97 protein-coding genes and 4 tRNA genes (2 of these 101 only partly in view) are annotated in these 112,989 nt (G+C 67.5%); 44 read left to right on the top strand and 57 right to left on the bottom strand.

Translation table 11 applies throughout. The features are described from left to right. The 3 genes from SBI20_RS07335 to SBI20_RS07325 form a co-directional block, all read left to right on the top strand. Positions 1-697 carry the 3' portion of a sulfite exporter TauE/SafE family protein gene (locus SBI20_RS07335; RefSeq protein WP_317974437.1) on the top strand. It extends 218 nt beyond the left edge of the window, so only the last 697 of its 915 coding nucleotides appear in the window; its start codon lies beyond the left edge, outside the window; the stop codon is at positions 695-697. A 26-nt stretch (positions 698-723) separates the two neighbouring features. Beyond that, positions 724-1,467: a TIGR02186 family protein gene (locus SBI20_RS07330; RefSeq protein ID WP_317976068.1), complete on the top strand. Its 744-nt coding sequence runs from the start codon at positions 724-726 to the stop codon at positions 1,465-1,467. Positions 1,468-1,696: 229 nt separating this feature from the next. Then, a complete protein-coding gene (locus SBI20_RS07325; protein ID WP_411911503.1) occupies positions 1,697-3,385 on the top strand; it encodes an ATP-binding protein in 1,689 nt (562 codons plus the stop codon). 48 nt (positions 3,386-3,433) lie between these two features. Here the strand turns inward: SBI20_RS07325 and ygfZ are convergent, their stop codons facing one another. Beyond that, the gene (gene ygfZ, locus SBI20_RS07320) at positions 3,434-4,180 is read right to left on the bottom strand and encodes a CAF17-like 4Fe-4S cluster assembly/insertion protein YgfZ (RefSeq protein ID WP_317974436.1); all 747 of its coding nucleotides are present in this window, start codon (positions 4,178-4,180) and stop codon (positions 3,434-3,436) included. 38 nt (positions 4,181-4,218) lie between these two features. On the opposite strand from ygfZ, the gene pyrC reads away from it, so the two are divergent. Next, the gene (gene pyrC / locus SBI20_RS07315) at positions 4,219-5,262 is read left to right on the top strand and encodes a dihydroorotase (protein WP_317974435.1); all 1,044 of its coding nucleotides are present in this window, start codon (positions 4,219-4,221) and stop codon (positions 5,260-5,262) included. Positions 5,263-5,281: 19 nt separating this feature from the next. Here pyrC and rarD read toward each other — a convergent pair whose 3' ends face one another. Continuing rightward, the gene (gene rarD / locus SBI20_RS07310; RefSeq protein WP_317974434.1) at positions 5,282-6,145 is read right to left on the bottom strand and encodes an EamA family transporter RarD; all 864 of its coding nucleotides are present in this window, start codon (positions 6,143-6,145) and stop codon (positions 5,282-5,284) included. Positions 6,146-6,401: 256 nt separating this feature from the next. Here rarD and SBI20_RS07305 point away from each other — a divergent pair, with 256 nt between their 5' ends. Continuing rightward, the gene (locus SBI20_RS07305; protein WP_317974433.1) at positions 6,402-6,953 is read left to right on the top strand and encodes a glycine zipper 2TM domain-containing protein; all 552 of its coding nucleotides are present in this window, start codon (positions 6,402-6,404) and stop codon (positions 6,951-6,953) included. A 279-nt stretch (positions 6,954-7,232) separates the two neighbouring features. Further along, on the top strand, positions 7,233-7,478 hold the full coding sequence (locus SBI20_RS07300; RefSeq protein ID WP_317974432.1) for a hypothetical protein: 246 nt from the start codon (positions 7,233-7,235) through the stop codon (positions 7,476-7,478). A gap of 23 nt (positions 7,479-7,501) precedes the next feature. Here the strand turns inward: SBI20_RS07300 and SBI20_RS07295 are convergent, their stop codons facing one another. Then, a complete protein-coding gene (locus SBI20_RS07295; protein ID WP_317974431.1) occupies positions 7,502-8,932 on the bottom strand; it encodes a succinylglutamate-semialdehyde dehydrogenase in 1,431 nt (476 codons plus the stop codon). 93 nt (positions 8,933-9,025) lie between these two features. After that, on the bottom strand, positions 9,026-10,450 hold the full coding sequence (locus SBI20_RS07290; RefSeq protein ID WP_411911502.1) for a protein adenylyltransferase SelO family protein: 1,425 nt from the start codon (positions 10,448-10,450) through the stop codon (positions 9,026-9,028). A gap of 91 nt (positions 10,451-10,541) precedes the next feature. Between SBI20_RS07290 and SBI20_RS07285 the strand changes: the two genes are divergently transcribed. The 5 genes from SBI20_RS07285 (at position 10,542) to SBI20_RS07265 (ending at position 16,570) form a co-directional block, all read left to right on the top strand. Further along, entirely contained in the window at positions 10,542-11,471 is a 930-nt protein-coding gene (locus SBI20_RS07285; protein ID WP_317974429.1) for an alpha/beta fold hydrolase, read from the top strand. A gap of 7 nt (positions 11,472-11,478) precedes the next feature. Further along, entirely contained in the window at positions 11,479-12,627 is a 1,149-nt protein-coding gene (locus SBI20_RS07280) for a glycosyltransferase family 4 protein (protein WP_317974428.1), read from the top strand. 139 nt (positions 12,628-12,766) lie between these two features. Next, a complete protein-coding gene (locus SBI20_RS07275; protein WP_317974427.1) occupies positions 12,767-13,552 on the top strand; it encodes a tetratricopeptide repeat protein in 786 nt (261 codons plus the stop codon). A 159-nt stretch (positions 13,553-13,711) separates the two neighbouring features. Then, complete coding sequence (locus SBI20_RS07270; RefSeq protein WP_411911547.1) at positions 13,712-15,037, top strand: outer membrane protein assembly factor BamB family protein; 1,326 nt, start codon at positions 13,712-13,714, stop codon at positions 15,035-15,037. A gap of 111 nt (positions 15,038-15,148) precedes the next feature. After that, entirely contained in the window at positions 15,149-16,570 is a 1,422-nt protein-coding gene (locus tag SBI20_RS07265; RefSeq protein WP_317974426.1) for a methyltransferase family protein, read from the top strand. A 37-nt stretch (positions 16,571-16,607) separates the two neighbouring features. Here SBI20_RS07265 and SBI20_RS07260 read toward each other — a convergent pair whose 3' ends face one another. The 3 genes from SBI20_RS07260 to SBI20_RS07250 all read right to left on the bottom strand — a co-directional run bounded on the left by SBI20_RS07260 (position 16,608) and on the right by SBI20_RS07250 (position 19,150). Beyond that, complete coding sequence (locus SBI20_RS07260; RefSeq protein ID WP_317974425.1) at positions 16,608-16,907, bottom strand: putative quinol monooxygenase; 300 nt, start codon at positions 16,905-16,907, stop codon at positions 16,608-16,610. Positions 16,908-16,921: 14 nt separating this feature from the next. Then, positions 16,922-18,295: a glutamate--cysteine ligase gene (locus SBI20_RS07255; RefSeq protein ID WP_317974424.1), complete on the bottom strand. Its 1,374-nt coding sequence runs from the start codon at positions 18,293-18,295 to the stop codon at positions 16,922-16,924. A gap of 111 nt (positions 18,296-18,406) precedes the next feature. Beyond that, positions 18,407-19,150, bottom strand: a complete 744-nt coding sequence (locus SBI20_RS07250) for a 16S rRNA (uracil(1498)-N(3))-methyltransferase (protein ID WP_317976065.1) — start codon at positions 19,148-19,150, stop codon at positions 18,407-18,409. A gap of 95 nt (positions 19,151-19,245) precedes the next feature. Here SBI20_RS07250 and ubiA point away from each other — a divergent pair, with 95 nt between their 5' ends. Beyond that, positions 19,246-20,184, top strand: a complete 939-nt coding sequence (ubiA, locus tag SBI20_RS07245; RefSeq protein ID WP_317974423.1) for a 4-hydroxybenzoate octaprenyltransferase — start codon at positions 19,246-19,248, stop codon at positions 20,182-20,184. On the opposite strand, the gene SBI20_RS07240 is transcribed toward ubiA, so the two are convergent. The 4 genes from SBI20_RS07240 to SBI20_RS07225 all read right to left on the bottom strand — a co-directional run bounded on the left by SBI20_RS07240 (position 20,181) and on the right by SBI20_RS07225 (position 25,910). Then, on the bottom strand, positions 20,181-23,630 hold the full coding sequence (locus SBI20_RS07240) for a chromosome segregation SMC family protein (protein ID WP_317974422.1): 3,450 nt from the start codon (positions 23,628-23,630) through the stop codon (positions 20,181-20,183). The genes ubiA and SBI20_RS07240 overlap by 4 nt on opposite strands. Positions 23,631-23,687: 57 nt before the next feature. Next, complete coding sequence (locus SBI20_RS07235; RefSeq protein ID WP_317974421.1) at positions 23,688-24,440, bottom strand: thioredoxin domain-containing protein; 753 nt, start codon at positions 24,438-24,440, stop codon at positions 23,688-23,690. Between the two features lie 73 nt (positions 24,441-24,513). After that, positions 24,514-25,278, bottom strand: a complete 765-nt coding sequence (locus SBI20_RS07230; RefSeq protein ID WP_317974420.1) for a thioredoxin domain-containing protein — start codon at positions 25,276-25,278, stop codon at positions 24,514-24,516. Next, positions 25,275-25,910, bottom strand: coding sequence for a DUF721 domain-containing protein (locus SBI20_RS07225; protein ID WP_317974419.1), 636 nt, complete (start codon positions 25,908-25,910; stop codon positions 25,275-25,277). Before SBI20_RS07225 ends, SBI20_RS07230 begins: the two co-directional genes overlap by 4 nt. A gap of 14 nt (positions 25,911-25,924) precedes the next feature. On the opposite strand from SBI20_RS07225, the gene SBI20_RS07220 reads away from it, so the two are divergent. From SBI20_RS07220 to nudC, 3 genes are read left to right on the top strand one after another with little or no spacing between them, the layout of a single operon-like run. Further along, complete coding sequence (locus SBI20_RS07220; protein WP_317974418.1) at positions 25,925-27,103, top strand: A/G-specific adenine glycosylase; 1,179 nt, start codon at positions 25,925-25,927, stop codon at positions 27,101-27,103. 15 nt (positions 27,104-27,118) lie between these two features. Next, positions 27,119-28,453 (top strand): serine hydrolase domain-containing protein, encoded by a 1,335-nt coding sequence (locus SBI20_RS07215; RefSeq protein WP_317974417.1) that lies wholly within the window; start codon positions 27,119-27,121, stop codon positions 28,451-28,453. Continuing rightward, positions 28,450-29,391, top strand: a complete 942-nt coding sequence (nudC, locus tag SBI20_RS07210; RefSeq protein ID WP_317974416.1) for an NAD(+) diphosphatase — start codon at positions 28,450-28,452, stop codon at positions 29,389-29,391. The genes SBI20_RS07215 and nudC overlap by 4 nt, the downstream gene beginning before the upstream one ends. Here nudC and SBI20_RS07205 read toward each other — a convergent pair. Beyond that, positions 29,388-29,792, bottom strand: a complete 405-nt coding sequence (locus SBI20_RS07205; RefSeq protein ID WP_317974415.1) for a DUF1489 domain-containing protein — start codon at positions 29,790-29,792, stop codon at positions 29,388-29,390. The two genes, nudC and SBI20_RS07205, sit on opposite strands and share 4 nt — an antisense overlap. Positions 29,793-29,812: 20 nt before the next feature. After that, positions 29,813-31,246, bottom strand: a complete 1,434-nt coding sequence (gene mgtE / locus SBI20_RS07200) for a magnesium transporter (RefSeq protein ID WP_317976064.1) — start codon at positions 31,244-31,246, stop codon at positions 29,813-29,815. 196 nt (positions 31,247-31,442) lie between these two features. Between mgtE and SBI20_RS07195 the strand changes: the two genes are divergently transcribed. The 3 genes from SBI20_RS07195 (at position 31,443) to SBI20_RS07185 (ending at position 37,127) form a co-directional block, all read left to right on the top strand. After that, complete coding sequence (locus tag SBI20_RS07195) at positions 31,443-31,895, top strand: peptidylprolyl isomerase (protein ID WP_317974414.1); 453 nt, start codon at positions 31,443-31,445, stop codon at positions 31,893-31,895. Between the two features lie 223 nt (positions 31,896-32,118). After that, a complete protein-coding gene (locus tag SBI20_RS07190) occupies positions 32,119-33,651 on the top strand; it encodes an acetyl-CoA hydrolase/transferase family protein (RefSeq protein ID WP_317974413.1) in 1,533 nt (510 codons plus the stop codon). Positions 33,652-33,974: 323 nt separating this feature from the next. Continuing rightward, a complete protein-coding gene (locus tag SBI20_RS07185; RefSeq protein WP_317974412.1) occupies positions 33,975-37,127 on the top strand; it encodes a sensor domain-containing protein in 3,153 nt (1,050 codons plus the stop codon). A 96-nt stretch (positions 37,128-37,223) separates the two neighbouring features. Here SBI20_RS07185 and SBI20_RS07180 read toward each other — a convergent pair whose 3' ends face one another. The 4 genes from SBI20_RS07180 to SBI20_RS07165 all read right to left on the bottom strand — a co-directional run bounded on the left by SBI20_RS07180 (position 37,224) and on the right by SBI20_RS07165 (position 40,865). Next, positions 37,224-38,105 (bottom strand): LysR substrate-binding domain-containing protein, encoded by an 882-nt coding sequence (locus tag SBI20_RS07180; RefSeq protein ID WP_317974411.1) that lies wholly within the window; start codon positions 38,103-38,105, stop codon positions 37,224-37,226. Beyond that, the gene (locus SBI20_RS07175; RefSeq protein WP_317974410.1) at positions 38,105-39,049 is read right to left on the bottom strand and encodes a hemolysin family protein; all 945 of its coding nucleotides are present in this window, start codon (positions 39,047-39,049) and stop codon (positions 38,105-38,107) included. The genes SBI20_RS07180 and SBI20_RS07175 overlap by 1 nt, the downstream gene beginning before the upstream one ends. 62 nt (positions 39,050-39,111) lie before the next feature. Next, a complete protein-coding gene (gene ybeY / locus SBI20_RS07170) occupies positions 39,112-39,606 on the bottom strand; it encodes an rRNA maturation RNase YbeY (RefSeq protein ID WP_317974409.1) in 495 nt (164 codons plus the stop codon). Positions 39,607-39,701: 95 nt separating this feature from the next. Beyond that, entirely contained in the window at positions 39,702-40,865 is a 1,164-nt protein-coding gene (locus tag SBI20_RS07165; protein ID WP_317974408.1) for a PhoH family protein, read from the bottom strand. Positions 40,866-41,130: 265 nt separating this feature from the next. Between SBI20_RS07165 and SBI20_RS07160 the strand changes: the two genes are divergently transcribed. Further along, on the top strand, positions 41,131-41,403 hold the full coding sequence (locus SBI20_RS07160; RefSeq protein ID WP_317974407.1) for a hypothetical protein: 273 nt from the start codon (positions 41,131-41,133) through the stop codon (positions 41,401-41,403). Between the two features lie 74 nt (positions 41,404-41,477). Here SBI20_RS07160 and miaB read toward each other — a convergent pair whose 3' ends face one another. The 7 genes from miaB to SBI20_RS07125 all read right to left on the bottom strand — a co-directional run bounded on the left by miaB (position 41,478) and on the right by SBI20_RS07125 (position 46,838). Then, positions 41,478-42,833, bottom strand: coding sequence for a tRNA (N6-isopentenyl adenosine(37)-C2)-methylthiotransferase MiaB (gene miaB, locus SBI20_RS07155; RefSeq protein ID WP_317974406.1), 1,356 nt, complete (start codon positions 42,831-42,833; stop codon positions 41,478-41,480). 40 nt (positions 42,834-42,873) lie between these two features. Continuing rightward, a complete protein-coding gene (locus SBI20_RS07150; RefSeq protein ID WP_317974405.1) occupies positions 42,874-43,752 on the bottom strand; it encodes a lysophospholipid acyltransferase family protein in 879 nt (292 codons plus the stop codon). A gap of 36 nt (positions 43,753-43,788) precedes the next feature. Beyond that, entirely contained in the window at positions 43,789-44,223 is a 435-nt protein-coding gene (locus SBI20_RS07145; RefSeq protein WP_317974404.1) for a Fur family transcriptional regulator, read from the bottom strand. Positions 44,224-44,446: 223 nt separating this feature from the next. Then, positions 44,447-44,896, bottom strand: coding sequence for a Ros/MucR family transcriptional regulator (locus tag SBI20_RS07140; RefSeq protein WP_317974403.1), 450 nt, complete (start codon positions 44,894-44,896; stop codon positions 44,447-44,449). A 175-nt stretch (positions 44,897-45,071) separates the two neighbouring features. Further along, positions 45,072-45,539 (bottom strand): GNAT family N-acetyltransferase, encoded by a 468-nt coding sequence (locus tag SBI20_RS07135; protein ID WP_317974402.1) that lies wholly within the window; start codon positions 45,537-45,539, stop codon positions 45,072-45,074. Further along, positions 45,536-46,231, bottom strand: a complete 696-nt coding sequence (tsaB, locus tag SBI20_RS07130) for a tRNA (adenosine(37)-N6)-threonylcarbamoyltransferase complex dimerization subunit type 1 TsaB (protein WP_317974401.1) — start codon at positions 46,229-46,231, stop codon at positions 45,536-45,538. The genes SBI20_RS07135 and tsaB overlap by 4 nt, the downstream gene beginning before the upstream one ends. A 31-nt stretch (positions 46,232-46,262) precedes the next feature. Continuing rightward, on the bottom strand, positions 46,263-46,838 hold the full coding sequence (locus SBI20_RS07125) for a NifU family protein (RefSeq protein WP_317974400.1): 576 nt from the start codon (positions 46,836-46,838) through the stop codon (positions 46,263-46,265). A gap of 112 nt (positions 46,839-46,950) precedes the next feature. Between SBI20_RS07125 and SBI20_RS07120 the strand changes: the two genes are divergently transcribed. The 5 genes from SBI20_RS07120 to SBI20_RS07100 all read left to right on the top strand — a co-directional run bounded on the left by SBI20_RS07120 (position 46,951) and on the right by SBI20_RS07100 (position 54,392). Next, positions 46,951-47,610, top strand: a complete 660-nt coding sequence (locus SBI20_RS07120; protein ID WP_317974399.1) for an FKBP-type peptidyl-prolyl cis-trans isomerase — start codon at positions 46,951-46,953, stop codon at positions 47,608-47,610. Positions 47,611-47,809: 199 nt separating this feature from the next. After that, a complete protein-coding gene (locus SBI20_RS07115; protein WP_317974398.1) occupies positions 47,810-50,659 on the top strand; it encodes a M16 family metallopeptidase in 2,850 nt (949 codons plus the stop codon). A gap of 80 nt (positions 50,660-50,739) precedes the next feature. Continuing rightward, on the top strand, positions 50,740-52,113 hold the full coding sequence (locus SBI20_RS07110; RefSeq protein ID WP_317974397.1) for a class II 3-deoxy-7-phosphoheptulonate synthase: 1,374 nt from the start codon (positions 50,740-50,742) through the stop codon (positions 52,111-52,113). A gap of 188 nt (positions 52,114-52,301) precedes the next feature. Continuing rightward, positions 52,302-52,589, top strand: coding sequence for a hypothetical protein (locus SBI20_RS07105; protein WP_317974396.1), 288 nt, complete (start codon positions 52,302-52,304; stop codon positions 52,587-52,589). Between the two features lie 132 nt (positions 52,590-52,721). Next, entirely contained in the window at positions 52,722-54,392 is a 1,671-nt protein-coding gene (locus tag SBI20_RS07100) for a S10 family peptidase (RefSeq protein WP_317974395.1), read from the top strand. Positions 54,393-54,467: 75 nt separating this feature from the next. On the opposite strand, the gene SBI20_RS07095 is transcribed toward SBI20_RS07100, so the two are convergent. The 5 genes from SBI20_RS07095 to SBI20_RS07075 all read right to left on the bottom strand — a co-directional run bounded on the left by SBI20_RS07095 (position 54,468) and on the right by SBI20_RS07075 (position 58,408). After that, a complete protein-coding gene (locus tag SBI20_RS07095; RefSeq protein WP_317976063.1) occupies positions 54,468-55,553 on the bottom strand; it encodes a Zn-dependent alcohol dehydrogenase in 1,086 nt (361 codons plus the stop codon). Between the two features lie 52 nt (positions 55,554-55,605). Further along, positions 55,606-56,586 carry a metallophosphoesterase gene (locus tag SBI20_RS07090; RefSeq protein ID WP_317974394.1) on the bottom strand — a complete coding sequence of 327 codons (981 nt, stop codon included), beginning with the start codon at positions 56,584-56,586 and terminating at the stop codon, positions 55,606-55,608. Continuing rightward, positions 56,583-57,185, bottom strand: coding sequence for a guanylate kinase (gmk, locus tag SBI20_RS07085; RefSeq protein WP_317976062.1), 603 nt, complete (start codon positions 57,183-57,185; stop codon positions 56,583-56,585). Before gmk ends, SBI20_RS07090 begins: the two co-directional genes overlap by 4 nt. A 183-nt stretch (positions 57,186-57,368) precedes the next feature. Then, positions 57,369-57,824, bottom strand: a complete 456-nt coding sequence (locus tag SBI20_RS07080; RefSeq protein ID WP_317974393.1) for a hypothetical protein — start codon at positions 57,822-57,824, stop codon at positions 57,369-57,371. Positions 57,825-57,898: 74 nt separating this feature from the next. Then, positions 57,899-58,408: an SspB family protein gene (locus tag SBI20_RS07075; RefSeq protein ID WP_317974392.1), complete on the bottom strand. Its 510-nt coding sequence runs from the start codon at positions 58,406-58,408 to the stop codon at positions 57,899-57,901. A gap of 96 nt (positions 58,409-58,504) precedes the next feature. Between SBI20_RS07075 and hisB the strand changes: the two genes are divergently transcribed. After that, positions 58,505-59,098 carry an imidazoleglycerol-phosphate dehydratase HisB gene (hisB, locus tag SBI20_RS07070; RefSeq protein ID WP_317974391.1) on the top strand — a complete coding sequence of 198 codons (594 nt, stop codon included), beginning with the start codon at positions 58,505-58,507 and terminating at the stop codon, positions 59,096-59,098. Next, positions 59,091-59,720 (top strand): imidazole glycerol phosphate synthase subunit HisH, encoded by a 630-nt coding sequence (gene hisH, locus SBI20_RS07065; protein ID WP_317974390.1) that lies wholly within the window; start codon positions 59,091-59,093, stop codon positions 59,718-59,720. The genes hisB and hisH overlap by 8 nt, the downstream gene beginning before the upstream one ends. An 84-nt stretch (positions 59,721-59,804) precedes the next feature. Here the strand turns inward: hisH and SBI20_RS07060 are convergent, their stop codons facing one another. Next, positions 59,805-60,476 carry a hypothetical protein gene (locus tag SBI20_RS07060; protein ID WP_317974389.1) on the bottom strand — a complete coding sequence of 224 codons (672 nt, stop codon included), beginning with the start codon at positions 60,474-60,476 and terminating at the stop codon, positions 59,805-59,807. 422 nt (positions 60,477-60,898) lie between these two features. Between SBI20_RS07060 and SBI20_RS07055 the strand changes: the two genes are divergently transcribed. From SBI20_RS07055 to SBI20_RS07040, 4 genes are all read left to right on the top strand, one after another. Beyond that, positions 60,899-61,678 carry a sulfite exporter TauE/SafE family protein gene (locus tag SBI20_RS07055; protein WP_317976061.1) on the top strand — a complete coding sequence of 260 codons (780 nt, stop codon included), beginning with the start codon at positions 60,899-60,901 and terminating at the stop codon, positions 61,676-61,678. Further along, on the top strand, positions 61,675-62,460 hold the full coding sequence (locus SBI20_RS07050) for an alpha/beta fold hydrolase (protein WP_317974388.1): 786 nt from the start codon (positions 61,675-61,677) through the stop codon (positions 62,458-62,460). Before SBI20_RS07055 ends, SBI20_RS07050 begins: the two co-directional genes overlap by 4 nt. 86 nt (positions 62,461-62,546) lie before the next feature. After that, complete coding sequence (locus SBI20_RS07045) at positions 62,547-64,397, top strand: M2 family metallopeptidase (RefSeq protein WP_317976060.1); 1,851 nt, start codon at positions 62,547-62,549, stop codon at positions 64,395-64,397. Positions 64,398-64,588: 191 nt separating this feature from the next. Next, on the top strand, positions 64,589-65,128 hold the full coding sequence (locus tag SBI20_RS07040) for a YbjN domain-containing protein (RefSeq protein WP_317974387.1): 540 nt from the start codon (positions 64,589-64,591) through the stop codon (positions 65,126-65,128). Positions 65,129-65,161: 33 nt separating this feature from the next. Here SBI20_RS07040 and SBI20_RS07035 read toward each other — a convergent pair whose 3' ends face one another. From SBI20_RS07035 to SBI20_RS06995, 9 genes are all read right to left on the bottom strand, one after another. Then, the gene (locus tag SBI20_RS07035; protein ID WP_317974386.1) at positions 65,162-66,625 is read right to left on the bottom strand and encodes an AMP nucleosidase; all 1,464 of its coding nucleotides are present in this window, start codon (positions 66,623-66,625) and stop codon (positions 65,162-65,164) included. Between the two features lie 115 nt (positions 66,626-66,740). Continuing rightward, entirely contained in the window at positions 66,741-67,337 is a 597-nt protein-coding gene (gene rplI / locus SBI20_RS07030) for a 50S ribosomal protein L9 (RefSeq protein ID WP_317974385.1), read from the bottom strand. 12 nt (positions 67,338-67,349) lie between these two features. Then, positions 67,350-67,574, bottom strand: coding sequence for a 30S ribosomal protein S18 (gene rpsR, locus SBI20_RS07025; protein WP_011445073.1), 225 nt, complete (start codon positions 67,572-67,574; stop codon positions 67,350-67,352). Positions 67,575-67,577: 3 nt separating this feature from the next. Further along, positions 67,578-67,940, bottom strand: coding sequence for a 30S ribosomal protein S6 (gene rpsF / locus SBI20_RS07020; RefSeq protein ID WP_317974384.1), 363 nt, complete (start codon positions 67,938-67,940; stop codon positions 67,578-67,580). 112 nt (positions 67,941-68,052) lie between these two features. Continuing rightward, positions 68,053-69,228, bottom strand: coding sequence for an acyltransferase family protein (locus tag SBI20_RS07015; RefSeq protein WP_317974383.1), 1,176 nt, complete (start codon positions 69,226-69,228; stop codon positions 68,053-68,055). A gap of 179 nt (positions 69,229-69,407) precedes the next feature. After that, positions 69,408-71,252: a glucans biosynthesis glucosyltransferase MdoH gene (gene mdoH, locus SBI20_RS07010; RefSeq protein WP_317976059.1), complete on the bottom strand. Its 1,845-nt coding sequence runs from the start codon at positions 71,250-71,252 to the stop codon at positions 69,408-69,410. 26 nt (positions 71,253-71,278) lie between these two features. Next, entirely contained in the window at positions 71,279-72,844 is a 1,566-nt protein-coding gene (locus SBI20_RS07005) for a glucan biosynthesis protein (protein WP_317974382.1), read from the bottom strand. A 23-nt stretch (positions 72,845-72,867) separates the two neighbouring features. Further along, on the bottom strand, positions 72,868-74,139 hold the full coding sequence (locus tag SBI20_RS07000) for an efflux RND transporter periplasmic adaptor subunit (RefSeq protein ID WP_317974381.1): 1,272 nt from the start codon (positions 74,137-74,139) through the stop codon (positions 72,868-72,870). After that, complete coding sequence (locus SBI20_RS06995) at positions 74,132-75,277, bottom strand: hypothetical protein (protein WP_317974380.1); 1,146 nt, start codon at positions 75,275-75,277, stop codon at positions 74,132-74,134. The genes SBI20_RS07000 and SBI20_RS06995 overlap by 8 nt, the downstream gene beginning before the upstream one ends. A 353-nt stretch (positions 75,278-75,630) precedes the next feature. On the opposite strand from SBI20_RS06995, the gene SBI20_RS06990 reads away from it, so the two are divergent. Next, a complete protein-coding gene (locus tag SBI20_RS06990) occupies positions 75,631-77,526 on the top strand; it encodes an ABC-F family ATP-binding cassette domain-containing protein (protein WP_317974379.1) in 1,896 nt (631 codons plus the stop codon). A gap of 90 nt (positions 77,527-77,616) precedes the next feature. Here SBI20_RS06990 and SBI20_RS06985 read toward each other — a convergent pair whose 3' ends face one another. The 4 genes from SBI20_RS06985 to SBI20_RS06970 all read right to left on the bottom strand — a co-directional run bounded on the left by SBI20_RS06985 (position 77,617) and on the right by SBI20_RS06970 (position 83,799). Then, positions 77,617-79,125: a hypothetical protein gene (locus tag SBI20_RS06985; RefSeq protein ID WP_317974378.1), complete on the bottom strand. Its 1,509-nt coding sequence runs from the start codon at positions 79,123-79,125 to the stop codon at positions 77,617-77,619. A gap of 64 nt (positions 79,126-79,189) precedes the next feature. Further along, positions 79,190-79,846: an acyltransferase gene (locus SBI20_RS06980; RefSeq protein ID WP_317974377.1), complete on the bottom strand. Its 657-nt coding sequence runs from the start codon at positions 79,844-79,846 to the stop codon at positions 79,190-79,192. A 73-nt stretch (positions 79,847-79,919) separates the two neighbouring features. Then, entirely contained in the window at positions 79,920-81,566 is a 1,647-nt protein-coding gene (locus SBI20_RS06975; RefSeq protein WP_317974376.1) for a glycosyltransferase, read from the bottom strand. Then, positions 81,559-83,799, bottom strand: coding sequence for a GumC family protein (locus SBI20_RS06970; protein ID WP_317974375.1), 2,241 nt, complete (start codon positions 83,797-83,799; stop codon positions 81,559-81,561). Before SBI20_RS06970 ends, SBI20_RS06975 begins: the two co-directional genes overlap by 8 nt. A 473-nt stretch (positions 83,800-84,272) precedes the next feature. Here SBI20_RS06970 and SBI20_RS06965 point away from each other — a divergent pair, with 473 nt between their 5' ends. Next, positions 84,273-84,962, top strand: coding sequence for a polysaccharide biosynthesis/export family protein (locus tag SBI20_RS06965; protein ID WP_317974374.1), 690 nt, complete (start codon positions 84,273-84,275; stop codon positions 84,960-84,962). Positions 84,963-85,256: 294 nt separating this feature from the next. On the opposite strand, the gene SBI20_RS06960 is transcribed toward SBI20_RS06965, so the two are convergent. The 3 genes from SBI20_RS06960 to SBI20_RS06950 form a co-directional block, all read right to left on the bottom strand. Beyond that, a tRNA-Asn gene (locus SBI20_RS06960) sits at positions 85,257-85,331 on the bottom strand. Between the two features lie 55 nt (positions 85,332-85,386). Then, a tRNA-Asn gene (locus tag SBI20_RS06955) sits at positions 85,387-85,461 on the bottom strand. A gap of 131 nt (positions 85,462-85,592) precedes the next feature. Further along, the gene (locus SBI20_RS06950; protein ID WP_317974373.1) at positions 85,593-86,402 is read right to left on the bottom strand and encodes an NAD kinase; all 810 of its coding nucleotides are present in this window, start codon (positions 86,400-86,402) and stop codon (positions 85,593-85,595) included. A gap of 164 nt (positions 86,403-86,566) precedes the next feature. On the opposite strand from SBI20_RS06950, the gene SBI20_RS06945 reads away from it, so the two are divergent. Further along, entirely contained in the window at positions 86,567-87,931 is a 1,365-nt protein-coding gene (locus SBI20_RS06945) for a GGDEF domain-containing phosphodiesterase (protein WP_317974372.1), read from the top strand. Between the two features lie 20 nt (positions 87,932-87,951). On the opposite strand, the gene mfd is transcribed toward SBI20_RS06945, so the two are convergent. Both mfd and SBI20_RS06935 read right to left on the bottom strand, forming a co-directional pair. Then, positions 87,952-91,455, bottom strand: a complete 3,504-nt coding sequence (gene mfd, locus SBI20_RS06940; protein ID WP_317974371.1) for a transcription-repair coupling factor — start codon at positions 91,453-91,455, stop codon at positions 87,952-87,954. Positions 91,456-91,598: 143 nt separating this feature from the next. Next, the gene (locus tag SBI20_RS06935; RefSeq protein ID WP_317974370.1) at positions 91,599-91,898 is read right to left on the bottom strand and encodes an FAD assembly factor SdhE; all 300 of its coding nucleotides are present in this window, start codon (positions 91,896-91,898) and stop codon (positions 91,599-91,601) included. 65 nt (positions 91,899-91,963) lie between these two features. On the opposite strand from SBI20_RS06935, the gene recG reads away from it, so the two are divergent. Then, complete coding sequence (gene recG / locus SBI20_RS06930) at positions 91,964-94,021, top strand: ATP-dependent DNA helicase RecG (protein ID WP_317974369.1); 2,058 nt, start codon at positions 91,964-91,966, stop codon at positions 94,019-94,021. A gap of 10 nt (positions 94,022-94,031) precedes the next feature. Here recG and SBI20_RS06925 read toward each other — a convergent pair whose 3' ends face one another. Both SBI20_RS06925 and SBI20_RS06920 read right to left on the bottom strand, forming a co-directional pair. Further along, positions 94,032-94,955: a ribokinase gene (locus SBI20_RS06925; RefSeq protein WP_317974368.1), complete on the bottom strand. Its 924-nt coding sequence runs from the start codon at positions 94,953-94,955 to the stop codon at positions 94,032-94,034. Between the two features lie 17 nt (positions 94,956-94,972). Further along, positions 94,973-96,238, bottom strand: coding sequence for an MFS transporter (locus SBI20_RS06920; RefSeq protein WP_317974367.1), 1,266 nt, complete (start codon positions 96,236-96,238; stop codon positions 94,973-94,975). Positions 96,239-96,456: 218 nt separating this feature from the next. On the opposite strand from SBI20_RS06920, the gene SBI20_RS06915 reads away from it, so the two are divergent. Genes SBI20_RS06915 through SBI20_RS06905 form a run of 3 tightly spaced genes read left to right on the top strand, consistent with a single transcriptional unit; the run spans position 96,457 to position 99,531 of the window. Continuing rightward, positions 96,457-97,278 (top strand): DODA-type extradiol aromatic ring-opening family dioxygenase, encoded by an 822-nt coding sequence (locus SBI20_RS06915; RefSeq protein ID WP_317974366.1) that lies wholly within the window; start codon positions 96,457-96,459, stop codon positions 97,276-97,278. Positions 97,279-97,294: 16 nt separating this feature from the next. Further along, a complete protein-coding gene (locus tag SBI20_RS06910; protein WP_317974365.1) occupies positions 97,295-98,689 on the top strand; it encodes an amidohydrolase family protein in 1,395 nt (464 codons plus the stop codon). A gap of 26 nt (positions 98,690-98,715) precedes the next feature. Then, on the top strand, positions 98,716-99,531 hold the full coding sequence (locus SBI20_RS06905) for a TauD/TfdA dioxygenase family protein (RefSeq protein ID WP_317974364.1): 816 nt from the start codon (positions 98,716-98,718) through the stop codon (positions 99,529-99,531). 61 nt (positions 99,532-99,592) lie between these two features. Here SBI20_RS06905 and SBI20_RS06900 read toward each other — a convergent pair whose 3' ends face one another. Genes SBI20_RS06900 through aroA form a run of 3 tightly spaced genes read right to left on the bottom strand, consistent with a single transcriptional unit; the run spans position 99,593 to position 101,852 of the window. Continuing rightward, positions 99,593-100,219, bottom strand: a complete 627-nt coding sequence (locus SBI20_RS06900) for a (d)CMP kinase (protein ID WP_317974363.1) — start codon at positions 100,217-100,219, stop codon at positions 99,593-99,595. Then, complete coding sequence (locus tag SBI20_RS06895; protein WP_411911501.1) at positions 100,216-100,512, bottom strand: CBU_0592 family membrane protein; 297 nt, start codon at positions 100,510-100,512, stop codon at positions 100,216-100,218. Before SBI20_RS06895 ends, SBI20_RS06900 begins: the two co-directional genes overlap by 4 nt. A gap of 11 nt (positions 100,513-100,523) precedes the next feature. Next, positions 100,524-101,852 carry a 3-phosphoshikimate 1-carboxyvinyltransferase gene (gene aroA / locus SBI20_RS06890; RefSeq protein WP_317976057.1) on the bottom strand — a complete coding sequence of 443 codons (1,329 nt, stop codon included), beginning with the start codon at positions 101,850-101,852 and terminating at the stop codon, positions 100,524-100,526. Positions 101,853-102,111: 259 nt separating this feature from the next. Between aroA and SBI20_RS06885 the strand changes: the two genes are divergently transcribed. From SBI20_RS06885 to SBI20_RS06875, 3 genes are all read left to right on the top strand, one after another. Next, a complete protein-coding gene (locus SBI20_RS06885) occupies positions 102,112-102,429 on the top strand; it encodes an FYDLN acid domain-containing protein (RefSeq protein WP_317974362.1) in 318 nt (105 codons plus the stop codon). A 179-nt stretch (positions 102,430-102,608) separates the two neighbouring features. Beyond that, positions 102,609-102,684 (top strand) — tRNA-Ala (locus SBI20_RS06880). 65 nt (positions 102,685-102,749) lie between these two features. Further along, positions 102,750-102,825, top strand: a tRNA-Ala gene (locus SBI20_RS06875). Between the two features lie 130 nt (positions 102,826-102,955). On the opposite strand, the gene SBI20_RS06870 is transcribed toward SBI20_RS06875, so the two are convergent. Genes SBI20_RS06870 through SBI20_RS06860 form a run of 3 tightly spaced genes read right to left on the bottom strand, consistent with a single transcriptional unit; the run spans position 102,956 to position 108,416 of the window. Further along, positions 102,956-105,991 (bottom strand): efflux RND transporter permease subunit, encoded by a 3,036-nt coding sequence (locus tag SBI20_RS06870; protein ID WP_317974361.1) that lies wholly within the window; start codon positions 105,989-105,991, stop codon positions 102,956-102,958. Beyond that, positions 105,988-107,013, bottom strand: a complete 1,026-nt coding sequence (locus SBI20_RS06865; protein WP_317974360.1) for an efflux RND transporter periplasmic adaptor subunit — start codon at positions 107,011-107,013, stop codon at positions 105,988-105,990. Before SBI20_RS06865 ends, SBI20_RS06870 begins: the two co-directional genes overlap by 4 nt. A gap of 20 nt (positions 107,014-107,033) precedes the next feature. Then, complete coding sequence (locus SBI20_RS06860; RefSeq protein WP_317974359.1) at positions 107,034-108,416, bottom strand: TolC family protein; 1,383 nt, start codon at positions 108,414-108,416, stop codon at positions 107,034-107,036. Between the two features lie 504 nt (positions 108,417-108,920). Between SBI20_RS06860 and SBI20_RS06855 the strand changes: the two genes are divergently transcribed. From SBI20_RS06855 to SBI20_RS06845, 3 genes are read left to right on the top strand one after another with little or no spacing between them, the layout of a single operon-like run. Next, entirely contained in the window at positions 108,921-109,073 is a 153-nt protein-coding gene (locus SBI20_RS06855; protein ID WP_317974358.1) for a hypothetical protein, read from the top strand. Continuing rightward, on the top strand, positions 109,070-109,270 hold the full coding sequence (locus SBI20_RS06850; protein WP_317974357.1) for a hypothetical protein: 201 nt from the start codon (positions 109,070-109,072) through the stop codon (positions 109,268-109,270). Before SBI20_RS06855 ends, SBI20_RS06850 begins: the two co-directional genes overlap by 4 nt. A 32-nt stretch (positions 109,271-109,302) precedes the next feature. Further along, complete coding sequence (locus tag SBI20_RS06845; RefSeq protein WP_317974356.1) at positions 109,303-111,774, top strand: TonB-dependent receptor; 2,472 nt, start codon at positions 109,303-109,305, stop codon at positions 111,772-111,774. A 53-nt stretch (positions 111,775-111,827) separates the two neighbouring features. On the opposite strand, the gene SBI20_RS06840 is transcribed toward SBI20_RS06845, so the two are convergent. Further along, positions 111,828-112,793 (bottom strand): isopenicillin N synthase family dioxygenase, encoded by a 966-nt coding sequence (locus SBI20_RS06840; RefSeq protein ID WP_317974355.1) that lies wholly within the window; start codon positions 112,791-112,793, stop codon positions 111,828-111,830. A 63-nt stretch (positions 112,794-112,856) separates the two neighbouring features. Between SBI20_RS06840 and SBI20_RS06835 the strand changes: the two genes are divergently transcribed. Next, on the top strand, positions 112,857-112,989 hold the start of the coding sequence (locus SBI20_RS06835) for an EVE domain-containing protein (RefSeq protein ID WP_317974354.1). It continues 317 nt past the right edge of the window; 133 of the gene's 450 nt are visible here — the first part of the coding sequence; the start codon lies at positions 112,857-112,859; the stop codon falls past the right edge of the window.

Here is a 112,989-nt window from a genome sequence, read left to right as displayed (position 1 = left end):
CCGGCGCGGGGGGATCGATTATCACATGGGCGCCGTGCTGGTGGCGGGCGGCGTGCTGGGAACGGGGATCGGGGCCTTGCTGTTCCGCCTGCTTCAGGCGCTCGGGCAGATCGATACGGTCATCAACATCCTCTATGTCGTGCTGCTGGGCGGGATCGGCGGGCTGATGGCCCACGAGAGCATCACGGCCCTGCGCGCGAGCCGCAACGGCGCGGCGCGGCCCGCGCGGCGGCGGCGGCATCATCCGCTGGTGGCCAGCCTGCCCTTGCGCTGGCGGTTCTATCGCTCGGGGCTCTATATCTCGCCGCTCGCGCCGCTGCTGCTGGGCATGGCCACGGGTATCCTCACGATGCTGATGGGGATCGGCGGCGGGTTCATCCTCGTGCCGGCCATGCTCTACATTCTGGGCATGGGGGTGAACGTGGTGGTGGGGACATCGCTGTTCCAGATCCTGTTCGTGACCATGGCGACGACGATGATGCATGCGCTGACCACCCATGCGGTCGATATCGTGCTGGCCGGGCTCTTGCTGATCGGGTCGGTTTCGGGCGCGCAAGTGGGGGCGCAATTTGCCCAGAAGGCCAAGCCCGAGCAGTTGCGCCTGATTCTGGCGATCATCGTGCTGGGGGTGGCGCTGCGCATGGCGCTGGGGCTGGGCTATCGGCCCGACGAGATCTATTCGGTGGTGCCCCTGTGACGGTCTCCCTGAAGCGGTATTGGGCCATGGCGCTCGGCCCGCTCTGGCTGATGGCGGGCGGGGCACGGGCGCCGATCCTCGTGCCCGAAATCTCGCAGCATCAGGTCGAGGTCCGGCAGGGGTTCACCGGGGCCGACCTGCTGCTCTACGGGGCGATCCTCGACCCGGCGGGCACGCGCGCGGCGCAGGATTACGATATCGTGGTCGTGCTCAAGGGGCCGGTCCAGTCGATCGTGCTGCGCGAAAAGAGCAAGGTGGCGGGCATCTGGGTCAATGCGGCGAGCACGCAGTTCCGCTCGGCCCCCAGTTTCTTTGCACTGGCCAGTTCGCGCCCGGTGCGCGACATCGTGGATGAGAAGACCGCCGCGATCTACGAACTGGGGCTCGACAAGCTGCAACTCTCGCCGATCGGGGTGATCGACCCGGCCTTGCAGCATCGCTTTTCGGCTGGCCTTGTCGACCTGATGGCGCGACAGGGCCTTTATCGCGAAGACGGACATGGCGTGGCGATCAGCGGGCAGGTGCTCTATTCGGCGCGCATCGCGCTGCCCTCGCAGGTTCGCACGGGAACCTATACGGCTGAAACTTTTGCCATTCGTCAGGGCCGGGTGATCACCTCGGCGGTGACCCGCGTCGATGTGACCAAGCAGGGGTTCGAGCGCTTCGTGGCCGAGCAGGCCGCCGGAAACGGGCTGCTTTATGGCCTGTTTGCGGTGTTTGTCTCGGTCGGCATGGGCTGGCTGGCGGGGCGCCTGTTCGCACTGGTCTGAGGCGTTCCAGCGCGTGCCAGATTGGTGCGTCTTAGCATGATCTTAACCCTGATGACGTAGCCCTGCTGATTGCAAAACAAGGGCGCGCAATGGCATGAGTGAGACGAGCAGGCAGGTTTTCATATCAATGGACCTGGCCGAACCGGTCGACAGGATTTCGCACGTTCCCGTGCAGGATGCATGGGGCGATCTTTCCGTGGACGGGACAACGGCGGAAGGGGGGCACCCGGTGCGATCCTTGAATGGTCATCCAGGGGGCCGCGAACAACCCGAAGTTCCCCGCGATCCGCCGCCGTCGGCCTGCGCGTTGCAGCCCATCGGCATGGTTGTCGACGTGTCGGGTTCGGGCGGGCTGATCGCACTCGATCTGCACCGGCTGGAGGAATGCAGCGCCGACGAAGACCCTACCGTGGCCATGTCGGGGCAGGTCAGCAGCCAGATCAAGCTGCGCGTGGGAACCGACCGCGACGGGGGCTGGCTGCTCGGCTCGGTGCGCAACCAGCGGCGTGACGGCAAGGTCGAAGCGGGGGCGCTGGCCCAGGTGGACTTTCTGGGCGAGGGCGAGGAAGACCCGGAAACCGGGCGTATCACGGGCTTTCGGCGCGGTGTGACCCGCTATCCGGTGCCCGGCGCGCTCGCCTATCCGGCCACCAGCGCCGACTTGCGCCAGATCTATGCGAGCGACGGGCGCAACAACGTGACCGTGGGCACCGTCTTCCCGACGCGCGACATCCGCGCCGGGCTCTATGTCGATCCGCTGCTGGGCAAGCATTTCGCGCTGCTCGGCTCGACCGGCACCGGCAAGTCGACCGCCGCCGCGCTGATCCTCCATCGCATCTGCGACATGGCGCCCGAAGGCCATATCGTGATGATCGACCCCCATGGCGAATATATGGCGGCCTTCCGCGAGAGCGGGCAACTGTTCGACGTGTCGAACCTCCAGATGCCCTACTGGCTGATGAACTTCGAGGAACACTGCGAGGTCTTCCTCACCAGCACCGGGGCCGACCGCCAGATCGACGCCGACATTCTGGCCAAGTGCCTGCTGATGGCGCGCCAGAAGAACCGGCTGGCCGAACAGGTGGGGCGTATCACGCAGGATTCGCCGATTCCCTACCTGCTCTCGGACTTGTGCATCATCCTCCAGAACGAGATGGGCAAGCTCGACAAGGGGCATACCTCGGTGCCCTACATGCGGGTGAAGAGCAAGATCGAGGAAATCCGCGCCGACCCGCGCTACCAGTTCATGTTTTCGGGCATGCTGGTGGGCGACACGATGGCCGATTTTCTCGGGCAGTTGTTCCGCCTGCCTGCCCATGGCAAGCCGATCTCGATCATCGACGTTTCGGGTGTGCCCTCGGAAATCACCTCGACGGTGGTGGCCGTGCTCAGCCGTCTGGTCTTCGACTATGCGATCTGGTCGCGGCAGGAAGAGACCCGGCCGATCCTGCTCGTGTGCGAGGAAGCCCACCGCTATGTGCCCAGCGAGCGCAATGCGAACGGCTCGTCGGTCGGGCGCATCCTGTCGCGGATCGCCAAGGAAGGGCGCAAATATGGCGTTTCGCTCGGCCTGATCACCCAGCGGCCTTCGGACCTTGCCGAAGGCGTGCTCTCGCAATGCGGGACGATCATCGCCATGCGCCTCAACAACGACCGCGACCAGCAGTTCGTGCGCGCGGCCATGCCCGAGGGCGCGCGCGGCTTTCTCGATGCGATTCCCGCCTTGCGCAATCGCGAATGCATCATCTGTGGCGAGGGTGTGACGATCCCGATCCGCGTGGCCTTCGACGATCTGGATGCGGCGCGGCGACCGGCTTCGGCTGATCCTTCGTTCAGCCAGCTCTGGACGCGCAGCGGCGGCGAGGCCGAGAGCGTGGCGCGCACCGTGCAGCGGTGGCGGGCGCAAAGCCGGTTTTGAGGGGGCGGGGGAGCGCGGCTCCCCCACACACCGCGCCCGTTCAATCCGTCATTCGCCCGCAGAAGCGGCCAGCGCCGGCGCCAGCCAGTGGGGCGGGTGGGTGATGGCTTCTGTCCGCAGATGGTCGACCGCCAGCCCCAGATCGGGATAGGCCACGCGCTGGCGCGCCGGGTCGGACTGGTCGAGCGGGACGACCGCGAGGCGGCGGTTGACCTTCTGGCGCCAGTTCATCCGCGCGGTGTTTTCCTGCCCGACATAGCAGCCCTTGGTGAAGCTCACCCCGTTGAGTTCGGCGGCATTGGCTTCGAGCCAGAGCGTCTGGTCGCTGCCCAGTTCGGCCAGCCCCTCGGTCACGCCCAGTTTCAGGCGGTGGGCCAGCCACTGCGCATCGACGGCCACGTCGTCGTCGGCCATCGGGCCGATCCAGCGCTGGCCGAGCGCGGCAAGGCGCGGATCGGCCGCGCCCCCATCGCCCGTGTGCCCTTCCCAGAACACGCCGAGGTCTTCGGCCAGCGCAATCGTGATCTTGCGGCGCAGGCGATAGAGCGACAGGCGGCGGACCAGCGCGGGGGCCTGCGCGGCCTCGACATCGAGCAGCAGCGCATCGGCCCCGTCGGGCCAGACGATGAAGTCGAACAGGGCCTTGCCCTGCGGGCTGAGCAGCCCGGCCCAGACCGGCAGCGGGCCTTTCACGTCATGGGTGACAAGGCCCTGGAGGAAGCCGGCGACATCCTCTCCGGGGGCGGAGGGAGACAGGCGCACCAGCGCGCGATCGAACAGGCGGGGATTGCTCATGTCTGGAAGATAGGAAACCAAACGCCTAAGGGGAAGCCATGGACCCGAAAACGACTCTCACCATCCGCCGCCCCGATGACTGGCACGTTCACTTGCGCGACGGCGCGATGCTCGAAGGCGTCGTGCCCTATACCGCGCGCCAGTTCGCGCGGGCCATCGTCATGCCCAACCTCTCGCCGCCGATGACCGACGTGGCCGGGGTTTCGGCCTATCGCGACCGGATCATGGCTGCCCTGCCGCAGGGCAGCGATTTCCAGCCGCTGATGACGCTGTACCTGACCGACCACACCGACCCCGACGAAGTCGAGCGCGGCCATGGCGCGGGCGTGTTCACTGCCGCCAAGCTCTATCCCGCCCATGCCACGACCGGCTCGGCCCACGGGGTGAGCGCTGTCGGGAAAATCTATCCGGTGCTCGAACGCATGCAGAAAATCGGCATGCCGCTGCTGATCCATGGCGAAGTGACCAGTGCCGATGTCGACATCTTCGACCGCGAGGCGGTGTTCATCGAACGCACGATGAGCAAGCTGGTGGGCGATTTCCCCGCGCTGAAAATCGTGTTCGAGCACATCACCACGCAGGAAGCCGCGCAGTTCGTCGAAAGCGGCAGCGCCAACCTTGGCGCCACGATCACGCCCCAGCACCTGCATATCAACCGCAATGCCATGCTGGTGGGCGGCATGCGCCCCCATGCCTATTGCCTACCGGTGGCCAAGCGCGAGAAGCACCGTCTGGCGCTGCGCAAGCTGGCGACCTCGGGCTTCGACCGGGTGTTCCTGGGCACCGACACCGCGCCTCATGCGCGGCACCTGAAGGAAAGCGCGTGTGGCTGCGCCGGGCTGTTCAACGCGCCCTTTGCGCTCGAAAGCTATGTGGCGGTGTTCGACGAGGAAGGCGCGCTCGATAAATTCGAGGCCTTTGCCAGCGAGAACGGCCCGCGTTTCTATGGCCTGCCGCTCAACGAGGGGACCGTCACCCTCGAAAAGGCGCCCGTCGAAGTGCCCGCCGAGATCGCGGCGGGGGGCACCGTGCTGGTGCCGTTCCATGCCGGCGAGACGCTGGCATGGCGCCTGAAAGCCTGAATGGTGGCGGGGGCGCGGATCAGCCGGTCCGCGCCTTCCACTTGCGCCACAGGTCGAGGCTGAACAGCCCGATGGCGCCCCAGATCGCCACGAAGCAGATCGTGCGGGCCGGATCGAGCGGCTCGTGGAACAGCAGCGCGCCCAGCACGAACAGGATCGTGGGCGTGATAAACTGGGCAAAGCCGAGGATCGAGAGGTCGAGCTTGCGCGCGGCCACGGTGAACAGCAGCAGCGGGATCGCTGTGACCGGACCGGAAGCCATCAGCAGCCACGGCACGAGGCCGGGCCGCGCCATGCCGCCGCCCGAAGGCCCGCCCGCGGCATGGAGCACGACCGCCAGCGCCGGGCCGAGCAGAACCGCCGTCTCGACCGTCAGCCCGACGACGGCGGGCACCGGCACGAACTTGCGGATCACGCTGTAGGCACAGAACGACGAGGCCATCGCCAGTGCCATGCCCAGAATGGACAGGTCGCCCGCCGAGAGCACCGCAATCCCCACCCCGGCCAGACCCACTGCGGCCCATTGCAGCCCGGACAATCGCTCCTTGAGGATGAACACCCCGATCAGCACGTTGAGCAGCGGGGTGATGTAATAGCCCAGGCTCGCGGCCAGAACCTGATGATGGGCGATGGTGATCAGATAGGTCAGCCAGTTGGCGCCCACCGCCAGCGCGCTGAGCACGAGCTTGCCCAGCACCGCCGGATTGCTCACCGCCCGGCGCAGCGAGGGGCCAAGCCCCGTCGCAAAGACCACCACGATGCAGAACGGCAGCGCGCAGACGATCCGCCAGCTTACCAGTTCGAACGGGGGGACGCTTTCCAGAGCGTGGAAATAGACCGCGAAAAAGCCCCACAGAACATAGGCCAGGACCGCAGCGCCCAATCCTTGAAGTCCATTTTGGCCCTGAAGTCCATTTGGGCCGCCCGAAGAGACTGGGCCCGGTCCTTTCTGTTGGTCGTTCATCGCGCGAGAGTGGCAGGTCGGCGCGAGGGCGCCAAGGGGGCTGCGCCAAGCGCGGGTCCAAAAAATATTCCGCTTTGCCCTGTTCCTGACAAGGACGTTGCAGGCCGTTCAGGTTGGCGGGGGTAAACATGAACAAACGCAAGGATGATCCGCTAGCCGGAACAGGAGATTGATCATGACCGCATCGGGGACCGCACTGGGCAAGTTCATGAAGGGCCGCAAGATTGTGATGGGTCTGGTTGCTGGCGCCACGCTGGCGGCAGGGGCTCTCCCGGCGTCGGCGGCGATGGCCATGCCCGCTGTTTCGGCGCAGGCGCATTCGGGTCTGGATGCCAACTGGGGCTGGGGCCGCGATGGCGACTGGGGCGACGGCTGGAATCATGGCGACGACCGGGGCGAATGGCGCGGTGGTTATGGCCGTGGCTACGACCGCGGGTATGACCGTGGATATGACGGGTATCGCGGCTATGACCGGGGCTACGACGATTATCGTGGCGGCTATCGCGATGTCGAATATCGCGGCCGCTCGTGGCGCGGCGACGATGGCCGTTATTATTGCCGCCGCAACGACGGCACCACCGGCTTGCTGGTGGGCGGCGCGGCGGGCGCGCTGATCGGTCAGGGTGTGGCGGGCCGGGGCGACCGGACGCTGGGCGCGATCCTCGGGGCTGCCGGTGGCGCCCTGTTGGGCAAGGCTGTCGACCAGAACCATTCGCGGTGCCGCTGAAGGCTGAAGGTTTTTGATGAGGTGCGCTCTGCCCGGCCAAAGGGACCGGAGCCTTGCCCGACGACGGAGTCTGGCCGTCGACTGGTCGGACGGGCAAGGCCCGCCAAGGTGGTGGCGGGTTCGGGCAGAGACGGGGGCTTGCGCCGGTGGCTGGCGCAAGCCCCTTTTTTGTCCCGGAAAAAGCGGGCAGGCATGGTAACCGTGCTATAACCACGTCTGGGGCAGGACATGCCCCATGGAATTCTTGCCCCCGATGAACACGTCCGCCCGATGAGAAGCTTGCAAGCGTCGCGTCTGTTGCTGTCTGGCGGCGTGCTGGCGTTGTGCCTCGCGCTGGCGGGCTGTGGCGATGATGACGAGCATCATGCGCCGGTCGACGCCGATCCGGCGATGGCTGCCGCGATCGAGGGGCCCTTGATGACCGACCCGGATCTTTCGCAAAAGAACATGGGCGCCATGGCCGCCGTACCGGGCGGGCCGATCGATCCGGCGACCCCGCTGCCCGACAGCCCTGATCCGCGCTGAACCCTGTCAGGTCCGGTGTGCTGTCAGGGAAGGCTGAGGCCGACCCCGATCGAGGCGCGCGGCTGCTCCATTTCCGCCGAGGCGACCGGATAGGCGCAACTGTCGGCGGCATAGAACGCGCCGGGCCGCTGGTTGCCCGAAAAGCCCAGACCGCCCAGCGGCGCTGCGGGCGAGATGCCGTTGGTCGGGCGGTTCCAGTTGATCACCCCGGCGCGGACATGGGCCCAGAAGCGGTCATAGTCCTGCGGGCTGCCCCCGATCAGCGCGGCGGTCAGGCCAAAGCGCGTGGCGTTGGCCTGGGCAATCGCCGCGTCGAAATCGTCGACCCGGATCACTTGCAGGATCGGCCCGAACAGTTCGACATCGGGACGCTCGGCCATCGCGGTCACGTCGATGATCGCGGGGGCGAGGAACGGCAGGTCGCCGCGCGGGCGGGTGAGGTGGCGGATCGGCTTGCCGCCGTGGGAGAGCAGGTAGAGGAAGCTTTCGGTCAGGCCATCGGCGGCGCGGCTGTCGATCACCGGGCCCATGAACGGGGCGGGTTCGTCGAACGGGGCGCCCACCAGCAGCCGGTCGGCCAGTCGCTTCACTTCGCCGACCACCGCGTCGTAAAGGCCGGCCTTGACGATCAGCCGCCGCGCCGCCGTGGCGCGCTGGCCCGCCGTGGTGAACGCCGATTGCACGACGAGGGCGGCGGCATCGGCGATCTTGGGCGTGTCCCAGACCACGATGGGGTTGTTGCCGCCCATTTCGAGCGCGGTGATCTTGCCCGGCTGGGTGGCGAGCTGGCGATTGATGGCCAGCCCGGTCAGGCTCGAACCGGTGAACAGCACGCCGTCGACATCGGGATGGGCGACCAGATCGCGCCCTTCCTCGCCCGCGCCGACCAGCAATTGCAGCGTGGTCGCCGGAACGCCCGCGCGGTGAAAACAGCGCAGCAGCATCTCGGCGCTGGCCGGGGCTTTTTCCGAGGGCTTGAGGATCACCGCATTGCCCGCGATCAGCGCGGGCACGACATGGCCCGCCGGGGCCTGGATCGGCAGGTTGAACGGGCAGATCACGGCCATGACCCCGTGGGGCTTGTGGCGCAGCGCGGTCGTGCCCTGAAGCGCGCTGTCGAACCGGCGCTGGCCGGTGCGCTCGGCGCAGGCGCGCACGGCGACTTCGACTTTGGCGAGCACCACATCGACTTCGCCGCGCGCTTCCCACAAGGGCTTGCCGGTTTCCTGCGCGACGAGCGCGGCCAGTTCCCCGGCGTCCTTGCGAACCTCGTTGGCGAACCGGCGCATGAGTTCGATGCGCGTGGTCAGCGGCTGGGCGGCCCAGCCCGGCCAGGCCCGGCGGGCGCGGGCCACGCAAGCCCCGACATCGCCCCTCGGCGCGCGCCAGATCGGCTCGCCCGTGGCGGGCGCGAAAGAGACGATCTCGGCGCCTGAAGCGGGCGCGGGTTCCATTCTTGGGGTAATTTCGGGCGTCACGAGAGCAGCTTGTAAACCTGAAGCGTTACGAATGGGTCAGCAAACCGTTCGGGAACAGGGTCCAGTCGATCACGATGCGATTCCCGCTGTCCAGCCCAGTGTCCAGCCCTGTGCCTGGGGCAGCGGGGCGGGAGCCAGTGCCTCGCCCATGGTGCGGATCGCGGCGACTTTGGCGTCCAGCAGGCTCCAGTCGTCGTGTTCGGCAATCGGAGCCCATATCGCTTCGACTTCCTCGATCAGCAGGCTTTGCGGGGTTTCGTCGTGCCACCAGGGATGGGCGTCGGCCACGCGCTCGTAGGGGCTGAGGGCGGGCAGCGTGGGCGCGCGGCGCTGGGCGAAGAAGAAGGCGTCGGGGCCGATGTCCTGCGCGCGCATGGCGTCCTGCGAGGCTTCGACGAGGGCGGCGTCGGTCTCCGCGTCGCGCGGGACCACCCCGAGCCGCCAGCACCAGCGGCGGGCCAGCGCGGCCTTGTAGAGCGGCACGAAGCGGTCGAGCGCGGCGATCAGCGGCGGGGCTTCCTCGACCAGGCGCAGCGCGACGGCCATCTGCCCGCAGTTCCAGCCGATGGCCTCGGCCTGACGGCCAAACGCATAGCGCCCGGCATGGTCGAAATAGGCGGCGGTGAACCCGGCGTCCCAGCGCGGCAGCCAGCGCCACGGGCCATAGTCGAAGCTTTCGCCGGTGATGTTCATGTTGTCGGTGTTGAGCACGCCGTGGACGAAGCCGGCGACGGTATAGCTGGCGGCCATGTCGGCCATGCGGGCCACGACGTGGTGGAGCAGGGTGGCCGCCGGGCTCAGGCCTGAGGGGGCCGTATCGGGGCTCGCGGGGAAATTTTCGAGGGCATAGGCGATCAGCGCGTGCATTTCCTCGGGCTTGTCGAGCGCGAGCAGGCGCTGGAACGTGCCGATGCGGATATGGCCGTGGCTCAGCCGCACGAGCACGGCCGAGCGGGTGGGCGAGGGTTCGTCGCCGCGCCACAGGCTTTCGCCGGTCTCGATGACGGAGAACGTGCGGCTGGTGTTGACGCCGAGGGCTTCGAGCATTTCGGTGGCGAGAATCTCGCGCACGGCGCCCTTGAGCGTCAGCCGCCCGTCGCCCCGGCGGCTCCACGGTGTCTGCCCCGAACCCTTGGTGCCAAGATCCATCAGGCGCCCGTGCGCGTCGCGCAATTGCGCAAAGGTGAAGCCGCGCCCATCGCCCAGTTCGGGGTTGTACGAACCGAACTGGTGCCCGTGATAGCGCAGCGCGAGCGGCTGGGGGAAATTGTCGGGAAGGGGCACGAAGCGCCCGAAATGGGCGATCCATTCCGCCGGCGTGAGGTTCTCCAGCCCCACTTGCGCGGCGGCGCGATCGTTGCGGAAACGCAGGCGCGTCTCGGGGAAATCGGCCGCCTCGACCGGGTCGCCCAGCCAGGAGGCCAGCGCGAGCAGGCGCGGATCGGGGCGATAGGGCGTGGATCGGGTGGTCACGGCTTGCGGCAAAGGCTCCATTCTTCCATTAGTGGGGGGCGCAGCGCGGCGAGGCAAGCCGCCATCGACAGTCTGTCGCGCCGTACGAGACGCAAGAGAGCAAGGGTTGGCCATGGCCGCATTCGAGATTCGCAGCTGGACCAGCCCGGATGGCCTGCGCCTGGCCTACCGTGTTTATGAGCCGGAGAACGGCGGCGAAGGGGGCGATGCGGGAGAGGGGGAGGCGCGCCTGCCGGTGATCTGCCTGCCCGGCCTCACCCGCAATGCCCGCGATTTCGAGGATCTGGCGCTGCATCTGGCCGCAGGGGGGCGCCGCGTGTTCTGCCCGGACCTGCGCGGGCGGGGCGAGAGCGACTATGCGCGCGACGCGATGAGCTATCAGCCGCCGGTCTATGTCGAGGATCTGGCCGGACTGTTCGAGGCCGAGGGGATCACCCGGTTCATCGCCGTGGGCACCTCGCTGGGCGGCATTCTGACCATGATGATGGCCGCGACACGACCCGGCCTGATCGCCGGGGCCGTGCTCAACGACATCGGCCCGGTGATCGATCCGGTCGGGCTCGAACGCATCGGCGGCTATGTCGGGCAGGGGCGCAGCTATCTGACCTGGATGCATGCCGCGCGCGGGCTGCAAGAGACGATGGCCGAAATCTATCCCGATTTCGCGATTGGGGACTGGCTGCGTCTGGCCAAGCGGCTCATGGCGTTGGGCACGGGCGGGCGCATCGCCTTCGATTACGACATGAACATCGCCGAACCCATCGACGCGGCGGCCAAGGCCCGCGACGAGGCTGCGCAGGAGACCGGCACAGCGGCCCCGGCGGCAGACTTGTGGCCCTTGTTCAAGGCCTTGTCCGGGGTGCCGCTGGTGGTCGTCCATGGCGCGCTGTCGGACATTCTCTCGGGCGAGACCGCGCAGGCCATGGCCGCGCAGCACCCGGATTGCGAACTGGTCACCCTGCCGCGCGTGGGCCATGCCCCCACGCTCGACGAGCCCGAAGCGCGCGCGGCCATCGACCGTCTGCTCGCCCGCCTGTCCTGAGAGGCTGATGGTGTCTTCCGGTGCCCGCCCGCATGTCCTGCACCTCCATTCCTCGTTCGATGCCGGGGGCAAGGAGCGGCGCAGCGTTGCGCTGATGAACCGCTTTGGCGCCGGGATCGATCATTCGGTGGTTTCGGCCCAGCCCGGCGCGCTGGGGGCCAGGGCGCTGCTGGCGCCTGATATCCGGGTGCATTTCCCGTTCGGGTTCCCTCCGCTGGCGGGCAAGCTGCGGATGGGGCGCCTCAAGACGCTGGCGCGCGGGATGCAGGGGTTCGACCTGATCTGCACCTACAACTGGGGGGCGATGGATGCGGTCATGGCGCACGCCATCTTTGCCCCGCTGATGGGCCTTGCCCCGCTGGTCCACCACGAGGACGGCTTCAATGCCGACGAGGCCGATGGCCTGCTGGCCCGGCGCAACTGGTTCCGCCGCATTGCGCTGGCCCGTGCAAGCGCGGTGATCGTGCCCTCGCAGCGCCTCGAAACCATCGCGCGCGAGGTCTGGCACCAGCCCGAGGGCCGGGTTCACCGCATCGTCAACGGGATCGATACCGCCGCCTATGCCCGCAAGGCGAAAGCCGATGCGCTGCCCCGCGTGATCAAGCGGCCCGGCGAAAAGTGGCTGGGAACGCTGGCCGGGCTGCGCCCGGTCAAGGACTTGCCCCGGCTGGTCCGCGCGTTCCGGGGCATGCCCGAAAACTGGCATCTGGTGATCCTGGGCGAGGGGCCCGAGCGCGAGGCGATCGTGCAGGAGGCCATCGCGCTCGAAGTGGGGCACCGCGTTCACCTGCCCGGCCATGTGCCCGATCCGGCGGCGGCGGTGGGGCTGTTCGACCTGTTTGCACTGTCGAGCCGGAGCGAGCAGTTCCCGCTCTCGGTGGTCGAGGCGATGGCCGCGGGGCTGGCCGTGGTGAGCCCGGCGGTGGGCGATGTGGCGGCGATGGTGGCACCCGAAAACGCCCCGTTCATCACCCCTTCCGCTGACGATGCCGCGCTTGCCCATGCGCTCGAAACTCTGGCCGAGGACGAGGCGGCCCGCCGCCGGATCGGCGAGGCCAACCGCGTGCTGGCCCGCCGCGACTATGACGAAGGCGTGATGGCGCAGCGTTATGGCGCGGTCTATGCCCGCGCCATGGGGCGCGAGCGCTTCCCCTGATGGACCGGTTCGGGCCTTCACGGCTGGTTCAGCGGGGGACAGCCAGCATCATTGCCGTTGAAATGGTGGCGCCATCCGCTAAACACCGCCAGATTCCCTGAAATACGTCATTCCAGACTTTAACGCCGAAAGCGCAGCCTTGGCCCTGAGACCGAATAGCCCGCAGTCCCGTTCCGACCAACTTGCCGCCGCGCGCGCCGCGCAAGGCAATGTCTTTGCCCGCGAAGTCGATGATGCGCTGCGGGCCGACGCCGCGATGGAGGCCGTGCGCCGCTGGGGCATCCCGGTGGGGGCCGCGCTCGTGGCGGGCCTGCTCGGGCTGGGCGGATGGCTGTGGTACGACACCCATCAGGCCAACCAGCGCGGGATTCAGGGCGAATCCATGACGCAAGTGCTCGATTCCGTCGAGGCACAGCGCACCGCCGATGTCGCCGCCCCGCTCGGCGCGCTGATCAAGAATGGCACCCCCGGCTACAAGGCGACGGCCCAACTGCTCCAGGCGGGCATCGCCCAGGATCAGGCCAAGGGCGATGCGGCCAAGCTGGCCAAGGCCGCCGGAGACTTTGCCGCCGTGGCCAGCGACAGCGCCGCGCCGCAGGCCCTGCGCGACCTTGCCTCGATCCGCGAAGTGGCGATCCGCTTCGATGCGATGCAGCCCCAGCAGGTGGTCGACCGTCTCAAGCCGCTGGCCGTGCCGGGCAATCCGTGGTTCGGCAGCGCGGGCGAACTGGTCGCCATGGCCTATCTCAGGCAGAACAAGCCCGATCTGGCCGGACCGCTGTTTGCCGCGCTCGCCAAGGACAAGACCGTGCCCGATTCGATCCGCCAGCGTGCGCGCCAGATGGCAGGCGCACTTGGCGTCGATGCGGTCGACGACGTGGCCGCGCTGATGGCGCAGAGTGCCGGTCAGGCCGCTGGGCAATAAGCAAGGCCCATTCATTCTGCGAGCGGCAACCGCCTCTGCGCACAGCCCCCGCCGCCAGCGCGCAGGCCGGGGCATGACAGGACAAGGAAGACAGGCATGATCCGCATTCCCCGCCAGCCCCGTGCCGGCACGGCGCAAGAAACCGGTATTGGCCGCGGGATGAGCCTGAGGCTGAGCCTCGCGCTGGGGATGGGCATCGCTGCGCTGGGTCTGGGCGGCTGCGCCGCGCACAAGCCCAAGATCAAGGCGACGCCGACGGTCGGCAACCGCATTCCCGTGCTCTCGCACATCGAATCGGGCACCAAGGTCGATACCGCGCTCGCCTCGATGGATGTCGTGGTGCCCGCGCCCGAGGTCAATTCGCAGTGGGCCCAGGGCGGCGGCACGGCCAGCAAGGCTTCGGGCCACCTCGCGCTGGCCGACGCGCCGCGCAAGGTGTGGAGCGTGCGCATCGCCGGGTCTTCGCCCCAGCAGCGCCTTGGCGCCTCGCCCGTCGTGGGCGGCGGCCTGCTCTATGCGATGGACACCAAGGGCATCGTCCATGCCTTCGACGACAACACCGGGCGCGAAAAGTGGCAGCAGGGCTTCCGCCTGCCCAAGAAGAACGATTCGATCTTCGGCGGCGGGGTGAGCTTCGATGAAGGTTCGGTCTATATCACGACCGGCCTTGGCGAAGTGGCCGCGCTCGATGCCACCGACGGCAAGATCAAGTGGCGGGTCAAGCCCGCAGGGCCGCTGCGCGGGGCGCCCACGGTCGCGTTCGGCGCGGTCTACGTGATGACGCAGGACAACCAGATCATCGCGCTCAATATCGCTGATGGCACCAGCTTGTGGAACGAATCGGCCTCCACCACCCAGAGCGGCGTGTTCGGCGTGGCCGCGCCCGCTGCCGGGCAGGGCACCGTGATCGCGGGCTACAGCTCGGGCGAACTGGTCGCCTATCGCTATGAAAACGGGCGCCAGTTGTGGTCGGACGCGCTCGCGCGCACGTCGATCGCCACCAGCGTCTCGACCATCACCGACATCGACGCCGACCCGATCATCGAGAGCGGCCACGTCTATGCGCTGGGTCAGGGCGGGCGCATGGCGGCCTATGAACTGGTCAGCGGCCAGCGCATCTGGGAACTCAACCTTGCCGGGATCTCCACCCCGGCGGTGGCGGGCGAGTGGATCTTCACGCTGACTGACGAGGCCAAGCTGCTGTGCATCGCCAAGGCCAGCGGCAAGGTCCGCTGGATGAGCCAGCTTCCCCGCTATGTCAGCCCCAAGAAGAAGGAAAAGCCGATCTTCTGGACCGGCCCGGTGCTGGCGGGCAACAAGCTCTGGGCGGCCAATTCGCGCGGGCAGATCGTCAAGGTGACGGTGGGCGACGGCACGATGGCCGTGGCGGGCCGGGTCAACGCGCCCGTTACGCTCGCGCCGATCGTGGCCGACAAGACGCTCTACGTCCTCGACGACAGCGGCGCGATCACCGCCTGGCGCTGAGCGGACCGGGCGCTTGGGAACATCGGGGGCGGGGGCAGGGCACAGGGGCCTGCTCCCGCCTTTTTGCATGTCTTCACGCAATTTCCACCTTGATGCTATAACCGGGCGGGCATGACGCAAACGCCCGTTTCTAAAGCGCCCGTTTTTGGCGCCCCGCCGCGCCCGGCCAGCGATGTTTCCGCCGCCGTGGGGCTGGCGGGCCTTGCCGGGCTCATGGTCTGGGTGGCGATCTGCCGGGCCTGGCCCGAGATCGGCGCGGCGCTGAACCTGCCCGGCCCGCGCGAGCGGCTGGCCGGATCGAGCGCGGCGGTGCTGGCGCTGGTCTTTTCGGGCACGCCGATGGTGCTGTGGTCGCTGCTGGTCGACAAAGTCCACTTGCGCCCCTCGACCGGGATCGACTGGTCGGCCCCGCGCCCGTTGCGCGCCGTGACCGACGGGGCGATGACCAAGCTGGCGGGTCTGTGGGCGACATGGGGGCTGATCGCCTTCGTCTATTGCCTCGCGCGGTGGTATTGGCGCGGGCCATATGTGTTCGCGATGGACCTGCTCGAACAGGCCGCGCCGCTGCTGTTTCTGGGCGCCATTCCCTATGTGCTCTGGCTCGATCGCGTGCTGGTTGAGCCGCGCGACGGGGCCTGGCATTTTGGGGCCATGCTGATCGGGCGCGAGGCCTATGACCGCGAACAGGTCTGGCACCATTTGCGCGCGTGGAGCGTCAAGGGCTTCTTCTGCGCCTTCATGATCTCGATCCTGCCGGGCGGCTTTGGCGCGGTGGTCGAGGCCGACTGGAGCCGGTTGGGAGCCGATCCGGTGGCCTGGTCGAACGCGGCGATTTCGGCGATGTTCATGATCGACGTGCAGATCGCGATGGTCGGCTATCTGCTGACGATGAAGCCGCTCGATGCGCAGATCCGCACGGCCAATCCGTTTCTGGCGGGCTGGGTGGCGGCGCTGATCTGCTATCCGCCGTTCGTGCTGATGGGCGGCGGCGGGGTGCTCGACTATCACCAGAACACCGCCGAATGGACGTATTGGCTGGCCGGGCACCCGGCGCTGCTGTGGCTCTGGGGCGGGATCATGGTCGTGCTCACGGGCATCTATGCCTGGGCGACGGTGGCCTTTGGCCTGCGCTTTTCCAACCTGACGTGGCGCGGGGTGGTTACCAACGGGCCCTATGCGTGGACGCGGCACCCGGCCTATCTGTCGAAGAACCTGTTCTGGTGGCTGGCGACGCTGCCGTTTCTGGTAACGACCCACTCGCTGGTCGACGCGGTGCGCAACACGGTGATCCTCGGGATCGTCAGCGGGGTCTATTTCTGGCGCGCGAAGACCGAGGAGCGCCACCTTCTGGCCGCCGACCCCAAATATCGCGCCTATCACGCGTGGATGGGGGAAAACGGCCCGGTCACCCGCCGTCTGGCCGCGCTGGAGAACGCTCTCGTCGGGCGCCGCCGGGGGGCTGGAGAGGGCGTGGTCAGAGAGGGTGGAGCCGGAGAGGAAAGCGGGCAGGGCGACCGGCACCCTGCCCAATAGGCCTGACTGTCAGGCCTGTTGCTTCACACCTGTCGCTTCATAGGGGCGTGCCTTCGTCGCTTTCGAAGGTGCGGATGTCGAAATCCGAAACGGCGAAGGCCTTCAGTCCTTCGAGCAGGGCGGCCATGTGCGGGGTCTGGAAATGGGCTTCGAGCGCGGCGCGGTCGCGCCACTTCTCGGTCACATGGACCAGCCCGGCGTCGAGCACGTCGTGCGAATAGGCATAGGCCAGGCAGCCGTCCTCGGCCCGCGTTGCCGCGATGACCGAGGCCATGAGCGGGCCTGCCGCCTCGACCGAGGAGGCAGGCAGGCGGAACGTGCCGATCACGAGGATCATGATGGTGTCTCCGCTCAGAACGTCTTGAGTGCGTAGACCTTCGACAGATCGCCGCCCCATTGCCCGTGATAGAGATCGAGCAGCCGCTCGGCCGGGGTCTTGCCACTGGCGACGATCTCGTCGAGCGGGGCCAGATAGCCGGTCTCGTTGTCGCCCGCGGCGTTGAGGCGTCCCCGCGCGGCAAGGCCGCCACGCGCGATGTCGAGCACGCGCGGCGCGATGTCGCGCAAGGTGCCGCCACCGGGAAGCGGGGCGTCGAGGCCGAGCTTGGGCACGCTGGCGCGCAAGGTCTCGCGGCCCGCCATGTCCCAGTCCTTGACCAGATCCCACGCCGCATCGAGCGCGCCCTGGTCATAGAGCAGGCCCACCCAGAATGCGGGCAGCGCGCAGATGCGATCCCACGGGCCGCCATCGGCGCCGCGCATTTCGAGGAACGATTTGAGGCGCACTTCGGGGAAGGCGGTCGACAGGTGGTCGGTCCAGTCCGCCAGCGTGGGCTTCTCGCCGGGCAGGGCGGGCAGGCGCCCTTCGAGGAAGTCGCGGAACGACTGGCCCGCCGCGTCGATATAGCGGCCCTCGCGGAACACGAAGTACATCGGCACGTCGAGCATGTAGTCGACATAGCGTTCGTAGCCGAAGCCCTCTTCGAACACGAAGGGCAGCATGCCCGTGCGCGCCGGGTCGGTGTCCGACCAGATATGGCTGCGATAGGACAGGAAGCCGTTGGGCTTGCCTTCGAGGAACGGCGAATTGGCGAACAGCGCGGTGGCCAGCGGTTGCAGGGCGAGGCTCACGCGGAACTTCTGCGCCATGTCCGCCTCGCTGCTGTAGTCGAGGTTGGTCTGGATCGTGCAGGTGCGCAGCATCATGTCGAGGCCCATCGTGCCCACGCGGGGCATGTGGCGCAGCATGATGTCATAGCGCCCCTTGGGCATGATCGGCAGTTCTTCGCGCGTCTTGTCGGGCCAGAGGCCCAGGCCCATGTAGGCAAGGCCGAACCGCTCGCCGATGGTCTTGACCTGGGCGAGGTGGCGCCCGGTTTCGGCGCAAGTCTGGTGGAGGTTTTCGAGCGGCGCGCCCGAAAGTTCGAGCTGGCCTGCCGGTTCGAGGCTGACCGTGCCGTCGGCCCCGGCCATGGCGATCACATTGTCGCCTTCCATGACCGGCTCCCAGCCGAATTCCTTCAGGCCCAGCAGCAGGTCGCGGATGCCACCGGGCTCGGCATAGGAGGGCGCGGCGTGATCGGCGGTGCGGTAGACGAACTTTTCGTGTTCGGTGCCGATCCTCCAGGCCTCACGGGGCTTTTCCCCACGCTCCATCGGCGCGACAAGCTGGTCGCGGCTCTCGATGATAGGATCGTTGCTATCTGAAACCTGTCGGGTGCTCATGCCCGCATGCGTTAGAGAACAAACCGGGTTTGCGCCAGCGATAAACGCGGGACGGGCCTTTCCAGAGCCGCAACAATCTGATCGGATTCCCAAATCAGCCGGGAAGGACGCTCACCAGTCGCCCATGGTCCCCATCCACAGCGCGGTGGCTGCCACGGCTGCGGTTTCGCCGCGCAGGATGCGCGGGCCCAGCGTGATCGCGCGGGCGCGCGGATGGGCGCGAATGGCGGCGCGTTCGGCCTCGTCGAAGCCGCCTTCGGGGCCAATCAGCAGCGCGGCTGGGCCCTCATGGGCAGCAAAGGCCGCGCGCGCGGGGGCGCCGCCCTGTTCGTCGGCGAAGAACAGCGTGCGGGTCTGGGGCCAGTCGCGCAGCAGCGCGTCGAGGCGGGCGGGCGGGGCAAGCGTGGGCAGGGCCGTGCGCGCGCATTGTTCGGCGGCCTCGGTGATGATCGCTTCGGCGCGCTCGGGGTTGAGCTTGTCGGCCACGCAGCGCCGGGTGATCACCGGGCGGATCTGCGCGACGCCCAGTTCGGTCGCCTTTTCGAGCACCCAGTCATAGGCCTGCTTCTTGAGCAGGGCCGGGCAGAGCCAGAGGTCGGGCACGTCCTCGCGCGGGCGCAGGCACGTCTCGACCGCCAGAACCACGTCGCGCTTGCCCGCCTGCGCCACGCGGGCGACCCATTCGCCGGTCTGGTTGTCGCACAGGATCACCGCGTCGCCTGCCGCCACGCGCATGACTTTGCCCAGATAGTGCGCCTGCGGCCCGTCGAGAGCGATGGTTTCCCCTTCGGCAAGGCGCTGGCTCACGAAGAGGCGCGGGGCGGAGCGGGGCGGCCAGGCGGGGGTGGCGGGCAAGTGCTGGGTCATGGTGGCCGGTTCATAGGCGCGCGGGCTGGTTCAGGCAATCTGGGGTCTTGCGCCGCGCGCCCAAGCGGCGCATGCGGCCTGCCATGACGGCTCAAACTTCGGCTCAAACTACGGCTCGGGCAACCGACCAGATCGTTCCCGACAGCGAGCACCGCGGGCTGGTGGCCCGCCTGCCGCAACCCTTGCGCGACTATGCGCTGCTCGCCCGGTTCGACCGGCCGATCGGCTGGTGGCTGCTGTTCTGGCCTTGCGCCTGGGGGGTGTTCCTGGGCGGCGGCGCGGCGCAATGGCGGCTGGTGGTCTGGATGCTGGTGGGTTCGGTCGTGATGCGCGGGGCGGGCTGCGTCTACAACGACATCGTCGATGCCAAGCTCGACGCGCGGGTGGCGCGCACGGCGCAGCGCCCGGTGGCGAGCGGACGGGTGAGCAAGAAGGCGGCCTGGGCCTGGCTGGGCCTGCTCACGCTGGTCGGGCTGGTCGTGCTGGTGCAGTTGCGCTGGCAGGCGCAGCTGGTGGCGGTGGGCAGCCTTGGCCTTGTCGCGGGCTATCCGTTCATGAAGCGGATCACCTGGTGGCCGCAGGCCTGGCTGGGCATGGTCTTTACGTGGGGTGCGCCGACGGGGTGGATCGCCGTCAGCAGCGATCATCTGGGGGCCTTGGCCGCGCTCTATGCCGGGTCGATCTGCTGGTGCATCGCCTATGACACGATCTACGCGTTGCAGGACCGCGAGGACGACGCGCTCGTCGGCATCCGGTCGAGCGCGCGGGCGATGGGCAGCAAGGTCAAGCCCGGCGTGGGGGCGTTCTATGGCGTGACGGTAGCGTGCTGGGCGCTCGCCTTCTGGCTGGTGCGGCCCGATCCGCTGGCGCTGCTCGCGCTGGTGCCGGTGGCCGGGCATCTGGCCTGGCAGGTCCTGACCCTCAAGGTGGGCGACAACGACAATGCCCTTGCGCGGTTCCGCTCCAACCGCATGGCCGGGTTCCTGATGGCGCTGGCCTGCCTTGCCGTGGGCAGTGCCTAAGCGGCGGAGGGTGCGGGCGCGCTGGCCAGCAGGTCTTCCGCGCCGCCAAGGTCCACGCTGACGAGGCGCGAGACGCCGCGTTCGACCATGGTGACGCCGAACAGGCGGTGCATCCGGCTCATCGTCACGGCATTGTGCGTGACGATCAGGTAGCGGGTGCTCGTTTGCGCCACCATCGCATCGAGGAGGTCGCAGAAGCGTTCGATATTCGCATCGTCGAGCGGGGCGTCGACTTCGTCGAGCACGCAGATCGGCGCAGGGTTGGTCAGGAACAGCCCGAAGATCAGCGCCACTGCCGTCAGCGCCTGTTCCCCGCCCGAAAGCAGGGTCAGCGATTGCAGGCGCTTGCCCGGCGGCTGGGCCATGATTTCAAGGCCCGCTTCGAGCGGGTCGTCGCTGTCGATCAGCGCCAGATGCGCCTCGCCCCCGCCGAACAGCCGTGTGAACAGGCGGCGGAAATGCCCGTCGACCGCCTCGAAGGCGGCGCGCAGGCGTTCGCGCCCCTCGCGGTTGAGGTTGCCGATCGAGCCGCGCAGCCGGTTGACCGCTTCGGCCAGTTCGGCCTGCTGGGCGAGGCTCTCGGCGTGGCGCCCTTCCATCTCGGCCAGTTCGGCAGCGGCCACGAGGTTGACCGGGCCGATCCGCTCGCGCTCGGCCAGAAGGCTTTCGTGGGTGTCGTTTTCCTGTGCGGCGCTGCCCACTTGCGCCGAGGCAAACGCGAAGCGTTCGGGCAGGAGCGGGGGCGGGCACTGGAAGCGGTCGCCCGAAACACCCGCCATGTCCTGTCGGCGCTGGTCCTCGTGGGCGGCGCGCGCGATGGCCCCGGCGCGGTGCTCGCGCGCGGCGGCCAGCGCCTCGTTGGCGGCGGCGAGCGCGGCATCGGCGGCCTTGCCCGCCTGTTCGGCTTGCGCCAGCGCGGCTTCGGCCTGCGCGAGATCGGCGGTGATGCGGGTGCCGATGGCGTCGCCCTCCTCGATCTGGGCCATCAGGCCGAGCGGCTTGGCCGCGCCCACGGCGCGTTCGGCGTCGAGTTCTTCGGCGCGCTTGGCCATCTGGGCGAGGCTGCGGGTCGCATCATCGGCGCGGGCCTGCCAGTTGCGCTGGTCGGCCTTCATGCCGCCCAGCCGCTCGCGCCCGACGGCCAGCGCCTGTTCGAGGGCGGCCTGTGCGGCGCTGGCCTGTTGCAGGGCGCGCGCGGTGTCCGACAGGCGGCCTTGCGCGGCCTCCACCGCCGCGCGGCCCTGCGCCGGATCGGGGAGGGCGGCCTGCTGGGCCTGTGCGGCGCTTGCTTCGGCTTCGGCCTCGGCGCGCTGCTGGCCCAGGGTTTCGCGGGCGCGGGCCAGATCTTGCGCCCGCTGGGCTTGGGTGGCGCGGGCGGCTTCGGCCTGGTCGAGCGCGCGCAGGGCGCTACGCTCGGCGTCGGCGGCGCTGCCGATGGCCTTTTCGATGCCGCTCCATTCGGCCTGTACGGCAGACAGGCCTTGGCGTGCGGCCTCGTGGGCGGTGTCGGCCTCGGCCAGCGCCTGTTCGAGGGCGGGGCGGCGCTGTTCGAGATCGGTCAGGCGGTTGTCGGCCTCCAGCGCGGCGGCCTGCGCGGCCCCTTCGCCGCGCGCGACAAAGCCATCCCACCGGCGCAAGTGCCCGCCGCGCGTGACCAGCCATTCGCCCGGCGCAAGCGGCTGCCCTTCATCGGCCTCGACCGCGTGGACCAGCGCGAGGCGGGCGGCGAGTTCGTCCGGGCATTGCGCCATGTGGAGCAGCAGGGCATCGGGCAGCGGTTCGGGTGCTTCCGCGCCGGTCCAGAACCGGCCTTCGTCCTGCGCGGGGCCGAGCGGGGCGGCTGCATCGCGCCCCAGCACGGCGGCCAGCGCGCGTTCCCAGCCCGGCGCGACGCGGCAGGCGTCGAGCGCGGCAGGGCCCTTGCCGCGCGCCATGGCCGCTTTGGCGCGGGCGGCCTTGTCGCGGGCCAGCGCCTCGGCCTCGCGCACGACCCCGGCCAGATCGGCGCGGGCCCCGGCCAGCGCATTGGCGGCGGCATCGCGCGCGGCTGTCAGGGTTTCGCGGGCCAGGGCCAGTTCGTCGCGGCGGGCGCGGCTGCGCGCGAGGGTCTGCGCGGCTTCGTCGCGGCGGGCTTGCGCTGCGGCCAGCGCCAGTGCCGGATCGGGCTGGGCGGCCAGCGCGGCGGCCTGCGCGTCGAGCCGGGCGCTTTCGGCGTCGAGGCGGGCAAGGCGCTGGGCGGCGGCGGCAAGGGCGGCCTGCGCCACGCGCCATTCTGCCTCTGTCCCGGCCAGCGCGGCGACTTTTTGCGCGTGGTCGACTTGCGCGGCGCGGGCCGTGCGGTCGGCTTCGTCGTGGGCTTGCACGAGCAGCGGGCGGCGGGCCTCGTCGGCCAGAAGGTCGGCCTCGCTGCGGGTGATGTCGGCTTCGAGGCGGGCGAGGGCGAGCGCGGCCTCGCGGGTCACGCGGTCGGCCTGGGTGCGGTCTTCCTCGATCCGTGCGCGCTGGCGGTCGATGTCGGCCAGGCGCTGTTCGGCGGCATCGAGTTGGGCGGCGAGGGCGGCCATGCGCTGGCCATGGGCGGCGGCATCCTGACGGCGGTCGAACTGGGCCTCGCGCGCCTGTGCGAGCGCGGTGGCGGCGGCATGTTGCGCGCCCTGCGCGGTGACGGTCGCGGCCTGCGCCCCGGCGACGGCGGCTTCGGCTTGTCCCGCTTCCTTGCGGGCGAGGTCGGCGGCCTGCGCGGCGTCGCGCCAGCGGGCATAGGTCAGCCGCGCTTCGGCCACGCGGATGCGTTCGGACACGTCCTTGTAGCGCTGGGCGGCGCGGGCCTGCTTGCGCAAGGCGGCGATCTGGTCGTCGAGCCCGGCCATGAGGTCTTCGAGGCGGCCAAGGTTGGCCTCGGTCGCGCGCAATTTCTGCTCGGCATCGCGGCGGCGGACGTGAAGCCCGGCGATCCCGGCGGCTTCCTCCAGCATCATGCGCCGCTCGGCCGGCTTGGCGGCGATGACCGCGGCGATGCGCCCCTGACTGACAAGCGCCGGGCTGTGCGCGCCGGTGGCCGCATCGGCGAAGATCAGGCCGACATCCTTGGCCCGCACGTCGCGCCCGTTGACGCGATAGGCCGAACCCGCCCCGCGCTCGATCCGGCGGACGACTTCGAGTTCGCCGCCCCACTGGTCGTCGGGGTCGGTCTTTGCGGTCAGCGCCACTTCGGCAAAGGCGCGTGGGGGGCGCCGGCCGCTGCCGGCAAAGATCACGTCGTCCATTCCGCTGCCGCGCATCGCGCGGGCCGAAGCCTCGCCCATGACCCAGCGCAAGGCTTCGAGCAGGTTGGACTTGCCACACCCGTTGGGGCCGACCACGCCGGTCAGCCCCGGCTCGATCCGCAGTTCGGCCGGTTCGACGAAGCTCTTGAAACCGGAGAGTTTCAAGCGCTGGAAATGCATGGCCACCCCCCGAAAGAGAGGCGCCGCCCCCACGGCGCCCCCACATTCCGCTTCAGATCAGCGCGCGCCGGCGCGCTGCAAAATGGGTTCGAGCTGTTCCCAGGTCGCCACGTCGACATTCTTGCCGTTGACGAGGAAAGTCGGGGTGCCCGAAATGTTGTACTTGTCTTCCCAGGACTGGGTATTGGCGGCGAGCGTCTTGGCGGCGTCGGTCTTGGCCAGGCACGCCAGCGCCTGATCGCGCGCAATGCCGCGCGCGCCGAAGAAGTCGATCAGCCCGCCCTTGTCGGCCAGCACGGTGAACAGCTTGTCGGGCGGGGTGCTGCCCGACTGGATCGCCGTGGCGGCGGGCTGGAGCTTGGCGAACAGGTCCTTCTGGTTGGAATAGACCTGCTCGGTCAGCGCATAGAACGTGTCGGGCGTGCCGCACTGGGTGAGCATGGCCATCGTGGTATCGAACGGATCGCGCACGAAGTTGCGGAATTCGAGGCTCACGCGGCCCGAGGCGATGTAGCTTTCGCGCAGCTTGGGGAAGCCTTTTTCGGCAAATTCGCCGCAGTGCGGGCAGGTGAGCGAGCCGAATTCGATGACCTTGATCGCCGCATCGGGGTTGCCCATCACATAGCCGCCATCGGCGGTCTTGCTGACCACGTCGGCCCAGGCCTTGCCAGCGGGGGCGGGCACGTTGGGCAGGGTGGCGGCGCTTTCGCTCGCGGTTCCGGTAGCGGTGTCATCGCTCTTCTTGCAGGCGGCAAGGTTGAGCGCGAGCGGCAGGGCGAGCAGCGCGATGCGGGCGGAGGCAAGCTTCATGGCTGGGGTGTTCCGTCTCTGGAATGGTCGGTTGTGGCACACATGCACGAAAAGGGGTTTTGGCCCTTCCGCGTCAGTTCATGCGGGCTTCGATCTGGGGCTTGAGCGCGGCCCAGCTGGCGGTTCCGGCCAGCGGCAGGCCGTTGAGCACGAACGAGGGCGTGCCCTGGACATAGTCCTTTTCTTCGGCTTCCTTGGTGGCGGCGGCAAGGCGGGTGGCCAGCGCCTCGTCGGCCAGGCAGCGGTCGGCGGCGGGGCGGTCGATCCCGCGCGTGGCGATCATGTCGTAGAACTTGAAGTCGCTGGCAATGGCGCGGGTGCGGCTGGCGAGCGGGCCCGTGGTCCAGCGCTGGCGCTGGGCATTGGTGGCGGTGGCTTCAAGGCCGATCCAGTCCGGCTGGCGGGTCAGGAACATGACATGGGTGGGCCAGAAGGCCTTCGTGGGCACGCAGTGGGTGAGCAGGGCCACGGTCAGGTCGACCGGGTCGCGCACGAAGTTGCGCACCTCGATCGAGCCCTTGCCCGGCCCGATCATGCCCAGACGCAACTGGGCGTCGGATTCCTGGGTGAAATGGGCGCAATGGGGGCAGGTATAGCTGACATATTCGACCAGCTTGATCTGGCCGTCCGGGTTGCCGAGCAGGTAGCTGTCGCGCGGCGTGCGCACGATGGTCTGGTTCCAGTTGTGCGCAGAAGCGGGCGCCAGCGATTTGGTCGCCACCGGGGCCGCCGCCGGGGCAGCTTTCTGGACGGGGGCGGCCAGGGCCGGGCCGGATGCCAGGGCCAGCCCGGTCAGGGCGGCCAGAACGGCAACAAGGTTACGCAAAGGTCTGATCACTTCTGTCCATCCCTGTTCTTCGTTTCTTCGCGTGCACTCGCTTCGCCCAGCGAGCGGGCCAGCGATTCGAGCACCGCGCGCAGTTCCGGGTCGCCGATGTCGCGCAGGCTTTCCCCCAGTTCCATCGGGATCGGCTTGAGCGAGGGCGGCGCGAGTGGCTTGGGACCGGTGGCTTGCCGTGCCTGAACCACGCCTTGACGCAGCTTGACGCGGGCGACCGCGCGATAGCCGAAGAAGCGGTTCACCCGCTCGATGATCTCGGGGATCACATGCTGGATCAGCGGGGCATGGGCCGGGGTGACGACCAGATGGAGTACCCCGTCGGCCTTTTCGCCTGGCGCGAAGCGGATCGATTCGGGCAGGCAATGGCGCGCATGGGCCGCCCCGATGATCTCGGGCCAGCGCGAGACGACCGAGCTTTGCACGAAGCCGAAGCGGCGGAACGCGGTGCGCCCGATGGCGGGCATGAGATCGGAAATCTGGCGCGCATCGCCCCCGCGCGGGCGTTCGAACGTGCGCCCTGCGTCGCTGCCTGTGCTGGCCCTGGCCTTTTGCGCGCGACTGGTGTCGGCGCGATTGGAGCGGGCACGACTGGGTTTGGGCGGATCGCTTTCCATTGTGGGCCAAGCCATGCCATAGCGGCGCCATGCAAGCCAGCACCCATGTTGACGATCATGTTCACGATTTTCCCCCCTCCGTGCCGAAGGGCGAGGAGGGGGCCAATGACGGGGCCAATGACGGGGCTGGCGTCGCGCAGGCCCTGCTGGTCTGGTACGATGTCCATGCCCGGCATTTGCCCTGGCGGCATCGGCCAGATCCGCTTGGACAAGCACCCTTGCCCGATCCCTATCGGGTCTGGCTGTCCGAAGTGATGCTCCAGCAGACGACAGTGGCTGCTGTCGTCCCCTATTTCGAGAAGTTCACCAGCGCCTGGCCGACGGTCGAGGCGCTGGCCGCCGCCGACGAGGCACAGGTCATGGCCGCGTGGGCGGGGCTGGGCTATTATGCCCGCGCGCGCAATCTGGTGGCCTGCGCGCGGGCGGTGGCGGCGCTGGGGGCTTTCCCCGACAGCGAGGAGGGCTTGCGCGCGCTGCCCGGCCTTGGCGCCTATACCGCAGCGGCGGTGGCCGCGATTGCCTTCGGGCGGCGGGCGGTGGTGGTCGATGCCAATGTCGAGCGGGTGATCGCGCGGCTCTTTGCCATCGAGGAGCCTTTGCCCGGCGCACGCAGCGCGATCCGCGCGGCGACCGACAGCGTGACCCCGGCCACCCGCGCGGGCGATTTCGCGCAGGCGATGATGGACCTTGGCGCAACCATCTGCACGGTCAGGGCGCCGCGCTGCCTGCTCTGCCCGCTGGAAAAGCTGTGCCGCGCGCGGGCCACCGGCAACCCCGAAAGGCTCCCGGTCAAGGCGCCGAAAAAGACCAAGCCCGTGCGGCAGGGGCGCGCGTTCTGGATCGAGCGGACGGGGGCCGACGGCGAGGTCGAAGTCCTGCTCGTCACCCGTCCGGGCAAGGGCATGCTGGGGGGGATGCGTGCCTTGCCCGACGATGGCTGGAGCGCGCGGGCCGATGGCCATGGCGCGCCCCCTGCGGTCTGCGCGCCCCTCGGGGTCGCACAGGCCGACTGGCAGGCGGGCGGGGTTGTCCGCCACGGGTTCACCCATTTTGATCTGGAACTTCATTTGGTGGTGGCCGTTGGCGATCCGGATTGTAGGGTGTCAGCCATGCTCGGGGACGATGCGCAGTGGTGGCCGCGCGCGCGGATTGCGGATGCCGGGTTGCCCACGGTCTTTGCCAAGGCGGCGCAACTGGTGCTGGCCTGAAAGGATGCCGGTTTGATGCAGGATCGCGAATCGCAAGTGCGGGACTGGAACGTGCGGGGCTGGAATCGGCGCGGCGTGCTGGGCGGGGCCGGGGTGGTCGGCGGGGCGGTGCTGCTGCGCTGTCTGGCCCATGCCAGCCCTGCCGATCCGCGCCTGCCTGCGGTTTCGGCGCTGGTCGATGACTATGTCGATTCCGGGCGTCTGGTCGGCGCGGTGGCGACGCTGGGCTGGGGCAGCGCTCCGCCCGAAATGGTCGCGCGCGGGGTGGCGACGCGCGGCGACCGGCGGGGCCTTGGCCTCGACAACCTGTTCCGCATCTATTCGATGACCAAGCCGATCACCGGCATGGCCGCGATGATGCTGATCGACGAGGGCAAGCTCGGCCTCGACCAGCCCATCGCCGATTTCCTGCCCGGCTTTGCCCATATGAAGGTTCTGGCCGATCCGGCCGGGCCCGTCGACAAGGTGGTGCCCGCCACGGCGCAGATCACCGTGCGCAACCTGCTCACCCATACCGCGGGGCTCGGCTATACGATCATCCAGTCCGGGCCGATCCGGCAGGCTTATCTCGATGCGGGGATCGTGCCCTTGCGGGTCAGCCGGGTGAAGCTGCCGTTCTTCGCCAGCGCGCCGATTGCGCCCAGCCTTGCCGCCTTTGCCGACCGGCTGGCCGGCCTGCCGCTGGTCTATCAGCCGGGCACGCGCTGGTCCTATTCGGTCGGGCTCGATCTGCTGGGGCGCGTGATCGAGCTGGCCTCGGGGCGCGATTTTGCGGGTTTCCTTCAGGAACGCCTGTTCGATCCGCTGGGCATGACGAGCACTGCGTTCGAACTGGCCGACCGCGATGTCGAACGGTTCACCAGCAATTACCTGATCTTCGACGGGCGCCTGCTGCCCATCGACGGGGCGGTGAACTCGATTTACCGCGATCCGCCGCCGTTTCCCTTTGGCGGGGCCGGGCTGATCAGTTCGCCGCGCGATTACGACCGCTTCCTGGCCATGCTGCTGGGTGGCGGGGTCTTTGCGGGCAAGCGGGTCATGGGCGCGCGCGCGGTCGCGCTGGGGACCAGCAACCTCCTGCCGCCCGGCGCGACGACGGCGGGCACATGGATTGCGGGCCATGGCTTTGGCGCGGGGGGGCGTGTCGGCCTGGGCGCAGAGGCGGGCACCTATGGCTGGTCGGGCGCGGCGGGCACGCTGGGCTTCATCAGCAAGCCGGGCGGCGTGCGCGGGGGGCTGTTCACGCAATATATGCCCGCCATGACCTATCCGCTCGAAAAGGATTTTCCGCAGGCCGTGCGCAGCGATGTGCGCGCGCGGCTGTTGTTGCAAAACAAGGTTCCCGCATGACGACCGATTCTGCCCTGCTTTCGCGCCGCCGCTCCCATTCTCCCATCGCCTATTCGGCCAGCCCGCTCGACCGGGCCGATGCGGTGCGCGGCGATCCTGCCCGGCTGGCGGCGGTCATGGCCGGGGAGGGCGCACGGCTTTTGCGGCTCGACGGGCTGGCGCCGGTCTTTTCGGATACGGGCGGTCTGGTCTGGGTTCCCCTTTCGGATATGCCGGGAGGCCCGCAGGGGGCCGAGCTGATCTTCCTCGGGCTCGACGCGCAGGGGCACGGGCATTTCGCGCCGGTCGTGGCCGATCTTGCGGGCAGCACGGCGCCTGCCGCTGCCGACTTGCGCCGCCTGCTCGACGCCATGCCTGCGGCTGATCTGGCGATCTATGGCGGGGCGCGCAGTCTGGTCGACTGGCACGCGCGGCACCGGTTCTGCGCGCGCTGTGGCAGCGCGACGCGGCTGGCCAAGGGCGGCTGGCAGCGCTCCTGCGTCAACGAGGCTTGCGGAGCCGATCATTTTCCGAGTGTTGATCCCGTCACGATCATGCTGGTCGAGCATGACGGGTGCCTTCTGCTCGGGCGCCAGCCGCGTTTTCCTGCCGGGCGCTATTCGGCGCTGGCCGGGTTCGTCGAGCCGGGGGAGACGATGGAAGAGGCCGTCGCACGCGAGGTTTTCGAGGAAGCGGGCGTGCGCGTGCGCGATGTGCGCTATGTGGCGAGCCAGCCCTGGCCCTATCCCTCGTCGCTGATGATCGCCTGCCATGCGCTGGCCGACGACCGGGCGATTGCCATCGACGCCAACGAGCTTGAGGATGCGCAGTGGTTCACCCGTGCGCAAGTGGCCGCCGCGCTGGCGGGGGCGAGCGATGCGCTGTTCGAGGTTCCCCCGCCCAGCGCGGTGGCGCGGCATCTGCTCGAATGGTGGATGGAGCAGGCTGTTTCTGTCTAGACGAGACCCAGACGGGCGAGTTCGCCAGCCACGTCGGGGGGAAGGATGTCGCCCTCCTGCCCTTCATCCAGATCGGCAGGGGCATCGGCCTCTTCGAGATAGCGCCAGCCCTGATGGGCGCGGCGTGGGCAGGGGACGACATCGATCAGGCGGGTGGAGATCAGGATGGCGGTGCGTCCGCCTTCGGCTTCCTCGAAACCGAGGATTTCCGAGCGGGCGACCAGCTGGTGCTTGAGGATCCAGAACAGCGAGCCGCCGATCATCTCGGCATGGCGGCGCGGGCAGTTGCGCGTGGTCAGGCGGGCGACGCCTTCGCCATGGCGGCCATCGGGGGCGAACCAGTCGTGCACTTCGGCCAGCGACTGCGCGCCATAGGCCACTTTGGTCATGTTGAGGGGCATGGGAGGCAGGTTCCGTCGGGTCAGGAGGTGAGGCCGGTGACCACGGCCAGCCCGAGGAACGAGAAGAAGCCCATCGTGTCGGTCGCGGTCGTCACGAAAACGGCCGAGGAGACCGCCGGGTCCACGCGCAGGCGGTCGAGCCCGACCGGAACGAGGATGCCCGCAAGGCCCGCCACCAGATTGTTGATGATCATCGCCGCGGCGATCACCATGCCCAGATGCGGGTTGCCGAAGATGAGCCCGGTGCCCGTGCCGATCAGCAGGCCAAGCGAAAGGCCGTTGGTCAGCGCGATGCGCAGCTCGCGCATGATCATCCACCAGGTGTTCGAACTGGTCAGCTGGTTGGTGGCAATGGCGCGCACGACCACCGCAAGGGTCTGCGTGCCCGCATTGCCGCCCATGCCCGAGACGATCGGCATCAGCACCGCCAGCAGCGCGAAATGGGCGATGGCGTTCTGGAACAGGCCGACCACCGAGGAGGCCAGGATCGCCGTCCCCAGATTGACCACCAGCCACGACAGGCGCGTGCGCACGGTCAGCGAGATCGGCTCGTTGATGTCGCCGTCGCCCGCGCCCGAAAGGCGCAGGATGTCTTCGCTGGCTTCTTCCTGAATGATGTGGACAACGTCGTCGACGGTGATCTGGCCGACCAGACGCCCGCTTTCATCGACCACGGCGGCGGAAATCAGCGCGTATTTCTGGAAGCGCAGCGCGACTTCTTCCTGGTCCATCGTCACCGGAATCAGCGTCTGGTCGCGCTTCATCACGTCGGTCAGCGCAATCTCGCGCGGTGCACGCAAAATCCACGAAAGCTGGCAGGTGCCGACCGGGCGGTGCTTGACGTCGACGACGAAGACTTCCCAGAATTCGGTCGCCAGATCGTCGTCGCGGCGCAAGTAGTCGATCAGGTCGCCCACGCTCAGGTGTTCGGGAACCGCGATCACGTCGCGGCTCATCAGGCGGCCGGCCGATTCCTCGGGGAAGGAGAGCGCGCTTTCGATGGCCGCGCGGTCTTCGGGCTCCATCTCGGCCAGAACGGCCTGCTGGTCGGCCTCGTCCAGATCCTCGATCAGGGCGACGGCGTCGTCCGTCTCCATCTGCTCGGCCAGTTCGGCCACTTCGTCGGGTTCGAGTTCCTCGACGAGGTCGTCGCGCACCCAGTCGTTGAGTTCGGCCAGCACGTCCGAACCGAGCAGGTCGTTGATCGCGCGGGCGAGCGCGGCGCGATAGTCGTGGCCGATCAGCTCGAACAGGTCGGCCACGTCGGCCGGGTGGAGCGGCTCGACGAGGTTGTAGACGGTTTCCTGATCGCCCGCGTCGAGCGCTTCGACGACCTTGCGCAGGAACGCGGGGCGCAAGGTGTTGTCTTCCTCGTCCAGTTCGTCAGACACGCGTGAGGGCTCTGGACGCGCAAGGTCCGCGCGCGCATCGTCATGGCCCGGTTCCGCCGCCATTTTGGGCAGGGTGCCGGTTGCGTTCAGGTTGTCGTGATCGGTGGGCGCGCCATTGTCCATCCGGGCCGGGATAGGCGATCAAGCGCCAAATGCAATGGTGCAGTGCAGCGATGCGGCGGTAGGTGACTTTGCCGCAAACCACCCTATATCAGGGAGCATTCTTTGCCCCCATATTTTGCCAAGGGAAGAGTTCTCGATGTCTGAAGAAAAACTGGTCCTCTCGCTCGATTCGGGCGACGTGGTGATCAAGCTGCGTCCCGACCTGGCTCCCGGCCACGTCGCGCGGATCAAGGAACTGGCCTCGGAAGGTTTTTACGACGGTGTGAAGTTCCACCGCGTGATCCCCGGCTTCATGGCGCAGGGCGGCTGCCCCGACGGCACCGGCATGGGCGGCTCGAAGAAGCCTGATCTGCAAGCCGAATTCAACGCCGAGCCCCATGTGCGCGGCGTGTGCTCGATGGCCCGCACCAGCTATCCGCACTCGGCCAACAGCCAGTTCTTCATCTGCTTCGATGACGCGCGCTTCCTCGACCGCCAGTACACCGTCTGGGGCCAGGTCGAGAGCGGCATGGAACACATCGACGCGCTGCCCAAGGGCGAGCCGCCGGCAAAGCCCGGCGTGATCCGCAAGGCCACTATTCAGGCCTGAGCAAAAAAATTGGCAATTCTGTCTCCTAAATGAGACGGGATCGTACCAAATGTGTGGAAAGGCGGGGCTGGTCCCCGCCTTTTTTGCTGCACTTGCCACGCCACGCGCGTAGGGGCGGGGCGGACCGAACCAGAATCGCCACCATGGCACCGCCTCGACGCCCCTTGTTTTTGGCTGCGGCGCGGCAAAGTGGATGGCGCCACGTGAAAGGAGCCTGTCGAACATGTCCTCCGCCCCCGTTTCTACGGCCAGGATCGCCAACCCCGAATTCCAGGCCCGCCTGATGGATGCCGAAGCGGCTGCTTCGCTCATCAAGCCGGGTGCTGTTGTCGGCATGAGTGGCTTTACCGGTGCCGGCTATCCCAAGGCCGTTCCCCTGGCGCTTGCCCGCCAGATGGACGAGGCCCGCGAGGCCGGAAATCCTTATGCGATCAAGGTTTGGACGGGCGCCTCGACGGGCCCCGAACTCGACGGCGCGCTGGCTCGGGCCAAGGGTATCGACTTCCGCCTGCCCTACAACTCCGACCCGCTCGTGCGCGAGCAGATCAACAGCGGTGCGGTCCAGTATTTCGACATGCACCTGAGCCAGGTGGCTCCGGCGGCATGGCAGGGCTTCCTTGGCCCGCTCGACGTCGCGCTCGTCGAAGTCTCGGCGATCCTGCCCGATGGCTCGGTGGTGCCCTCCTCGTCGGTCGGCAACAACAAGACCTGGCTCGACCGCGCCGACAAGATCATCCTCGAAGTCAACTCGTGGCAGCATGAAGCACTGCACGGGATGCACGACATCTACTACGGCACCGCGCTGCCCCCGCACCGCAAGCCGATCCCGCTCGTCACCCCGAGCGACCGCATCGGCCAGGCGACCTTCCGCGTCGACCCCTCGAAGGTCGTGGGCGTCGTGGCGACCGACATCCCCGATCGCAACGCTCCGTTCAAGGCGCCCGACGCTTCGGCGCTGGCGATTGCCAGCCACCTGCTCGACTTCTTCCAGAACGAAGTGCGCGTGGGCCGTCTGCCTGCTTCGCTGCTGCCGGTGCAGTCGGGCGTGGGCAACATCGCCAATGCCGTGCTGCTCGGCCTGATGGACGCGCCGTTCGAGCCGATGACCGCCTATACCGAAGTGCTTCAGGACGGCATGCTCGAACTGCTCGCGGCGGGCAAGCTGTCGATGGCCTCGTGCACGGCCTTCTCGCTCAGCCCCGAGGCGGCCGAGCGCCTGAACGGCGAAATGGCGCTCTATCGTGACCGCATCATCCTGCGTCCGCAGGAAATCTCGAACCACCCCGAGCTGGTGCGCCGCCTTGGCTGCCTTGCCATGAACGGGATGATCGAGGCCGACATCTACGGCAACGTCAACTCGACCCACATGATGGGCTCGCGCATCCAGAACGGGATCGGCGGCTCGGGCGACTTTGCCCGCAATGCCTATATCTCGATCTTCATGGCGCCCTCGACCGCCAAGGGCGGGGCGATCTCGACGATCGTGCCGCAGGTCAGCCATGTCGACCACATCGACCAGGACGTGCAGGTCATCGTGACCGACCAGGGCCTGGCCGACTTGCGCGGGCTTTCGCCCAAGCAGCGTGCCGAGAAGGTCATCGCGAACTGCGTCCACCCGACCTTCCGCGACCAGCTGGCCGACTACTATGCCCGCGCCTTGCGCGATTCCTATGGCAAGCACTCGCCCTCGCTGCTCAAGGAAGCGCTTTCGTGGCACCAGCGGTTCATCGAAACCGGCTCGATGCTGGCGAAGTGATTCGCTCCCGCGCCTCGTGCGCGGGAGATCATGAACAGACCGGTTCGGGAATTACGGTCGGCGCGCAAGCGCCGGCCGTTTTCCTGTTTTGGCGAGGCGCGCGAAAAAATCGTTTGATGACAAAAGCCTGAAAAGTCCGGGCGGGCAGGGGGCAACAGGCTCGTCGATGGCGCCAGCGGCTCGGCTGGCCGCCCAAAAAGCGCATCCGGTCGTTTCGGATTAACCGGAAAGTTACCGTGCCCCTCGCAGGAATGACGAAACCAGAAGATTTGTGGCCAAATATTTTGCCCAGCGCCGCAAACGCCAAAAAGGTCGTCCACTCCATGCCGGAAATCTCGTCCGAATTGCGGGCCCTGAACAACTTCTTCGCAACTCTCGTGCTCGATCCGGGCGGGCGCATCGTTCGGGCCAATTCGGCTTTTCTCGACCTTCTGGGCTATGAACTGGACGAGTTGCGCGGGCGGCACGAGGCCTCGCTTGCGCAGGAATGCGACGGGGGAGAGAGCCCGGACTGGGAGCGCCTGCGTCTGGGCGGGCGCCAGTCGCTGACGGTCCAGCGCAAGAACCGCCACGGTCAGGCGCTGTGGCTCGAAGCCATGTATTATCCGGTGTGCGATGCCGCCGGGACCCTGCTCGAAGTCGTCGTGATCGCGCGCGACAGGACCGGGATGATCGCCACCGATGCGGCGGAGCGCGCCCGCGTCGGCGCCATCGGCCGGTCGAGCCCGGTTGCCCGGCTGGGCCTCGATGGCGAAGTGCTCGAAGCCAATCCGCTGTTCCATGCGATGCTGGGCCATCCTGACAAGACGCTCGTGGGCGCGCAGTATCGCGACTTGTGCGATGTGGACGCGATGGGCGCGGACGTGTTCGGCGATTTCTGGGATGCGCTGTGTGCGGGCCTGCCGCAGGACAGCCAGCAGCTGTTCCGCAGCAGCGAGGGCGCCATGCGCTGGCTGCGCGTGATGGCCAGCCCCGTGGTCGATGCGCAAGGGGCCGTGGCCGAGATCTTCATGCTGGCTGAGGACGTGACCCGTGACCGCCAGCGCCAGACCGACAATGCCTGGCAGATCGCCGCGATCCACAAGAGCCATGCGGTCATCAGCTTCGACATGAACGGCATCGTGCTCGACGCCAATTCGCGCTTCCTCGAACTGATGGAGTACGAGCGCGCCGACGTGATCGGGCGGCATCATCGCATGTTCGTCGATGCGGCCTATTCGCATGGCGCCGAATATGCCGGGTTCTGGCGCGTGCTCTCGCGCGGGCAGCATCAGGCCGGGCAATACCGCCGCGTGGCGCGCGACGGGCGCGAAGTCTGGCTTCAGGCCAGCTATAACCCGATCTTCGATCTGGCCGGAAACCCTGTCAAGATCGTCAAGTATGCCACGGATATTACAGATGAAAAGGTCCGTCAGGCCGAGCATCAGGGCCAGATCGCCGCGATCCACAAGTCGCAGTGCGTGATCTCGTTCGATCTCGAAGGCCGGGTGCTCGACGCCAACGACAATTTCCTCGAAGCCACCGGCTATCGCCTCGGCGACATTCGTGGTGCCCATCACAGCATGTTCGTGCCCGAAGAGCATGTCCGGTCCGAGGAATATCGCCAGTTCTGGAAGGCTCTGGCCAATGGCCAGCACCGTTCGGGCGAGTTCCACCGGGTGACCGCGACGGGCGCGGACCTGTGGCTTCAGGCCAGCTACAATCCGATCTTCGATCTTTCGGGCAAGCCGATGAAGATCATCAAGTATGCCTATGACGTGACCGACGAAAAGCAGCGCCATGCGCAGTTCGAGGGGCAGATCAAGGCGATCCGCAAGGCGCAGGGGGTGATCTCGTTCGCGCTCGATGGCACCGTGCTCGATGCCAATACCAAGTTCCTCGACATGGTCGGTTATGAACTCGATGAACTGGTCGGCCAGCGGCACGAGATTCTCGTCGATCCCGGCCAGGTCAACGGCTGCGAATACCTGACCTTCTGGGACAAGCTGCGCGCGGGCGAATACATGACCGGGCGGTTCGAGCGGATCAGCAAGCAGGGCGAGCGGATCTGGCTTCAGGCCAGCTACAACCCGATCTTCGATCTGGCGGGCAACCTCGTCAATATCGTCAAGTTCGCCACCGATGTGACGCAGGACGTGGCCCTGGCCGACGCTTACGAGGAAGCGCGCCAGCAATCACAGCACGATCCGGTGACATCGCTGCCCAATCGCGCGCGTCTGGCCTCGTTCCTGGCCACCGAACTGGCCATTCCCAACGCGCGCATGGCGGTGATCTATTGCGATCTCGATCGGTTCAAGCGGATCAACGACACGTTCGGCCATGCGCTGGGCGACCGCGTGCTGGGCGAGGTCGCCGACCGTCTGCGCCGTGTCCTGCGGCATGACCAGCTGGTAGCCCGCGTGGGCGGCGACGAATTCGTGATCGCGGCGCCCGGCCTTGCCGAAGACGAGGCGGAAGTGCTGTGCCAGTCGATTCTGGCGGCGATGGAAGCCCCGTTGCGCCATGAAGCCGGCGATATCACCATCGGCATCTCGCTGGGCATTGCGCTCTCGCCCCATGATGGCACGACCGCCGATACCCTGCTCCGCAATGCCGACCAGGCGCTCTATGGCGCCAAGCAGGGCGGGCGGGGGACGTTCCAGTTCTATGCCTCGGAAATGAACGAGCGCGTGGCCGCGCATCGCCGCCTCGTCGACGAACTGCGCCGGGGCATCGCGGCGGACGAGTTCTTCCTCGAATACCAGCCCCGTTTCGAGCCGCGCAGCCTCTCGGTGGTCGGCGCCGAGGCGCTCGTGCGCTGGGCCCACCCCGAAAAGGGTCGCATGGCGCCCTGCGCCTTCATTCCGGCGGCCGAGAGCAGCGGGTTGATCCTGCCGCTGGGCGAGTGGATCATGCGCACGGCCTGCATGCAGGCGGCATCATGGGATGGCGACTTGCGCGTCTCGGTCAATGTTTCGCCGGTTCAGTTCCGCGACCGCAACCTGACCGCGATTGTCGCCGATGCGCTGGCACAGGCGGGGCTGCCCGCCGACCGGCTGGAGATCGAGGTGACCGAGGGCGTGCTGCTCGAAGATCCCGAACGCGCGCAAGTCATGCTGCGCGAACTCAAGGAACTGGGCGTTTCGCTGGCCATCGACGATTTCGGCACCGGCTATGCCTCGCTCAGCTACTTGCGCAACTATCCCTTCGACATGATCAAGATCGACCGCCAGTTCGTCAGCGACATTGGCGAACGGGAAGGGGGCCGGGCCATCGTCCAGGCGATCCTCGGGCTGGGCAATGCCATGGGCATCGCAGTGACCGCCGAAGGGGTCGAGAATGCCGGGCAACTGGCCTCGCTGATCAACGACCAGTGCCGCGAGGTTCAGGGGTATCTGCTGGCCCGTCCGATGGCGCTGCCCCAGTTCGCCGAATTCCTCGTCCGCGCGCAGCAGGGCGAGGAGGAGAGCGAAATCATCGTGCCCGCAGCGGGCTGAAAGGCAGATGGCTGCGCGGGGGCAAGGATAACGGGGTGAAGGGGGCGATATTGCCCCCTTTCACAGTTCCTTCTTCTTCAGCTTTTCAGGCTGCCGTCAGAGCCCGGCCTTGAGCATCCAGTCGTGGAACAGGCGCACCGGGCGCGATTGCAGCGCGCGCGGGCGGCAGACGAACCAGTAGGAATAGGGGCTGTCGACCTCGATGTCGTAGACACGGGCCAGACGCGGATCGTGGCTGCGGCTGAAGTGATCATCGTGCATGATCGCGACACCGAGCCCTTGCGCGGCGGCTTCGAGGATGAGCTGGCCTGAATCGAAATGGTCGATGGCGGCCGGTTCCAGCCCGTCGAGATGGAGCGTGCGCTTCCACGCCTCGAAGCTGGCGGGAAGGTCGTTGTGGACGAGGAACGTCTGCCGGGCGAGCTTGGTGATATCCGGGCGCTCGCCCAGTTCGGCGGCCAGTTGCTTGCTGGCGATGGCATAGACGCGGTTGTGGTCGAGCCGCACCGAATGGAGCGTGGCATCAGGCCCTTGCGAGAGCACGATGGCCGCATCGATGGTGTCGCCCAGCTTGGTCTCGGCGGAGGTCGAGCTGTCGATGTCGATGTGGAGCTGGGGGTGGAGCTTGCGCAGCTCGCCCAGACGCGGGAACAGGCGCTGGCTGCCGAACAGCGGCAGAACGCCCAGCCGCAGGCGCATGACCTTGCCGGTGTCGATCATGCGGTCGATGCGGTCGGCCATCTCGTCGATCAGCGGGGCGACCGCATCGTAGAGGGTCTGGCCATCGTCGGTCAGCTTGAGCGCCTGGTGCTTGCGCTCGAACAGCGGCTTGCCGACGAATTCCTCGAGCGCGGCGAGGCGGCGCGAGAGCGCGGAGGGGCTGAGCGCAAGTTCGGCGGCGGCGGTCTTGGCCGAGCCTGCACGAACCACGCGGATGAAGGCTTCGAGCGAGCGAAGCGGGGGAAGGCGGCGGATCATCAGGAGTCTTCTTCCCGGGCAGAGGCGGTCGAGGGGGCATGGAGGCGGATGCGGGTGAGGCGGCGGTCGTCGCCCCCGGTCACTTCCAGCCGCCAGCCGGACTGGTGTTCGAGCACGCGGCCCACGGGTGGCACTTCGCCCGCCAGCACGACGGCCAGCCCGCCCAGCGTGTCGACGTCTTCCTCCACTTCGGCGAGGCGTGCATCGACCGTGCGGGCGACATCTTCGAGTTCGACGCGCGCATCGGCATCCCAGGTGTCGGCATCGAGCTGGTAGAGCAGGACTTCGGGCGCGTCGTCGTGCTCGTCCTCGATGTCGCCGACGATTTCCTCGACCAGATCCTCGAACGTGATGATCCCGTCGGTGCCCGAATATTCGTCGATCACCACGGCCAGATGGGTGCGGCTCGACCGCATGTCGGCCAGCACGTCGATGGCGCCGCGCGCCTGGGGCACGAACAAAGGCTGGCGCATCAGCACGGTCCAGTCGCAGGGCGCGCTTTTCCCGCTCAGGGCCATGTCGGCCACGATCGGGAAGACATCCTTGATGTGTATCATGCCGACCACTTCATCGAGCGATTCGCCATAGACCGGCAAGCGGCTGTGGCCATGTTCGGCAAAGGCACCGACGACTTCGGCAAAGGTCGAGGAAACCGGAATGGCGATGATCTGCCCGCGCGGGATGGCCACGTCGTCGGCATCGCGTTCGCTGAAGTGGAGCAGGTTCTTGAGCATCTGGCGCTCGACCGGCACGAGGTCGCCGTCGCCGCCCTCGTCATGGCCGGGTTCGTGCTCGTGCTCCTCGATCGCTTCCTCGATCTGGGAGCGCAGCGACTGGTCGTGGTCGGGCCCGCGAAAGAAAGCCCTGATGGCGCGCCATATCGCGCCGTTACTGTCGCCTTCGCCCGAGCGGCTTTCGCCCCCGGACCCATTGCCCTCGGGCACGGACCTTGCTCCTCTGTTGGCTCCGAATACGCTCGTTTCGGGTCTGTCGGGTTCAGAACTGGTCATGCATATGGGTCGGCCAGGCCCAGCAAGGCAAGCGCCTTGCGTTCCAGCTCTTCCATTTCCTCAGCTTCTGCATCGCCCAGATCGTGGTCATATCCGGCCAGATGCAGGAGCCCGTGAACGATCAGGTGGGTGGCGTGATTCTCGACCGATATGCCCTTTTCGGCGGCCTCGCGGGTGCAGACCCCCTGTGCGAGGATGATGTCGCCGAGCATGCCGGGGGCATTTTCGTCGGCCCCGGCGCGCAGCACGTCCTCGCGCGCGAGCATCGGGAACGAGAGCACGTTGGTCGACTTGTCCTTGGCCCGCCACTGCTTGTTGAGCGCGTGGACTTCCTCGTCGTCGGCCATGACCAGACTGACGAGCAGGTTGGGGTGGGCCAGTTCGGGCGCGACTTTGGCGGCAGCCTCGGCGGCGCGGTTTGACAGGGCCTCCCAGTCGGTGGCGTCACCCCAGATGGGGTCGATGTCGATTTCGAGGATCGGCGCGGTCATGGCTGTGGGGGTCCGGGGAAAAAGGGCGATTCGCTTTGGCATGGCGGGGCGGCCTGCACCACCCCGCGAACTGATGAAAATGGCAGATTTCAGCACTATTTTGCGTCGTCTGCTCCTTCATAGGCTTCCACGATGCGGCCCACGATGGGATGGCGCACCACGTCGGCCCGGCTGAAATGGACAACCCCGATGCCATCGACCCCTTCGAGGCGCGCCACCGCATCGGCAAGGCCGCTGGCCGCCACCCCGCCGGGAAGGTCGACCTGCCTGGGATCGCCACAGACGACCATGCGGCTGTTCTGGCCAAAACGGGTGAGGAACATCTTCATCTGGGCCGGCGTGGTGTTCTGCGCCTCGTCGAGGATGACGAAGGCATCGGCCAGCGTGCGCCCGCGCATGAAGGCAATCGGCGCGATCTCGATCTCGCCGCTGGCGATGCGCCGCTCGACCTGTTCGGGCGGCATGCAGTCATACAGCGCGTCGTAGAGCGGGCGCAGGTAGGGATCGACCTTTTCCTTCATGTCGCCGGGCAGGAAGCCCAGCCGCTCCCCGGCCTCGACCGCCGGGCGCGAGAGGATCAGGCGCTGGACCGAGCCGGTCATCAACTGGGCCACGGCCTGGGCCACGGCCAGATAGGTCTTGCCGGTGCCTGCCGGGCCGAGCGCGAAGATCACGTCGTTCTTCACCAGCGCCTGCATATAGGCGATCTGGGTGGCCGAACGCGGCACGATCGTCTTGCGGCGGGTGCGGATCATGATCGGGGGCGTGCCCGCGGGGCTTCCGGTGATGATCCCTTCGAGGGTGGGCTCCGCGCTCATCGCGATCAGCGATTCGAGGGCGCCTGCGTCGACTTCCTGTCCGTTGCGCAGCCGCTGGTAGAGGCCCTTGAGCACGTCGCGCGCGCGGGCCACGGCGTCTTCGGGCCCTTCGATCAGCACGCGGTTGCCACGCGCCGAAATGAACACGCCCAGCCGGTTTTCCACGAGCACGAGATTGGTATCGAACTGGCCGAACAGCGCCCCCAGCATGGTCTGTTCTTCAAATTCCACCTCGACGCGGGCGCGATTGTGGCCGCCATTGCTGCGCGGGCCATCGTGCCTTGGTCCTTCGCCGCGCGGTATTCCCGGCGCGTATCCGGCGCGTTCGCCAGACTTGGCACCAGACTGGGTGCCAGATTGGGCACCATTGCGGTCGCCATTGCGGTCGAAGGTCACTTCGCGATGCGCCTCATCGTGGGCGCGAGGGAATTTGCGGGCCATGGGGTAGGGGTGCGCGCTCCTTTCGTCGAACCTGATCCCTCGAGTGTAGGGAGTGATTGCGCAGGTGCAAGCGCCGCAAGCGTGAAATGCACAGATGAGGTGGCCCGTCTGCGACACTTTGTCGCTATCTGGCGACAAAGATGAGCGAATTCTTGCACAAGGCTTCGGAAAACGTTCAGCCGCCGCCCGCTAGACAGTCTTCATCGCCGGAACAGCCCGCTGGACCGGCACCTGATCCGCCCCTGATTCATCAAGGAGACCGACTATGCGTAAGCTCATCCTCGCCGCCGTTGCCGCCGCCATCATGGCCCCCGTGGTCGCCCCGGTTGCAGCCAGCGCACATCCGGTTGCGATGGATCGCGCCGACATCCGCGCCGACCGCCACGAGATCCGTCATGACCGTCGCGAGCTGGCCCGCGCCCGCTACTATGGCAACTATCACGAAGCGCGCCATGCCCGCGAGGAACTGCGTCGCGACCGCCACGACCTGCGCCACGACCGTCGCGATTTCCGCCGCGACGCCTATCGTCACTACTGAGGGCGGCTACAGCAAGAGGACGCGGTGGCGAATGGCCTCCGCGTCCTTTTTTCATGGCGTCATGAAACCGCTTTTCAGCCGACCAGTTGCCCGGCCAGCGAATTGGGCCCGGCCTGAACCAGATCGACGGTCACCAGATCGCCAATGGCCGCTTCGCCGGTGAAGTGGACCGATTGCAGCCAGGGCGACTTGCCCAGCCACTGGCCCTCGTGGCGTCCGCGCCGCTCGACCAGAACCTGGCACCGCCTGCCCACGCTGGCCTGATTGAAGGCCGTGGCATCGCGCGTGAGCGCGGCCTGAAGGCGCTGGAGGCGCTCGTCCATCACCTCTGCGGCAATCTGGCCGTCCATCGTCGCGGCGGGCGTGCCCGGACGCGGCGAATACTTGAAGCTGAAGGCCTGCGCATGGCGCACCTGGCCGACCAGATCGAGCGTGTCCTGAAATTCCGCCTCGGTCTCGCCGGGGAAGCCGACGATGAAATCGCCCGAAAGCGCGATGTCGGGGCGCGCCGCGCGCACGCGGTCGAGGATCTTCAGATAGCTTTCGACCGTGTGGCTGCGGTTCATGGCCTTGAGCACGCGGTCGTTGCCCGCCTGCACCGGAAGGTGGAGGAACGGCATCAGCTTGTCGATCTCGCCATGGGCGGCGATCAGCCCCTCGCTCATGTCGTTGGGATGGCTGGTGGTATAGCGGATGCGCGCCAGATCGGGATCGGCGGCCAGCACGCGGATCAGCCCGTCGAGGCCGATGGCGCGGCCCTTGTCGTCCTGTCCGGCCCAGGCGTTGACGTTCTGGCCCAGCAGGGTGATCTCGCGCGCGCCGCCAGCGACCAGCAGCCGGGCTTCCTCGACCAGATCGGCGAAGGGCCGCGAGATTTCCGCGCCGCGGGTATAGGGTACCACGCAATAGGTGCAGAACTTGTCACAGCCTTCCTGCACGGTCAGGAACGCGCTGGGGCCAGAGCGGCGGCGCTTGGGCAGGGCGGCGAATTTCGCCTCGGCGGGCATGTCGGTTTCGGTGCCCGACTTTCCGGCGGCGGCATCGGCGACCATTTCGGGCAGGCGGTGATAGGCCTGCGGCCCGACGACGACCTTGACCGAGGGTGCGCGCGCCATGATTTCCTCGCCCTCGGCCTGGGCGACGCAACCGGCCACCGCGATCAGCGGGGTGCTGCCATCGGCCCGGCGCAGGCGGCCAATGTCGGAATAGACCTTTTCTGTGGCCTTTTCACGGATATGGCAGGTGTTGAGCACGACCAGATCGGCGCCGTCGCGTTCGTCGCTGGCGGTCATGCCCTGCGCGGCGAGCAGTTCGGCCATGCGCTCGCCGTCATAGACGTTCATCTGGCAGCCGAAGCTCTTGACGTGGAACGTCTTGGGCTGGGGCTGACGGGGAGGGGTCTGGGTCTGTGCGGGAGTCTCTGCGGGCATAAGGCGCGCGCCATAAGGCAATCGCGCGCAAAATGAAACCTCAGGCGGTGCTGCCGGGCTGTTGCGGGCGATAGCCGACTTGCGGCACGTCCTGCGCGAAGGGGCGCAAGGGTTTGCCCAGATTGCGCTCCATCGCCGGAACGATGCGCGCGCGGGCCTGCGCGGCGATGGCCTTGCGTCCGGGGAAGTCGCGCGGGTCGAACGGGTCGAGGAAGTGGATGTCGAGCCGGAAGCTGCCGCGCCGCGCCAACACGCGCTTTACGTTGTCGAGCCCCGGTTCCTCGCCATACCAGGCGATCCATTCGGCCAAGGGGCCATAATCGAGCACGACGGGCTGGACCATCACGCCGGGCGGGGGTGGTTCGAGCACGCGCAGCATCGCCGTCTTGAATGGCAGCAGCGAGTGGCCGTCGGTCGTGGTGCCTTCGGGAAAGACGGTGATCGCCCAGTTGTCGGCCAGTGCCTCGCGCAGGCGGTTGATCTGGTCGGCCACGCCCATGCGGTCCTCGCGGCTGACGAAGACGGTGCGGTTGAGCCGGGCGAGCCAGCCCAGAACCGGCGCTTCCCCCACTTCGGCCTTGGATACGAAGGCCGTGCCGCTGGCGGCGCCAAGGGCGAGAATGTCAAGCCACGTCAGGTGGTTGCTGATGTAGAAGACATCGCGGCGCAGCGGTGTTCCGTGAATGCGCAGGCGCGCGCCGAACAGGCGCGCGGCGATCGACAGGAACAGGCGCGGGATCGGCGAGCCGTAATGGACGGTCCGCCAGACATAGTGCAGCGGCACGCAGACCAGCAGCGCAAGAACGATCCCGGCAAGGCGCCAGCCGATGCGGCAGGCGCCCAGAATGCCGACAGGCCTGTTGGCGGGCCTGTTTTCGGCGCTGTCGGGGAGGGACGTGCTGGAACGACGGGCGGTCATCAGGTCGGTCCCGGAGCAGAAAACAGGGAGGAAGGATCAGCCTTCGCGCGTGGTGTCCCGGCCCAGCTTGACGCCGTAGAGTTCCATGCGGTGGTCGACCAGACGATAGCCGAGCTTTTCCGCGATCTGGCGCTGGAGCTGTTCGAGTTCGGGATCGACGAATTCGATCACCTTGCCGCTTTCGACATCGATCAGATGGTCGTGATGGGCTTCGGGCGTGGCTTCGTAGCGCGCACGGCCATCGCCGAAATCGTGGCGGTCGAGGATGCCGGCTTCCTCGAACAGGCGCACGGTGCGGTAGACCGTGGCGATCGAGATGCGCGGATCGCGCGCGGAAGCGCGTTCGTGGAGCTTCTCCACGTCCGGGTGGTCGCTGCTTTCAGACAGGACTTGGGCAATCACGCGGCGCTGTTCGGTGATGCGCAGGCCACGTTCGGCGCAAAGGGCTTCGAGGTCGATCACGCGGTGCACACTTGTCTCGTCAAGAGGATGGGACGACGACCGATACAGGACTTTGACGGGGTTGTTAACCGCGTAGCATCCGTAAAGCCGATAAACCTGGTTAAAGGTCTGTAAAGTGGCGGTAAAACGGTGTTGACAACATCGCGCGAAGGGCGCGCGAAAGGGCCGGACCCGCAAAGGGGGCCGGCCCTTTCGCCATCAGGCAGGGCTTGCCATCAGGCGGTGCCCGTCATCAGGCGGCAGCGGCCTTGGTACGGCTGCGCTTGGCAGGAGCGGCGGGCTTGCGGCCCAGGCCGATCTTCTTGGCCAGTTCACGGCGCTTCTCGGCATAGGCCGGGGCAACCATCGGATAGTCGGCGGGAAGATTCCAGCGCTGGCGATACTGTTCCGGGGTCATGTTGTAGCGGGTGGCAAGGTGACGCTTGAGCATCTTGAGCTTCTTGCCGTCTTCGAGGCAGACGATGTGATCGTTCTTGACCGAAGCGCGAATCGAAACGGCGGGCTCCGGCGCGGTTTCGGCAACCGGTTCCGAAGGTGAAAGACCGGCGAGCGCGGAATAGACGTTGGAGATCAGCGTCGGCAGATCACCGACCGACACACTGTTATTGCTCACGTGAGCAGCAACAATGTCCGAAGTCAGCGTGATAAGGGTTTCCCGCATGTCGTTTTCGATTTCACTCATTGCGATCCGGCTTTCTTTGTTTTTTCAGTGCGACCTGAATTTTGGTGTTGTCTCGAATGTTCGAGGGCACGGATCGTTCTATACGCCCCTGTTTTCGTGAAACAAGTAAACGAAGGTTAAGTACGGTTCTAAATGACAAAAAATTCACTCGTCTTTGGATCAGGCAATTTTGCCGTCAAAGACGAAGTTCCTGGCTGATCGCGCTGATTCTGTCGCCTTCAAGGCTGCGATAGTAACCGGGGCGAATGCCGACCTGCTGGAAACCGTGTTTCCGGTAAAGAATACCTGCCGGATTTCCTTCGCGCATTTCGAGAAAGATGCGCGACATGCCCATTTCACGCGCTTCATCAATAAAGCGCCTGAGCAGGCAATCGCCCAGTCCCTTGCGACGACAGGCAGGGGCAATCGCGAAGAGCAGAAGTTCTTCTTCGTCGAAAATACTGCGCGAAAGGAAGAAGCCGGCAGTCGATGACGCATCGACGGGATCGGGGCGCCCTTGCGCGTCGATCAATCCATAACGGGTGCGTCCGATCAGCAGGGAATCGCTGACCTGACGGCGGTTCCATGCCTCGCCATAGTCGGGAGGGAAGGCCGTGGTCATCACGGCCATGATGCGGTCCAGATCTTCGACCGGCGCGCTCATGCCGCCTGTGGAGCCGTTGATGAACTGGTGGGCAGGCGCGCATCGGGCGCGCGGCCATAGGCCGGGGCGGCGCCATCGAACAGCAGGCCGGGCGCGAGCAGCAGGGCCGAGCGTGCATCGGGCCAAAGTGGCAGGGCAATGTGCGGCAGGGCGAAAAGATCGGGGCGGCTGTCCCGCGCGGCCTGAAGGCAGGCCTCTGCCTGGCTGCCCGCGACGAGCGGCGCGGACAGCCTTGCGATCACCGCTTCGGGCGGGAGCGAGGCCAGCGGGGCCAGTGGCAGGCCTTGCGCGTCGAACGGGCGGAAGAACCATTCGCCGTGGCCGCCGGTCATCACCACGTCGACGCCAGATTGGGGCGCGGTCGCAAGGGCCATCGCGGCCACCAGCGAGAGGCTTTCATAGCCCGCGACCGGCGCGTCCCACGCGAGGCCGAGCGCCCGCGCGGCGGCAAGGCCGACACGAATGCCGGTAAAGCTGCCTGGGCCGCTGTCGACCACGATGGCGGCGGCGCGGCCCCGGTCGGGCAGGGCCGCGATCATCGGCACGAGCGCCTCGGCATGGCCGCGGCCGAGCATCCGGCTTTCCCCCGCCAGCAGGCGATCCCCCTCGAACAGCGCGACCGAACAGTTTTCGGTGGCGCTGTCGATCACCAGACGGCGCGAGGCAAAGGGGGAGGAGACAGGCTGGGTCATGGAGGCGGGCAAGTCAGGTATGGATGGGCGGTCAGGCCGCGCGGACTTCGTTCACTTCAGGAACATAGTGCCTGATCAGGCTTTCGATGCCGTTCTTGAGCGTGGCGGTCGACGAGGGGCAGCCTGAGCAGGCACCCTGCATCTTGAGGTAGACCACGCCGTCGCGGAAGCCGCGATAGACGATGTCGCCGCCATCGTTGGCCACGGCGGGGCGCACGCGGGTCTCGATCAGGTCCTTGATCTGCTCGACGATTTCGGCATCGGCGGGATCGTCGGCGAAATCCTCGTCCTCGGCAGGAACGACGATGTTCTGCGCCGAACCGGCGGCGAAAAGCGGCGCCTGCGATACGAAATGATCAAGCAGAATGGCCAGAACCTGCGGCTTGGCATCGCTCCACTGGGCGCCCGGCGCAATCGTCACCGAGACGAAGTCGCGACCGAACAGGATTTCGGTCACGTCACCGAGCGAAAACAGAGCCTGGGCCAACGGCGAAGCCTCGGCCTCTTCGGGCGAGGTGAACGCGCGCGTGCCACTGGCCATGACGAGTTCGCCGGGCAGGAACTTGAGCGTGGCCGGATTCGGCGTGGTTTCGGTTTCAATGAACATACTGGCCATTTAGGACCGGGGGGACGAGGGTCAAGAGGGTGCAGGCGTGCGACGAGGCGATTTGCGCTGCTTTTCTCTGGCTCGGGGGGGCGGCGCTGCTATGACATGCGCCATGACCCATGTTCTTATCCGTTCGCTGGCGCGTCTGGCGCCGCTGGCTTCACTTGTTCTGGGTGCGGGCGCTTTTTCTGTCGCTCCGGCACAGGCTGCTCCCGTTCGTCCGGCAGCTCATCGCGCCGCGCCGCGCCCGGCAGTGGCGGCGCCTGCGCTCTCCACCGCGATCCTGCCCGTGCCCTTGATGCCGGTGATCAGTGCCGGCCAGCGCCAGTGCAGCACCAAGACCGCGTCGGGGCTGGGCACGCTCACGCTCAAGGCGGCAACGGCTGCCCATCCGGGCAAGGGTGACTATGTTCTGGTCAACTATATCGGCTATCTGGCGGCTGACGGGCGTGTATTCGACCAGAATTCCGCGGCGGCCTTTCCGGTCGAAGGGGTGATTCCCGGCTTTTCCGAAGGCCTGCAACTGATGGCCAAGGGCAGCATCTGGCGCTTCTGCGTGCCTTCGACCCTCGGCTATGGCGCGCAAGGCGGTGGCGATACCATTCCGCCCAACGCCGATCTGGTGTTCCAGGTCGAACTCGTCGATTTCAAGACCGCCGCCGAAGTCGAGCAGATGCGCGCGGCGGCGGCTGCTGCGCAAGCCGCGCCGCAGGGGGATGCCAAGGCGGCTGAAGCAGGCGCCGCGCCTGCCGCACCGAAACCGAAGTCCTGATCCAGGCCGTCATAAAAGCGGCGAATCGAGGAAGGGGCCAGTCGAACGGAAGGAATTCTATTCACTGGCCCTTCACAAACACGCTTCCTATAGTCGCGCCATGCGATCGAATATCCGGCCCTCGCGGCGCTTCGCTTTTCTGGTTTTTGCCCTCCTTGCCGGTACGGCTCCTCTTGGGGTCGGGGCTCAGGCGCGGCCCGTGGTTTCCCCGGCCACGACAACCGGGACCACGGCAGGCAGCGCGCAGAACTGGCTCTATGCCGGGAGCGACGTGCCGCAGGACAAGGAATGGATTTTCGGGCGCCTGCCCAACGGCATCCGCTATGCCGTGCGCCACAACGGGGTGCCGCCCGAGCAGATCTCGGTGCGCGTGCTGGTCGATGCCGGTTCGTTTTATGAAACCGATGCCCAGCGCGGCTATGCCCACCTGATCGAGCACCTCACGTTCCGCGATTCGAAGTACCTGAAGTCGGGCGAGGCGATCCCCACCTGGCAGCGCCTGGGCGCGACATTCGGCAGCGACACCAACGCCGAGACCAGCGGTACCCAGACCGTCTACAAGCTCGACCTTCCCGCAATCACCCCGGCCAAGCTCGACGAGACGTTCATGCTCCTGTCGGGCATGATCGCCGCGCCCATCTTCACGCCTGCCGGGGTGAAGACCGAAGTGCCCATCGTGCTGGCCGAAATGCGCGAGCGCGCGGGCCCCCAGACCCGTGTGATGGACGCCACGCGCGAGTTGTTCTTTGCCGGGCAGCCGGCCGCCACGCGTTCGCCCATCGGCACGGTCGAGACGCTTCAGGCCGCCACCCCCGCCAGCGTCAAGGCCTTCCACGACAAGTGGTATCGCCCCGACAACACGATCATCGTGGTGGCTGGCGATGCCGAGCCGCAGGCCATGATCGCCCAGATCGACAAGTGGTTCGGGGGCTGGAAGGCCAGGGGCCCCAAGCCCGCCCCCGCCGATTTCGGCAAGCCGGTGGCGCCCAAGGGGGCTGATCCGGCCAATCCGGTGGGCGAGACGCGCGTGATAGTCGAGCCGAGCGTGCCGCTCCAGTTCAACTATGCGATCGTGCGCCCGTGGAAGAAGCATGCCGATACCATCGCCTATAACCAGGGGCTGATGATCGACCGGCTGGCGCTGGCGCTGATCAACCGCCGCATCAAGGTGCGCGCGCGGGCCGGGGGCAGCTATCTCGATGCCTCGGTCGACCAGCAGAACTATGCGCGCTCGGCCGATACCACGATGGTCAGCGTCACCCCGTTGGGCAACGACTGGAAGGCCGCCGTGCACGACGTGCGCGGGGTGATCGCCGATGCGCTGGCCCAGCCGCCCTCGCAGGCCGACATCGAGCGCGAAGTGGCCGAGTTCGACGTGGCCTTCAAGGTTCCGGTCGAGACCCAGCGCACCCAGGCCGGTTCGGCCCTGGCCGACGACATCACCCAGGCGGTCGACATCCGCGAGACGGTCGCCAACCCGGATACCGTCTACGCGATCTTCAAGAAGTCGCTGCCGCTGTTCACCCCGCAGGCCGTGCTGGAGCACACACGCGCGCTGTTCCGGGGGACGGTCGTGCGCGGCATGCTGACCACGCCGACCGACACGGGCGCCACCGCGCAGGACGTGCGCGCCGCGCTCGTCGCCCAGCCGGTGCTCACCACCAGCATCCGCCTGCCCGGCGACAAGCTGACGTTTGCCCAGTTGCCCGCGCTCGGCGTGCCCGGCACCGTCAAGGAAGACGTGCAGACCGGCATTCTGGGGATCGAGCGGCTGACCCTGTCGAACGGGGTCAAGGCGCTGCTCTGGGCCAATGATGCCGAACCGGGGCGGATCATCGTGCGCATCCGCTTTGGCGGGGGGCTTGCCGCCATCGCGCCAAAGGATGCGGTCTATGGCCCGCTGGGCAACATGGCGCTGATGGAAACCGGTTTTGGCAATGTCGACCGCAATGCGATGGACGAGCTGGCCACGGGCCGCAAGTTCGCGCTCGACTTCAAGCTCGACGATACGGCCTTCGAATTCGACGCCGATACCCGCCCGGCGGACCTGAAGGACCAGCTCTACCTGTTTGCGGCCAAGCTGGGGCAGCCGCGCTGGGACCCCAACCCGATCGTGCGCGCGGTGGCCGCGGCCAGGCTGCAATGGGCGGCCAGCGCCAGCTCGCCGCAGGCCGCGCTCCAGCGCGACATCGGCTACCTGCTCAAGGACCGCGATCCGCGCTACAAGATGCCCGATCCCGCCGCGCTCGACACGGTGACCCCGCAGGACTTCCGCCGGGTGTGGGAGCCGCTGCTCGCGCAAGGGCCGATCGAGGTCGACCTGTTCGGCGATTTCAAGCGCGAGGACGGGCTTGCCGCACTCGAGGCCACGTTCGGCGCGCTCGCCCCGCGTGCGCCGGTGGCCACGCCCCCGCTCAATGCCCATTTGCCTGCCCCCAGTCAGACGCCGCTGGTCCTCACCCACACGGGCGACGCGGATACGGCGGCGGCCATGGTCGTCTGGCCGACGGGAGGCGGGCGCGCGGGCGTCCATGAATCGCGCCAGCTCGAAATTCTGGCCCAGATCGCCAACAACCGCCTGTTCGACGAGATGCGCGAGAAGATCGGCGCGTCCTATGCCCCGCAGGTCGAATCGGTCTGGCCGATGGACCTGCCTTCGGGCGGCTACATGGGCGCGACCGTCCAGCTGCGCCCCGGCGACCTTCCGGCCTTCTTTACCGCCACCGACAAGATCGCCGCCGATCTGGCCGAGAGCCCGCCCACGAGCGACGAGATCGAGCGCGTGACCGAACCGCTCAAGCAATTGATTACGCGGGCGAGCACGGGCAATGCCTTCTACATGTCGCTGCTGGGCGGGGGCGCGCTCGAACCGGGCAAGTTCGACGACATCCGCTCGATCCTGGCCGATTACAGCCACACTACCCCCCAGGCGATGCAGGCGCTGGCCGCGCGCTATCTGCGTCAGGATCGCGCGTGGCGGGTCGAAGTTGTCCCTGCGGCCAAGGGGGGCGACACGGGTGGAAAGCCCGGCGATGTGCCGGTGAAATAATCGATCACTCTGTTCGCAAGGCTTCCTTTGCATTCCCCGGCGCGCGGGCGTATGTCCGCGCGTCTTGAAAGGAAGGAACTGTGGCGCACAACTGGAATGCGAAGAGCTGGCGGGAATTCGAGGCGCGGCATCTGCCGGTCTATCCCGACGCGGGCAAGCTGAACGAGGTGGAAAGCACCCTTACCAGCTTTCCGCCGCTGGTCTTTGCGGGCGAAGCTCGCGCACTCAAGGCCGATCTGGCCCGCGTGGCCGAGGGCAAGGGTTTCCTGCTCCAGGGCGGGGACTGTGCCGAGAGCTTTGCCGAGTTTCATCCCAACAACATCCGCGACACGTTCCGGGTGCTGTTGCAGATGGCGGTCGTGCTCACGTTCGCGAGCAAGCAGCCGGTGGTGAAGGTGGGCCGCATGGCCGGCCAGTTCGCCAAACCGCGCTCCTCGCCGGTCGAAGTGCAGGGCGGTGTCGAGCTTCCCAGCTATCTGGGCGACAACATCAACGGCATCGATTTCACGCCCGAACAGCGGATTCCCGATCCGCTGCGGATGCTGCGCGCCTATAGTCAGGCGGCGGCCACGCTCAACCTGCTGCGCGCCTTTGCGGGCGGGGGCTATGCCAATCTGCGGCAGGTCCACGGCTGGACGCTCGACCATATCGCCAAGAGCCCGTGGGCGACCAAGTTTGGCGAAATGGCCGACAAGATCGGCGAGGCGCTCGACTTCATGGAGGCCTGCGGGGTCAATCCCTCGAACGTCCCCCAGCTTCAGGGCACCAATTTCTACACCAGCCACGAAGCGCTGCTGTTGCAGTACGAAGAGGCGATGACGCGGCAGGATTCGCTGACCGGCGACTGGTACGATACGAGCGCCCACATGCTGTGGATCGGCGACCGTACCCGCTTCGAGGGCTCGTCGCATGTCGAGTTCCTGCGCGGGGTGGGCAACCCCATCGGCATGAAGTGCGGGCCGAGCCTGACGCCTGACGCGCTGCTGCGCATGCTCGACACCCTCAATCCGGGGCGCGAGCCGGGCCGGATGACGCTGATCAGCCGTTTCGGCCACGACAAGGTCGAGGCCGGGCTGCCCGCGCTGGTCCGCGCGGTCAAGCGCGAGGGGCATCCGGTGGTGTGGAGCTGCGACCCGATGCACGGCAACGTGGTCAAGGCCGACAACGGCTTCAAGACCCGTCCGTTCGAGCGCATCCTGGCCGAAGTGAAGGGCTTCTTTGCCGTTCACCGTGCCGAGGGCACCCATGCGGGCGGCATCCACATCGAGATGACCGGCCGCGATGTGACCGAATGCACCGGCGGCGCGGTGGCGATCACCCAGGAGGGCCTCGCCGACCGCTACCACACCCACTGCGACCCGCGCCTCAACGCGGCGCAGTCGATCGAACTGGCGTTCCTGCTGGCCGAAATGCTCAACATGGAACATGTCGACAAGAAGGCCGAGGCGGCCTGAGTTTTGGGCCCCTCCACCAGCCTTCGGCTGGTCCCCCTCCCCATTGCATGGGGAGGACCGTGATCCTCCCCGCGATGCGGGGAGGGGGACCGCCGACGCAGTCGGTGGTGGAGGGGCTCTGACTTTTCCGGGGACAGCTTGTCCATGATGGCTTCCCCCCGTGTCCGGCTTGGCGCACAAGACGGCCCATGAGCCAGCCCAATGCCAACGCCGCCATGGACCCGCTGGTCCAACGCAAGCACTTTGCCCGTGCGGTGGATCTTCTGGGCGGGGTCAAGGCCGCTGCCAAGGTCATCGGGGTGAGCGAAGTGGGCATGGTGGCGCTTCTTTCGGGCGCAGAGCCGCTCGAACCGCGCGTGCTCGAACGCGCGAGCAAGGCCCTGATTGCCCATGCCGATGCTTGCCGCGCGATGGAGCGGCGGATTTCCCCGGCCTTCGTGGCAAACCTGACGCACGCGCAGATCGGCGGCAACTGACAGCGGGGGAATCCCGCGCTGGCATTCGTCGGCGCGGGTCTGCCGTTGGTCGAATGCGCGGGAACCCTTTCTTGACAGGAAACAGCGCGCGCGTTCGATGCGCACTGGTTTCGCCTGAAAAGGAATTCCCCCTTGCGCTCCGCCCTTTCGCTTGCTGCTGCTGTTTCCCTGCTTGCCCTGACCCCCACGCTGGCTCTGGCCAAATCCGACGATACCGACGCAAATGCGAAGGCGGAAGCCATCCGCAACGCCGACCCCGATGGCGTGCCCGATCCCGACAGCGCCACCACCACGCACTTCTTCAAGCCGCGCAAGGTGGAAACCTCGGGCACGGTGACGGTGGGCGGCCATGCCATCGCCTATACCGCCGAAGCGGGCGCGCTGGTGGTGCACCAGAGCGACTGGGACGACACGGCATGGCGCGAAAAGGCCGCCACGGGCAAGGCCAAGGACGATGTGAAGGACGCACCGGCCGAAGCATCGATGTTCTACACCGCCTATTTCAAGAAGGGCGCGCCGGCGACGGACCGGCCGATCACGTTCCTGTTCAACGGCGGTCCGGGTTCGGCCACGATCTGGCTGCACATGGGCGCCTTTGGCCCGCGCCGCGTGATCACCAGCAACGACACCCACACGCCGCCCGCGCCCTATCGTCTTGTCGATAACGCCTATAGCCTGCTCGATGCCTCCGACCTCGTGTTCATCGATGCGCCGGGCGCGGGCTGGTCGCGCATTGCGGGCAAGGACAAGGACAAGGCGTTCTGGGGCGTGGATCAGGATGTCCATGCGTTCCGCGAATTCATCAAGGCGTTCCTGTCGGGCCATGGCCGGTGGAATTCGCCCAAGTTCCTGCTGGGCGAAAGCTATGGCACGCCGCGCGCCTCGGCGCTGGTCAATGCCCTGCAATCGGACGATTCGGTCGATTTCAACGGCGTGGTGCTGCTCTCGGCGATCCTCAACTTCGATCTTTCCGCCGATGCTCCCGAACGCAATCCGGGGGTGGACAATGCCTATGTGATGAGCCTGCCCACCGTGGCGGCGACCGCATGGTATCACAACCGCCTGTCCGGCACCCGCCCGGCCGAGCTTGAGCCGTTCCTGCACGAGGTGGAGCACTTTGCCACCACCGACTATGCGATGGCCCTGATGCAGGGCAGCACGCTGCCCGATGCCCAGCGGCAGGAGATGGCCAACCGGCTGGCCGGCTATACCGGCATTTCCGCCGCGTACTGGCTGCGCTCGAACCTGCGCCTGAACGTGGGGCAGGTGATGCAGCACTTGCAGGAAGACCAGGGGCTGACCGTGGGCCGCATCGACAGCCGTTTCTCGGGCCCTACGCTCGATCCCACGGCCAAGGAAGCCGGGTATGACCCGCAGGGCGCGGCGATGAGCTCGGCCTATGTCTCGGCCTTCAACGCCTATGCGCGCGACAGCCTGCACTATACGACGCAGGCCACCTACAAGCCGTTCGCCGGGCTCACCGAGTGGGACATGGAACACCGCCTGCCCGATGGCACCCGCACGGAAAGCGGCCCGCTCAACGTGATGCCCGACCTTGCCAATGCGATGAAGCAGAACACCCAGCTCAAGATTCTGCTGGCGGGCGGGTATTTCGATCTGGCGACGCCCTATTTCGAAGGGCGCTATGAAATGAACCACCTGCCGGTGCCGGCTTCGTTGCAGGCCAACATTTCCTACGCCTATTTCCCCTCGGGCCACATGGTCTATGCCAACGAGGCCTCGCTCAAGGGCTTCCACGATGCCACCGCCGCCTTCATCGCGGCCAACAGCAAGGCGCATTGATCATTTGATCATCGGCCCCGCCATGCGCCTTTTCCGGCGCATGGCGGGGTCATTTATTTAGAATACAACGCCAGTTCAGAATATAACGACAGTGCGCGCGCCATCGCCCTCGCGCAGGCGGGCAAACCCTTCGTTGACCCTGTCGAGCGGGATGCGCTCGGTCACCATGGTATCGAGGTCGAGCTGCCCGGCGAGGTAGAAATCGACCAGACGGGGCAGATCGACCGGAAAGCGGTTCATCCCCATCAGCGCCCCTTGCAGCTTCTTGCCCGAGAGCAGATCCATCGCCGAAAGGCCGACTTTCTGGTCGAGCGGCATCATGCCCAGAATGGTCGCAGTGCCGCCCCGGCGCAGGACCTTGACCGCCATCTTGGCCGAGGCCGGGCGTCCCACGGCCTCGATGGCATGGTCGACCCCGCCGCGCGTGGCCTCGATGATCGTGCCGGCGGCGTCTTCGTCGGCCGGGTCGATCACGTCGGTCGCGCCCATCGCGCGGGCCAGATCGCGCTTTTCGGGCGAGGGGTCGGCGGCCACGATGCGCCCGGCGCCCGCGATCTTCGCGGCATTGACCGCCGCCAGACCCACGCCGCCACAACCGATCACCGCCACGCTTTCGCCTGGCGTCAGCTTGCAGGCATTGAACACCGTGCCCGCCCCGGTCGTCACCGCACAGCCCAGCAGCGCGGCGCGGTCGAGCGGCATGTCCGGGCGGATGGCGACACAGGCGTTTTCGTGAACCAGCATCATTTCGGCCAGCGCCGAGAGATTGAGCATCTGGTGGACCGGGGTGCCATCAGGGCGCGACAGGCGCGAGGGCGCGCCCTTGGGGCGGCGCGTTCCGGCCCCTTCGCACAGCGCCATGCGTCCGGTGACGCAGAATTCGCAGGTGCCGCAGAAGACCGAGAGGCAGGTGACGACCGCATCGCCCTTCTTCAGGCGCTGGACCTGGCTGCCCACCGCCTCGACGATCCCCGCCGCCTCGTGGCCGGGGATGGCGGGCAGGCGGTGCGGATAGGCACCATCGATGAAATGGAGGTCGGAGTGGCACAGCCCGCAGGCGACCGTGCGGATCAGGACTTCGTTGGGCGCAGGATCGGCCACCGTGATGTCGGTTACCGTCAGCGGCTGGCCGGGCTGTTCGAGAAGGGCGGCCTTCATGATATGCTCTCCGCAAGAAGATGGGGGCGCCAGAATGCGGCGTCCGGAGGAAGAATCAGGCGCCCCTGAACGTGACCATCCAGAAATCGGGGCGGGTGCCGATGCGCAAGGGGAACGAGCCCGAGCCGACCCCGCCGGTGACGATCACGGTGTGGCCGTCCCACGGGACCAGTCCGCAGCGGAAGGCCGGGTCATAGAGCACGCGCCCGTCGACAAGGCTCTTGGCCGAGGACAGGAACGGCAGGTTGACCTGCCCGCAATGGGTATGCCCGGCCAGCAGCACGGGCACATCGGGCGGGAGGTGGCGGCCCATGCTGGGGGTGTGTTCGACCAGCACGATCGGGGCCCCGGTTCCGGCCAGTGCCTTGTTTTCAGACAGAGCGTTGTTTTCGGCCAGAGCATGGGCCTTGGCCATGGTGACCTTGAAGTGGCGGCGGGCTTCGCCGTATTCGTCGCCGCCCGCCATCACCAGCGGCCCCACGCGCACGGCGTCGTTTTCCAGCACGGTCACGCCCGCGCGGGCAAGGGTTTCACCGATCAGGGCCGGTTCGGTTTCGGCGTCGTGGTTGCCCAGCACGCCGATCACGCCCAGCGGGGCCCGAAGGCGGGCGAGGGGGCGTTCGAGCAGGTCGAGGCGGATGGCGCGGTCGCCGGGGTGGCGGCCATTGACGAAATCACCGGCCAGCACGATCGCATCGGGTTTTTCGGCCATGATCTGGCTGATCACCCGGTCGAGCCGGGCCGCGCTCATGCCGTGGCTGCCGACATGGATGTCCGAGACGAGCGCTACGCGCAGGCTCTTGCCAGCCATGGCCGGGCTGTCGAGGGTGATCGTGGCGCGGCGGACGATGGGGGGCCATGTTTCGACCCACCAGCCCCAGGCTGCCCCCGCCATGGCGAGGACCAGCCCGAACAGGACCACCGCGAGGGCAGCCTGCCGCCAGCGGTGCCGGACGGGAGGATCGGGCCGATCCTCCTGCCGGGGGGCATGGTCCGGGGGGCTCTGGCGGGCCGGGGGGGCGGCCAGCGTGGTCAAGCCCGCGTCAACTCGCGCACGAAGCCGATCAGCCCGGTCTGGCGCGCGCGCTTGAGGCGCTCGGCGGCCAGGATCTGGGCGATCTGGGTGTAGCAATCGTCGACATCGTGGTTGACGACCACATAGTCATAGCCGTCCCAGTGGCTGATTTCGGCCTGGGCACGGGCCATGCGCGCGGAAATCACATCCTCGCTGTCGGTGCCGCGCCCGGTCAGGCGGCGGCGCAGTTCCTCGATGCTGGGGGGCAGGATGAACACGCGCACGACATCGGCCTCGGCCTTCTGGTAGAGCTGCTGGGTGCCCTGCCAGTCGATGTCGAACAGGGTGTCCTGCCCCTGCTTGAGCTTGGCGCGGATATGGGCCTTGGGCGTGCCGTAGCAATTGCCGAAGACTTCGGCCCATTCGTAGAACTCGTTGGCTTCGACCATGGCGTCGAAGGTCGGGCGGTCGACGAAGTGGTAGTCCTTGCCGTCGACTTCGCCCGGACGCATCGGGCGCGTGGTGGCCGAGACCGACATCGCAATGTCGGGATCGAGTTCGAGCAGGCGACGGGCAATCGTCGTCTTGCCTGCGCCCGAGGGCGAGGAGAGGATCAGCATCAGCCCGCGCCGGTGCAGGGCATCGGCCCCATGATCGTGTGCCTGATCTGGGGCGGAATGGTCGGAATGGGGAGGAACGCTCGGGGCCATGGGCGCAAGTGGACCATGGCCCCGGTGCGGGTCAAGCCGGGGCGGTTCCGTTTTTTCGCAATTGCGAATGCAACCGGCGCGAAAAGGGCCCGTTCAGGCGTCTTTCCTGCCTTTGGCCTTCTGGGCCTTGCGCTTGTTGTAGAGGGCCTTGGCAACAAGGCCGCCGCCCACGAGGATGGCGCCGGGCACCGAGCGGGTGGCCACGCGGGCAAGGGCCGTGCCCACCAGGCTTCCGGCGAGCGAGGGCGTCTTGAGCGAGCCATCGGCGGCTTTGGCGCCGAGGCTGGCGGGCAGGCTCTTGGCCAGCGCCCGGCCGATCGAGCCACGCTGGAGCAGCGCGCTGCCCGCGCTCAGCGCGATGTCGGCCAGAATCAGCGTGGTGAGCGGGCTGGGCCCCTGTTTTTCTGAGCTCGGCTTTTCTGCGTCAGGCTTTTCTGCGCCCGGCTTTCCTTCACCGGCCTTCTCGTCGGATACCGTGTTTGCCTTCTGGGCTTCCTGGGCCTTTTGGGCTGCGGTATCCTTGGCCTTGGTGGACTTTCTCCAAGCCATCGTCAGGGGCCCCCCTTTTTCTGTCTGGTGGCGTGCCGGGCCCGCGCCACAGTGGGAGGGAGCCCGTTCGCCGGTTACTTCTTGCGGCCGAAATCGACCGTGACGACATTCGAACCGTCGTCGCTGGGTTCAACGGCAGGCTTGTCGGAAGTTTCCCCGGAAGTGTGCGACAGGTCGTTTTCCGCCGAATCGTGCTCCTCGTCGTCGAACTCTTCCACGGCCTGGAACTGGAGCCCGAAATCGACCGCCGGGTCGACAAAGGCGGTGATCGCCCGGAACGGGATCACCAGCGTCGAGGGGATCTGGTTGAAGCTCAACCCCACCGAGAAACCGTCTTCCTCGACCTTCAGGTCCCAGAACTTGTTCTGGAGAACGATGGTCATTTCCTCGGGGAAGCGTTCCTTGAGGCGGGTGGGGATCGAGACCCCCGGCGCGCCGGTGCGGAAGGTGATGTAGAAGTGGTGCTGGCCCGGCAGCATGCCGCCGGAGGCCTCCACCTGGCCAAGAACACGGCCTACCACGGTGCGCAGGGCTTCCTGCACGATTTCGTCATAGGGGATCAGGCTGTCGGGCGTTTCGGTCATGGCTAGCACAACTGGCGCTGGGGGGGCTTGCGGTCAAGAGGCGATGGGCCCCTGAGGGGAGATTGATTCTCTCCGGGCAGGGCGTATAGACCCGCCATGCGCACCGGAACAGTCACTCGCACCACTCACGAAACCGACGTTCATGTCAGCGTCAACCTCGATGGCTCGGGGATCTATGACGTGAAGACCGGCGTGGGCTTCCTCGATCACATGATCGAGCAGTTCTCGCGCCATTCGCTGATCGACGTGACCTGTCGCGTGAAGGGCGATCTTCACGTCGACGAGCATCACACCGTCGAGGACAGCGCCATTGCGCTGGGCCAGGCGATTGCCGAGGCGCTCGGCGACAAGCGGGGCATCACCCGCTATGGCTCGGCCTATGCGCCGATGGACGAGGCGCTGGCCCGTGTCGCGCTCGATATTTCGGGGCGCCCGATCCTCGTGTGGAAGGCGCAGTTCAGCCAGCCGCGCCTGGGCACGATGGACACCGAGATGTTCGAGCACTGGTTCCAGTCGGTGGCGCAGGCTGCGGGGATCACGCTCCACATCGAGTGCCTCTATGGCACCAACAACCATCACATCATCGAAGGCATCTACAAGGGCTTTGCCCGCGCGATGCGCGAAGCGGTCGCGATCGACCCGCGCAAGGCCGACGCGGTGCCCTCGACCAAGGGGACGCTCGGTGGCTGAACGGCTCGCGCTGATCGACTATGGGGCCGGCAACCTGCACTCGGTGGCCAATGCCCTGCGCGCGGCGGGGGCCGCCGATGTCACGCTGACCGCCGATCCGCAGGTGGTGCGCCGGGCCGACCGCGTGGTCCTGCCCGGCGTGGGCGCCTACAAGGCCTGTGCCGAGGCTTTGCGCGGGGTGACGGGCATGATCGACGCCCTCGAAGAGCGCGTGCTGGTCGATGGCGTGCCGTTTCTGGGGATCTGCGTTGGCATGCAACTGCTGGCCTCGCGCGGGGTCGAGCACGGGGTGACCGAAGGGCTCGACTGGATCGCGGGTGAAGTGCGCCTGATCGAGCGGACCGACCCGGCGATCAAGGTGCCCCACATGGGCTGGAACGACGTGGCCCCGATGCACCATGCCGATGGCGCCAGCCTGATCGAGCCGGGCGAGGCCTATTTCCTCCATTCCTACCACTTCGTGGCCGACGAGGGGCACCATGTGGCGGCGATGACCGACCATGGCGGCGGGCTCGTGGCGGCGGTTGCGCGCGACAATCTGCTCGGCGTCCAGTTCCACCCGGAAAAGAGCCAGGGCTATGGCCTGCGCCTGCTGGCCCGCTTCCTCGACTGGAAGCCCTGATTTACGGCTGAGAGCACACAGAAAAAGCCCCGGCGGTCCACCCGGCGGGGCTTTTTTCATGGGTCAGGAACCGGCCAGACGCGCTCAGCGGGTGATCCGCGTGGTCGTGGTTACCGTGCCGCTTGCCGAGGCCGTGCGCACCGGATGGTGGACGACCTTGCGCACGGCGACCTTGCGGGCGGGCGCGCGGGTCGTGCCATGGGTGGTCACGGTCGTTTCGACGGTGGCCGGGGTGGCCATGGCCGTTGCGGCAGCCTGTCGCGCGGCGGCGGCTTCCGCAGCCGAGGACTGTGCGGCGGCGGTGGCCATATCGGCGCGGCTGTTGGCGGCGTCGACCTGCTGCTGGGCCATCATGGCCTGTTGCCGGGCGTCGTCGAGCGCGGCCTGCTGGGTGGCGGCCTGTTCATCGGCAGCGCGGGCCTGACGCTTCTGCATCGTGCCGATCGCGGTATCGGCCAGGGCCGAGGCGTGGATGGCATCGTCGATGGCCTCGGGCTTGTGCCCGGCGGCAAGGTTTTCCTGCGCATGGGCCAGCGCGGCCTTGGCCTGCGCGCTTTCGCGCGGCTGGACTTCGGCCGTGCCCAGGGCATCGGCGGTCTGGATCTTGGCCTGCGCGGTGGCGATGGCCTGGCGGGCCCGTTCGGCCTTGCCGGCGGCATGGGCCGGGGCCCCGGCCATCAGCGCGCCCGCTGCCATCAGCGAGGCGACAAGGCCGGTACGGGCCAGATGGGGCTTGTTCGTGGTGGTGTTCGTCATCGGACTTCACTCCTCGTCACGGAATGGGATTGCTGGGACGGCCCGGACAGATCAGTCTTTCTGGCCAGTCTGCTGGCCAATCTCGCCAGCCAGTCTCGCCGGATCTGCCATCGGGCCTTGTTGGTGGGGTGAACCGACGGGGGCGGGAGAGCGTTCCGGGCCGGTTTCGGCTCGTCGATGGGGTCTTGCGCCCTGTCGCACTTGTGTTTTTCCCGCGCGGCGGGGCGAGCATGAAAGAGCCCTGACGGGTGGAAAAATGCGTCGCGAGACAAAGAAAGAATGCCAACCCCGAAACTAGAGATTGAGGGGGCGGGCAAAACGGACCATTGCCGAGCGGCGGCCATCGCCAGTATGGCCCCGGTTCGGTCATCCGGCACATCTGGCTGGTTTACAGGCAGGTCGGTTCACACAGCGGAGGAATGATGCTGGAACACTTCGATGCACTGCACGCGGTTGCCGGCCTGCTGGTGGGCATTCTGGTGGGTGTGACCGGGGTGGGCGGCGGATCGCTGATGACGCCGATCCTCGTGCTGCTCTTCGGGGTCAATCCGGGGACAGCGGTGGGCACCGATCTCCTGTTCGCCTCGATGACCAAGGTGGTCGGCTCGGCCGTCCACGGCAAGCGCGACACCATCGACTGGCGCATCCTGCTGCGTCTGGCCTCGGGCAGCGTCCCGGCGGCGGCCTCCACGCTCCTCGTGCTGCACTGGGCAGGCAAAGTGGGCAAGCAGACGAACCACACGATCCTGATGATCCTGGGCGGCATGCTGATCGTCACCTCGGTCGCCACGCTGTTCCAGAAGCAGATCGTTGCCTTTGCCCGGCGCGAGGAACAGGGCGATGATTCCCGCGCGCTGTGGCCCACGGTCCTGCTCGGTGTCGTTCTCGGGGTGGCGGTTTCGGTTTCGTCGGTCGGGGCCGGGGCCATCGGGGTGACCGCGCTGCTGATGCTCTATCCGGGCCTGCGCATCTCGCGCATCGTGGGGACCGACATTGCCCATGCGGTTCCGTTGACGATGGTGGCCGGGTTCGGGCACTGGATCATCGGCGATGTCAATGTGTCGCTGCTGCTGGCGCTGCTGGTCGGATCGATCCCCGGCGTGATCGTGGGGAGCCTGCTGTCCACCCGCGCGCCCGATCGCATCCTGCGCCCGGCGCTGGCCGCCGTTCTGCTGATTTCGGGATTCAAGTTGCTGACATGACGGATATCACGACCACCTTCTTCGACGGTTTCGACGGCGCGCAACTGGCCCTGCACCGGGTGGCCGGAAGTGAGGCTGATAACGGGGGGGCAGGGCGCACGGTGATCCTGCTCCATGGCCTGTTCTCGTCCGCGCAGGTCAACTGGATCAAGTATGGCACCGCCCGCCGTCTGGCCGAGGCCGGTTTTACCTGCCTGCTGCCCGATCTGCGTGCCCACGGGCAAAGCGCCGCCCCGCACGAGGCGGCGGCCTACCCGTCCGACGTTCTCGCGCGCGACGTGGCCGCGCTGGTGGCGCAACAGGGGCTCGTCGATTTCGATCTGGTCGGCTTTTCGCTCGGCGCGCGCACGGCGGCGCGCAGCGTGATCGGCGGGCTTGCCCCGCGCCGCCTCGTGCTGGCGGGGATGGGGCTGGAAGGTCTGGCCGGGTGGAAGGGGCGTCTCGACTTCTTCCGCGACGTGATCGACCGGTTCGGCACGATCCGTCCGGGCGATCCGGCCTATCTGTCGCAGCAGTTCCTCAAGGGCAGCGGTGTCGACCGCGTGGCCGTGCGCCAGTTGCTGGGCGCGATGGAAGACACAAGCCCCGCCGCGCTGGCCGCGATCACCATGCCCACGCTGGTCCTGTGCGGGGATCAGGACAACGACAACGGTTCGGCCGACAATCTGGCCGCAGCCCTGCCCAATGCCCGGCGGGCGACGATTCCGGGCACCCACATGAGCTGTGTGACCCGGCCCGAGCTGGGCCAGGAACTGGTTTCATTTCTGACCACTGACGCTTGACCTCAGCCGCGCGGGGGGGCACCCAGACGCCATGACCGCGCGCGCACGACGCGCGCGACACATCGCTCCAGGGAGTGTCCCGAATGATGAAGTCGCTTGTGTCCGGCCTTGCGCTGGCTGTTTCCATGCTTGCCATGCCGGCTCTGGCCGCCCCGGCTGCCGCCGCCACACCCGAAGCTCCTGCCGCAGCGCCTGCGGCAACCCCCGCCGATGTCGATGCCTGGCTGGCCAGTGCCGACAAGGCCATGGCCGAGCAGACGGTCAAGTCGGGCCATGTGCAGTGGGTCTACCAGACCTATGTCAACGACGACACCGCGGGAATCGTGGCCGACAGCGATGCTGCCGGAACACTGCTTCAGGTCGCCCAGGCCAAGCAGGCCGCCGCCTTTGCCAAAGTTCCCGGCCTTTCGCCCGAGACCTTGCGCAGGCTGACGATGATCCGCACCGGGATCACCACCCCGGCCCCCTCGACGCCGGGCGCGGCTGAAGAGTTCTCGTCGCTTCAGGCCCATATCCAGGGCATCTATGCCACGGGCCATGCCACGCGCGGCGGTGTCTCGATCAGCGGGCACGAGGTCGAGAACGCGATGATCACCGATCGCAATCCCGACGAACTGAAGGAAATGTGGCTCTCGTGGCATGACAGCGTGGGCGCGCCGATGAAGGCCGACTATGCGCGCATGGTCGCAATTTCCAACGCGGGCGCGCGCGAGCTGGGCTATTCCGATACCGGCGCGCTCTGGCGCGGCAATTATGACATGACCCCCGACGAATTTGCCGCGATGACCGAAAAGGTCTGGGGGCAGGTGCGCCCGCTCTACCAGCAGCTTCACTGCTATGTGCGCGGCAAGCTCAACGCGAAATATGGCGATGCGGTGCAGGCGAAGACCGGCCCGATCCGTGCCGACCTGCTGGGCAACATGTGGGCCCAGGAATGGGGCGGCATCTACGACATCGTGGCCCCCAAGGGCGCGGGCGACATCGGCTACGACCTGACCGACCTGCTCAAGGCCAAGGGTTATGACCCGATCAGGATGGTCAAGACCGGCGAGCAGTTCTACACTTCGCTCGGCTTTGCGCCGCTGCCCAAGACCTTCTGGGAGCGTTCGCAGTTCACCAAGCCGCGCGACCGCGAAGTCGTGTGCCATGCCTCGGCCTGGGACATCGACAACAAGGACGACTTGCGCGTCAAGATGTGCCTCGAAGTCAACGCGACCGACTTCTCGACCGTCCATCACGAACTGGGTCACAACTTCTACCAGCGCGCCTATTCGATCCAGCCGCTGCGCCTTTACGAGGAAAGCGCCAACGACGGTTTCCACGAGGCCATCGGTGATACCATGGCGCTCTCGATCACGCCCGACTATCTGGTGAAGCTGAACCTGCTCGATCCGGCCAAAGTGCCCGGACCCGACAAGGACATCGGCCTGCTGCTGCGCCAGGCGATGGACAAGGTGGCGTTCCTGCCCTTCGGCCTGATGATCGACCGCTGGCGCTGGGGCGTGTTCGACGGTTCGATCACCCCGGCCACCTATGAAAAGGCGTGGAACGACATGCGCCTGCGCTATCAGGGCATCGTGCCGCCGGGCCCGCGCGGGGCCGACGCCTTCGATCCGGGCGCCAAATATCATGTGGCCGCCAGCGTGCCCTATACCCGCTACTTCCTTGCGCGGATCCTCCAGTTCCAGTTCTACGAGGCCGCCTGCAAGCAGGCCGGGTGGAAGGGCCCGCTGCACCGGTGCAGCTTCTATGGCAACCGCAAGGTCGGCGCCAACCTCGACGCGATGCTCAAGATGGGCGCCTCGCGTCCCTGGCCCGAGGCGCTCAAGGTCTTTACCGGCACGCGCGAGATGGATGGCGGGGCCATGCTCCGCTACTTCGCGCCGCTTTCGGCCTGGCTGAAGAAGCAGAACGAAGGACAGGATTGCGGCTGGTAATCTGCCGCAGCGCAATATTGCCTGTTTACAAATGGAAAGGGCTGAAACATGCCGGTTTCGGCCCTTTTTTGTTGTGCGCTGCAAAAATGCGCAGTCATGGGTCTTGGGCGTTACAAATCGTTTGTTGTGAAAATCGCGGAGGCATGAGAAAACAGGTCAACAAATAAGAACAGATGTTGAGGATGCTGGTGATGGAAATCAAACTTCCCGCCATTGCTTCGTGTGTTGCCGCTTTCGCGCTGGCGGCTTCGTGCGGTGATGCCGCCGCCGCCGCACCCGAAAGCGTGGAAACGGTTTCGGCGACCAGCCCGGCCAGCGTGGTTGCCGCGCTGGCGGCGCAGGGGTACGAGGCCGCGCTGGGGCAGGATGGCTCGGGCGATCCGCTGGTCACAGCCCGGATCGGCGGCTGGCGCACGCAGATCGTCTTTTATGACTGCAACGAGGTGACCCACGCCGGGTGCCAGTCGTTGCAGTTTGCCAGCAGCTTCCATCCCGAGCGCCCGTTCAGTGCGGAAAAGGCGGTCGAATTCGTCAACGCCAACCGCTTTGGCGCGGTCTCGGTGGCGCCCGACAAGTCGGTCACCGTCTCGTGGGACGTGATCACCGGACGCGGGCTCGATGCTTCGGTCTTCGCGATGGTGGTCCGGTCCTATCGCATGGCGCTCGATTCGATCGGCAGCGAGGTGTTCGCGCAGGCCAGCCACCCCCAACTGGCCAGCGCCGCGCGCTGAGCCTTTTGGCCGGGGGCGTGCGGGGGCAGGCTCTTAACGGAACGGTGGTTCGTTGAACGCGCGCAGCTTGCGGCTGTGCAGGCGGCTGCCTTCGGCGCGCAGCAGGGCGCAGGCGGTCGTGCCGATTTCGAGGTGGGCGGCGATGGCTTCCTCGTAGAAGCGGTTGGCCTGCCCCGGCAGCTTGATCTCGCCATGGAGCGGCTTGTCCGAGACGCACAGCAAGGTGCCATAGGGCACGCGGAAGCGATAGCCCTGCGCGGCGATGGTCGCGCTTTCCATGTCGATGCCGACTGCGCGGCTCAGGCTCAGGCGGCGGGCCGAATGGGTATAGCGCAGTTCCCAGTTGCGGTCGTCGGTCGTCACGATGGTGCCGGTGCGCATGCGGGTCTTGAGGTCCGCGCCGCCACTGCCGCTGACGACTTCAGCCGCGCGGGCCAGTGCCACCTGCACTTCGGCGATGGCCGGAACCGGGATTTCCGGGGGCAGCACGTCGTCGAGCACGTGGTCGTCGCGCAAATAGGCATGGGCGAGCACATAGTCGCCGATCTTCTGCGTCGGGCGCAGGCCCCCGCAGTGGCCGATCATCAGCCAGGCTTCGGGGCGCAGGACGGCCAGATGGTCGCAGATGGTCTTGGCGTTCGACGGGCCGACCCCGATATTGACCAGCGTGATCCCCGAGCGGTCGGGCCGGATCAGGTGGTAGGCGGGCATCTGGTGGCGGCGCCATGCGGTGTCGGACAGGCGATCACGCGCGCTGTCGGTCGCGGTGTCGAGGGTGAGACCACCTGCGCCCGTCAGCGCGACGAAATCGTCCTGGCCCAACTGGCGCCCGGCCCAGTCGACAAATTCGTCGACATAGCGGTGGTAGTTGGTGAACAGTATGTAGCGCTGGAAATCGGCCGGATTGGTGCCGGTATAGTGGGCCAGCCGGGCAAGGCTGAAATCGGTGCGCAGCCCGTCGAACAGGGCAAGCGGGGCCGGGCCGTTGAGCCAGTCGAGACCCGGATCGATGGCATCGGCGATCTCGTCGCCGATATGGGCCAGATCGGTCGTCGGGAAATGCTTGGCCAGTTCGTTGGGCGAGATCGTGCCAAAGCCGAGCGAGCTGTCGACGACATAGGGAAACGGAATTTCCTGCGCCGAAGTGCCCACTTCGAGGGTCACTTCGTAATCGGCGCCCAGCAGGCCGAGCTGTTCGACCAGATAGGCGCCGAACAGGGCCGGGCGGGTGATCGTGGTCGCATAAGTGCCCGGACGGGTCAGGCGGCCAAAGGCGCGGCCTGCCGCCGTGCCATGGCTGACGCCGCTGAAATGCAGGCGCAGTTCGGGATAGCAATAGGCGCCCTGCGCGCGCGCTTGCGCATCGGGAAGGATGCCCTCGGCGATGTAGCGGGCGATGTCGGCCCTCAATCGCGCGCAGGCCGCGTCGTATCGCGCGGTCAGTTCGGCCAGAATGGGTGCGGGATCGGTGGCGGTGAACGGTTCGCTTGCTGTCATGCCCAAGATGTAGCGCACCATCGGGGCGTGGCAAGATGCCGTCTGTGCAACCGAAAAAGGGCGCCCCTTGCGGAGCGCCCTTTCGCGATTCGATGCCGTGGCAGCGAAAAAGGGATCAGGCTTCGGCCTGGCCTTCTTCGAGCAGCTCGGTCGGGATTTCGCCCGGTTCAGCATTGGGATCGTAGGCTTCGGTGAAGCCGCCCGAGGTCTCGCCGTCGAACATGGCGTCGATCACGTCGACACCCTTCGACTGGAGTTCGGCTTCGTCGGTCGAACGGGCGACGTTGACCTTGACGGTGACCGAAACTTCGGGGTGCAGCGAGACGCGAACGTCGAACACGCCGATGGTCTTGATCGGGCGTTCGAGCACGATCATGGCCTTGGTCACCTTGGCGCCGGCTTCGACCAGCGCGTCGACGATGTCGCGCACCGAGACCGAGCCGTAGAGGTGGCCAGCGTTGGACGACGCGCGGATCAGCACGACTTCCTTGCCTTCGACCGAGCCGGCTTCGCCCAGAGCTTCTTCACGGCGAGCCGCGTTTTCAGCTTCGATGCGAGCGCGGTTGGCTTCGAAGACCTTGCGGTTGGCTTCGTTGGCGCGCAGGGCCTTCTTGTTGGGAAGAAGGAAGTTGCGGGCGTAGCCGTCCTTCACGGTGACTTCGTCACCGATGTGGCCGAGCTTTTCGATGCGCTCAAGCAGGATGATCTGCATGGTCTCTGCTCCTTACTTGACGATGTAGGGCAGGAGGCCGATGTGCCGGGCGCGCTTGATCGCCTGGCTCAGCTCACGCTGCTTCTTGGCCGAAACGGCGGTGATGCGCGACGGGACGATCTTGCCACGTTCGGACATGAAACCCTGGAGGAGGCGCACGTCCTTGTAGTCGATCTTCGGAGCGTTCTTGCCCGAGAACGGGCAGCTCTTGCGGCGGCGGAAAAACGGACGAGCCATGACTTATTCCCCTTCGCGTTCGCGACGGCGGCTGCGCTCGCGGTCGTTCTTGCGCATCATCACCGACGGGCCGGCTTCGTGTTCTTCCACGCGCACGGTCATGTAGCGGATGACGTCTTCGTTGATCGCCGTCTGGCGTTCCAGCTCGGCCACGACGCCGGCGGGGGCGTCGATGTTGAGCATCACGAAGTGGGCCTTGCGGTTCTTCTGAATCTTGTAGGCCAGCGAACGCAGACCCCAGGTTTCGGTCTTGGTGACCTTGCCCTGGTTGGATTCCACGATTTCGGTGGCGGCAGCGGCGAGCGCATCGACCTGAGCCTGGCTCAGATCCTGGCGCGCCAGAAAGACATGCTCGTACATCGGCATGCTTTGCGTCCTTTATCTCGTCTAACCGATCGCTGGCTTGTCCGCGGGATTGCGGGGCCCCTCCGGCTTTCTTCCTTTCCCATGTGCGATTCGCGACACGGAAGGGCCGCCCTTAGCCGTTTTTGGGGGGATTGCAAGCGTTCCGGGCCTCTGGACGCGCGCGTTTGGGCGGAGGCGCTGCGCCAAACAGCGTGGCCAGAACCGGCACGCGGCGCACGATCAGGAAGCACACCACCGCCCCTGCCAGCACCACCGCGCACATGCCCGCCCAGACCAGCAGTGGCATCGGCAGGTCGGTCCACCCCAGCCGCGCCATGACCAGAACCAGCACCATCGCCACCATCAGGTGGAACAGATAGATTGCCATGGCCCCGTCGACGAGGAACGAGACGATGCGGTTGGGCCGGTCGAAGGCATGGGCGAGCAGGCGGAACACCAGCAGGCTCATCGCATAGGCCAGTGCCCCCGCGATGGCCCCGTCGACCACGCGCAGGAGTGGCGAAGGGTTCTCTTCGAGCCCGAAGTGCGGGCGGACCAGCGGATCGAGCGCGAAGTGGCCGAGCAGGAGCGGGATCGTCACGAGCCAGGGCCAGGCCTTGCGATAATTGAACAGCGTATCGCCCAGCCTGAGCCGCCAAGCCAGCGTGCCCAGCGCAAAGGCGGGCAGGTATTGCAGGTAGCGCAGCAGCAGTTGCTGCTCGAACACCGCCTCGCTGTCCTGAAGATCGCATACGATCCCCAGCGCGATCACCCCGCCGCCCCACAGCGCCAGCGCCAGCAAGGCCAGCGGCCATGTGCTGGGATCGAGCCCGAGCAGGGGCCGCCAAAGCCGGTCGGAAAGGCGCGAGACACGCGGGCGCAGGACATAGGTGAACACATAGCCGAGCAGCACGATCAGGAACCACAAGTGCTCGAAGGCCACCGGCACCCCGCGATAGCCGTTTTCCCAGGCCGGGGAGAGCGCGACCTTGAGGCGGTACTGGACGAGGCCGAGCGTGAAGACACTGGCCAGCAGGGGCAGGGCAACGCGGCGCAGGCGATCGGCCAGCCAGTCGTGCCGCCCGCGTCGCTGGCTGGCCATGCCCGCGAAATAGCCCGCCAGCATGAAGAACGCCGACATGCGGAACGCATGGATGAACGAAAGCCCGATCCCCACCGCCGGATCGGCGACGAAACCGGGAAACCCCGGCGAAAGGATCATCGTGGCGGTCGTCGCGACGTGGAAGGGAATGCCCAGCAACAACAGCACGGCACGCGCCGCGTCGAGATGGTGAAGGCGGGTCGTCATCGCGCCGGCCCTATCGCGCCCGAACGCGTGCGTCCATGGTCTTGCGCGGCCGGATGCGCTTCGTCATCTCCTGATCCTGGAGCGGCTTGTGATCCGGCTGCATCGGATCAACCGCCCCAGGGTTTTGTTTTGCCGCGTTTTCCCGGATGCCGGGTCATTCCACCCGGCCTGAAACCGCTCTAGGCTGTAGCGGCAATGGCCGGGTTTTCCTCAGGCTCGGGCACTTCGGCGCGGCCCACGCGCATCGTGCGGGCGGGAACCCTGAACAGGCCGATGCGGTTTGCCGCATCGCCCAGATCCTCGCGCGAGGTCAGGCTGATCAGCCAGGGCGCGCCAAACAGGCCCAGTGTGAGCGGGAGGAGCCAGAGGGCGGTCGTCGTGTCGAGGAAGGCGGTGGCGGCAAAGGCCAGCCCCAGCAGCAGGTGGTCGCGCAACTTGGGCAGGATCGCGCGGACCGGAATGGCCTGTGCCTCGCGGTTCTGGGTGTTCCATTGCGAGGGGATGCCCAGCAGCAGACCGAGCAGCGCCTTGATCTGGAGAACCATCGAGACCGGGGCGAACAGGGTCGAGAGCACGAGTTCGACGAAGACCGAGCGTGCCGCGCGCAGGGGCCCGCCAAAGGAGGCGCAGCGTTCGCGGTCGGCCAGAATCCAGATCAGTCCCATCGCCTTGGGCCCGAACAGGAGCAGCACGGTGAGCGCCAGCACGCCCGAGGGCACGGCGACCAGCGAAGTGCGGCTGGCTTCGGCGCCCACTTGCGCGATCGTGGTGATCAGCAGCAGGAGCCAGCCCGGCGAGGTCAGGTAGGCGCAGGCGCCGATCAGCAGGTGCAGCCGGCTGGTGGCCGACAGGCCCGAGGTGCCCAGCAGGCGCAAGTGCTGGAGATTGCCCTGCATCCAGCGGCGGTCGCGCAGGGCGTGATCGACGATGGTAGGCGGATATTCCTCGTAGCTGCCGCCGATCATGACCATGTGGACGGCCCAGCCGCGGCGGCGCAGCAGGGCCGATTCGAACATGTCGTGGCTCAGGATATGGCCGCCGAACGGGGGCTTGCCGGGCAGGTCGGGCAGACCGCAACTTTCGGCGAAGGCGCGCGTGCGCACGATGGCGTTGTGGCCCCAGAAATTGGCTTCCGCGCCCGACCACCACAAGAGGCCCGCCGAGCTGATCGGGCCATAGGCCTCGCTGGCGAACTGCATCCAGCGCTGGAACAGCGTGCGCGCGTTGGTGATCATCGGCACGGTCTGGAGCAGGCCGATCGAGGGGCGCGCTTCCATGATCGAGGCCAGACCCACGATGGCCCGTCCGGTCATCACGCTGTCGGCGTCGAGCACCAGCATGTTTTCATAGGCCCCGCCAAAGCGGCGGACCCATTCGGCGACATTGCCGGGCTTGCGCGCGATGTTCTTCTCGCGCCGCCGGTAATAGATGGCGATGGGGGCGCGGGCGGCCAGTTCGGCCCAGGCGGCCAGCTCGTCCTTGCCATGGGCGGGGTTGGAATCGCTGAGCACGAAGAAGTCGATGAAGCGCGCGCCGCCTTCGCGGGCAATCGCATAGGCCATCGCCTCGACCCGCGCGAAGGTGGCGCCCACGTCCTCGTTGTAGACCGGCATCAGCACGGCGGTGCGTTTGGTCAGGCTGGCGGCGGGCGAGGGGACCGGCACGAAGCCGGGATGGGCGCCGCTCATCAGTTGCAGGAAGCCGATGGTCGAACTGACGAAGCCGAACGCGACCCAGCTGAACAGCGGCACGAAGAACAGCAGCAGCACCACGTCGAACACGTCGAGCCCGTCGCGCGAGAAGGCTTCGCGCACCGCGCTCGATGCGGCCAGTGCCAGAACGGCGGTCAGCGTGATGAGCAGCAGCCGTTTGACCATCAACCCGTGCGGGCGGGTGAGCACCTCGCGCCGGGCGGGCGGATTGCCGAACAGGTTCTGCACCGGCATGTCGAGCGGGGATTCGGCCGGAAGCTGGGCCGGATGCGAGGATGAACTGGGCCCGTCGAACGGACCGGCCTCGGGCATGGGGGGAAGGGGCGCTGCCGGATCGCTCATGGCTTGACCGATATGATCACGGTTTCGCTCAGGGCGCTACCCCCGCGCTGGAGGAAGACCCGGAAATCGCGCTGTTCGAGGCCTTGCGTCTTCACGTCGATGGTCACGCGCCACTGGTTCCGCCGTCCGGCGATGGGGCCATAGGCGCGGGTCAGCACGGCCTTGGCGGGCAGGTCGAACTGCGGGGCAAGGCCGCTGTTGCGGTCGAGCCCTGCCAGCACGTCGCCCTCGAAATCGAAGACATAGCGCGTCGCGCCGGGGATCGCGTCGGCGCCGGGAACCCCGCCCGGACCCGAAAAGTGCTGGACACAGCGCGCGTTGGCGTTCGCGGACGGGTCTTTCGAGGTCCAGGTCAGGCGATAGGCCAGATCGCGGCGCTCGCCCGCGCGGGCCGGACGGTCGCTGAGCCAGAAGGCGGCGGTGTTGTCGACCGTTTCGGAGATCGTCGGGAACGCATAGAGCGCCACCGCGCCCGGTCCCCAGTCCCCCTGCGGCTCGACCCAGAGCGAGGGGCGGCGGTCGTAGAAGTTGAGGTCGTCCTGATAGTGATCGAAGACCTGATCGCGCTGGAGCAGGCCGAACGCCTTGAGCGAATCGGCGCGGAAGGTGTTGGTGCGCGGTTCCGAAGGGTTTTCCAGCGGGCGCCAGATGCGCTCGCCACTGGCCATGAGGATGGCCAGACCATCCGAATCATGGACTTCCGGGCGCCAGTCGTGGCGGTCGATGCTGGTGCCTTCGTCGAAGCAGAACATGCTGGTCATCGGCGCGAGGCCGAGGCGCTTGATGTCCTTGCGCAGGAACAGGCTCACCTTGATGTCCTGCACCACGCCGGCCTCGACCTGCCGGGTATCGAAGGCATAGGCGCCGGTCAGCGAGGGGCCTTCGAGCAGGGCATGGATGATCACATGCTGCCGCCCCGGCTCGCCGCCCAGATCCTCGATCCAGAATTCGGTGAACTCGGGAAATTCCTCGGTGCCCGGAACCAGCCCGGTATCGACGGCGACACCGCGCGCGGACAGGCCATACTGGTCGCGCTCGCCCGCCGTGCGGAAATAGGACGCGCCCAGAAACGCCAGCCAGTCGGCGTGGTTGTCGCCGTACATCACGCGGAAGCCCGCCGGTTCGACCGGGGTGCTGCCGCCGAACAGGCCCTTGATATCGATCAGCGTGCGCGCCTTGCCCTGTGCGACGACGTTGATCCCCACGGCAAAGGGCGCGGTTTCGCGGCGGGTGGGGAACAGGCGGACATGGCCGGGCAGGCTCTGCGCCGGGCCATAGGTCAGCCGGGCCTGATCATCGAACGTGGGGGAGGCATGGGGCGAGACGGGCCGGGCGACGAAAGCATGGCGGGCCGAGGCCTGCGCGCGGGCGACCAGACGGTCCCACGAAAAGGGCCGGGCCGGGCCCAGATTGCCCGAAGAGGCCGGATCGGCGGCAGCCTTGGCGAAAGGACGGGACGGCATGGCGGCCAGCCCTGCCAGCGCAAGGGCCATCGAGCCCACTGCACGGCGCGAGAAGCCCGCTGCCGCAGCGGCGGCGGGGCGATCGGTCTTGTCGGTCATCGGTCTGTAACGCAGCCTCCGGCTTATGGTTTCCCGGACTTCGCGTCCGGCCCCGTGGCGCCCTGCAAGGACGCGGTGGGCGCCCGGCGCCCGGTGATCACCTGAACGCCCGGTTCCAGCCCATTGGCGAGGATTTCGGTGCGGCGCCCGTCGCTGACGCCGGTTGACACGGCGACCTGACGCGGATCGTCCTTGCCCGCCAGAACATAGATCGTGCCCGTGCGCGGGGCGACGCCATCGGGGGTGAAGCCCAGCGCGGCATTGGGAACCAGCAGGACGCCCTCGCGCGCGGGAAGTTCGATTTCGACCGTGGCGGCAACGCCGGGGCGGACCTTGAGCGCTTCCTCGCCGCCGCTTTCGCCGCTTTGCGCGGCGTCTGGCGCGGGCGGATCGAGTGCGAAGACCGCGAGGCGGTCCTGCCCCTGGGTGTCGGCGCGGGCCTCGATCCGCACCAGCCGGGCGCTGCGCACATGATCGGGGGTGTCGGCCAGCAGCACGCGGGCCTTGGCCGAGGGGGCGAGGCGCTGGGCTTCGTCGGCGCGCAGCGGCACGCTCACCACCAGCCGGTCGAGCCCGGTGGCCAGCGTCAGCAGCGGGGTGCCGGGGCGCACGATCTGGCCGGGCGCCACCGCGCGGGCGACGACCAGCCCGTCGAACGGCGCGCGCACGATGGCCGCATCGAGCCGGGCGCGAGCCTGCTTTTCCTGTTCCTGCGCGAGGGCGAGGCCCGCCTTCGCGCTGTCGAGCCCGGCGACCGCGCGCATCATTTCCGCGCGCGCGCCGTCCATTTCGTTGGCCGAAGGCACCCGCCCCTGCGAGCGGCGCCAGACATTCTCATAGCGGTCGAGCCGGGCGCGGGCATTGTCGAGCTGGGCCTGCGCGGCGACCAGCGCGGCCTGTGCCGCCGCGCGCGAGGCGCCGGCCCCGGCCAGCGCGGCCTGAAACGGCGCGCCGTCGAGCACGACGATCGGCTGCCCGGCGCGCACGACACCATCGCCGGGGCCCAGCAGCGAGCGGACGGTGCCGTCCTCGCTGGCGCGCAGCACGATCTCGTCCTCGGCATGGATCATGCCGGGCGCGCTCATCATCGGGGTCAGGTCGCCCCGTTCGAGCGGCACGCTGTAATACGGAAGATCGGGGCCGTTGACGAAACGCAGCAGCAGCCACAGCGCCGCCCCGGCGGCCAGCAGCAGCGCCACGAGCGAGGCCCAGTGCGCCACGCGCCGTCGCGGGCGGGCGCCCAGAAATGCGTCGAGATCGCCTTCGGTTTCCGTCACATGGTTTATGTCAGTCACAGGACTTCACCGCTTCTGCCGGAACCGGCGCAGGGGTCAGGTCGGCGGTCAGATCGGCGGGGCTCCAGCCCAGCCCTTGCGCGGTCCACAGCCGGACATGGGCCAGCGCCAGCGCGTGGCGGGCACGGGCATCGGCCTCGCGCGCGGCGAGCGCGGAGGCTTCGGCGACATAGAGCGTGGCAAAAGTCTCGCTGCCCGCCCGATAGCCCAGACGCGCATCGCGCACGGTGCGCTGGGCTTGATCGAGCGTGCGGGCGCTGCCATCAGACAGGGCACGGGCGGCGTCGAGCGCCTTGGCGGCGCTGTCGATCGTCTCGGCGCTGGCGGCGCTGGCACTGGCGAGCGCGGCGCGGGCCTGCTGCGCGGTGGTCTTGTGGCGCAGCACGGCAAGGCTCAGGCTCTGGCGCTGGGCCATCAGGGCGGCGCGGCGCGGCGCAGTCTGGGCCAATGTCTGGGCTAGCGGGGCGAAAGCCGGGATGGCATCGGTGTGCTGCTCTTTTGCATCGGACGCGGGAACGAGCGCGGCGATCACCGCGTCCTGCGCAAGGCCGGTTTCCCCGGCCAGATGAACGACCGCAGCCGCGAAGGCCGTTTCGGCCGAGGCCAGCGCCTTGTCGTCGAGATCGACCATGACCCCGCCCAGCGCGCCGTCGATGGCCGAGACAAGGCCTGCCTCGCGGCGGAACCGGGCGATTTCGGCATTGTCGCGCCACGGGGCGATGGCCTCGCGCCGGGCGGTCAGCCGGGCCTGCGCCAGCCGGGCATCGAGATAGGCCTGCGCCATCGCCGCCGCCCGGCGATTGACCAGCGCGGCATGGGCATAGGCCTGGGCCGAGGCGCCTGCGGGCACGCGCAAGGGGCGGAACAGGTGGATTATTTCGCTGCCCGGATGGCGTCGACGCGCTGCCGCTTCGGCCTTGGCCAGCCTGTGGGCATCGCAGGCCAGCGCCTGATCGTGGGCCAGCCCCTCGTCGAGCAGCTTTTCGAGCACGGGATCGCCCGCCAGACGCCACCACGGGGCGGCATCGGCCTGCTTTCCTTCGGTGGGCGCCCCTTCGATGCCTCCTCCTTCAATGGGAGAGAGGCCAAGCTCGACCGGACGGACGCCGGGGGCCGCACATGCCGCACACGCGAGCATCAGCGGGAGAGCCAGCAGGGCGGATGGCCGCTGGCTCAGAGGCACCCTGACGGCAGCCGGGGCGCAACGGTCTAGAAGAAAAGCGCGAAGCACGAGGATGCGATTAGCAAAATATCACCATCTGGCAATCGAATGGCAGGAATGACCTGCGCAACAAGGCGCAACCGGGCGCGCGCGCAGGGCGGTTCAGCAGTTCGGAACCGATGGAACCATCGATGGTTCCCGCAGTGCAGCAATCGATTCGCGCCGGGTGGGCGGATGGGGCAGCGCATGAGTGGGCGCACGGGACAGGGCCTCCCGGTCTGTTTCTCCCCGCCTGTTCAAGCCCGCGCGCCCCTGCTAGGCGCACATCCATGTTGACGATTTCGGGTATCACCGTGCGCCTTGGTGGCCGCACCATCATCGACCGTGCCTCGGCTACCGTGCCCACCGGTGCGCGCGTGGGTCTGATCGGGCGCAATGGCGCGGGCAAGTCCACCCTGATGAAAGTGTTGATCGGGCAGATCGAGCCCGATGAAGGCAGCATCGACATGCCGCGCCGCGCGCGCCTCGGCTATATCGCGCAGGAAGCCCCCGCCGGAACCGCCACCCCGTTCGAAACGGTGCTGGCCGCCGATACCGAACGCGCGAGCCTGCTGGTCGAGGCCGACACCTGCACCGACCCCGACCGCCTCGCCGACGTGCACGAGCGCCTGATCGCCATCGACGCCTATACCGCGCCCGCCCGCGCGGCGCGCATCCTGATCGGTCTTGGCTTCGACGAAGCCATGCAGGCCCAGCCGCTCGACAGCTTCTCGGGCGGGTGGAAGATGCGCGTGGCGCTCGCCGCGCTGCTGTTTTCCCAGCCCGACGTGCTGCTGCTAGACGAACCCTCGAACCACCTCGACCTCGAAGCCACGCTCTGGCTCGAAACCTTCCTGCGCAGCTATCCCGGCACGCTGATCGTCATCAGCCACGAGCGCGACCTGCTCAACAACGTGGTGGACAATATCCTCCACCTTCAGGGAGGCAAGGTCACGCTCTATCCCGGCGGTTACGACAGCTTCGAGCGCCAGCGCGCCGAACGTGCTGCGCAGGCCGCCGCCGCGCAGGCCGCGCAGGCCGCCCAGCGCGCCAAGCTGCAAGACTACGTCCGCCGCAACAGCGCCCGCGCCTCGACCGCCAAGCAGGCCCAGTCGCGCGCGAAAATGTTGGCCAAGATGCAACCCGTCGTGGCCATGCTCGAAGATCCCAGCCTCCAGTTCGACTTTCCCAGCCCCGCCGAACTGCGCCCGCCGCTGATCACGATGGACATGGCCGCGGTCGGCTATGCGCCGGGCCAGCCGATCCTCAAGCGCCTGAACCTGCGGATCGACCCGGACGACCGCATCGCCCTGCTGGGCCGCAACGGCAACGGCAAGACCACGCTGGCACGCCTTCTGGCGGGCCAGCTGGAGGCGATGGAAGGCTCGATCACCACGGCGGGCAAGCTCGCCATCGGCTATTTCACCCAGTATCAGGTCGAGGAACTGGCGGGCAGCGACACCCCGCTGCTGCACATGACCCGCGCGATGGTCGGCAAGACCCCGGCGGCGGTGCGCGCGCAACTGGGCCGTTTCGGCTTTTCGGGCGACAAGGCCACGACCGAAGTCTCGCGCCTGTCGGGCGGGGAGCGCGCGCGGCTGGCCCTCGCGCTCGTCACGCGCGATGCGCCGCACCTGCTGATCCTCGACGAACCGACCAACCACCTCGATGTCGACGCGCGCGAGGCTCTGGTTCAGGCGCTCAACGCCTATCAGGGCGCGGTGATCCTGATCAGCCACGACCGCCACATGGTCGAACTGACCGCCGACCGCCTCGTCCTCGTCGATGGCGGCCTCGCCCAGCCTTATGACGGCAGCATGGAAGACTATATCGACTTCGTGCTGGGCCGGAACCAGCCCAAGGCCGATGCGTCAGCCAAGGGCGAGGGGGCCAAGGCGGGGGGCGGCAAGGCCGCGCCCGATCCGGTCTCCAAGGCGGCGACGCAGGCCGCATGGCAGGCCCGCCGCGAACTGGGCAAGCAGATCGCCAAGGCCGAAAAGGACATGGCCAAGCTGCAAGCCCGCATCGCCGAAGTCGACACGGCGCTGGCCGATCCGGCCAAGGCGCCCAAGCCGCTCGCGGGCATGAACCTTGGCGCGCTGGGCAAGCTGCGCAGCCAGTTGACCGAAGACCTCGAAACCCTCGAAGCCCAGTGGCTCGAATGGAGCGAGCAGGCCGCAAGCTGAAGGCAAGGCATTTAAGAACAAGGAATACAGCAGGGGCCATCGCCCCTGCACCCCATTACTTTGGCGGAGGCTTGTGCGGTTGGCGGGCCTTCATTCGGCAGGCTCGGCCGAGAATGTTGGCCCGTTCATCGCCGATTGCAGGGCCATCGCGGGTGAGAGGGTAAGCGGCGGCAGGCGGCGGATCGGGCCGCGCCAGGGGGCCATGTGGGGCACGATCGGGCGCAGGGCCAGCGCCGCGCCGGTCAGGATGGCAAAGTCCGTCCCCGGATCGCATGTCGGCGAGGACAGCGAGGAGATGATCACGTCGATCAGCGCCGCCCAGGCGCAGGCCGCGCCGGTGTTGAGCGCAGGATCGGACGTGGGGGCATAAGTCGAGAGGCGGGTGGGCTTGAACATGCTGATCATGTGGATCGTCATGGCCAGCGCGCCGACGATGCCCGTGCAGCCCAGGATCGCGGTGGCCAGGCTCGACGAGCGGAAGCTGCCCGGCCCGATGCCGATCCCGTGGGTGACGACGAAGGCATGCAGCCCCTGCCAGGCCCAGAAGCTGCGCTGCTCGCCCGAGACAGACTGGCCCTTGTCCACCGTCATGTGGCGGATCAGTTCGGTCGCATCGGTCACCAGCGCCGGCTTGGCGATCATGACCGCGCTGACCAGCACGGTCATGGCCAGCCCCGCACCCAAAATCATCAGCCCGCGATCGACCGGCAGGGCACCGGGGAAAAGCAGGCTGCGCAGCATCAGCAGCCCGGCATAGACGCCAAGCCCGACATAGGCTGTCGTGGCCGTGCTGCACAGCAGGGCGGCGGCCAGAACGAAGGCGGCTGGCCCGGTCCACAGGCTGTCGACACGGCGCAGCCAGCATTCGAACAGGAACACGCACCAGTTGATGCCGAACCAGGCAAAGCCCGAAGCCTCGGGCCAGAGCCCGGCCATGCGCACGAAACCGCGATAGGTGTGGTCGAGCTGGGCATAGGACCCGTTGCGGAACAGCGCCAGCACCGTGTCAATCGCGGTGCCCTTGCCCAGCACGCTCAGGAAGCCGATCACCCCGTGGGCGATCCCGACAATGGCCATCGTGCGCACGAAACGCCGCCGTCCGGTTTCCCGCAGGCAGACGACATGGGCGGTGATCGCCGTCAGCAGCGTGCCCAGCAGATAGACCGTGGTGGTGATGTTCTGCGCAGAGAAGACGAGCGGGCGGGTAGAATAGATATAGGCGCGCATCGAGACATAGCGGGCCTCGACCTTGCCGCGCATCGGCGTCACCTCGATCTGGCCAGCGAACAGGCGCGGGCCGATGAAGGCCAGCGCCGCGCCATAGAGAATGAAAATCGCCAGCCAGATATTGGCCCGCGCGGCATGGCCGACCGCCGTCCCGTTGCCAGACCCCGGCACCAGCAGCCGCAGGGCCATGAACACCAGCGCGAACTGCGCAGGCGGGATCGACGATCCGCCCAGCATCGGCAGCACGATGGCCGCCGATCCGCCGAACAGGGTCGACACCAGCAGGAGGGCGAACATGGATTCGATCGAACCGGCCAGAAACAGGCTGAGGCCGACGAGAACCTGAATGGCGCCGATGAAGGTCAGTTGCATCGAAGGCTTCCCTTGCAGAGCGGAAGGTCGAAAGGGGTGGAAGGGGGCAAAGGGCGGGGGTGTTTCAGCTGCGCACGAAGTCTGGCGAGCAGCGCACGGCCTTCACGAATGTGGCCGGGTTGCCGCGCCACACCTCACGCTCGGGAATGTCGGCGCAGACGACCGACCCGGCGGCCACGACGGCATGATCGCCGATGGTCACGCCCGGCAGCACGATGACCCCGCGCCCGAGCCAGACATTGCGGCCCAGCCGGATCGGGGCGACGCGCACCGGGTCGCCCTCGTGAACAGCATGGAAATTGCTGTCGCACAGCACGCAATCGGGGCCGATCCGGCATGACGGCCCGATCTCGATTGCGGCGTGGGCGATCAGCATGGTGCCGGTGTTGAGAAAGGCCCGGTCGGACAGGGTGACGTGCGCGCCCTGGGCCACCTCGATCCGCACAGGCGCCACGTCGCAGCGCATGTTGACCCGTGCCCCGATGGAGACCCGCCCCTTGCCGGTCACGCGCGGGCGCTTGCCATGGACGAAGAAGCGCGGGCCGGGGCTGGCGCCCTGCCAGCGCAGCGCGATCCGGGTGATCAGCGTGGTCAGGCGATGGCGCGGCTGAAGCGCGGCGAGCTTTCCGGCCAGCGATCCCGCTCCGGAAGCCGGGACCGGGTCAGCCGGAACCGGGGCAGGCGGGGCTGAAGGAGAGGGGGATGAGGCAAGCGAAGCCATGGACTGTTTCCTCGAAACAGGAGGGCACGGGCAGCGTGAATGCGTCAGGCTCCTGACGGGCCGCAGCGACAGGTCATCGCAGGGCGTTCAGGATGCCTTCGTCGAAATGGGCCGGGGCAAAGCGCCGGGCATCGGCCTGCGCCGCTTGCGGTGAGAACCCGGGAAGCCAGGCTTCCATGGCTTCCACCCCGGCGATCAGCGAGGCCACGGTCTGTTCGGCAAAGAACTGGCCCGAGACACCGGCGGTCACGCTGTCGAGCGCGCCGCCCCCGGCATAGGCCAGAACCGGGCGGCCCGAGGCCATGACCTCGACCGGGACGATCCCGAAATCCTCCTCCGCCGGAAAGACCAGCGCCCGGCACTGGGCATAGGCCCGGCGCAGCGCCTGAAAATCGAGCCGGGGCAGGATCGTGATGGTCGGCCCGGCGCGCCGCCGCATGGCCTGCGCCAAGGGGCCATCGCCGACCATGACGAGCGGCAGGCCCAGCGCATTGAACGCATCGATGGCCAGATCGGGCCGCTTGTAGGGGACCATCTGCCCCACCCACAGATAGGCCGGGCCGACCGCCTCCGCGCGCGAAAACAGGTCCACCTCGACCGGGGGATGAAGCACATGGGCATCGCGGCGCCAGGCCTTGGCGATCCGCCGCTGGACGAAGCGGGAATTGGCCAGGATGCGATCGACCCGCGCCGCCGAATGCATGTCCCACGCGCGCAGGCGATGGCACAGCAGCGGCATCAGCGCGCGCCCGAGTGGCCCCGTCGCCTCGCGATAGTCGTGGTAGTGGTCCCACAGATAGCGCATCGGCGAGTGGACATAGCTCAGGTGCAGGGCATCGGGCGCGGCGATCACGCCCTTGGCCGGGCCGCTTTCGCTGCTGATCACGAGGTCGTAGCCGCGCAAGTCGAGGTGTTCGAGCGCCATGGGCATGAGCGGCAGGTAGCTCTGGTAATGGCGGCGCGCGCCCGGCAGCTTCTGGATGAAGCTGGTCGTCACCTTGTGCGCGCGGATCGTGTCCGACATGGCCGAGGGATCGTAGACATGGGTGAAGATGTCGGCCTCGGGGAACAGGCGCAGCAGGCGTTCGAGCACGCGCTCCCCGCCGCGCATCGTCACCAGCCAGTAGTGGACGATGGCCACGCGGCGAAACCGGCGACGGGGATCGTCCTGCGCCCCGCCGGGACAGGGCGAAAGCGCGGTGGCAGGGGAAGGAGGAGGAAGGATCAGCCCGCCCTCATTATCCAGCCCCTGCCGCAGCGTGATCGGCGTGAGGGGCCGGTCACGCAAGCCCAGGCCATCGGCGGGCTGCATGGTGGCCCTGCGATCAGGTGTGGCGCCATCAGGGGTGAGGCCATCAGGGGCGGCCTCCTCCACCGGGTCCGGCAAGGCGGCCTCGGCCTGCGCCGCGAAAGGCAGGTCCCCCCCCACAAACTCCGCAGAGGATGGATCGTCGCCGGGCGGTTCGGAAGGGAGCAGTTCCAACTGGATCATGGCGGCCTGCTTTCCATCGGCTGGAGGCGGGAGGGGCTCCCCCGGAGCGGCCTGCATGATCGCGGCTTGCGCCATGATCGCCGCCCGGTGGCCCCAGACGATGCCGGTGCCTGTTCCTGTGCCCGCTTCGGCGTTGCCCCCGGAGCCCACGCCGACCGGAAACGCAGGCTCCGCCGGGGCAGGAAAGGCAGGCTCCGCCGGGGCAGGGGGCAGCCCCGGTTCAGACATAGTAGTGCTCGTAGCTGCGGTAGAACGCGGCATCGCCATAGTCGAAGCGCGGCTGCTTGCGCATGTCGACGCGGGTGAGCGCGACACCGGCCAGTTGCACGCGGTCGATGGGCAGCAGGCGCAGGGCCGAGCGCAGCGCGGCCTCGGGCGTCCGCCGCCAGCGCACCACGAAGACCGAGGCATCGGCCTTGCCCAGCAGCAGGCGGGCATCGGCGATGGGCAGGACCGGCGCGGTATCGATGATCACCGCGTCGAACCGCTCGCGCGCGGCGGCCAGCAGGCGGTCCATCTCGTCGCCGGTGACCAGTTCGGCCCGGTCGCTCGCGTCGGTCGAGATCGGCAGGATCGAGAGCCCCGTCGCCGGATCGACGACCATGGCTTCGTCGAGCGTGGCCGAGCCTTCGAGCACTTCGACCAGACCGGGGCGCCCTTCGTCGCCGCGCAGGAAGCGGCTGACCCCCTGGCGCCGCAAGTCGCCGTCGATCAGCAGGATGCGGTCGCCGGTCGAGGCCATCGAGCGGGCAAGGCAGATCGCGGTCGTCGTCTTGCCTTCTGCGGGCAGGGCCGAGGTGATCGCGATGATCCGCGCATCGGTGGTGTTCATCGCGATCGAGGCGCGCAGCGAGCGGAAGCTTTCGGCAAAGGCCGAGCGCGGGTCTTCGAGCAGGGCGCTGGCCGGGCTGTGGCTGGTCCCGCGCGACACCGACTGGAGCACCGGGATCGCGCCCAGATAGCGCACGCCCAGCCGCGCCTCGATGTCGTCGCCGGTGGTCAGGCCGGTGAAGGTCATTTCGGCGAGGAAGGCCGCGGCGATGCCCAGCCCGATCCCGAGCGCAAGGGCCAGGATGCCGTTGATCGCCACGTGCGGGCTGCTGGGCGCGGTGGGCACGTCGGCGCGGTGCAGCATGTCGGCATCGGGCTGCTCGGTGCCTTCGCGGGCGGTCAGTTCCTTGTAGCGGTTGAGGTAGCTCTCATAGAGCGCGTTCGAGGTCTCGGCGCGCTTTTCGAGGTCCTGAAGGCCGACCATCGCCGCGTTGTTCTGCGCCAGCGCCCCGCGCGAGGCATCGAGCGATCCGGCCAGCGAGGCCAGCCGCTGCGCCGAAACACGGGCCTTGGCTTCGAGGCTGGCGATCACGCGCTGGGTCTCGGCGGCGATCTGGCGGTTGAGGAAGTCGAGCTGGGCCTTGGCGCGCAGCACGTCCGGGTATTGCGGGCCATAGCGCGACGAGAGTGCCCCGAATTCGCCGGCGAGGCTGGCCTGCTGGGCGCGCATCTGGCCGATCACCGGCGAGAGCGAGGCTTCGCCCACGCCGCCATTGCCATTGCCCTGCATCTGCGCCCGCGCGGCCTGAAGGCGGGCGGTATCTTCGGCGGCCTGGGCGCGGGCCGAGGTCACTTCCTGGTTGTAGGACGAGATTTCCTGCTCGGTCAGCGTGCCCTGGGTCGTGCTGAGCAGATTGTGGGTGATGCGATAGCGCTGGGCCGCCGCGCTGTCGGCGAGGGCCTGCTGGCGCAGCTGTTCGAGCCGCGAGGCGATCACCGCGGTCGTGTCGCGCGCGCCCGAGCGCTTCTGTTCGAGCGCGCCGAGCGTGTACTGTTCGGCAAAGGCATTGGCGACGCGCGCGGCCTCGGCAGGGTCGCGGCTTTCGAAGGTGATGGCGATGCCATAGGTCGAGCCGATGCGCTGCGCGGTCACGTTTTTGCGCAGATAGGCAATCGCCGCGTCGCGGGCGCTTTCCTTGCTGGCTGCGGTCTTGCCCTGATCGCTGCCCTTTGCCTGCGCGAAGCGCGGGTCGCGCGCCAGCCCCAGCGCGTCGGCGACGGCGGCGGTGTTGGTTTCCGAGGTGACCACCGAGACTTGCGTGTCGACGAAGCTTTCGCTCGGGATCGCCGATTGCTCGACCTTGTCGTTGGTGCTGGTGGGCGCCACGGTCTGGAGCTTGCTGTTGAGCGTCACTTCGGCGCGGGCCGAATAGGTGCGCGGTTGCAGCGCGGTGATGATCATGCCCACGGCCAGAACCGCGCCGACCACGCCCAGGAAAACCCCGATGCGGCGGCGGAACATGGCGATGAGGCGCCTTACGTCGATGCGGTCGGTTGCCGCCGGCGAGCTGGCGCGCGGTTCGGCCACGCCAGCGGGCACGATGCCGGCTGGTGCGCGATAGAAGTCGATTGCGGTGTTCACCATTGCCCCCTTCGGCCAGATCGGGTTGCCCCGGATCGAGATGTGCATCGGGACGCTCCGGTGCGCCTGGCGCTCCACCCATGCCCGTTCCCGATATGACCCCAGCCTGTGGCCGTTCGCCCGCGCAAGGAAGGCCAAGCATATCCGCTGCGGAGCAATAGCAGGGCCCCGGCAGGCCGCGTTCCGGCGTGGTTTGGCGGCCTGTCATCCCGGTGTGCGGTGCAGCGGGGGACGGGGGCGGGCGGGGGGAGGGAAGGGGGGCGTCCATGGCGGGCAAGGCCTCCGCAAATACCCATAGGTCGCAGGAAAAATGCTTAGGGTTTGTTCGTGGGGGACTGCCCGGCACGGGGCGCGTGCCCTTGCCGCATGGCCGCCCTCAAGCGACTTGCGGCGGCGCGATGCCGGGGTTTCGGATCGCTCCGGAACGCCTCCAAGTCGGAGCTTTCATCCCGGCGCCCTTCCTTGTCTTCGTGGCGCGCGCGCATAGAACAACAGTGAAACGATCAAGTGGAGGGCGTATCGTGACTATTGCTCATGCGCTGTTTTTGGGGTGTTCGACCAAGACCTTTTCAGGGAATTCTTCCGGGCCGTCTTCCGCCAAGCTTCGCGGCGCGCCGGGCGCGCGCAGGCGGGGGGGCAGGAAGGGCGCAGGTCTGGCTCTCGCGCTGGGGCTGCTGGTGGCGCTGCCGGGGTGTGCGAGCCGCGATATGCGCCCGCTCACTTCGGCTGATCGCGCGGCGGGCATCGCGGGCTATCGCGTCGGCGCGGGCGACAAGCTGCGCATCACCGTCTTCAACGAGCCCACGCTGACCGGCGAATACAACGTCACGCCGACCGGGGCGGTGGCTTTTCCGCTGATCGGCGTGGTCCAGGCCGGAGCCCACACGACCGAGGAAGTGACGCGCGAGATCACCGGGCGCCTTGCGGGGGCTTATGTCAACGATCCGCGCGTGAGCGTCGAGGTGCTCAACTACCGCCCGTTCTACATTCTGGGCGAGGTCAACAAGCCGGGCGAATATCCCTATGCCTCGGGCATGACGGTCGATCAGGCGATCGCCAAGGCCGGTGGCTTTACCTATCGCGCCAACGAGAAGACGGCGTTCCTGCGCCGCCAGACCTCGACCGGCGAGCATCCCGTTTCGCTGCGCGGCATCAACCAGGTGGCGATCCTGCCGGGCGACACGATCCGCGTGGGGGAACGCTACTTCTGACCGGCGGGTACCCCTGCTTTTCGGTAATGGTGGCGTCTTTCCGTCGCGGGAGGCGGTGCGGACTTGTGGCCGGGCATGGCCGGGCAGCGGGTGGCCGGAAAACGGAATCGGCGCGCGGCTGGGGGCAGAGGGGCCGGGTAGGGGGAGGCGGGCAGGGGCCCCGATGCGTCCTTCTCCGGCCCGGAGGGGGCGTGCGTTTCCTGCGCCAGAGCGCGCGCGGGCTTGCCGGGAGGCGCGCGCAGGCCTTCGGGCCGGGCTGATGCCGGGGGCGAAGGGTCAGGTCTGAAAAGGGGGTGGCTCCCTGAGTAGGATTCGAACCTACGGCCGCTCGATTAACAGTCGAGAGCTCTACCGCTGAGCTATCAGGGAACAGTGCCGGACGGGCCGGCTATGCAATTCTGCCGGTGGTGTGCCGGAAGAAGAATGGCTCCCTGAGTAGGATTCGAACCTACGGCCGCTCGATTAACAGTCGAGAGCTCTACCGCTGAGCTATCAGGGAACAGATCCGGTTGCCCGGAACAGGTGGGGCGCTAATAGCAGGCATTTCGGGCTTGGCAAGCGCCTTGGTCGCAATTTTCCACAACTGGCCGCATGGATACCGGTTCTCCCTGAAGGCCGGGAGACAGGCTCTCAGGCGAGGAACTGTTCGTCGAAAATGCGTTCGTCGAGGCTGCGGCCCCGGTCGAACAGCAAGGTCAGCTGGTGGTCGCGCCACGCGCGGATGTGGACTTCGCTGACATCGCGGATTTCCTGCTGGTCGGCCACGACGAGGACCGGGCGCTTGACCGATTCGAGCGCGCGCACGACGATGTGGGCGGTATCGGGCAGGATCGCCCCGCGCCAGCGGCGGGGGCGGAACGGGCTGATCGGGGTGAGCGCGAGGATATTGCCCCCCAGCGGCAGGATCGGGCCATTGGCCGAGAGGTTGTAGGCGGTCGATCCGGCGGGCGTGGCCACGAGCACCCCGTCGCACGAGAGTTCGGGGATGCGGACTTTGCCGTTGACCGTCACTTCGAGCTTGGCGGTCTGGCGCGTCTCGCGCAGCAGCGAGACTTCGTTGATCGCATAATAGCTTTGCGTTTCACCTGCATTGGTGACTGCATCCATGCGCAGCGGGCTGATCGCCACCGGGCGGGCGCGCGACAGCCGTTCCTCAAGGCTGCGGCTGCTCTTCTGCTTGTTCATCAGGAAGCCCACCGTGCCAAGGTTCAGGCCATAGGCGGGCACCACCCGGTCGAGATCGAGCATCTGGTGGAGCACTTGCAGCATGAAGCCGTCGCCCCCCAGCACGATGACCGCGTCGGCTTCTTCGAGCGGCACCCAGTCGCGCGAGGCGGCGAGGGTCTGGGCGGCGTCCTGGGCCTTGGGGGTGGGAGAGGCCAACAGGGCGAGCTTCCCATAGGGGGCGCCCACTGTCGAACCGGAAGCGCTGATCGTCATTGTTGGTCCAATTTTCCTGTCAGGCCCGAGGGCGTGGCCTGTATCCGCGATGTGCGGTCTTGTGCGGGTGATATGGGGTGCCCCATTATGGCGCAATGCGAAAAAACCGGAGGTGCGGCGAGGGGCGACAGCAACCGGGGGGCTCTGCTAGGGGCGGGGTAACCATGACATCCGCGCCAGCCTCCGTTCCGTCCCCGGATTCTGTTCCTGCCCCTGTTCCTGGGTCGTCCGGTCAGGGCACCGATGGCCTGACCGGTCTGGTCGATGCGCGCGCAGCGCTGGCCTGGCTCGACCGTGCGGAGGGGCGGCGCGAGGCAGGGCCGGTGCATGCTATGCTCTTGGGCCTCAATCGATTGCAGGCGGTCAATCTGGCCTTTGGGCGGGGCGGGGGAGACCGCATTCTGGCCGAAGTGGCGCGGCGCATCGTGCAGGTGCTGGGCGAAGAGCTCGGCCCGCGCGGGCTCGTCGCGCGGGTTTCGGGCGGGGAGTTCCTGATCGCCAGCGACGCGCCGCTCAGCCGCGAGCGGTGGCAGGGGGTGGCGCAAGTGCTGGGGCGCGCGATTGCCCGGCCCCTGCGGCTGGACAGCCTCTCGCCAGAGGGTGGGGCCGTGGGTGAGGCCGTGCGCCTCTTGCCACGCATTGCGCTGTTGCGCGGCCAGCCGGGCGACAGCGGTTCGAGCCTGCTCGACCGGCTCGATCAGGCACTCGTGCAGTTGCAGCGCGGCGCGGCGCGGCGGCTGCTCTGGGCCGATGGCAGCCACCGCGCCCGCGCACGCAGCGCGGCCCTGCTCGAAGCCGACCTGATCGGCGCGCTCCATCGCGACGAGATCGCGATTCTCTACCAGCCGCAATTCCGCGTGCGCGACGGGGCCTTGGCCGGGGCCGAGGCGCTGGCCCGCTGGGAGCATCCGACCATCGGGCGAATCGGCGCGGCCACGCTGTTCACCGTGGCCGAGCGAGCCGACCAGATGGCCCCGCTCTCGCAGCACATTGCCGGGGCGGCCATGACCGGCGCGCAGGGCTGGCCCGAGGCATGGCGGCTTTCGCTCAATGTCACGCCCGAGGATTTTGCCCTGCCCGATTTCGCCGGGAATCTGCTGGGCCGCGCGCGCGACGCGGGCTTTGCGCCCGAGCGCCTGACCATCGAGATCACCGAACAGACCCTGATCGCCGATTTTGCGGCCTGTGCGCAGGCGCTGCGGCAACTGGCCGGGCAAGGCGTGCGCGTGGCGCTCGATGATTTCGGAACCGGCTTTTCCAACTTCCGCACGCTCAAGGCCCTGCCGCTCGACACGCTCAAGATCGACCGTTCACTCGTGCGCGATGTGGCCCACGATCGCCGCGACCGGGCGATTCTGGCCGCGATGGTGGCCATGGCCCGTGCCCTCTCGCTCAGCGTGGTGGCCGAAGGGGTGGAGACCGAAGGGCAACTGGCGGTCCTGGCCGACGAGGGGGTCGACCTGTTCCAGGGCTTTTTGCGCGCGGGGCCGCTGGCGGGCGCGGACATGGCCGCGCTCGCCAGAAGCTGAAGGCAGGTCTTTCGCGTGGCTCAGGCCGCCTTGCGCGCGGCGCGGCGGGCGATGGTCGAAAGGCCCTTGGTCAGCTGCACCAGCCCGTTGAGGCGGCCTTGCGGATCGCCCCAGGCGCGGTTGATCACCAGCTTGTTGTCGGGGCGCAGCTTGGCCGTGCCCTTGAGCCGCTCGACATAGGCGACCAGCCCCATCGGATCGGGGAAATCGTCGTTGTGGAACGAGACCAGCACACCCTTGGGGCCGACATCGATCTTGGCGATGCGTGCCTCGATGGCCTGACGCTTGACCTCGATGAGTTTAAGCAGGTTCTGCGTGGGGGCGGGCAGGGGGCCGAAGCGGTCGATCATCTCGGCGGCCAGCGCCTCGACCGCCTCGGGGCCTTCGGCATCGTTCATGCGGCGATAGAGCGCCATGCGCACGGCAAGGTCAGGCACATAGTCCTCGGGGATCATGATCGGCGCGTCGAGTGTGATCTGGGGGGACAGCGCCTCGCGCGTCCGCGCAAGGCCCAGTTCGCCCGCCTTGGCTGCCAGGATCGCCTCTTCGAGCATCGACTGGTACAGCTCGAAGCCCACTTCCTTGATATGGCCCGATTGTTCGTCGCCCAGAAGGTTGCCCGCGCCGCGCTGGTCGAGGTCGTGGCTGGCCAGTTGGAACCCCGCACCCAGCGAATCGAGATCGCCCAATACTTTCAGGCGCTTCTCGGCGATTTCGGAGAGGGCCTTGTCTTCCGGGTAGGTCAGGTAGGCATAGGCGCGCAGCTTGCCCCGGCCCACGCGGCCACGCAACTGGTAGAGCTGGGCGAGGCCAAAGCGGTCGGCGCGGTGGAGGACGATGGTGTTCGCGCTCGGGATGTCGATCCCGCTTTCGATAATCGTGGTCGAAAGCAGCACTTCGTATTGCTTGTCGTAGAAGGCGCTCATGCGGTCTTCCACTTCGGTCGGGTTCATCTGCCCGTGCGCGGTCACGAAGCGGACTTCGGGGACGTTGAGGCGCAGCCAGTCTTCCACTTCGGCCATGTCGGCGATGCGCGGCACGACGATGAAGCTCTGCCCACCGCGCTGGTGTTCGCGCATCAGCGCCTCGCGCATGGTCACGTCGTCCCACGGCATCACATACGTCCGCACGGCGAGGCGGTCGACCGGCGGGGTCTGGATCGTCGAGAGTTCGCGCAGGCCCGACATGGCCATCTGCAAGGTGCGCGGGATGGGCGTGGCGGTCAGCGTAAGGACGTGAACGTCGGCCTTGAGTTCCTTGAGCTTTTCCTTGTGGGTCACGCCAAAGCGCTGTTCCTCGTCGACGATGACGAGGCCCAGCCGCTTGAACTCGACCGACTTCGACAGCAGCGCATGGGTGCCGACCACGATGTCGAGCGTTCCGGCGGCGAGGCGCGCGCGCGTCTCGGTGGCCTCTCTGGCCGGGACGAGGCGCGACAGGCGCCCGATCTCGATGGGGAAGCCGGAAAACCGCTCGACGAAATTGCTGTAGTGCTGGCGCGCGAGCAGGGTGGTGGGGGCGATCACTGCCACCTGATGCCCGGCCATGGCCGCCACGAAGGCCGCGCGCAAGGCCACTTCGGTCTTGCCGAAGCCAACATCGCCGCAGACCAGACGGTCCATCGGCTTGCCCCCGGCCATGTCGGTCAGCACGTCGTCGATGGCGCGGTCCTGATCTTCGGTCTCGTCCCACGGGAAGCGGTCGACAAACGGGCCATAGCTGGCCGGATCGACCGGAAGGACATCGGCCTGACGCAGCGCGCGATGGGCGGCGGTGGCCATGAGCTGGCCCGCCATTTCGAGGATGCGCTCGCGCATGCGCGCCTTGCGCCGCTGCCAGCCTTCACCGCCTAGCTTGTCGAGCGCGACGCCGTCACTCTCGGCGCCATAGCGCGAGAGCACGTCGAGGTTTTCGACCGGGATATAGAGCTTGTCGCCCCCGGCATAGGTAAGCTGCACGCAGTCGTGCGGGCTCTTGCCCACGGTGGTCGCTTCGAGGCCTTCGTAGCGCCCGATGCCGTGGTCCATGTGGACGACGAGATCGCCCGGCGTGAGTGCGGAGAGTTCCGCAAGGAAGGCGTCGGCATCCTTGCGCTTCTTCTTCCGTCGGACGAGGCGGTCGCCCAGAATTTCCTGCTCGGTGACGAGTTCGAGCGCGGCATTGGCGAACCCGGCTTCGAGCGGCAGCACGACCGCGACCGGGCGGCCTGAGGCGGCCAGACCCAGCGCCTCCTGCCATGTCTCGGCAAGGGCAGGCGCCTGCTTGCCCGCTTCGGCCAGGAGCGAGGCGAGCCGCGCGCGCGAGCCGGTGGTATAGGCCGCGATGATCGGCTTGAGGCCGCGCGTGCCCAGCGCGGCCAGATGCTTGGCCGCCGCCTCGTAAATATTGACGCCTTGTGCGCGGTCGGGGGTGAAATCGCGTGCACTGGTGAAACCGAAATCGATTACAGAAGCCGATTCCGGTTCGGCAAACAGGGTCGTGCGGTGGACCGGCCAGCCTGCCAGCGCCCGGTCGAATTCGTCGCGCGTCAGGTAGAGCGCGTCTTCGGGCAGCGGGCGGTAATGTCCGGGCTGGCGGGCGGCGCTGTCGGTGCGGGCCTGTCGATAGTCGGCAATGTCGGCAAGGCGCGTTTCGGCGGCCTTGGCGGCGGCCGCGTCGATCACCACGAGGTCGCCGGGGGCGAGGTGGTCGAACAGGGTGACCATGCGCTCTTCGAGCAGGGGCAGCCAGTGCTCCATGCCCGCAAGGCGGCGCCCTTCGCTGACCGCCTGATAGAGTGGATCGCCCGTGGCATTGGCGCCGAACCGTTCGCGATAGCGGCTGCGGAAGCGCTTGATCGAGGCTTCGTCGAGCAGGGCCTCGCTGGCCGGGAGCAGCAGGTGGGTTTCGACCGGCTGGACCGAACGCTGGGTATTGGGATCGAACAGGCGCAGCGTTTCCAGCTCGTCGCCAAAGAAATCGAGGCGCAGCCCGTGGTCGAGCCCGGTCGGGTAAATGTCGAAGACCGATCCGCGCACCGCATATTCGCCGGCATCGACCACGGTATCGGTGCGCGAATAGCCCTGCCGCTGGAGCAGCGCGATCAGGCTCTCGCGCCCGATCTCGACGCCGGGCGAAAGCAGGCGGGTCGATTCGCGGATGCGGAACGGGGTGAGCGTGCGCTGGAGCACCGCGTTGATCGTGGTGACCAGCAGGTGCGGGGTGCCATCGCGCTTGTGCTGCAACTTTTGCAGGGCGGCCAGTCGCCGCGCACTGATCGAGAGCGCGGGTGAGGCGCGGTCGTAGGGCAGGCAGTCCCAGGCCGGAAAGTCGATCACGTCGAGTTCGGGCGCGAAGAACGCGGCGCTGTCCATGATGGCGCGCAAGGCGGTGTCGTCGGGCGCGATGAACACCGCGCGGCCCTGCTCCTTTGCCGCCGCTGCCGCCCGCGCCAGATCGGCCAGAACCAGCGGCTGCGCGCCTCTGGCCACGCTGGACAGCGTCAGCGGGGTGCGGGCGGACAGGATGCGGGCAAGATCGGGCATAGGAGGCTCTTCGGGGCGGGAGAGAGTACATTCGTCCTTCCCGCGCAGGCGGGAATCCAGCTTCGCGACATGTCAGGGACAGGCTGTGGCTTCAGGCCTTGCCGCTGGATTCCCGCCTGCGCGGGAAGGACGAAGGAGGGGGATCAGCGGGGGATTTCGACGTAATCGAGCTTGCGCATGCGCTCCATCCACGGGCCCTGATATTCGGGCGGAACCGACAGCGTGCCCAGCGCCCAGCCGAGGATGTCGACATCTTCCTCGTCCATCAGCTTTTCGAACCATGCCGCTTCGGCCTCGCCCCACTGGGGGTGGAAGGTGTCGAAGAAGCAGCCGATCATGTAATCGGCCTCGCGCGTGCCACGGTGCCAGGCGCGGAACTTCATCTTGCGCAGGCGGGCTTCATCGAGAGGAGCGGAAGCGGAGTCGGAAGGCGTTTGGGTCATGGTGGTTGCGGGTAAACCGGCTTGCCCCATGGCGCAACGCCCGCTTGGCCTTTATGGGGAGCCTCATGCGTCCCGACTTGCTCAATCCGCTGTTTGCCGAGGCCACCAGTCTCAAGGGCGTGGGGGCCGGGCTTGCCCGCCCGCTCGACAAGCTGGGCCTCACGCGGGTCCGCGATTTCCTCTATCATCTGCCCGACCGCTTCGTCGAACGCCGCGCGGTGCCCACCCTCGCGCAAGGGCAGGTGGGCGAGCAGATCGTCATCATGCTGACCGTGCTCGAGCATCGCCAGCCCGCCGGGCGCGGCCCGTTCCGGGTGATCGCGGCGGACAGCGCGGGCGAGACGGTCTCGATCACCTATTTCGGGCGCGCGTCCTATACCGCCAAAAAGGCGCTGCCGGTGGACGAAACGCGCTGGGTGGCCGGGCGGCTCGACCAGTTCGGTTCCTCGCTCCAGATCGTCCATCCCGACCATGTGAGCGAGGATGGCGGCGCGCTGATGGGGCATCTGGTCGAGCCGGTCTATCCGCTGTCCGAAGGGCTGACGCAGGGGCGGATCAACGCCCTCGTCCAGCAGGCGCTGAGCCTTGCCCCCGAGCTTCCCGAATGGATCGAGCCGGGCCTGAAGGCGCGCGAGGAATGGCCCGCGTGGCGCGAGGCGATGCTGGCCGCGCACAAGGGGCAGGACAAGCGCGCGCGCGACCGGCTGGCCTACGATGAACTGTTCGCCAATGCCCTCGCGCTGATGCTGGTGCGCGAGGCCAACCGCAAGCGCGCGGGGCAAGCGCTCCATGGCGACGGGCACTTGCGCGACAAGCTCAACCTCCCCTTCACGCTGACCGGCGCGCAGACCCGCGCGATCGGCGAGATCGAGGGCGACATGGCGCAAGGCTCGCCCATGTTGCGCCTGCTGCAAGGCGATGTCGGCTCGGGCAAGACGGCGGTGGCGCTTCATGCGATGCTGATCGCGGTCGAGGCGGGCGGGCAGGCGGCCCTGCTGGCACCCACCGAAATCCTTGCGCGCCAGCATGCCGATACTTTGGCGAAGATGGCGCGGGGCACCGGCGTCAACATCGCGCTGCTCACGGGCCGCGACAAGGGCCGCGCGCGCGAGGCGCTGTTGATGAACCTGCTCGATGGCGGGATCGACATTCTGGTCGGCACCCATGCGATCTTTCAGGACAGCGTCGCCTATCGCAACCTCGCGCTGGTGGTGATCGACGAGCAGCACCGCTTTGGCGTCGGCCAGCGCCTGCTGCTCACGCAAAAGGCGCGGCGCACGCCGCACTGTCTGGCGATGACCGCAACGCCGATCCCGCGCACGCTCACGCTCGCCCAATATGGCGAGATGGAAGTCTCGCGGCTCGATGAAATGCCCCCCGGCCGTCAGGCCATCGACACCCGCGTCGTCGCGCAGGAGCGACTGGCCGACGTGATCGAGGGGATCGGGCGCCACATGGCTGCGGGCCATCAGGCCTATTGGGTCTGCCCGATGGTGCGCGAGGCCGAGAACGAGGATCTGGCCGCTGCCGAGGCGCGCCATGCCATGCTCTCGGAACGGTTCGGGGATGGCGTGGTCATGGTCCATGGCCAGATGCGGCCCGAGGCCAAGGACGCGGCGATGGAACGCTTTGCCAGCGGCGAGGCAAGGCTGCTGGTGGCGACGACCGTGATCGAGGTCGGCGTCGACGTGCCCAATGCGACCTTGATGGTGATCGAGCAGGCCGAACGCTTTGGCCTTGCCCAGTTGCACCAGTTGCGCGGGCGGGTCGGGCGCGGCAGCCAGAAATCGACGTGCCTGCTGTTGCGCGGCGATATGGTCAGCAAAGTCGGGCGCGAGCGGCTGGCGCTGATGCGCGAGACGCAGGACGGCTTCCTGCTGGCCGAGGAAGACTTGCGCCTGCGCGGCGGGGGCGAACTGCTGGGCACGCGCCAATCGGGCGATACGCCGTTCCGCGTCGCCGATTTCGAGCAGATCGCCGCGCTGCTGCCGATCGCCCACGATGACGCGCGGCTGCTGATGGACCGCGACGGGGGGCTTTCCTCGCCGCGCGGGGAGGCGGCGCGGGTTCTGCTCTATCTGTTCGAGCGCGACTGGGGCGTGCAATTGTTGCGCGGGGGATAACCAAGAGCGCTCAGCGGGTGGAACAGGCCAGTGCCGCTTCCACGTCACCCCGCGTTGGCATCGCCGCTGCCGCGCCTGCGCGCTGCACTGCCAGCGCGGCGGCGGCCACGGCAAAGGCCAGTGCTTCGGGCATCATGGCCCCTTGTGCCAGACGCGCGGCGAGAACCCCGCAGAAGGTGTCGCCCGCCCCGGTCGTATCGACCACCGGCACGCGCGGGGCGGGCAGGCGGATCGTGCCTTCGGGGCCATGGGCCAGAACCCCGGCGCCGCCCAGCGTCACGATCACCCATTGACGAGCATGGCCGGGCTGCGGGTGGCAGGCCAGCCGCGTGGCGGCGCGGGCCACGGCGGCCTCGCCGTGCGGAGGCTCAGGCTCGCCCAGAAAGAAGGCCAGTTCGGTCTCGTTGACCACCACGATGTCGGCCAGCGCCAGCGCCGCGCGGGCCTCATCGGTGGCGGGGGCGGCGTTGTAGAGCGTGGTGGCCCCGGCCTTGCGGGCGAGCGCGAGGAACGCGGCGACTTCATCGGGCGCGACTTCTGCCTGGGCCAGCGCCATCGTGGTGCCGGGCGGCAGGCTGGCAGGCGCGCGCAGGGCGCCATTGGCCCCCGGCACGATCACGATCTGGTTCTCGCCGTCCTCGGCCACGAAGACATAGGCCAGCCCGGTCGGCCCCGGCACATGGGCTATCGCGGCGGTATCGACCCCGGCGGCGGCCAGCGCGGCCCGCATCGCCGCGCCATGGGCATCCTCGCCCACGGCGCCCAGCATGATCGTTGGCACCCCCTGAAGCGCGGCGGCGGTGGCCTGGTTGGCGCCCTTGCCGCCGGGCAGCAGGTCGTGGCTTTGGGCGCAAAGCGTTTCGCCCGGACGGGGCAGATGGGCCACGCGCATGACCACGTCGCGGTTGATGGAGCCGAACACGACAAGGGACATCGAAGCAGTTCCGAATCTTACAGGGAAAGGGCCAGCGCGCCGCCGGACGGGGAATCGGTCGCGGTCTGGACTGGCTCCATCCGGTCGGGATGGGGCAGCAGCGCCAGCAGCACCATGCCCAGCACCAATGCCCCGACAATCGCCAGCGTGGCAATGGCATACGTGCCGCTGTGGTCGAAGCTCACATCCATCAGCGCGGGCGCCACGCCCTGGATGAAGGCCACCACCGCATAGAACACACCCACGATGGCCCCAAAATGCCGCAGCCCGAAATAGCGCGAGACGAAATAGGACAGCGCCCCATATTCGGCGCCCATGCCGATCCCCAGCAAAACGCCCGCGCCAAGGATCGCCACGCTTCCGGTCAGGAACTGGAGCATCAGCATGCCCGCAATCGCGCTGGCATACATCGGCAGGATCAGGCGCGGGGTGCGCCAGCGGTCGAGCAGGGCGCCGGTGACGACCTGCCACCCGGCAGTGACGAGCGCGAAAGTCACCACCACCCCGGTCGCTTCGGCGAGGCTCACCCCGTGGCCGGTGAGCAGCGGGACGACATGGGTGAACATCGCCGTCATCCCGCCCGCCCCGGCGGCAATCGCCACCAGCATCAGCCAGAACGCGCGGGTGCGCACCGCCTCGGCCAGGGAAAGCCCGGCGACCGGCCCGGCCTTGCGGTCCTTGGCTTGTGTGGGGGTGGGAGCCTCGCGCAGCCAGAACGCGATGAAGGGTGCGGCCAGCAAAACGACGAGGCCGATCACCAGATAGGCCGTGCGCCAGCCATAAAATGTGAGCAGCACGCCCGCCAGAACCGGCATGATCGTGGCGCCCACGCCATTGCCCACGCCCGCCGTGATCCCCAGCATCAGCCCGCGCCGCGCGTCGAACCAGTCGGACACGATCTTGCTGACCATGCCGGTGGCGGCCATCGTTCCGAACAGCCCGGCCACGGCAAAGCGCCAGTAGAAATCGGCGATCGAGGCGCTCGACCGCGAAACCAGCACGATGCCCGCCGCCAGCCCGATATTGCCCGCCAGCAGGATCCAGCGCGATCCGAAGCGGTCCATCGCCCGCCCGGCCAGCGGATAGGCAATCGCGCTGATCACCGAGATCAGCCCGAGCACCCCCGAGACCGCCGCGCGCGGCCAGCCGAATTCGGTGGCGATGGGCACGAGGAAGACCCCGATCGTCGCCGAGATCGCCGCCGTCATGCACAAGGTGTTGGCAATCGTGGCGGCAATCGCGACGTGAATGGCGGCAAGACGGGAAGCGGGAGATGACGACATCGGCGAAACGGTTTCCCTGAAGCGGATCGACACGAGTAGACCCCATGGTGCGGGGCCTTGCAAAGGGGGGCGGGCCGGGGCGCAAGAACGAGGGCGCAGCGCATCAAGTCGGGTCAGGGGCCTGTTTGCAAAATTGCTTGCGCGCGTGATCAAGACGCCCGACGCCCTTCGGTCCTAGCCCATTCCCCAAGCCAGCCCCGCAGGAGCGCCTCCCGATCATGCCTGATGTTTCCACCGCCACCATGCCCACCCTGTTCATCCCCCATGGCGGCGGCCCGTGTTTCTTCATGGACTGGCGCGCCATGGGCGGGCCCGCCGATGCCTGGGACAAGACCGCCGCCTATCTCAAGGGCCTGATCGCCAGCCTGCCAGAAAGGCCCAAGGCCATCGTGGTCGTCTCGGGCCACTGGGAAGAGGGCGAGTTTGCCGCCGCATGCGCGCCCGCGCCCGAGATGATCTTCGACTATTACGGCTTCCCCCAGCACACCTATGAGCTGAAGTTTCCCGCGCCCGGTGCCCCGGAACTGGCCGGGCGGATCGTCGAGCTGATCCGCGCCGAGGGGCTGCCCGCGCGCACCGATGCGCGGCGCGGCTTCGACCACGGGGTGTTCATCCCGTTCCTGCTGGTCACGCCCGAGGCCGATATTCCGGTCGTGCCGCTCTCGCTCAGGCGCGATCTCGACCCCGAGGCGCACTTGCGGGCAGGGCGCGCGCTGGCCCCGTTGCGCAAGGAAGGCGTGCTGATCGTCGGTTCGGGGATGAGCTTCCACAACATGCGCGCGTTCTTCTCGCCCGCCGCTACCCAGCCTTCGGCCCAGTTCGATGCCTGGCTGACGCAGGCGGTCGAGAGCGACCCGGCCACGCGCTGGCAGAAGCTGGCGCAATGGTCGTCCGCCCCTTCGGGCCGCCTGAGCCACCCGCGCGAAGAGCACCTGATCCCGCTGATGGTCGCCGCCGGGGCCGCGCTGGACGATGCCGGGACACGCGATTTCACCGACACCGTGATGATGGCCGACATTTCGGCCTTCCGGTTCGGCTGAGATGGAGAGGCCCGGAATGGAGATGTCCGGAATGGAGATGATCGAGGCCGATACCCTCGTTGCGGGGGCGATGCTCGTCACCATGGATGCCACGCGGCGGGTGATCCGCGACGGGGCGCTGGCCATGGCGGGCGGGCGCATCGTGGCGGTGGGGCCGCGTGACCAGGTCGAGGGGCAGGTCCGCGCGCGCGAGGTGATCGACGGGCGCGGCTTTGTCGGCACGCCCGGCTTCGTCAACGGCCATGTCCACCTGACCGAGACTTTGCTGCGCAATTTCCTGCCCGAGCATCTGCCGTTCGACGAAGGGCTCAACCAATGGGTGATCCCGCTCTATCACGGGCACACCCCGCGCGAGCAGGCGCTGGCCGCCCGGCTCGCCGCGCTCACCATGCTCAAGAGCGGGACGACCACGTTTCTGGAGGCGGGCACGATCCTGGCCTTTGATGAAGTGGCCGCCGCGCTCGAACCGGTGGGCATTCGCGGGCGGATCGGGCGCTGGTGCATGGACCGCGCCTTTGCGCCCGATGATGACCAGACCGCGCTGACCGACAAGGCGATTGCCGCTATCGAGGCCGATCTGGCGGCCTTGCCCGACGACGGGCGCCTGATCGCGGCCTGGCCGCTGCTGGTCGGGCACATGACCAACACCGCCCCGCTGTGGCAGGCGGCCAGCGCCATCGCGCGCGAGCGAGGGCTGCACATCGCCGCGCACATGGCCCCCGCGCCCGGCGATGCGGAATGGTATCTGGCCCACGAGGGCAAGCGCCCGCTGCACTGGCTGGCCGATCTGGGGGTGCTGGGCGATCATCTGGCGCTCGTCCACATGGTCCACATCGACGAAAGCGAAGTTGCCCTTGTCGCGCAAAGCGGCACCCATGTCGTCCATTGCCCCGAAGCCTCGCTCAAGGGCGGCTATCAGGCGACCACGCGCGGGCTGTTCCCCGAAATGGCGGCGCAGGGTGTCAATCTTGCGCTGGGCACCGATGGCGGCGACCGGCACGACCTGATGCCTTCGGCGCGGCTCATGGCCGGGCTGTGGAAGGATGCGCGCGGCGATACCGCGCTGTTCCCCGCCGAGGCTGCGCTCGAAATGCTCACGGTCAACGGCGCGCGCGCGATGGGGCTGGAAGGGCAGGTCGGCACGCTGGCCGTGGGGGCGCGGGCCGACCTCGTGCTGCACGACACGCGCCGCCCCGAATGGGTGCCGCTGCACAATCCCGTGCAGCATCTGGTGTGGACGGCCGACGGGCGCGGGGTCGACAGTGTCTGGGTCGAAGGGCGCCGGGTAGTGGCCGCCGGGCGCTCGACGACCATCGACGAGGAAGCCCTGCTGGCGCAGGCGCAGGAGGCCGCGCAGGCCGTGGTCGCGCGTTCCGGGCTGCCGCTGCGCATGAACTGGCCGCTGATCTGAAATCTTTTTTCCAAGGTGCCTGAGCGATGAGCTACGAAACGATCACTGTTGCCCCCGTGACCCCGGTGATGGGCGGGGAAGTCTCGGGGCTGGACCTGACCGCGCCGCTCAGCGACCGGCAGGTCGAGGAACTGCGCGCGGCCATGGCCGACCGGCTGGTGCTGTTTTTCCGCGACCAGAAGCTGTCCCATGCCGATCACATCCGCCTCGCCGAATATTTCGGCGGTGTCCATGTCGCGCCCAGCACGGCGCCCTGGCAGGTGCCCGGCCACCCCGAAGTGACGATCATCCACGCCGATGAAAACAGCACGTTCGTGGCTGGCGAGGACTGGCATTCGGACATGAGCTGCGACGAACAGCCCCCGATGGGCTCGATCCTCTATCTCCACACGATCCCGCCGGTGGGCGGCGACACCGTGTTTTCCAACATGTACGCGGCCTATGACGCGCTTTCGGACCGGATGAAGGGCTATCTCGACGGGCTGACCGCGGTGCACGATGCGGTCATGGGCTTTGGCGGGATCACGCCCGAGGGCATGAAATTGCCGCGCAACAGCCATCCGGTGATCCGCACCCACCCGGTGACGGGGCGCAAGTGCATCTATGTGAACCGGGGCTTCACCACCCACATCGAAGGCATCCCGGCCATCGAGAGCCGCGCGCTGCTGACGTTCCTCTACGAACATGTCCAGCACCCGATGTTCCAGTGCCGGTTCCGCTGGCAGCCCCATTCGATCGCCTTCTGGGACAACCGTTGTGCGCAGCATTCGGCGATCTGGGACTATTTCCCGCAAGTGCGCTCGGGCTTCCGCGTGCAGATCCTGGGCGAAAAGCCGGAGTGACCGGGGGCAGGCGGCAGGGGAGAGGGGGCAGGGGAGAGGGGCCCCTGCCTGACCGGTTGCTTTACCTGCTGGCGAGCTGCTTTTCGACGAGGGCGATGGCCGTTGCGATGGCGACTTCGCGGCCCATCGCGGACGTGTCGAGCAGGGCGGCGTCGGGGGCCTGACGCAAGGGGGCCTGGGCGCGGTTGGCGTCGCGTTCGTCGCGGGCGGCGAGGTCGGCTTCGATCGCTTCGCGGCTGACGGTGCGGCCCTGGCCCTGCATCTCGGCCCAGCGGCGCAGCGCGCGCGCGGCGACGCTCGCGGTCACGAAGAGCTTGGCCGGGGCGTGGGGGGCGATGACCGTGGCGATGTCGCGCCCGTCAAGAACGGCGCCGCCCGGCTGGTTGGCAAAGGCCTGCTGGCGTTCGAGCAGGGCCGCGCGCACGGCGGGGTGGATCGAGACGCGGCTGGCCAGCCCCCCGGTTTCCTCCGAGCGCAGTTCGGGGTCTTCGAGCAGGCTGTCGGGGAAGGCGGTGGCGGCCAGCGCCTGTTCGGGATCGTCAGGATTGCCGCCCGCAAGGAAGACCTGCCGTCCGACCGCGCGATAGAGCAGCCCGGTGTCGAGATGGGGCAGGCCGAAGTGGGCAGCCAGCGCGCGGGCGATGGTGCCCTTGCCCGAGGCGGTGGGGCCGTCGATAGCGATAATCATCGGGTTTTGCTTCCCTTTTCGCGAAACGCCTTGACCAGGCCCCAGATGGCGATGGCCGCCCAGAATCCTTCGAGCACGAGCGAGGCGGGGTTGAGGTGGACCAGCAGCGAGACCGTGAGCAGGGCCGCGCCTGCAAGGTTGGTCCCGTGCTGGATGAAGGGGTTGGCGGGGGGCCCTTTGGCACCCCCTCGCGTGGCCCCGTACGTGGCATAGCCATAGGCCAGAATCACGCAGGCCATTCCGGCAAATCCGCAGATGTCTGCCAGAAGCGGAGGCAGAACGGGCGTGATCACGCGAAGGGCTTTCAGGCTTGCCCGGTCGCGGTGGCGATCAGGGCCTCGAATACCGGGAAGCTGGTGGCGATGGGGCGGGTGTCGTCCACTTCGACGCCCTGCGCGCTGGCAAGGCCGGCCACGGCCATGGCCATGGCGATGCGGTGGTCGAGGTGGGTGGCCACGCGCGCATCGGGTGCCGTGCCGGGAAGGGGGGCGCCGTCGGTGCCCTCGATGATCAGGCCATCTTCGGTTTCGGTCACGTTCGCGCCAGCCAGTTCCAGCGCCACGCGCATCACGGTGATGCGGTCGGATTCCTTGACCCGCAGTTCCTCAAGCCCGCGCGTGACGGTGCGGCCCCTGGCATGGGCGGCGGCCACGAACAGCACGGGGAATTCGTCGACCATCGCGGGCACGACCGCCGGATCGACCTCGATGCCGGTCAGGGCCGAGGCGCGCACGCGCAAGTCGGCCACCGGCTCCCCGCCGACATCGCGGCGGTCGAGTTCCTCGATCGCGCCGCCCATCTGGCGCAGCACGTCGAACAAGGCGGCGCGGGTGGGGTTGAGGCCGACGTTCTCGATGATCAGGTCCGAGCCCGGCACGATCAGCGCAGCCACGGCAAAGAATGCCGCCGACGAGGGATCGCCGGGCACGGTGATGGTCTGCGGCTTGAGTTCGGCCTCGCCCGCAAGGCGGATGATCCGCGTGCCGTCGCTTTCCAGCTCGACCGAAAGATCGGCGCCAAAGCCGCGCAGCATGCGCTCGGAATGGTCGCGGGTGGGAACCGGCTCGATCACCGTGGTCGTGCCCGGCGTGTTGAGCCCGGCCAGCAGGATCGCGCTTTTCACTTGCGCCGAGGCGACCGGCAGGCGGTAGGTGAGCGGAACCGGCGTGGTCGCGCCCTCGACGATCAGCGGCAGGCGGCCACCGGGATAGGACGTGAAACGCGCGCCGGTCTGCGTGAGCGGATCGATCACGCGGCCCATCGGGCGCTTCGACAGGCTGGCGTCGCCCACGAAGCAGGCGGTGATCGGGTGGGTGGCGACAAGGCCCATCAGCAGGCGGGTCGAGGTGCCCGAATTGCCCATGTCGAGCGCGGTGCCGGGCTGGAGCAGCCCGCCCACGCCCACGCCCGCGACCAGCCATTCCCCATTGGCCTGCCGCTCGATGGTGGCGCCCATCGCGCGCATGGCGGCGGCGGTGGACAGCACGTCCTCGCCTTCGAGCAGGCCCGTCACGCGGGTCTCGCCCACGGCCAGCGCGCCCAGCATGATCGAGCGGTGGCTGATCGACTTGTCGCCCGGAACGCGAATCCGGCCCGTGAGCGGCCCTTGGGCGGAAAAACGGCGCGGGCGCATCTGGGCGGGGTCGTGGCTCACGGGAAGGGTCTTTCCAAAAACTGAAGGAGCGGACAAAATCGCGCGGCTTTTGACAGCGCGCGGCGCCTATGGCAAGGCGCGCGCCGCAGTCTGGCCGTAGAGTCTGGGCGTGCGCGCGCTTGATTTCCGGGCGGCGTGCCTTCAAGACGATTTCTGGCAAGACGTTTTCTGGTTTTACGCTTTTTGTTGGTTTTGCACCGTGCCCACCGGCGGCGGGCAAGCTTTTCGAGGATTATTCATGGTCAAGCCTGAATGGGGCGCCAAGCACAGCTGCCCGAAGTGCGGCACCCGCTTCTACGACCTCGGCAACGCCGATCCGGTCACCTGCGTCGAATGCAAGTACTCGTGGCACCCCGAGCCGGTGCTCAAGTCGAAGCAGCCGATCCCCTATGAGGAGATCCAGAAGGAGAAGGTCGAGGCCGACGCCGACGTCGATCTGGCCGACGAGGATCTGGACATCGACGACGACGGCGATTCGCCCGACAACGACGTCGACCTGGGTGGCGACGACGACCTCGGCGTGGGCGCCCACGAAGGCGAGGACGAGGAAAACTGACCTGTTTCCCGGCCCGTCCGAAAATCATCCACAGATGATCCACAGGACGGGCCGAAGAAAAATGCGGCAGGTGAAAAAAGCCTCTTGCCAGCCGCATAGGTCTCCCTTAGAGGCGCGGCTCCCGGCGATGAACACCGCCGGGACGGTTCGCCCCCCAGGGCGGGCATGAAGACGAAGATGGGGCCGTAGCTCAGCTGGGAGAGCGCTACAATGGCATTGTAGAGGTCAGGGGTTCGATCCCCCTCGGCTCCACCAGTCTTCAAAATTCCCGGTTTTACCGGGGCTTCGTTCGCCCAGGATGAAGCAGTGTCAAAACATGTGGGGCCGTAGCTCAGCTGGGAGAGCGCTACAATGGCATTGTAGAGGTCAGGGGTTCGATCCCCCTCGGCTCCACCAGTTTTCTCCGATAGCATCATCGAATGGCCAGGCGGTTTCGCTCTGGCCTTTTTTGCGTTTGGCGCACGGCGTTTGGCCGGGAATCGAGGAGGGGGCAGGCAAGAGCCCCCCCCTCCTGATTGTGCATGGATCAGGCCCTGCGAAGGGTCAGGCGCACGAGGACCGGCATCGCGACCAGCACCAGCGGATATTGCAGCAACAGGCCCGCGATGATCGCGATCGCCAGCGGTTGCTGGATGCCCGATCCCTGGCCGATGGCCATGGCCAGCGGCAGCAGGGTCAGGATCGCGGCCAGCGTGGTCATCGTGATCGGGCGCAGGCGGTGTCGGCTGGCCTCGCGTGCGGCCTGGGCGGGGGGCATGTGCCGGGCCATGGCCTCGAACTCCGAAACGTAGAAGATCGCCATCTCGGTGCCGATGCCGATGATCATGGTCATGCCCATCAGCGCGGTGATGTTGAGATCGACCCCGCACAGCCACAGCGCCGTGAACACCGCGCTCGTCGAGAGCAGCGAGCAGCCGATGATGATGACCGGCAGCATGAGGCGGCGATAGAGCACCAGCAGGAGGAGGAATTCGGCGACCAGCGCCGCGCCGAAGACCCGCACCAGACCGGCAAAGGCGATCTGTTGCTGCTGATAGAGCCCGCCCAGTTCATAGCGGACGCCCGGACCCAGCGTGCCGGGCTTGTCGAGCGCGGCGATCACATCGCCGACCGCCGCGCCGATGCCGCGCCCCTGGATGCGGCCGGTGACCGCGACCATGGGTTCGAGATTCTCGCGGCTGATCTGGGGTTGCCCGGCCTCTGGCGTGAGGCTGGCGACCCGCGACAATGGGAAGACATGGCCATCGGCGGCGCGAATGGGCAGGTCGGCCAGCCGGGTCTGGCTGATCGTCGTGGCATCGGGCAGGCGGACGCGCACGTTGACGGCCTTGGCGGGCTGGGGCAGCGTCGTGGCGAGGGCGCCGGTCAGGCCGTCGGAAAGCTGGCTTTCCACCTCGGCGGGAGTCACCCCTTCCAGCCCCGCCCGGACGGGATCGATCCGCACGGCGAGCGCGTCGCCGGCCAGCCGCACACCATCCCTGACCTCGACCACGCCGTTGATCCGCGCGATGATCGCGGCGACTTTCCGGGCCTGCCCATAGAGCACCGACGGGTCCGAGGCGAAGAGCTTGACCTCGATCGGCTGGGGCACGGCGGTCAGGTCGCCGATCAGGTCTTCCATGAGCTGGGCGACCTCGACCTCGACACCGGGCACCTTGCGCGCGACTTCCTCGCTCAGGCGGGTGGCGACCTCTTCGGTCGGCCTGCCGTGGCCCGGTTTGAGCCGCACGAAATAGTCGCCGTGATAGCTCTGGCCCAGATCGCCGCCCAGCCCGGTGCCAAGGCGGCGCGAGAACGTGAGCACGTCGGGATCGGCCTTGAGCATGGCGTCGATCTGCCCGACCTGCCGCCCGGTTTCGTCGAGCGAGGTGCCCGGCGCGGTGTAATAGTCCATGATGAAGCCGCCTTCATCGACACTGGGCATGAAGCCGGTGGGCACTGCCCTGTAGCCGATATAGCCGAGCGCCAGCAGCGGCACGAGAATGGCGACGAGCAGCCATGGCCTGCCGGTCAGGCGGTCGAGCGCGCGGTCCTGCACGCGGGCAAGCGGGCCTTTGCCGGTTTCGCCCGGATCGCGCCAGGTGTCGAAATCGACCAGCCAGCCGGTCAGCACGGGCACGACGAAGGCGGTCATCGCCCACGAGATGGCGAGGGCGGCGGCCATGGTGACCGACAGCGCCTTGGAAAAGGCCCCGGTCACCCCGCTCAGGAACGAGAGCGGGAGGAAGACGATCAGCGTGGCCAGGCTCGATCCGGTCAGGGGGCGCATGAATTCCTGCGCGGCGCCGAACACGGCGCTGCGGCCCGCCACGCGGCCCTGTTCGTCGCGTGCGCTGGCCCGGCGGGCGATATGCTCGACCATCACGATCACGTCGTCGATCAGCAGGCCGACCGCCGCGGCAATGCCGCCCAGCGTCATGATGTTGAAGCTCATCCCCAGCACGCTGAGCACCAGCACGGTGGCCGCCAGCGTGGCCGGGACGACGATCACCGCCACCAGCGTCACCCGCCAGCTGCGCAGGAAGAACAGCAGCACCAGCGCGGCCAGCACCAGCCCGATCAGCACGGCATCGCGCACGCTGGCCGCCGATTGCATCACCAGTTCGCTCTGGTCGTACCAGTTGACCAGCCGCACGCCGGGAGGGAGTCGCAAGGTCGCCAGTTTCTGGCGGACCTCCTGCGCGATCCGCACCGCGTTGCCGTCGGGCTGTTCGTAGATGTTGAACAGGACCGCCGGTTGCCCGTCCTCGACGATGCGCATCCATTGCGGCATGCGGCCATCCTGTACCGTGGCGACATCGCGGACCCGCACGACGCCGGTGGCATCGGACTGGACGACGATATCGCCCACCTGCCGCGCGGTGATCACGCTGTGATCGGCGATGACGAGCGACAGGCGCCCCCGGTCCTGCACTTGGCCGACCGCGCTCAGCACATTGCCGTCGCGGATTGCATTGGTGAGGTCGCGCATCGCCAGTGCGTGATCGGCGAGGCGCCGGGGATCGGCCAGAACCTGCACTTCGGCGGTCTGTCCGCCCTGGACATCGACCCGCGCGAGGCCTTCGATGGACGAAAGCAGCGGCGTGATCTGATAGCGCGCCAGATCCTGCAAGGCGACCGGATCGCCATTGTGCGCGACCAGCGCATAGGAGATGATCGGGAAGACCGTCGGGTCCATGCGCCGCACGTTATAGGCGGTGCCTGCGGGCAGCGCGGGCAGGACGCGGGCAATCGCCGAATCGACGAGCAGCGTGCTGGCGACCATGTCGCGGCCCCAGCCAAAGTCGATGGAGATCTGCGCCGAGCCCCGGCTGGTTTCCGAGCGGACATCGCGCACGCCGGGGATCGCGCGGATCGCTTCCTCGACCGGGCGGGTGACGGTGAGCGCGGTCTGGCTGGCCGGGCGGCTCCCCGCGTCGAGATCGACGACCACGCGCGGGAACGAGACTTGCGGGAAGAGGCCGGTCGGCAGCGACAGCGCCGCGATCATCCCGGCCAGCGCCACGGCCACGGCGACAAGGACGAACGCGCGCGATTGCCGGTGAAGCAGCCGCGCGATCATGGCTGATCCTGCCGGATGGCGATGCCGTCCTGCACCTGATAGGCGCCATCGACGATGATCGGCCGCGCAGGATCGAGCGCCCCTTCGACGACATCGCCGCTGTCCGAGGACAGCGCGACGCGCACGGGCACGGCTTTTGCCTTGCCGCCCACGGCCTGAAACACATGGGCCGGGCCATCGGCGGTCACGACCGTCTTGTGCGGCACGACCCAGCCTGAAACCTGCCCGGTCGCGATCGTGGCCTGCACGCCTTCACCGGGCAAAAGGACGCCGCTTGGGAAGGCGAGGTCGACATCGATCATCCGGGTTCTGGGATTGAGCGCGCTGTCGATGCGCAGGACATGGCCCATGATCGGCGCCCCGCCTGCCAGAGGCGCAAGCCGGGCAGGCTGGCCCACCGACAGGGCCGCGCGCCGGGCGGGATCGACGCCGACGGTCACGACGATGCCACCGGCCCGCGCCAGCGTCATGATCGGGGCGCCCGGCAGCGTCCTGTCGCCCTGGGCGGCGCTGATGGCGATGACCGTGCCCGCGAACGGGGCGCGCAGGGTCTGCACGGCCTGACCGGCGCCTTCGGCCCGCAGCCCGGCCAGCGCCACGCGCGCGTCGGACACGGCCTTGTCGGCCTGCACGAGCTGGTCCCGGGTGGCCAGTTGCTGGGCGAGCAACTGGGCGGTGCTGGCGCGCTGTTTCTGCGCGGCGAGGAGGGCTTCTTGCGCTTGCAGAAAAGTGCTGCGCGCGGTCGGGGCGAGGGCAAAGGTCGCCAGCGTCTGGCCCGCGTGGACCGCGCTGCCCGGCGTGACGGCAAGGCTGGTGATCTGGCCGGGCTGGGCCATGCTGATCGTTTCGGTGCCATTGGTGGCGGGCGTGGCCGCGCCGAATGCCTCGATCTCCTGCGGCAGGCTTCCGCGCGTCGGTCTGGTCAGGCTGACCAGAACGCTCGGTTCGCCCTCCTGCCGGTCGGCATCAGGCGGCGTGCCGCACCCGGCGAGGGGGGCAAGCAGGGCGGAAAGGGCGATCATCCGCCTCATCGTTGCCGCGATCATCGCTGCATGCTCCCCGATGGCGCCCGAGGAAGATCGACCGTCGGCAGTCCGGCGCCCACGAGGGTCTGGATCGCGATCTGGCGGTCGAGCAGGGCAAGCTCCAGCGTCATGATTTCCTGTTCTCTGGCAAAATGGCTGGAGACGAGATCGACATAGCCGCGCTCGTCGAGGTTGGAGGCGCCGAAGGCCGCCGCGGCCCGTTCGGCAGCCAGACGGGCACCGGGCAGCGCGCGCCGGGCCCTGTCGAGCTGGGCGGAGAGCTGTTCAGCCTGTCCGAGCAGGGCCCCCACTTCGCCGGTGGTGGCCGCGAGGCGGGCCGCGTATTCGGCGTGGAGCTGGGCGCGGGTCGCCCTGGCGATGGCCAGAGCGCCCTGGTTGCGGTCGAAGACCGGCAGGCCCAGCGTGGCGTTCGGCCCGGCATTGATGACTTTGGAATTGTCGCTCGATGCGCTCGGCCCCAGCACGAGGTCGGGGAACTGGGCGAGGATCGCCTGATGCACGGTTTCGTCCGCCGCCCCATAGCCGAGGCGCAGGGCGATGAGATCGGGCCGCCGGTCCGCCAGAGAAGGCAGGCTGGCGCGGATCGCTGCCGGATCGAAGGCGGGCAGGTCCGGGGTGGCGACGAGCGGTACATCGGCATCGGGGGCAAGGCCCAGCAGGGCATTGAGCTGGTGTTTGAGCGCGAGCTGGGTCTGGTCGAAGCTGTCGAGCGCCATGCGCGCGGCCTGCAAGGCGACCCGGTCGGGCGCGACGATGGTCAGTGTCGTGTTGCCGGCGGCCAGTGCCTGATCGAGCTTGGCGTTGCGGTCGGCCAGCAGTTGCCGGGCGGCGCCATACAAGGGGCGGCTGCGTGCGCCGATGATCAGGTCTGTCGCGAGTTGCCGCGCCCTGCCGGCCACCAGCCATTCCTGCCAGACGATATCGGCGGCCACCTGCTGCTCGCTGTCGCGCGCGGCGCGATGGCGCGACGAGTAGGTGATGATCGACCTGATGTCCTGTGACAGGCTGATGTTCCAGGCCGTGACCGTGCCGACCCCCGAGAGCAGCGGCAGGATGGAACCGCCCAGGGACGGATTGGGCAGGATACGGGCCTGTTTCGTCTGTCCGGCGGCGATTGCGCGCCTCAGGCGGGCCGCTTTCAGGTCCGGGTTGTTGGCCAGCGCGAGGTCCACCACTTGCGCGACCGAAAGGGGCTCATGGGGCGCCGGGGCGCCGGGAAGGGCGCTCACCTCGGGCGCGAGGGGCGGTGTCGTGGCGAGGGGAAGGGGGGTATAGCGGGCGCAACCGGCCAGCACTCCGGCCAGCAGTCCGGCAAGCAGGTTGACGGGCAGGCCAATCCGGCCGGTTCCGGGCCGTGGCTGCAAGCGGAATCGAGGCATGGAAATCCTTGGGCCAGTGAAGGGACCAGTGACGGGAAGCGGGATTATCACCCCATACCTTCGCTCCGGGTGATCCCAATGTTATGGATTCCCAACATCGCGAGCAGGATGGGCGCGCGAAATGGGCCTGCGACCGGGCCTCTCATCCCCGATCCAGACTGTGGCTGAACGTTATAAATTCCCAACCTTCGGGGGTTCGTGGGGGTTTGTACACATTACGTCACAAGTTTGTAATAGCCGGAAATTAGCGCATCCCCGTCTTCGAGAGGATGGTTAAAAAATGGTCTCGGGGTAATTGGGGTAAATAAGCACATGAAAGTACATGTTTCTGCCGCGATTCTTGTCGCGGCCGGGATTTTTGCGCCATGCGTACTTCGTGCGCAGCCGGAATCTGACGCGAACTACAATATTGTCGGCAGAATTTCTGGTCCTCACGGGGGCTGGGATTATGCCAATGTCGATCCGGTACATGGCCGTCTTTATGTGGCACGCTCCAGGGCCGTGATGGCTGTCGATCTCGCGACGGGGACGGTAACGCCCCGGCTGGCCGGGGCCGAGCACGGGCATCAGGTCCTGCCGCTCCCCGGTTCGGACACCGTGCTCGAAACGAACGGGGATTCGAATGTCGCGCGCCTGATCGAGGGCCGCACACCATGACGCATCACAGCCAGACCTGTCGCAGCCGGATGGGGCACCGGCCCATCACCCAAGGCAAGCCGGTCCATCGCGCCCTGCTCATCGCGGCGATCATGCCGTCCTTGACGGGCCGGATTGCCGCCGCGCGCGCCGAACTCGCGCGTGCCCAGACTGTTCCCCCCGCACTTGCCCGGCCCAAATCCGCTTCCGCGCAGTGACCCCCATTCCATCCGGAAAAGAAGGCTTCATCATGACATCGACCACCAAGAGCAGCCTGCTGGGCTGCACGGCCGCCATCCTCTGGATGGCCGCGCCTGCCCATGCCGCCGCTGATGCCGCCACCGATACTGCCGCCAATACTGCCGCGACCACCGGGGCTGCCGACACGGGAACTGCTGCGGGCGAGGGCCCGGCATCTTCCGTGCGGGAACCCGTATCCGGGCAAACGACGACGAGCCAGTCGGCCGGACAGGCGAACGATGCCACCTCGCTGACCACCGCCGACATCATCGTCACCGGCACGGCGCAGATCGCCCAGGCGCCTTCGCTGGCCTCGCTGACGACGACCCAGCCCCAGGCCGCGGTCTCGCACGACTACATCCAGAACGCCGCGCCGGTCACCGCCGACTTCAGCGAACTGGCCGTGTTGACGCCGGGCGTGACGCTGAGCGGGGGCAACAACGGCTTCGGGCTGGGGGAATCCAAGCTGTCGATCCGTGGTTTCCAGGATGGTGAATACAACGTCACCTACGACTCGATCCCGTTCAGCGACACCAACAACCCGACCCACCACTCGACCTCGTTCTTCCCCTCGAACACGATCGAAACCCTCGTGGTCGACCGTGGTCCGGGCAATGCCAGCCAGCTGGGGCAGGCGACCTATGGCGGCAACTTCAACATCTATTCGCGTGCGGCGGCCGACACGTTCGGCATGCGGGCCGATTTCACCGCAGGCAGCTTCGACACGTATGTTGGCCGTGCCGAACTCCAGACCGGGGCCATCGACAAGCTGGGCGGCGCCAAGCTGGTGGTGACCGGGCAGGTCATGGATTCGCAGGGCGCGCTGACCTACAGTCCCACCCATTCCAAGAACATCTTTGCCAAGGCCGTGGTGCCGATCGGAACGCGCAACACGCTGACCGTGATGGCGACCTACAATGCCAACGTCTATTACCAGGCCGACAAGGGCACGGGCACTTGCGGCATTGCCTCGACCGGTCCGGGCACCAATACCGGCGACATTACCGGCAATAATTGTACGTCGGGCGCGCTGGCGGTCTATGGCCGCTATTTCGGGATGACCAACGACAAGTCGGTCAGCAACCAGTACGCGCAGGACTATTACGGGTACAACCGGACGGCCAAGCAGACCGACTTTGAATATGTCCGTCTCCAGAGCGAGTTGGCGCCGGGCCTGACGCTCGACAACCGCGTCTACATGTATGGCTATACCAACCACACCCTGTCGGGTCAGGATGGCACCGGCCAGACGGCCAATACCGTCGTCTTGACGCCCGGCAGCAAGGCTGTTGCGGGCATTCCGGGCTATGACAAGCTGAACAAGTATCGCACGATCGGCTATATCGGCGAGGCGGACTACAATTTCAGCAAGGGGCGCCTGCGCGTGGGCGGCTGGTACGAGACATCGGACAGTTCGCGCCACCTGATCGACTATGACGTGTCGACAATGCAGCCCAACTATATCGAAAAGTCGGTGTCTGGCCTCACCTCGCAGCCGCCTGCCAATGTCCAGTATCTTCAGGATTCCGGCTGGAACCAGTACCAGCTCTTTGCTGAATTCGAATATCGCCCGGTCAAGGGGCTGTCGATCACGCCGGGCGTCAAGTATGTCCACTTCACCCGTTCGATCAACGCCCCGGTCAACCAGAAGTCGCGCGCGCCGCTCTACGACAAGGCGACCTGGACATCGACCCTGCCGTTCGTGACCGCCAATTATGCGATCACCTCCAACTGGACGACCTATTTCCAGTTCGCCAAGGGCATGTATGTGCCCGACCTGTCGAGCTTCTATTCAGCCTCGCCGAATCTGGCGGATTCGCTCTCGCAGCTCAAGCCGCAGACCAGCACCAACTACCAGTTCGGCACGGTCTATCATGGCCACAAGTTCGCGCTCGATGCCGACATCTACAAGATCGACGTCAACAACAAGATCGCCAGCCCGACCACGGCGGGGGCGGATTCCTCGCTGCTGGTGAACATCGGGACGGTTCATTACAAGGGCGTCGAAGGGCAGGTCTCCGTCTTCCCGCTGCCCGGACTGACCCTCTTTGCCAATGCGTCCTACAACGAGGCGACCAACGGCACCACCGACCAGCAGATCGCGAACACACCGTTCACCACCGAGGCTCTGGGCGTGTTCTATCAACATGGCCCGGTCTATGCCTCGTACACGCACAAGTTCACCGGTGCGCAATATACGAGCGAAGCGGATGTCAATGCGCCGTTCCGGCTCTATCGGATCGCGGGCTACAGTATCGGCGACCTCTCGCTGGGCTACGACTTCGGCCATGTCCGCCTGAGCATCAACGTGAACAACCTGTTCGACAACGATCAGGTCAGCCAGGTCAAGAACAGCGCGAAGGGCGCGCCGACCACGACCGGGCTCAACGGCAAGTCGGTGCAGTCGGGCTATGGCCCATACGACCAGCTCCAGTTCAACGCGCCCCGCAGCGTGCTGGGCACGATCACCGTCAAGATCTGAAGTCGTCCGCCAAAGGCTCTCCCGCGCGTGGGGGAGAGCCGTTGGCGGCGTCGTTACATCCGCAGGCCGATCTCGCGCAGGCGTTCCTGAAGATAGTCGTCGGCGGTGATCGGGACCGGATAGAGGTCGGGATTGTCGGGGCCGATGCAGCCAGGCAGCGTCTCGATTGGAAAATCGCTGCGCAAGTGCAGGAAAAACGGCATCGAATAGCGGCTGAAGCCCGCCCGTGCGCCTTCGGGATTGCGCACGCGGTGGGTGGTCGAGGGCAGGACGTGGTTCGTCAGGCGCTGGAGCATGTCGCCGATGTTGATCACCAGCGCGCCCGGCGGGGGCGAGACTTCGATCCAGTTCCCTTCGCGGGTGCGCAGTTCGAGGCCCGCTTCCTCGGCCCCGAGCAGCAGGGTGATGAGGTTGATGTCCTCGTGGGCGCCCGCGCGGATCGCGCCATCGGGCGCGCCGGGCACGGGCGGGTAGTGGAGCAGGCGCAGCACCGAATTGCCATCGGCGATAGCGGGCACGAACCATTCGGCCTCCAGCCCCAGCCAGACCGCGATTCGCGACAGGATCGTCGCCCCCACATCGTCGAAGGCGGCAAACAGCGTCTCGAACGTCTCGCGAAAGCCCTCGGGTGTCTCGGGCCAGACATTGGGCGGCATCGAGCCGGCCAAGGGATGTCCTTCGGGCAGGTCGCGCCCGATGTGCCAGAATTCCTTGAGATCGCTGACCAGGGCGCCCTTGGCGATCTCGGTGCGGAACGGGGTATAGCCGCGCGCGCCGCCGATGCCGGGGATCGCCCAGCGGCGCTTTTCGGCCTCGGGCAGGGCAAAGAAGGCTTGCGTCAACTGCCAGGCCCGCGCGATCAGGTCGGCGTCGAGGCCATGATCCTTGACCATGGCAAAGCCGAATTGCCGGAAGCTGGCGCCGATGGCTTGGGCAAACGGGGCCGGATCATCGGCCAGCGAGAGCACGGGTAGAGATGGAAGCGGCTGTGAAACTGGCGGCTGGGTATCGAGGTTCATTTGGCTCCCCGCGAGGAAATGGGATAAGGGCGCAACATTCTCTCCATCTTACCCAAGGTTTCCATGCTGTCGATCAATGCCGATACCCAGCTCTGGCTGATGAAGTCCGAACCCGATGTCTATAGCTGGGACGACCTCGTGGCCGAAGGCGAGGGCACCTGGGACGGGGTGCGCAACCATCTGGCCGCGCGCAACC

The sequence above is a fragment of the Novosphingobium sp. IK01 genome (assembly GCF_033242265.1).
In the GTDB taxonomy this organism is placed as follows: domain Bacteria; phylum Pseudomonadota; class Alphaproteobacteria; order Sphingomonadales; family Sphingomonadaceae; genus Novosphingobium; species Novosphingobium pituita.
The sequence above is the reverse complement of the archived record's forward strand: the minus strand, read 5'-3'. Positions and strand labels throughout refer to the sequence as shown.

What these genes read in the sequence shown, in the direction of transcription:
- SBI20_RS06870 (WP_317974361.1), bottom strand. Translation starts at nt 105,991, where the DNA reads ATGATCGCGCGGCTGCTTCACCGGCAATCGCGCGCGTTCGTCCTTGTC.
- SBI20_RS06950 (WP_317974373.1), bottom strand. Translation starts at nt 86,402, where the DNA reads ATGACGATCAGCGCTTCCGGTTCGACAGTGGGCGCCCCCTATGGGAAG.
- SBI20_RS06910 (WP_317974365.1), top strand. Translation starts at nt 97,295, where the DNA reads ATGGAGATGTCCGGAATGGAGATGATCGAGGCCGATACCCTCGTTGCG.
- SBI20_RS06935 (WP_317974370.1), bottom strand. Translation starts at nt 91,898, where the DNA reads ATGACCCAAACGCCTTCCGACTCCGCTTCCGCTCCTCTCGATGAAGCC.
- ubiA (WP_317974423.1), top strand. Translation starts at nt 19,246, where the DNA reads ATGACGGCTCAAACTTCGGCTCAAACTACGGCTCGGGCAACCGACCAG.
- SBI20_RS06975 (WP_317974376.1), bottom strand. Translation starts at nt 81,566, where the DNA reads ATGTCTGAACCGGGGCTGCCCCCTGCCCCGGCGGAGCCTGCCTTTCCT.
- SBI20_RS07135 (WP_317974402.1), bottom strand. Translation starts at nt 45,539, where the DNA reads ATGAGCGCGCCGGTCGAAGATCTGGACCGCATCATGGCCGTGATGACC.
- SBI20_RS07255 (WP_317974424.1), bottom strand. Translation starts at nt 18,295, where the DNA reads ATGAGCACCCGACAGGTTTCAGATAGCAACGATCCTATCATCGAGAGC.
- SBI20_RS07295 (WP_317974431.1), bottom strand. Translation starts at nt 8,932, where the DNA reads ATGGAACCCGCGCCCGCTTCAGGCGCCGAGATCGTCTCTTTCGCGCCC.
- aroA (WP_317976057.1), bottom strand. Translation starts at nt 101,852, where the DNA reads ATGCGCCCGCGCCGTTTTTCCGCCCAAGGGCCGCTCACGGGCCGGATT.
- SBI20_RS07195 (WP_317974414.1), top strand. Translation starts at nt 31,443, where the DNA reads ATGTCTGAAGAAAAACTGGTCCTCTCGCTCGATTCGGGCGACGTGGTG.
- SBI20_RS07140 (WP_317974403.1), bottom strand. Translation starts at nt 44,896, where the DNA reads ATGAGTGAAATCGAAAACGACATGCGGGAAACCCTTATCACGCTGACT.
- SBI20_RS07105 (WP_317974396.1), top strand. Translation starts at nt 52,302, where the DNA reads ATGAGCCAGCCCAATGCCAACGCCGCCATGGACCCGCTGGTCCAACGC.
- SBI20_RS06980 (WP_317974377.1), bottom strand. Translation starts at nt 79,846, where the DNA reads ATGGCTTCGCTTGCCTCATCCCCCTCTCCTTCAGCCCCGCCTGCCCCG.
- SBI20_RS06915 (WP_317974366.1), top strand. Translation starts at nt 96,457, where the DNA reads ATGCCTGATGTTTCCACCGCCACCATGCCCACCCTGTTCATCCCCCAT.
- SBI20_RS06945 (WP_317974372.1), top strand. Translation starts at nt 86,567, where the DNA reads ATGACATCCGCGCCAGCCTCCGTTCCGTCCCCGGATTCTGTTCCTGCC.
- SBI20_RS07150 (WP_317974405.1), bottom strand. Translation starts at nt 43,752, where the DNA reads ATGACCGCCCGTCGTTCCAGCACGTCCCTCCCCGACAGCGCCGAAAAC.
- SBI20_RS07220 (WP_317974418.1), top strand. Translation starts at nt 25,925, where the DNA reads ATGCAAGCCAGCACCCATGTTGACGATCATGTTCACGATTTTCCCCCC.
- SBI20_RS06920 (WP_317974367.1), bottom strand. Translation starts at nt 96,238, where the DNA reads ATGTCGTCATCTCCCGCTTCCCGTCTTGCCGCCATTCACGTCGCGATT.
- SBI20_RS06850 (WP_317974357.1), top strand. Translation starts at nt 109,070, where the DNA reads ATGACGCATCACAGCCAGACCTGTCGCAGCCGGATGGGGCACCGGCCC.
- SBI20_RS07160 (WP_317974407.1), top strand. Translation starts at nt 41,131, where the DNA reads ATGCGTAAGCTCATCCTCGCCGCCGTTGCCGCCGCCATCATGGCCCCC.
- SBI20_RS07180 (WP_317974411.1), bottom strand. Translation starts at nt 38,105, where the DNA reads ATGATCCGCCGCCTTCCCCCGCTTCGCTCGCTCGAAGCCTTCATCCGC.
- SBI20_RS07125 (WP_317974400.1), bottom strand. Translation starts at nt 46,838, where the DNA reads ATGTTCATTGAAACCGAAACCACGCCGAATCCGGCCACGCTCAAGTTC.
- SBI20_RS07330 (WP_317976068.1), top strand. Translation starts at nt 724, where the DNA reads ATGGCGCTCGGCCCGCTCTGGCTGATGGCGGGCGGGGCACGGGCGCCG.
- gmk (WP_317976062.1), bottom strand. Translation starts at nt 57,185, where the DNA reads ATGCTGATCCTCTCCTCGCCCTCGGGCGCAGGCAAGACGACGATTGCC.
- SBI20_RS07265 (WP_317974426.1), top strand. Translation starts at nt 15,149, where the DNA reads ATGACGCAAACGCCCGTTTCTAAAGCGCCCGTTTTTGGCGCCCCGCCG.
- nudC (WP_317974416.1), top strand. Translation starts at nt 28,450, where the DNA reads ATGACGACCGATTCTGCCCTGCTTTCGCGCCGCCGCTCCCATTCTCCC.
- SBI20_RS07120 (WP_317974399.1), top strand. Translation starts at nt 46,951, where the DNA reads ATGACCCATGTTCTTATCCGTTCGCTGGCGCGTCTGGCGCCGCTGGCT.
- ybeY (WP_317974409.1), bottom strand. Translation starts at nt 39,606, where the DNA reads ATGACCGCGCCGATCCTCGAAATCGACATCGACCCCATCTGGGGTGAC.
- SBI20_RS07280 (WP_317974428.1), top strand. Translation starts at nt 11,479, where the DNA reads ATGGTGTCTTCCGGTGCCCGCCCGCATGTCCTGCACCTCCATTCCTCG.
- SBI20_RS07190 (WP_317974413.1), top strand. Translation starts at nt 32,119, where the DNA reads ATGTCCTCCGCCCCCGTTTCTACGGCCAGGATCGCCAACCCCGAATTC.
- SBI20_RS07060 (WP_317974389.1), bottom strand. Translation starts at nt 60,476, where the DNA reads ATGACGAACACCACCACGAACAAGCCCCATCTGGCCCGTACCGGCCTT.
- rpsR (WP_011445073.1), bottom strand. Translation starts at nt 67,574, where the DNA reads ATGGCTCGTCCGTTTTTCCGCCGCCGCAAGAGCTGCCCGTTCTCGGGC.
- SBI20_RS07045 (WP_317976060.1), top strand. Translation starts at nt 62,547, where the DNA reads ATGAAGTCGCTTGTGTCCGGCCTTGCGCTGGCTGTTTCCATGCTTGCC.
- SBI20_RS07080 (WP_317974393.1), bottom strand. Translation starts at nt 57,824, where the DNA reads ATGGCTTGGAGAAAGTCCACCAAGGCCAAGGATACCGCAGCCCAAAAG.
- SBI20_RS06855 (WP_317974358.1), top strand. Translation starts at nt 108,921, where the DNA reads ATGGCTGTCGATCTCGCGACGGGGACGGTAACGCCCCGGCTGGCCGGG.
- tsaB (WP_317974401.1), bottom strand. Translation starts at nt 46,231, where the DNA reads ATGACCCAGCCTGTCTCCTCCCCCTTTGCCTCGCGCCGTCTGGTGATC.
- SBI20_RS06865 (WP_317974360.1), bottom strand. Translation starts at nt 107,013, where the DNA reads ATGATCGCCCTTTCCGCCCTGCTTGCCCCCCTCGCCGGGTGCGGCACG.
- mdoH (WP_317976059.1), bottom strand. Translation starts at nt 71,252, where the DNA reads ATGCCCGAGGCCGGTCCGTTCGACGGGCCCAGTTCATCCTCGCATCCG.
- SBI20_RS06900 (WP_317974363.1), bottom strand. Translation starts at nt 100,219, where the DNA reads ATGATTATCGCTATCGACGGCCCCACCGCCTCGGGCAAGGGCACCATC.
- SBI20_RS06925 (WP_317974368.1), bottom strand. Translation starts at nt 94,955, where the DNA reads ATGTCCCTTGTCGTGTTCGGCTCCATCAACCGCGACGTGGTCATGCGC.
- SBI20_RS06985 (WP_317974378.1), bottom strand. Translation starts at nt 79,125, where the DNA reads ATGCAACTGACCTTCATCGGCGCCATTCAGGTTCTCGTCGGCCTCAGC.
- miaB (WP_317974406.1), bottom strand. Translation starts at nt 42,833, where the DNA reads ATGCCCGCAGAGACTCCCGCACAGACCCAGACCCCTCCCCGTCAGCCC.
- SBI20_RS07270 (WP_411911547.1), top strand. Translation starts at nt 13,712, where the DNA reads ATGAGCCTGAGGCTGAGCCTCGCGCTGGGGATGGGCATCGCTGCGCTG.
- SBI20_RS07260 (WP_317974425.1), bottom strand. Translation starts at nt 16,907, where the DNA reads ATGATCCTCGTGATCGGCACGTTCCGCCTGCCTGCCTCCTCGGTCGAG.
- SBI20_RS07290 (WP_411911502.1), bottom strand. Translation starts at nt 10,450, where the DNA reads ATGGAGCCTTTGCCGCAAGCCGTGACCACCCGATCCACGCCCTATCGC.
- SBI20_RS07015 (WP_317974383.1), bottom strand. Translation starts at nt 69,228, where the DNA reads ATGACGACCCGCCTTCACCATCTCGACGCGGCGCGTGCCGTGCTGTTG.
- mfd (WP_317974371.1), bottom strand. Translation starts at nt 91,455, where the DNA reads ATGCCCGATCTTGCCCGCATCCTGTCCGCCCGCACCCCGCTGACGCTG.
- SBI20_RS07235 (WP_317974421.1), bottom strand. Translation starts at nt 24,440, where the DNA reads ATGAAGCTTGCCTCCGCCCGCATCGCGCTGCTCGCCCTGCCGCTCGCG.
- SBI20_RS06845 (WP_317974356.1), top strand. Translation starts at nt 109,303, where the DNA reads ATGACATCGACCACCAAGAGCAGCCTGCTGGGCTGCACGGCCGCCATC.
- rplI (WP_317974385.1), bottom strand. Translation starts at nt 67,337, where the DNA reads ATGCAGATCATCCTGCTTGAGCGCATCGAAAAGCTCGGCCACATCGGT.
- rpsF (WP_317974384.1), bottom strand. Translation starts at nt 67,940, where the DNA reads ATGCCGATGTACGAGCATGTCTTTCTGGCGCGCCAGGATCTGAGCCAG.
- SBI20_RS07055 (WP_317976061.1), top strand. Translation starts at nt 60,899, where the DNA reads ATGCTGGAACACTTCGATGCACTGCACGCGGTTGCCGGCCTGCTGGTG.
- SBI20_RS07215 (WP_317974417.1), top strand. Translation starts at nt 27,119, where the DNA reads ATGCAGGATCGCGAATCGCAAGTGCGGGACTGGAACGTGCGGGGCTGG.
- SBI20_RS07165 (WP_317974408.1), bottom strand. Translation starts at nt 40,865, where the DNA reads ATGGCCCGCAAATTCCCTCGCGCCCACGATGAGGCGCATCGCGAAGTG.
- pyrC (WP_317974435.1), top strand. Translation starts at nt 4,219, where the DNA reads ATGGACCCGAAAACGACTCTCACCATCCGCCGCCCCGATGACTGGCAC.
- SBI20_RS07225 (WP_317974419.1), bottom strand. Translation starts at nt 25,910, where the DNA reads ATGGCTTGGCCCACAATGGAAAGCGATCCGCCCAAACCCAGTCGTGCC.
- SBI20_RS07040 (WP_317974387.1), top strand. Translation starts at nt 64,589, where the DNA reads ATGGAAATCAAACTTCCCGCCATTGCTTCGTGTGTTGCCGCTTTCGCG.
- SBI20_RS07075 (WP_317974392.1), bottom strand. Translation starts at nt 58,408, where the DNA reads ATGACCGAAACGCCCGACAGCCTGATCCCCTATGACGAAATCGTGCAG.
- SBI20_RS07205 (WP_317974415.1), bottom strand. Translation starts at nt 29,792, where the DNA reads ATGCCCCTCAACATGACCAAAGTGGCCTATGGCGCGCAGTCGCTGGCC.
- SBI20_RS07305 (WP_317974433.1), top strand. Translation starts at nt 6,402, where the DNA reads ATGACCGCATCGGGGACCGCACTGGGCAAGTTCATGAAGGGCCGCAAG.
- SBI20_RS06990 (WP_317974379.1), top strand. Translation starts at nt 75,631, where the DNA reads ATGTTGACGATTTCGGGTATCACCGTGCGCCTTGGTGGCCGCACCATC.
- SBI20_RS07050 (WP_317974388.1), top strand. Translation starts at nt 61,675, where the DNA reads ATGACGGATATCACGACCACCTTCTTCGACGGTTTCGACGGCGCGCAA.
- SBI20_RS06905 (WP_317974364.1), top strand. Translation starts at nt 98,716, where the DNA reads ATGAGCTACGAAACGATCACTGTTGCCCCCGTGACCCCGGTGATGGGC.
- recG (WP_317974369.1), top strand. Translation starts at nt 91,964, where the DNA reads ATGCGTCCCGACTTGCTCAATCCGCTGTTTGCCGAGGCCACCAGTCTC.
- SBI20_RS07285 (WP_317974429.1), top strand. Translation starts at nt 10,542, where the DNA reads ATGGCCGCATTCGAGATTCGCAGCTGGACCAGCCCGGATGGCCTGCGC.
- SBI20_RS07185 (WP_317974412.1), top strand. Translation starts at nt 33,975, where the DNA reads ATGCCGGAAATCTCGTCCGAATTGCGGGCCCTGAACAACTTCTTCGCA.
- SBI20_RS06970 (WP_317974375.1), bottom strand. Translation starts at nt 83,799, where the DNA reads ATGCACATCTCGATCCGGGGCAACCCGATCTGGCCGAAGGGGGCAATG.
- ygfZ (WP_317974436.1), bottom strand. Translation starts at nt 4,180, where the DNA reads ATGAGCAATCCCCGCCTGTTCGATCGCGCGCTGGTGCGCCTGTCTCCC.
- mgtE (WP_317976064.1), bottom strand. Translation starts at nt 31,246, where the DNA reads ATGGCGGCGGAACCGGGCCATGACGATGCGCGCGCGGACCTTGCGCGT.
- SBI20_RS07240 (WP_317974422.1), bottom strand. Translation starts at nt 23,630, where the DNA reads ATGCATTTCCAGCGCTTGAAACTCTCCGGTTTCAAGAGCTTCGTCGAA.
- hisB (WP_317974391.1), top strand. Translation starts at nt 58,505, where the DNA reads ATGCGCACCGGAACAGTCACTCGCACCACTCACGAAACCGACGTTCAT.
- SBI20_RS06995 (WP_317974380.1), bottom strand. Translation starts at nt 75,277, where the DNA reads ATGCTCGCGTGTGCGGCATGTGCGGCCCCCGGCGTCCGTCCGGTCGAG.
- SBI20_RS07035 (WP_317974386.1), bottom strand. Translation starts at nt 66,625, where the DNA reads ATGACAGCAAGCGAACCGTTCACCGCCACCGATCCCGCACCCATTCTG.
- SBI20_RS06840 (WP_317974355.1), bottom strand. Translation starts at nt 112,793, where the DNA reads ATGAACCTCGATACCCAGCCGCCAGTTTCACAGCCGCTTCCATCTCTA.
- SBI20_RS06885 (WP_317974362.1), top strand. Translation starts at nt 102,112, where the DNA reads ATGGTCAAGCCTGAATGGGGCGCCAAGCACAGCTGCCCGAAGTGCGGC.
- SBI20_RS07005 (WP_317974382.1), bottom strand. Translation starts at nt 72,844, where the DNA reads ATGACCGACAAGACCGATCGCCCCGCCGCCGCTGCGGCAGCGGGCTTC.
- SBI20_RS06860 (WP_317974359.1), bottom strand. Translation starts at nt 108,416, where the DNA reads ATGCCTCGATTCCGCTTGCAGCCACGGCCCGGAACCGGCCGGATTGGC.